Genomic DNA, 115,343 nt, shown 5'->3' on the forward strand with positions numbered 1-115,343 from the left:
TATAAAGATTTCTGAACTAATTTCGTTAATAGTGGCTGGCACTCTTATTTGTTGGATTTGTTAAAAGGTATCTTTTACTCTAGTTGCACTAACGAGCAGGTTAGTTACAGTAGAAGAGTTTATAATTGGTCAAGGCTAATTTTGAAATTAAGTTATTCAGGTGTTTTAATTGTGCTAAAATTCATATAAGTAGTTACGTGATGAAAACTTATGATAAATCTACATCCCCCAGATTTATCCGATTTATGAAAGGAGTAAAGTTTTAAATGAACAGTCCAATTTGATATATCCCTAATAAATCAAAATTCAATTTGAAATATTAGGGGGATTTATTATGAAATTGAATAGAAATTTTTCTTTATTATTGTTCGGTCAGTCTCTTGCTAATATAGGCGATGTACTATATATGGTAAGCGTTATTAGTGTGATATGTTTATTGCTAGCATGTTAACACCTCTCTTAATTGGAAGAGTAAATCTAAAATGGTTAATGGCTGGTTCACAAATTGGAAAAACTATTTTGCTTATTATGCTAGGGTTTATGTTAATTGATGTAACGACTTCTAACTATTTTTTAATCTTTTTATTTATAGGATTGATTGGCTTTCTTGATGGTTGTGCAACTCCAATAAGACAGACATTGATTCCGTACTATGTTAGGCCTGAACATTTAATTCAAGCTAATGGTATTGCTGAAACGGTTACACAAATTATTCAAGCAGTAATGTGGTTCGTGGGTAGTTTGTTTTTAATTATTCTAAGTTCGCAACAACTTATTTGGTTAGTTGGATGTTTGTTTGTTGTATCAAGTATCTTGTTATGTCTTTTAGAAAATGTAAGACATCAAACAACTGAGTCAAAAGGCAAGCTAGAACAGATTAAAGAAGGGTGTGAAACTTTATCTAACACCCCTGTATTGAGAAGGATTGCTTGGATAGACTTTTTCGAAACCATTGCAGGGACGGTATGGATTGCAGCTATTTTATTGGTCTTTGTCAGCGATGCTTTAATACTTGATGAAATTTGGTGGGGATTTATTAATGGTGCTTTCTTTTTGGGCTTGATCTTAGGAAGCATTTATTGTATTAAATATTCCTCTTTTATTGAAAAAAAATTAGGTACCTTTATTTTTCTTGGCTCTTTTGGAGGTTGTCTTGTTTCAATATTGTTTAGTCTGAATAGTATTCCTATCGTAGCTTTACTTTTGTCTCTTTGTGTAGGACTTTTCGGACAAATAAAAAATATTCCGCAACAAACAGTTATACAAACCAGTGTATCAAAAGAACAGTTGGCAACTGTTTATACCTCATTAGGAGCTATTGGGACGGGAATCTTTGGTGTTGGTTCTCTTTTTATGGGACTATTAGCAGATTTGTTAGGGATTAGAATTGTATTCGTTATTTCAGGGCTATTTCTTGCAATAGTAAGCACAATTGTTTATAAAAATAAGCAATTGTTTGTTAGAAATGTTATGAAACAATAAAATTATGAAGGAAGGATTTAGTTAACTACAAAATCCTCTCTTTTTTGTAAAAAATGGAATTATATAGATTGTGAAGTTTTCTACTTAAACTATAGGGTGCTTTAGTGAAATAAGATAATACAAAAAAAGGTTTAGAGTTATTTTCAACTTTAAGCCTTTTTTGTATTAGCACCGATAGTTTAACAAGAAGAAATAAATATTATTTAAGTAATTTCTGAACGAAGTTCGATTTCCAAATCCCAAGACCTATCAAAGCACCAAGCGTATTAAGAATGAAATCATCTATATCAAAACTACCCCTTCTTGTAACTAATTGTATAACTTCTATAAAGAATAACAATATAATCATTGAAATAGTAAATATGCTGACTTTATTTATTTTAACAATGAAAAATGGAAGAAAAATACCCATTGGCACAAACATAAATAAATTACCAACAAGGTTTTTGATAGGAATACTAATATTCATACTGCCATCAAATATCGCCTGAATATATGTACTGATTGTTTTAAATGGAACAAAATTTGAAGAACTCTTTATATATTCTATCAACGATAAGTCTGTCCATAGATAACCTCTAATTCCTACAAACATAACTCCCACAAACAACAGCATTACCAATGCTAATAAATAAAACAGAAAACTGATACCAAAAATCACTTTTATTATTTTTTTCATTTACTCCTCAACCTGTCTTTCTTCGTAGAGTAAAAACATCTTTTCACAAACTTTCCTTTATCTACACTATCATTTAATATAAATATCCCATAACCTTCGTGATTGCACCACAATTCACTCACGAAATCACAAAGAATTCACACGCCCTCCAATAATTATTTTAATTCTTGTGTTTTACTATGTGAATTAGGACGAAATGAGCGACTGAAATTCGCCAAAATGTTGATGAATCAATAAAAAACGCACCGTGAATTATACTGTGAATTCCAGTGCGTTTTCCTATGTGGTTTACTATGTTTGCACCTCTGACATGAGATTGATTCCATTCCGTATTCTAACCCGTTACCAAAGCCCGATTTTGTGGATTAATCGTATATTACATTTTTTCCTTGTTCACTTAACTTTTTTAAAGATGTAAGCATATGATTTATTTCTTCGTCGGAATGTCTTTCCCATGAACTTAATTCGGCAATTATTTTCAAAGGAGATTTAGACCGATAAGAACGTGTTGGGTTTCCAGGAAATCTTTTGTCAGTTAAGTTCGGATCATTTTCAAAATCACCTAATGGTTCTACAATATAAATTCTTTCTTTTGATTTAGATTTTGCTAATTCAGCACCCCATTTAGCAGCATTCAATGTTGCAGTAAAATATATATAGTTAGATTTTTTATCTTGGTAGTTTGATAAGTATTGTGGTTCTAATAAATCCCCAATTTTTAGTTCTGCTTTAGTACCATGAAAAAAGGGACCATTATCTAAGACATCTTTTTTGTCATTCATACTGATACACCCCTGATATTTTTAGATTTATATCTAACAGTATAGTATGTTAATTTCAGAAAGAGTAGTCTATAAGTAACTTCACCTGATGTGTATGTTTAGTAATTGTTTCATAGGAGAGCCAGAGTTCAAGAAGGTTCTAACAGAGCAACTGCTGAAATGTAAAGGAATTATTAACTTAATTGATCCCTGAATAAATCAATAGACAAATTTCCTTTTGTCCCGATGACAGCATACGAGATGTCAAAAACAGCAAGGTTTCTTTTTTTGAGTTCAGCCATTAACCATTCTTCATCGTAGGTGTGTTTGGATAAGTTTTCGTATAAGACCTTCCCATCATAGACAAGCTCTATCGGTCCAGTTCCTGCTGAGGGTAGTAAAGGTAAATCCTGTTTGGTGGTATTTTGGTATTGGTTTTTTTTTAATACCGAGAGGGAGCCGTTTATTTCTAAAATGGCACACTCGACTTCTTCTATGTTGAAGATATCTTTGCCTCGCAAAGCTTGTTTAAGAGAATCTAGTGAGTACCCCATGCGCTTCATTGACTCTTCGAGAATTTGTCCTTCTTGAATTAAGGTAGCAGGTTCTCCAGCGATCCATTTCCCGAAGCGCGGATTTCGAACCGCAACAAGATTCAACATAAAAACGATGGTACCCATAATAATCATTGCAATGATAAAATACAGGAATTTAATTTTGATATTGAATGCTAGATTTCCTGCAATAGTCCCCATCGTAATGGAAGCGATATAAAGGTGATAAGTCCTCTGGGCAATCGTCTGTTTACCGAGTAGCTGGACAAATACCCATAAAAAAATAAAAGCAGTTAAGGTTCGAATGATGATTTCAACAGATCCTGACATCGCTATTTCTCCCTTACAAAAAATCCCGACCGTTCGATTGTGATAGTATGTTCTAACTGCAAGCCCTTTATTCCGTAATTAAAAATGGAAAAAGAAATGAAACCGTCTTTGAATGGGGAAATCCAGCGGTCTGAAAAACAAATTAATGAATTGGTATTTGAGCCAAAATGAGTAGTGGGTATTGATTTAGATGTTGATAACCTGGCAACTATCGTCGATAATACGGGGCAAAAGCTCCTGCTTATCAAGGGCGCATGGATGTTATTGATTGAAACCAATTTTAGTTTCGTCATTGCACATATCACCTAATGGAGAAAGGCTAACTATAAAAATAATTAAATAGGAATATAGCAAAGGAAATTTTACTATTTATTAAATATTGAAACTTTTTTATAATTTAGCCGTAATAAAACTATAGCCTTATAGAAAGAGGGGGACGGAATGGTTAATTTAAAAAGAATATATACAATCGTTGGTCTTGTTTTTTTAGTAGCAATCGTCGGTATTGTCGGGTTCACTACTTGGTATACGGTCGATGAAAGTGAGCAAGCCGTTATCATTACCTTTGGTCATGTTGAAGAAGGGATAACCGAACCTGGGTTACACTTTAAGCTTCCTTGGCCAATTCAATCCGTGGAAACGTTATCGAAAGAAACCTTTAGTCTGCAATTCGGTTATGAAGAGAAAGATGGAGAAGTAAAAGAGTTTCCAAATGAAACGAAAATGATTACGGGTGATGAAAATATCGTTTTAGCTGACTTAGTGGTCCAATGGAAAATAACCGACCCAGCCAAATATTTATTTAATGCTGAGAAGCCAGAAGAAATATTGTTTAATTCTACATCTGCATCGTTACGAAGTATTATCGGTAGTTCGAAAATTGATGACGCTTTAACCTCTGGAAAAGCTGAAATCGAAGCGGAGGTCCGGGATTTGTTATCCACGTTAGTAGAAAAATACGACATCGGGATTTCGATCCTTGCTGTCAAGCTACAGGATGTGGAATTGCCAAATGTCGAGGTAAGAAAAGCATTTACAAATGTAACAGATGCTCGTGAAACGATGAATACAAAGATTAATGAAGCAGGGAAATATCGAAACAAACGGACCAATGAAGCCAAGGGGGAAGTGGCAGCCATCAATTCAACAGCCCTAGGTGATAAAGCAGCAAGAATTGAAACCGCAAGAGGGGATATTGCCGTATTCAATAAGCTGTATGATGAATATCGTACGAATCCTGACATTACACGTCAGCGGCTTATTTTGGAAACGCTTGAACAGGTTCTTCCCAATGCTGAAATTTATATTATGAACGATGATGGAAATACGTTAAAATATTTCCCAATCCGACCTTTGGAAACCGAACAACCTAAGACAAAAGCGGAAGGAAGTGAAAAAAATGAGTAATGATAATGTAGTTAATTTTGACGGTCGGGGATTCAACTGGCGAAAATATACAAAAATAGGCATCTTTTTCGTCATCATACTTGTCCTCTTAGGAGTAATCCTTTTCAACCTCATTGTGGTTAAAGAAGGCGAATATAAAGTGATTCGGCAGTTTGGTGAAGTGGTTCGGATAGTGAAAACTCCAGGTTTAACCTATAAAGTTCCGTTCATACAAAGTGTCACGACTCTACCAAAATATCAAATGACATATGATGTTACCGAAGCTGAGATTAACACCAAGGATAAGAAACGGATGCTCATTGATAACTATGCAATTTGGAGAATTGAAGATCCGAAAAAGATGATCAGCAATGCTAGAACCGTTGAAAAAGCGGAATCCCGCATGGAAGAATTTATTTACTCCGTTGTTCGTTCAGAGCTTGGGCAGTTAAACTATGATGAAATTATTAATGATGAAAAATCTTCACGTGGTTCTTTAAATGATCGAATTACTGAAAAGGTGAATGATCTTCTCGGAAAAGATAATTATGGGATTGTCGTTACGGACGTAAGGATGAAGCGGACGGATCTTCCTGCGGAGAATGAACAGTCCGTATTCACGAGAATGATTTCTGAACGAGAATCGAAAGCACAGGAATATTTGTCAATGGGTGATGCAGAAAAGAATCGAATTGAGGCTGATACGGATCGCGAAGTGAAGGAATTGCTAGCAAAAGCAAAAGCTGAAGCAGAATCCATTCGTGCTGACGGGGAAGCTGAAGCAGCCAAAATCTATAATCAAGCTTTCTCAAGAGATCCAGCCTTTTATTCCATGTTCCGTACGTTAGAATCTTATAAAAAGACGATTAATGATGAGACGGTTATCGTCCTTCCTTCCGATTCTCCTTATGCACGTTTATTGATGGGATATACAGATTAATCATTTAAACCAGGAATATAAATAAATGGTCATGCCCTGCTAGTTGCTTCTATATAGCAGGGCATGTCCTGTATAGTAAGAAAAGGAGCTTTTGGGGTAATCGTTAATAGTATGGACACTACAAGAAGGGAGCGAGAAGGAGTGAATCGAATACGGATTGTTGCTTGTTTTTCATTGATATTTGCCTTTATGCTTATGCTGCTCCCAGTGGACAGTTCTGCGAAAGGGGAAGTTGTCTATGTTGTACCGATTGAAAAAACAGTTGAAAAGGGATTGTACGCCTTTTTGACAAGAGCCGTTGAAACCGCTGAGAATGAAAATGCCGACGTCATTATCTTTGAAATTAATACCCCTGGAGGAGTAGTTGATGCTGCTGCAGATATTGGCAAACTGCTTACTTCCACGAAGGTCAAGACAGTAGCTTTTATTAATAACCGAGCGTTATCGGCTGGTGCCTATATTTCATTAAATATGGATGAAATCTACATGGTGAAAGGAGCGACGATGGGTGCGGCTGCTATCATTGATCAGAACGGCAATACAGCTGGAAAGAAAGCGGAATCCTATTGGTTTGCCGAAATGAAAAACGCGGCAATGCATGCGGACCGGGATCCCATTTATGCACTGGCAATGGCCGATGAAAATGTTAATTTACCAGAGTACGGAGCCGAAAAAGGGAAATTATTAACATTAACCTCCGAACAGGCTGTAGAGGTTAAATACGCTGAAGGAATTGTTAACAATCTTGATGAGCTGCTTGAAACACTCGGATATACCGAAGCGGATGTACGACCACTTGAACTAAGCATGGCTGAAAAAATGGCCCGCTTTATCACGAATCCATTTGTTTATTCGATTTTACTAACGATTGGCATCGTTGGTCTCGTATTGGAATTATTCTCGCCAGGTTTCGGTGTGTTCGGGTTTACCGGAATTTCGGCATTGCTGCTGTTTTTTTATGGACATCTCGTCGCGGGACTTACGGGATATGAAACTCTTGTTCTATTTATTATCGGGATCGCCCTTATATTAGTAGAGCTTTTTATATCGGGTAGTATTGCAGGGTTCCTCGGTTTTGTGGCAATTATTGCAAGTTTATTCTTGGCAGCAGATAATCCAGTTCATATGGGAATATCCCTGCTTATAGCTATTGTCGTTTCCATCTTGATATCCATTGTATTGATCAAGGTTTTTGGTAAAAAACTGCAACTGGTTAAAAAACTCATTTTAACCGATTCCACGAATATAGAAAGCGGTTATATCGCTAATAAAAGCCGCTTAGAATTAATCGGACTGGTTGGGCATACGTTAACCATGCTGCGTCCATCTGGTACCATACTCATTGAAGACGAAAGGCTAGACGCTGTAAGTGAAGGTGAATTTATTGGCAAAGGATCCAAAGTAAAAGTAGTGAGGGCAGAAGGGGCCCGAATTATTGTTAGAGAAATACCAACTTTGGAGAAGGAGGAAAGATAGGAAGGGACCGATGTTGATTCTTTCAATGAAGCACTAAATGCCCTCCCAACGTGAATAAATAATTAGTGTAAATTACCATATTTTGAATACTTCTTATTATAAAAAATATGAAAATGAGGGCTGACCAAACAGGGGATTTTTACATTGTGTAGTAGTGTGTAAATATCTGATAAACCAGCGAGCTTTATTAATAAAATAAATTTGAGGTGCCTTTAATGAACTCACACAATCAATTGACGTTCAAAATAGGTTTTTGGTCATCTATTTTATTTGCATTATCAGGTGTAGGTTATGCAATTGGAATGGTAGCATTACTTCTTGCATTTCCCATTCCGCAATGGCGTGGAGTTAGCGAAACAATTGCCACTTTTAGTCAGTCATATATTAATTTTTACAGCCTCTGCCAAACAATGGCTTTTATATCAGCGCCTCTTTTTATCGTTATGCTTTGCTGTGTACACGAATATGCATCTAACGCTACTAAGATATTAACGAGAATCTCAATTTGTTTCGGAATTATTTTTGCGACTTTTTCAAGTATGAATTACTTTGTCCAATTTACTGCGGTTAGACTCAACATATTAAACGGTCAATTAGAAGGATTGGAACAATTTGTTCAATGGAATCCCACTTCCGCATTTTATTCACTTAATTTACTTGGTTGGACATTGTTCCTAGGGCTGTCCTCTTTCTTCATAGCCCCTATCTTTTTAAAAGAAAAGAAGGGGAACCTGATCAAGTGGGTGTTAATTTTAAACGGTATTACCTGTATTTTAGGGACTGTCTCGGTGGTTTTTGAAATAATGATCTATCTGGCTATTTATCCGCTGTTAATGACAGTTTTCATTACTACAGCTTCTGTTTTGGTCGGGATGGTTTTTAGAAGAAGGCTGTTGGAATAATGATGTATAATCCCTCTATTTCTTAGATCATAATGACACAAAGGAGGTTTACTATTGATTGATACTCAAAAAATTAAAGATGTAATTAGACATCGCTATCCATTTCTTTTAGTAGATAGAATTTTGGAATTAGAAGTGGGGAAAAGAGCAGTTGGAATTAAAAATGTGACAGGAATTGATGGTTTTATTAATGGGCACTTTCCTGATTATCCAGTTATGCCAGGGGTATTAATTGTAGAGACATTAGCTCAAGTAAGTGCCTTGGTAATGCTAACGAAAGAAGGAAACAAAGGACGATTAGGGCTTTTAGCAGGTATAGATAAATGTCGTTTCAAACAACAAGTAAGACCAGGAGACATACTCCGTCTCGAGGTTGAAATCACCCGTTTAAAAGGTCGTATCGGAAAAGGAAAAGGTATCGCTACTGTTGATGGAGAAGTAGTTTGCGAGGCAGAACTGATATTTGCATTAGGTGATTAATATACTGATTGGTTTTCAAAAAAGTAAATCTTAGATGAGTTCGATAGTGCACTAGATGAACAACGGAAGGTAAAAGTGTTTGATTTATATGTGAGCGAACTAAAACGAAAGCTTATTATTCTTACTCCAAAGTCACATGAAAATACGTATTTGGATCGATTTACAAAAGCATTCGTTGTCCAACATGATCCAACTATTCCTCAAAGTAAAGTAGTCGGGATAGTCAAAACAATGGTTTAAGGAATTGAGAAAATTAATAATTGAGTTAAAAATGCTGCAGTCTCTATTGGCTGCAGCATTTTTTTCTCACCTACAAGTTTTTGCTATAAGATTGCTTTTCCACTAGGTGCCAGATGCCTTGGTATGAAACCTGATACGGATGAATATAATTTAGTCATATTGTAAAACAAGTTCCTACTTGTGGGATAGGGAGGAAATGAAATTTGGAAAAGTTAAGGTTTAACCAACTAAAGGCTTTTGTAGAACTGGACTATAAGGGTAGACATGATTTAATTCCACAATTCCATTTCCAAGTAGAAGAGTTAAAATGGTTCATTGAACAAGCCGAAAAAGCTGAGTATTTTGAACGGTCATTAAGGACCATTGCAGAAGCCATGAATGAAAAGAAATCCATTGAATTGATTGAAATGGCAAGTAAGGCATTAAAAGAGTAATGTAAAAATTTCAAATAGCAGGTTGAGAATAGAAATTATCAATCTGCTATTTCTGTTGGGTTGTTAGATAAACCCCATGATTCGGAAATGAGGAGCATGAGATTAGATGAAGCTGTCCGAATAACCCCCTGATTCGGACAAGAGGAGAATGAAATCAGATAAAGCTGTCCGAATAACCCCCTGATTCGGACAAGAGGAACATGAAATCAGCGGAAGCTGTCCGAATGCTACTTTGATTTAGGCAAATTAAAATAGCAGAAACGAATTCAAGTTCAAATTGATCTGTTATTTTGATTACGAATATTTATGTTATTTGAAGGGCCTAATTTATATTTGCACCTCAAAAGAGAACACGCTAACTTAAACAAACAGGATCGCTTTTTCTTATAAGTGAGTACATAATTAACTATATATAAAACAAAGGATAATGGGGGGCTTTGCTTGGAAACAATCCACAATATGTTTAACCATTTACATTGGGCGAATTTACGAATTCTTGAAACCTTACAAAACGGTGAAGAGGAGAATAAGCAGGCAAATAATCTCTTCTCACATATTCTACATGCAGAAAATGTTTGGTTTACAAGATTAATAGGAAAAGATAGTGCACATTTACCAATCTGGGCAGAGGTTAGTTTAGAATCGTGTATAGAACTGGTTAATCAAAATCATCATAACTATACGGAATTACTTTCAAATTTATCCAATTTGGAGCTTGATCAACTTGTCACATATAATAATAGTAAAGGAACAAAGTTTCACCATTCACTAAGAGATATCTTAACCCATGTTGCTCTTCATGGTCAGTACCATCGAGGCCAGATTAACCAACTACTAAGAGCAGCAGACCTTGAACCTATTAATGTTGATTTTATTACTTTTAGAAGATGAGATAGTGAAGCTTTGATGAAGTAGATAATCTACCATGTTAAGTGTTAATCCATTTGAAGAATTAAAAAAGAATTATTCTTGGTTTTTCGAGTGTTGTTAGGATGAATGTCCAAGAACTAACCTGAAATTGAAAAAATCGTTTTAGAGTGCCAGGCTTACTATTCCAAGTCCTGGCTCTTTCTATTGGCTCCAGTATGGTAATTTTCAAATTGCTCACTATATGTTTCCTCTAGCCGGATCAACATTAACCAATTTTCAAGGATTCATACTAGCACTGATTACAGCCAATGAAATGTATCATTCTTGACATATTTATTACCACTGAATGACAAAAAGTGTACCAAAGAATGACAAACTATTTACCACTTCAAACCGTCTGGTGATAAAAGATAAAAAACATAGTTTTGAGAAATAAAAATGTTAAAGTTGTTATTCAAATTTGATGATTTTCAATAAGATCAGTCTTCCGCAAATAGGCCATTTATTTTAATAAGCTGTATATAAAACCACTTTTTTCACATCATCCGCACGTTTTGAGTACACATATCGATAAAAAAGTCAAAAAGCGACTTGACATTGGAGTCAACTCACATGATATTCTGAATTCATGGAAAAACTTTATTCTATACAAGAGGTTTCGCAGATACTGGGGATGTCCAAGGATACACTTCGTTATTATGACCGGATCGGGATCGTCGCGCCGTCCCGGGAACACAATCGGTACCGCAAATATTCGAGGGACGACCTAATAGACTTGATGAATATTCAGATCATGCGGTATGCGGACTTTTCTCTTGACGAAATCAAGGGGAAATTAGGTTTCCACAAGATGAAAAATATCGACTCCACTTACTGCGAAGAAGTTGCTGCGTTCCTCGATGCTAAGAACGTAGAAATGCGCAAGAAGATTACCCATCTGGAAAAGGTCTGTCAGCTGCTCAACATAGCAGCCGATACGTTAAGGGACTTTAATAACGAAAGCGACCAACGATTGGCAGAATTCGTCCGCGAGCTTTACAAGGATATCCGAAAGGATGAACTGGAAATTTCCGAGGAGGGTTGTGATCAACATCAAGGTTAGAAATTTTTATTATCTGATTGCAGGAGTTCTTGCGATACTTTTAGCCGTCACGCATGCATGGAACGGGCAATCTGCTGTGTTGCCGATGCTCGACATTAGGGCGATGTCCAAGGATACCCAGACGGTATTTACGTATGTTTGGCACATTATAACGGCGGAAAATCTGGTCTTCGGCATCGCATTCATTTTCATGTCATTCCAAAGTGAGCAATCGAAGACCCTGTTTGCCGCATGGATGATTGCTGCGATCCTGATCGTCCGACTGATTGTGATTCTTGGTGTAACTGCTATGTTTGACGTTTCTGCTCTTACGAATACTTTTATAGATTCGATTGCCATCGTAATCTATGTCGCCTTGATCATACTGGGCACAACTATAAAGAAAAAACAGTCCAGTGGTTAGCAGCTACATTAGCAGAGATGTCCGAATTGTCTTCCAACTCCTCAGAATCGCTCAAAGCTATATAGTAAGCAATCTCTGGTCATTCTTGATAAAACAACTTTATGATCCTACTTTTATCGTAGAATAATTCAATTGAATATATTAAGAGTGTGTTTTGATCAATCTTTTTTAAAAACACACTCTTTCTTTTTGTTCGTTTATCAAGATTAGTATTAATTTGATCAATCATTGCTCCAAAAATACAAAAGTTAGGTGTGCTAAATAGCACTTAATATAAGCACAAATCACCTCCTAAAGTGACTGCCGGTTAAAGAAATTTCATAAAAAATAACGCAGGAATGAATTATACAGTACAGCTCTATAAAGAGGGAGGTATGACTGTAATTCAAGTTTGTGAAATTACAAATTTGTCGAGGACCTCATTATACAGAAAGCCGTCGGAAGGGAACAAAGAATAATTCCTTATACCATTAAAGGGCCATTATCTGGAGTAAGAGTTTGCATAACACGGCACTTTTAATGATTCCCGTAATAACTACTCAGATATGTTGTACCCAATAACCTCTCAATGCTGAAATCCCCCTATTTTTCTTGATGATCCCCCTAAACAATTAGACTTAAATGGAATTTTCCTCTATCAATTTGATCAACCATTATTCCAAAGCAACACTTGCGCAAATTGTCTCTTTAGTTTGCAAATCGTAGAAAACACTTGACAACAGAAAAGAAGAGCTGGGATGCAGAAATGGGAGCGGCGATGCTTTGCGGTGTTGCTGGTAAGTATTGATAATACCACTATTGAAAACAGCGCAAGCTATAGTCATTCATGGATTCGAAATGGAGGATGATAGCTGAATTGTTGTTTAGGCAGGTGCGCAAGCACAGGATGCAGCTGATTATATCTTAGGAAAGGAAGGATTAGACGAAGAATAAAGAAAAGGTAATACATAAAATCACGCACAAAAGATTTGGTCGCCTTCTCTTTTGAGAAGGCGGCTGCATTTAACCAATTTAACCGATGAAAGAAGATTATCTAATCTGAACGAACAGGATGTCATTACTTGCCCCTATTGCGGGAGCGAAATGATCCGGCTATAAATTAGGAAGACAAATGATGAAAACCGGAACTGACAGAAAATTCGAAAATAACTTTACAACAAAACTAAAATATTGTACTGTTGTATAGTCGAGTGTTCAAGTAAACATATATATGGATTCGGAGGTGAAGCGTTGAAGCCATCCTTAGATGAAAATCAACCAATTTTTCTACAAATTGCACAAATCATATTAGATGAAATCGTGGAAGGGCATTTAAAAGAAGGAGAACAATTGCCCTCTGAGAATGAATTGTCTCGCTTTTACAATATTAATCGTGCAACCGTAAGAAAAGGGCTTCAAACTTTAGTTGATGATGTTTTTATTTATAAACAAAGAGGTATCGGAATGTTTGTGAGTGAAGGAGCTTATCAAAAAATAATAGATGAACGGCAGAAACAATATCGTCAGAATTATATAACCCCTTTATTAGAAGAAGGGGCCCGTATAGGGATGGATGTCCAAAAGATTATCCAATTAATTAAAAAGGAGGATCAATCATGATAGAAATCAATCAGGTTCACTTTAGTTATGATTCAAACAGAATATTGCATGACTTTAATTTGTCAGAGAGCGAGAAAATCATCGTTGGACTTTGGGGGCGAAACGGAACTGGGAAAACAACCTTTATGAAGTTGTTAGCCGGTCATTTTAAACCTAATCAAGGGGAGATAAACATACAGGGATTTAATCCTTATAACCATGATCGAACAAATAATCATTTATGTTATATGCAAGAAGAGCATCCATTCAGTAAGATTTGGAAGGTAAAAGATGCGTTACGCTTTGGCGATTATTACAATCCAAATTTTGATATGAATTTTGCTGAAGAGCTTTTAACTGTTTTTAATTTAGATGAAAACAAATATGTGAGCAGGCTCTCTAAAGGTATGAAATCAGCACTGCAATTTATTATCGGTATTGCCAGTAATGCTGATATAACAATACTTGACGAACCGACCAATGGTTTAGATATAGGTATGCGAAAGAAATTTTACAAAGTATTATTGGAAAGTTATGAAGAAAACCCGAGGCTCATTCTTTTATCCTCCCATCATATCGAAGAAATTCAAACTCTATGTGAAGCGTTGGTAGTGATTCATGATGGTAGAGTATTTCTCCATGAAACAATGGAAACGATGCGGGAAAAAGGCATTTGGTTAAGTGGAGAGAAGACTTCTTTTTTAAATATCATCCAGTCGCACACTGTGTTGGAGCAACAAGAAATGGGTACGAAAATGAAAGTCATGCTCGATGAACCTTATACGAACGAATGGAAGCATTTTGCTCAGACCCATGGCTTATCAATTGAACCAGCCTCCCTACATGATTATTTATTAAATAGAACGGAAGAACGAAATGAGGTGAACATATGAACTTGAACAGTGGGACATTTAGGATGGTTTATGAAGGGGCACTATTTTTGTTAGGGAAGTTTATTTTCCTATATTTGACAATCCCTTTACTTTTGTTATGGCTATTCATTGGATATTTCTTCACCTTGGGAGAAGAAGTTGTAGCCGCCATCTCAGGACCAACCTATTTTTTTATTCCTATGTTTGCAATTAGTGGATTCAAAACTATATTCCCAGTAGCAATAGGAATGGGAAGTACAAGGGTTAATTTGTTAAAAACCTTTTATGTGGTGGGTTTAGCAAGTGTTCTGGTTATCACTTTTATTTTAAACGTCTTTCAATGGGTGCTCTTAACACTTTATGAACGCTGGGACGTAGCGGCTAATATATTGCATCCAGCAACCTTTTTTAATCAAGAGTATACCTTCCTATCCTATTATTTAATAGATTTTATGTTAGGTGTTTTTACCTTCTCCTTCGCTTTTCTGTTTTTTACGATATATTATAGACTTGGATTCAAGAAAAGTGTGATCTGGTTGATGGTGTTAGTGATCATCGGTACGCTATTAAACTACAGTGGTTTGGCCGATTTTTCATTATGGGAATGGTTAGTGACTCAGAACTTTCATGACATGGTGATATTTTCTTTTGTGATTACTATTAGTCTGATTGCATTGTTCATCACATATCCCATCATGCGAAATGCACCGTTAACGGCTAAGTCGAAAAAGGATTAGAAAAAAGACTTACAAGAGTAATCAAATTAAAACAGCTTTTTTCCATCATAGGTATTTAATAGATTGCATGTTCCACAATCGGGCGCGATTGTTGAAGACCAATAGTCTAATTCCACGGTAAAAATGTAGAGGAATTAGACTTTTTTTATCTCTTAAAATTCTTAACGTTGTAAATCCATTTTTCTTGAACTTACTCCATTGGTAAATGCATTGGCAACAAGTGGTAAATCTTGTGACAATCGCTGGTGAAAAACATGGCGGAAGTGGTACATTCTATGGCCGTAATCAGACTATTTATTACCTACCATGATAAAAACGAAAAATTATAATTACATAATATAACTGCTGTTCTTCCCTAAATACGGATGAAATTAATTATCCTTTAAATACTTTAAATGAAAGCGTTTTTAAAGATTCTGAATAGATGTAATTGTTGACTCTATCTGAAAATAATTATACTATTATAGCAATTAATCGAGAAGGACAATTCTAGATTCAAATACAACAGTAATGATGCAAAGATTCATATTCAAATGATAATTAATAATCAGGTAAAAATACGATGATTAAAACTCATTTGCTGAAGAACCTTTCTTTACTTAGATTTAATTGAAATTTAGGAATTATCACCTCAGGAGGATTACACAATGAAACAAGCAACAAAAAAATATTTGATTGACCGAATGTATAAAGCTTCACAAGGACTTGCCAATGCCGTTTTAGTTACACTTGGAATTGGTCTCCTAATGGGGTCACTTGGAACTTTTACTGGTTGGGATGGCTTTACGATAATCGGACTTTCGGCACAGCTCATGTTAGCTCCAGCTCTTGGAGCAGGCATTGCGTACCAGCTTGGAGGTAATACACTAGTCATTTTCAGTGCAATGGCTTGTGCTACCGTAGGAGCAAGTGCTGTTCAGATGACTGAAAATGGTGTTACATTAGTAACAGGACAACCATTAAGTGCAGTTATGGCGGCAGTTGTTGCTACGTGGGTAGGTAAGCGTGTTGCAGGAAAAACGAAACTTGATATGATGGCAATCCCTTTTGCTGCTATTCTTGTAGGAGGTATCGCTGGTGTATTTTTATCAATGATTACCACTCCGTTACTAGAATGGCTAAGCGCACAAATCGCTGTATCTGTTGCTGGTTCTCCAATTATTGGACCGATGGTCATAGCTCTTGTTTGGAGTATTTTTCTAATGTCGCCAGCATCTTCTGCCGCCATTGCGATTGCATTACAGCTTGATCCCGTATCAAGTGCTGCTGCTTTAATTGGTTGTACAGTCCAATTTGCTGGATTTACCGCAATGTCATTTAAACAAAATGATGCTGGGGCGAACATTGCACAATCCTTAATTACTCCTAAGGTACAATTTCCGAACTTAGTCAAAAATCCACGGCTTGCCATTCCGCCGTTTATCGCTGCGGTCATTTGTGCTCCAATTGCAACATTGATTTTTGATTTTCAAGTTCCTTATAAATTAGCAGGCCTTGGTCTTAATTCATTAATTGCACCTATCAATATTTTAGCTGAACAGGGTGCTATTGTTTTATCCATTTACATCGCTGTTGGAATCATTCTTCCAATTATCATAACTCTGGCTATTTATCATGGTTTAAAAGTAATTGGCTGGACAAAAGCAGCTGACTTAAAAATGGAATTGCAATAAAATAAAACTGGGTGAAAAGGAAGATTCCTTATTCTACCCAGTTTTTTTTGCCTTATTAACATATTACTATATTAGACAGGTTTACACGGCGCTAAAAAAAGAAACGAGAAATGAAAATCAACTTCAGGTTCTAATGGATATTGAAACACATTTACCTAAAATGAATGAGATTCGCCAGAAAAGCCATGAAAAAGCGAAAATGAAACCTACGAAAGTAGACAAAAATGGCAAAATAACCGATCCAATGTTAAAGCTATTTGAAATGCCCCATCTTGAGAAATCATTTATTGGATATGGCTTTGTAGAAGCTCTATTTAAAGTGATGAAACAAGTAGATTACACTTCTATGCCCTCGCAGTCCAATCAACAAACGATGAAAAAAGTGTATGATGACTGGAAAAGTTTCTTCGAAGCCTCTAAGAAATATAAAATCAATCCTGCCAGCTTTTCCGGTAAGCCAAAAATTCCAAAATACAAACAGAAGAATGGAAGAACCACGTGTTATTTAACCAATCAAATAACAACGATTAAAGAAGGAAATGTTCTTAAATTACCTGGAACTCATCTACAGCTAAACCTGGGAAAGGTAGCTCAATCCGAAGGGAAACTGCAACAGGTTCGAATTGTCCCGTCCTATGGTCGCTATGTAGTAGAAGTCGTATTTAAAGGTAAAGAAAACAAGGAAATCCAACGTTCTGACAAGCAAATGAATGAATTGGTAGTTGAACCTAAACGAGTAATGGGTATTGATTTAGGCGTTGATAACCTAGCAACTATTGTTGATAACACGGGGCAAAAGCCTCTGCTTATCAAGGGCACATGGTTAAAATCGATCAATCAATACTATAACAAATTAAAGGGAAAGTACATGAGCATCATACGAAATGGCAAAGGTCCAAAAGAAGGGATATTTACCACGAACCGAATGATTTCATTGGATCGAAAAAGAAACAATCGAGTCATGGACTTTTTGCATAAAGCCAGCGCTAATGTGGTGGACATTGCATTAGAAAGAAACATCGATACCATTATCATTGGCAGGAATGTTGGATGGAAATTGGAGGTTGATATGCAAAAGGCAAATAAGCAAACCTTCATCCAAATTCCGTATATGACTTTCATTGAAATGATTCGATACAAAGCCGAGCGAAAAGGTGTTCAAGTCATAGATCGGGAAGAAAGCTATACTTCCAAGTCTAGTTTCTTGAATCATGACCCTATCCCGACATTCGGAGAAGAACATCAAACCATTTTTAGTGGGTATCGAAGCTCTAGAGCTTTTTACAAATTGAAGGGCTCAAAGATTCTAATCCATGCAGATGTAAATGGCGCCTTTAATATTGTACGTAAACATGTTAAGGATGCCTTTGAAGGACTGGAAAGAAAGCAATTCCTTCAAGCTCCACAGAAAATCATCATCATGAAAAATAGCCATGCAAAGCTGAAGGCTTCGGCCTGATGTACTAGCGGGACTTGTGGTAGCCCACGTAAAGACAATGGTGCTTTTTTAGACTATTCTTTCGAAACCCCTAGCTTCAGCTATGGGGATACTCATAAAATTCATCAAGGGATTACCTGAAGATGTAACCTTAGAGGATATATTAGAGAAATGGTTGTAAAAAGTTCCTCAGCATCAGCAGTTTAAACTATTTCTTTGATAACTATTAAAAAATACTAATCTTCTAAAAATAATTGCATCCATTCCCTTTTCTTCTTTCATTCTTGTTCATCAAACCTTTTTTCAAACTCTCTGGAAGTACCTTAATTTCGAAATATCATAAAATCTAACTAAATCAATTTTTAAACAATAATACATGAATTAGAGTGAAATAATTAACAGGAAGTGACGATATCATGTATAAATGAAGTACTGATATCATATTTACTTTCGATTGGAGACTATTAATGGATATCTTTATCAAACAAGAAATACCGGATGACTATAAAACGACAGAAAAAGTGGTAAAACGAGCCTTTTTACATGAAGAATATAGCGACAAGAAAGAACATATTCTAGTAAATCGGATTAGAAAATCTGAAAGCTTTATTCCTGAACTTTCATTCGTCGCACTAAATCAAGACAATGAGATGGTGGGTCATGTCCTTTTATCGAAAATTAAAATTGTGGATGGTGATAACGCTTTTGATTCTTTAGCTCTTGCCCCTGTTTCCGTTGTACCTGAGCAGCAGAAAAAGGGCATCGGCAGACAATTAATTTATTCTGCGTTAAAAAAAGCAAAAGAGATTGGTTTTCACTCGGTTATTGTTCTAGGTCATAAAGACTATTATCCGAGGTTTGGCTTCAAGCCAGCCAGCCTTTGGGGGATCAAAGCACCATTCGAGGTGCCAAATGAAGTATTTATGGCACTGGAATTAACGGAGAATGCTCTTATAGATGTTCAAGGTGTAGTTCATTATTCAAGCGCGTTTTCTGAATAAAAGGTAGGTGAGAAATTTTTTATCAAAGAGTTTGTAAAAGGGGGATTCCGCCAAATGTTGGTTAGAGAACTCACGGAAGATGAGCAACTAAAATCACTTCAACTATCAATGTATGCGTTTCAATATAAGGTACCGGAGTCTGATGTTCAAGCTAGATTAGAAAAAGTGAAAAACCATACTATTCTAGGGATTTGGGATGATGACATTCTAGCAGCCAAACTTCATATTATCCCATTTACCATTTTTATGAAGGATGCAGAATGGAAAATGGGGGGGATCGCAGGAGTCGCTACTTATCCGGAATATAGACGCAACGGTTATGTTAAAACACTGATGATCGATTCTTTAAAGTACATGAGAAATAACGGTCAAATCGTTTCCCTCTTACATCCATTCAATATCCCTTTTTATCGGAAATTCGGCTGGGAAATATTATCAGAAAAGAAAAAAATAACAATTAATAAAGCTGACCTCACGTTTCTCGACGAGCAGCCCGGTTTTATTCGAAGGTATTCAAAAGAAACACATATTGAAGAAATAGAAAACGTCTATGCACAATTTTGTTCGCATTATACAGGAATGTTAAAACGTGATACAGATTGGTGGCAAAATAGGGTATATGGTGAAGATTCGCAGCTAGCTGTCTATTTCCATTCCAATCACGAACCTAAGGGCTACATACTATATGAAATAAAGGAAAGTAAAATGGAGGTTCAAGAGCTGGTTGCTCTTGACCAAGAAGCAAGGATCGGATTATGGAACTTTATCTGCCAACATGACTCCATGGTTGAAACCGTGACGATGGATCTCGCAGTTCAAGATCCTTTTCCATATTTTTTGCAACATCCAAAGGTGAAAACAGAGCTGTACCCATATTTTATGGCGAGGGTAGTAGATGCTGAAGAATGTTTGCGGAGATTTCCGTTATTACCCGAAAATGATCCACTATTCCTGCATCTTGAAGATTTACATGCACCGTGGAATAATGGAAGCTATTTGCTTGGAAAGGGAGAAATCAAGGTGTTTAAAGAAAAAACGGGTGGCCAATGTGCCCATCCTCCGAAAAAGGGGATTCACTTAAACATTAATTCCCTTTCAGCGATTCTGTTTGGTTACAAAAGACCGATGGAGCTTTTTGAAATGGGATACTTGAAGGGCAGCGAGTCTGAAATAGAACTTTTTGAAAAAATCGTTCCAACCCTGAAATCATCTTTTTTTGATTTCTTTTAAGGAAAAATGCACCAGTCACTTCTAGTTTTTCGAAAAGTGACAGGTGCATTATTTTTATAGAAAAAAACTGAAATTTAATTGGAATATTTTTAAGTTTTGTTTGTATATTTTTAAAGCGTTGTTGAGGAATTCACTGTTTTTGATTTTTTAATTTGTGTATCTATCATGATTTTCCTCCTGATGCTTATGCCTTCATTGAATACCTTTGAAAAAAGTTTGGACCCAACATCTGCAGGGAGTCACTAGAAAAATAAATCACTAGGTTATGCCATATTTATTAGATGAACCAACAAAAGGATAGTTTCGTATGATTTATCAATTGTAATATTATTGAAATTTTCTTATCATTATAATTGGATAAATATTCCACAAGTGAAAAGTAATATCAATTTTAAGTCAGGAAGGAAGGATATACATTGGGGATGGATTTTCATAGCTCGAAAAATCGCATTACTTATTCAACTCGAAACGCTGACAAATCATGGGTTAAAGCAATAAAAGAACTTGTACCTATTGAAAATATTTCTAAGGCTACAGATATTGGATGTGGTGGAGGTATTTATTCAAAGGCATTATCAGACATGGGAATTGATACAGTTATTGGTGTCGATTTTTCCGAAGCTATATTAGAAGGTGCAAAAGAAAACTGTAAAGAATATAAAAACATTTCATTCAAGCATGGTGACGCGTTGGATACTTGCTTAGAAAGTAATAGTTTTGATTTATTGCTTCAAAGAGCATTAATCCATCATATTGAGAATCTGCAAGCCTGTTTTACAGAAGCAAATAGAGTATTGAAGGATGACGGATTTTATATTGTTCAAGATCGTACTCCTGAAGATTGTTTATTAGAAGGTAATGAAAACCATATTAGAGGATTTTTCTTTGAACTCTTTCCAAGATTAGTTGAAAAGGAAAGCAATCGCAGACACAATAGCCAATTTGTGATTGAAACTTTAAAGGAAGCTGGTTTTCGAGACATTGTAGAAGTTACGTTATGGGAAACAAGAAAAGTGTATGGTCAAAAAGAACAATTGCTATGTGACTTACGTGAAAGAACCGGAAGAAGTATTTTACATGAATTAGACGATAAAGAATTGAACTTATTAATAAAACATATTGATGAGTCAATAACAGCTGATGAAAACATAGTGGAAAGGGATAGGTGGACAATTTGGAAGGCAGTGAAATAGTTTGTTGCTTGATTAAGTTTGTGAAATAGATATTTTGGAATTTTAACAAGTAACACTATATCTTAAAACAAAATTTAAACCATTCAGCTGTCATTTAAAAATATACAAATCTGTATATTTTTTTTTTGCCTATATTGGTTTATTTTTATTGTTGAAGGGAAAGGGTGTGGCTGGGCATTGAATGTTGGTAAAGAAACAGCACAGATCAGGCAGCTTTTGAAAAAGGAGAATAATCAAGTACTACTGCTAATATTATGGAAATGGTTGAGTTGGGAAGGCTACGGTTATGAAACGACAACGAATATAGAAGGACAAATGGAGGGATATTTTATGAAAATACTCGTTCTTGGGGGAAGTCGTTTTTTAGGAAAAACGTTTGTGGAAGCGGCCCAAAAACAAAACCACGAAATCACAATTTTTAACCGAGGCAATCAAAATGATGGTCTACGTGATGTAGAAATCTTAACGGGTGATCGCTTTGGGGACTTGCACGCTCTGCAAGGGCGTTATTGGGATGCTGTAGTAGATACGAGTGGATTTGTTCCTTTTACCGTAGCGAAATCCACAGAGTTATTAAAAGATCGTGTAAATCATTATACTTTTATTTCAAGTATTTCCGTTTATAAGGATTGGATTCCTGAAAAGATTGATGAGAATTATCCAGTTCTCGAGATGTCAGAACACGAAGCTTATGAGCTTTCAAAGGATAAAAATGGACCAGTCTATGAATATTACGGTCATTTTAAAGCGTTATGTGAAAAGATTGCAGAGAAGAATATGTCTGGACGAGTTTTAAATGTTCGTGCAGGTCAGTTGATTGGAGTGCATGACTATATTGATCGAATCCCTTATTGGGTACATAGGATTGCTAATGGTGGAAAAGTTCTCGCCCCTGGGAATCCCAATCGACCAGTGCAGATGATTGATACTTTGGATTTATCAAATTGGATTTTAAAAATGATTATGAAAAATGGTTTCGGAACATATAATTTGACAGGTCCAGACTTTACCCTGACCATGAAGCAGTTTCTTGATACTTGTATCCAAGTTACGGGCTCTAATGCAGAGTTGGTTTGGATGGATGAGAAATTCCTTCTCGACCAAAAGGTTGAACCGTGGACTGAAATGCCGCTTTGGCTGCCTGAGGAATCCCCTTTGTCGCCTGAGTTGGAAAAGCCATGGAAAGGCGGATTTACTATCAATAATAAAAAAGCAATTGACAGTGGACTTACCTTTAGACCACTAAGAGATAGTCTTGCGGAAATTTATGAATGGGAAAAACAGCGCACATTATCTGAAGAAGACTGGAAATCAGGAATGCGGGAGAAAAAAGAAAAAGACTTATTAAGTTTATACTTGAATGAATTTCATAATTTCAAACATTTGCCTCCAAGGCGTTTCAAGGCATAAAAAAGGGAGGACCAATATGAAAAAAAATATTTTTATATCTATGATTCTGCTTTTCTTTTTACCATGGAAAGGGTTTGCTGCCAATACAATAGATTTGACAGACGAGTTGGAAAAAGCAAATAAAGAAAATATTAACTATTACAAAGAAAATACCATTTCCATTTTAAAGCAGCAGGAGATGGATATTATCATTGAAACGGAAGAGGAAGATAAAACGAAAGAATTAGACTTTAAAGAAACAGTGGCCATGAAACAAAGAGAAATCCTATTATCAGGGTTGGAAAACGCTTCATCAGTAGAGGAGATAAATAAAGTAATTTCGGATGCAGCAGGCTATAAAGCGGAAAAAGAAAAGGAATTGAAAGATAATAAATCACAATACATTACAAAAAAGATCAACAAGGAATCTGTTAATGTGATCATGATATCTGCCCAGTATAAAACGGTTAGAGACATTATTTTCACCTTCAATAAACATGCATTTTACTATTATGACACAGCTGAAAAGAAATTTATCCATCCTGATTTGTTGAGAAATGCACCTGAAGTAAAGGAATTTGAAAAGAAGCAGAAACAAACAATAAAAACAGGTGCAAGCCCTATGAATACAATTTATATGCTTGGGATGCTTTTCCTTCTTTTTATCATTCCTGTTTTAATGGCAACTAGTAAAAAACATTTAGCAAGGACATCGGTATAATTGTGCACAAGCCTACCGAACAAGGGACAGTTCTTGAGTGATATGGAAATTACACGTAAAAGAAAAAATCCTATTCTTACTACTTTTCTCCTACGATTGTTTCTCGATTAATAGAGTTGAATCCTTAAAGATTCGACTCTTTCCTATATGAACATTTTTCTCCGTCATTGAAATTTAAAATTACAAAAAATCATTCCACTGTATTAAAACAGGGAATGATTTTTTATTTCCGTATTAGAAGTTTGAAATTTATTGGAACCTATGATGGATCTTATAAATACCGATTATTGCATGCCTAAATTTCGCCATATTTAATAGTTAAAAAAATTGTCATAATCAGAATCGTTCTTTAATTCGATTGGCCCCACATCCATTTTGAAACTTCCATCAGTATATAATACCGGTGAAGCTTCAGAATGATCTTTAGAATACCTTTCTACATGGGAGACCTTCATCGCGCCAGGTTTGGTAAAATCGATTTGGGCAATTGCGACCCAATAGGCATTATCATTACGCTCGATAAGTGGAGCGATGACCACATTTCCCATATGGTTATCCACGACTGCTATTGCGCGCATTGAATAAAAACTACCGTAGGCGGAGGAAGAACTCATGGAAGAGATTAAACAATTAGTTCAACAAGATTAGAACAAACTTTTAAGCTTTAATTTTAAAGTTCAATAAATTAATTTATTTAATGTGCAAGTTAACTTATTGAATAAAAATATAAATTTTTATAAATAATTTTAATTTTTTTATTTGAAATTTCAACTATATGGTGTATGATATGAATAAATATTAGAAAGGAGAACAGTATGGCATATCCTTTACTCACTAATTGTCCTGTTTGCAATAAGGCTCTTAAAATTACCAAGCTACAGTGTAACCATTGCCAGACAACGGTAGAAAATGAATTTGAAGTTTCACGACTGGCGGCACTCGGTCAGGAACAGTTGCATTTTATTGAGATTTTTCTTAAATGCCGTGGAAATATCAAAGAGGTCGAGAAGGAACTCAGAATTTCCTATCCGACTGTCAGAGGAAAATTAGATGAAATTATCTCTACTCTGGGATATTCCTCTCAAAAGAAACCGGAAGTGGATAAGAAAAGAATTGTATCGTTATTGGAAAAAGGCGAGATTACCGCAGAGAAAGCCATTCAGTTATTAAAAGAGGGGGAAGAATAATGAAGGACGAAATTTCAAAAGTCTTAACGCTGGTAGAGGAAGGAAAGATTGATAAGGAAAAAGCAAGTGAATTAATTACTATTTTACAAGGTAAAGATCAGCCAGAGCTAGTGACAGTAAAAAAAGAAGCCTCCTTTGGAAATAAAATGTTAAAGATTCGTGTGACTTCCGAACAAGGTGATAATGTAAATGTGAATTTACCGATTAACCTAGTAAAGGCTGTTTTAAAAGTAGGTACAAATATTGCTGAAAAAATACCAGAGGCAGAAAAATATGTAAAAGATATTAACGTTGACCTGCTCATCGAAGCAATTGAAAACGAACTGGACGGAGAGATTGTAAACATCACCTCGGCCAATGGGGATAAAGTTTTTGTGGTGATTGAGTAGATTATGTTAAAGGTCAAGGTGAAAGTAAAGAATAAACGATTCTCCATTCCCGTTCCCTACGGTGTTTTACATTTGGGTAGTTTGATTATTACATCAAAAAGGATTACTCGCTTAATAAATAAAGCAATTGAAAAGGATGGCAGCAAATTCATCTTTCCGGAAATTGAAAGAAAAGATTTGAAGCCGTTGTTGCAGGGACTTTCTAAGCACAGTGGAGTAGTCCTTGTTGAAACAAAATTGAAGGATGGCACCGAGGTAGTAGTAAAGCTTTGATTAAAGAGAAAGGCTAATTTCTCAATAAAACACTGATAAATTAGCCCATTTTTTCTTGCAAAATCCTTAATGTTGTAAATCCACTTTACTTGGTAAAACTTGTGGGATAATGAGGGGGATAATTGCTTTTCCTATTAAAAAAGGACTTCTATAAAATTCCTTTATAGTCATAACTTTAAATTTTGTATCATTTCTACTCGGTTCCCAAATGGGTCTCTAAATTCAAAACGGTCGTAGTTAGGAATCGGGACGGCATCCAGTATCTTAATATTCTCATTTGATAATCTAGTTTTCCAATAAGCAATATCTTCTACTTCGTAAGCAATATGAGCTTTCGTACTCATTCTGTCAAAACCATCTTCTGTTCCTATATGAACGTCTCGATCTCCAACCTTTATCCAAAAGCCTCCACGTCCTTTAAGGGATTCAGGTTTTTCAATTTCTGGTAAACCCAATATACCACAATAAAATTTCTTGCCTTCTTCTTCCGTTCCCTTTGGAATTGTAATCTGAACGTGATGCAATCCTTTAATCATCTCACCACTCCTATAATTTACAAAATCTTCTTTTTTTAAGAATAACATGCTGACTCAATTTATTGGGGTATTATATTTCCTATTAAAATACTTAAGAACAACATATCAAAAATATTTTTCATCATAAAATATCTTATTACGGATATTCCGAAAATTGTCATTTTTCATCTTACTTTGTTGAATAAATTATGATAGATTTAGATTGGCCGGAAATAGTAGCAACAACGTAAAAGGGGTGTATGAAGATGAACTAAAATACATGTATTTATCTGTTTAAGTATAAATAGATTTGGATCAGGTTTGAATATTTTCTTTGAATGAATTTCCACAAATTATTCGTAAGTATCTTCTAATTTCTACCGTACTTTTATCTCAATAGATTTCCTTCCCCTTACATTCTAAAATCATCACGGTATTTCTTCACTTTTACTTATACAAATATGAATTACAGAGAGAGTTTGCCAATGGCAATTTTGTTGTACCCTGTAATTTTTTCAATTATGGAAGACTTCTGTTGAGCTATTTTAATACAGGTAAACGCGTTTTATACTCAAAAAAAAGGAGGTTTTGTCATGGAGGAAACATTAAATAGTATTCTTTCAGAACTACAACATTTGAATAAGATTCAACAAGAATTTATGATAGAGCAAAAAGAACTGATAGGTCGAATTGAAAATCTTGAAGAGGGTCAAAAAAAGTTAATCACAACCAGTACTAAAAGTAGTAACAAAATTCATGGAGAATTAAAGATAGGGCAGCAACAATTAGGGGTTCGAATAGAAAATTTTGAAAGAATAAAAGATTTTTTCTCAATGGGGCAAATTGAAATTAAGGAATTAATTAAACAATCCACAGCTTATATGTCTGGAAGGCTGTCAGGTTCGGAAAGAATGATGATGGAAATCGACTGGTTTACTGATAGTGAGCGGCAAGAGCTTCTGAATAAGATCAATGAAAAAATGTTTACAAGAAAGGGCAATAGATGGTCGGATAATTGGGAAGAACATTACGATGATTATTAAAGTTAGGACCAAATTATTGTAACCGATTTAAAAGGGAGTTCAACTATGGAAGAAAAGCTAAATATTATTCTTAATGAACTAGGAAAGTTAAATAGAGGCCAGAAAGAATTAATAACCCGTGCAGATAAAATGGAAGATGGCCAGAAACAGTTATTGAACCGAACAGCAAATATCGAAAAAGGTCAAGTGAAATTAATAAGTCGGACGAAAAATTTGGAAAAGGGTGTGACCGAATTAATAGGTCGCACGGACAATTTGGAAAAAGGACAGGTTGAATTAATAGGTCGCACGGACAATTTAGAAAAGGGTGTGACTGAATTAATAGGTCGCACGGGAAATTTGGAAATAGGTCAGGTGGAATTAATTACAGGTCAGAAACAATTATCAACTCGGATAGAGAATGTAGAAAAAGGTCAGGACATTTTGGCAACCGGACAAAATGAAATAAAAGAATTAATTAAACATTCAGCCACTCTAATGAGTGAAAATTTCACATATATTCGAAAAGATATGAAAGCATTAGCATTGGATGTTAACTCTGATGTCGAGCTTGTATTTAAAGAGATGGCTGATGTAAAGAGAAAAGTCAATAAACTTGAACAGAAATGACAGTCGCCCCCCCTTTGAGGGACCGTCTATTGCATGATTGGACATGTTTCAACCATGTCCAGTCTTTTTTAATTTATTCAATTTTTAGTTTTAATATAACCGAAATGATAGAAACTAAAACTAAGAATTTATTAAGGCTATAATCAGATAAGAAATCATAATAAGAAGTGGTAAAATAGAAATTATACCAATTTTGGAAATAAAGGAGGCACATATGGTAGTTATTCCAGTACAGCAGCGAGATAACGTCAGTAATTATCAAAGTCTTCGCTCATTATTTGAAAAAAATATAACAGTTTACAGTATCGCAGAGGTTTTAGACACCTGCAATTTGCACGATCATGCCTTACTGATTAGAGATAAAATGGTTTTAAAAGACTATGATGTCATTGGAGTCGAAGAGAATGGTATGGTGATCGGTTATGCACTAAGAGATGAGTTAGGCGAAGGAACTTGTAAGGAATATTTTCGAAGCTTTAGCCCATCAGAGCTCGTCTCGGATTCTACACCGCTGCTTCAAACACTATTTATACTTAAGAATACTGAAAGACTTTTTATGATAGAAGGTAACCGGATTACAAAAGTGGTGACACTAGCCGATCTCCAGAAACCACCGATTCGAATGCTATTATTCGGCGTGATTTCATTACTAGAAATGCATCTTTACCGAATCATTAATCGTTATTTTCGTGATGAAACTTGGAAAAAACACTTAAGTGTTAAAAGGATTTACTTAGCAGAGGAATTGTTTTTACAAAGAAAAGCTCGCAATGAAGCGATTCAGCTAAGTGATTGCTTACAACTTTGTGATAAAAGAGACATCGTATTAGGCGAGCAACCTTTAAGCGAGCTTTTGGGTATTGTATCAAAAAGTAAAGGGAAGGATTTCTTCAAGAAATTAGAAATTCTTCGCAACAATCTCGCCCATTCGCAAGATCTTAATACGCAAAATTCCTGGAATGAAATGTTCTCATTGATTGAGCAGACAGAGAAGATATTAGAGGAATGTGAAAAAATTTAAGTTAAAACGGTTAGTAAAAATAAATATCCCACCAATCACAATATTGGTGGGATATTTATTATGTTAAGTTTTGTTCCATTCGAATTTTCGCGAGTAATGCACGACAGCCTTCTGTAACTAGCTGATAGGTTTCTTCAAAATCCCCTGTGTAATACGGGTCAGGGACGTCTTTTTTATGTTCTGTTAATTCGAGCAGACGAATGATTTTTGGATGCTGTGGTTTGCCTGTAATCTCGAAAATGTTCATTACATTACTCTCATCCATACCAATGATATAGTCGAACTTTTCAAAGTCTTCCTTCGTTAATTGTCGTCCAACAAGATCGTCTGATGAAACGTTGTATTTTTTTAAGATGGCAAGAGTTCCTTTATGTGGAGGAGACCCTATATGCCAAGAACTTGTAGCAGCTGAATCAACAGCAACTTTCTCAGCCAAATTTTCTTTTTTCAGCAAATCACGAAACAATGCCTCTGCCATTGGTGAACGGCAAATGTTACCTAAACAAACAAATAAAACATTAATCATATTATTAACTCCTTTTAACTATTAAACTAAGTTAGCACTCCATAACGACAATTCTAAGCAACTAATCAAAGAATGTAAAATGAAAAGAACCTTTAAAGTGGTTCAGAATTAGCTCAATACTATGAAAGCAAGCCGCGAATTGGCTTGCCATAAATATAGATGAATATTTAATAAAACAGGAGGATTGTTTTTGGTCATAAACTTCCCATCTAAATAGTAGAAATGTTATAAGGGTTGTTTTAATCCAAATCAAAGATTAGGATTAAAAATCCTTCTAAATGTTCAACTTAGAATTTAGCTTTATAAGGAGGAGTACGTGGTGAAATCGATTGGAATCTTAGGCGTAGGTCAAGCGGGCGGGAATATTGCGGAAATTGCAGCAGCCTTGAATTTTCCAACAGCACTGATTAATACGAATCAACGTGATGGTATTGTAAACACGCGGGTGGAAAAAAAGTTTTTTTTTCCAGGATATAATGGTGCAGGTCAAGATCGTTCATTAGGATTACGAGCGCTTCAAGAAAACTATAAGGAGATCATTGAGTTTGTTACCAGCTCTTTTAAAAATATCAATCTTCTTTTAGTAGCTTTTTCAACGGACGGTGGCACAGGATCTGGGATGAGTCCAATGTTAATTGATCTGCTAATCGATCAGCTGCCTGGTATCAAAGTAGGGGCGATCGCGATTATACCTGAGCGAAATGTATTAGCAGGAAATCGCATCAATACCGCCGAGTGTATCGAAGAACTTTCCAATATAGAAGGCATATCCTCTGTATTCCTTGTAGACAATGATCAAATGCGTAAAATGAAACCGCAATCCAGTAAACACGAGATTTACGTTTCGGCTAATCATCAAGCTATAGAGTCCATCAACCATTTACTGAAAATAACGAAAAAGAGTTCATTCTATGGGAACTTCGATGAAACGGATCTGATGAATATTCTTGGAACAAGAGGGGTAACGAATATCTCAACTTGTGCTATTACGGAGGCGAAAACTACTTCAGATGTCTCAACTAAAGTGCAGCATTCTTGGGCGAACTCGATTTTCTGTCCTGTTGAATCACAAGGCGTAATCCGGGCTGGGTTAATCTATGAGGGACCAGAAAACAATTCAAAGCTGATTAATGCACCTTCCATCTTTGAAAGGGTGGGTGAACCGCTGCAATTATTCGAAGGAACCTATATCTCAGAAACTGACCCTACGATCACCACCATTCTTGCTGGACTATCCTTCCCAACTCGCCGGATGCTTTCAGTTGAAGAATCCATTGAAAAGAATAAAGAACGATTACAGAACCTTGTGAAAAAGGAACATACCCAAAACTACGAGTCTGGAATCCGTTGGGCATCCAACTTAAAACTGATCAAACAGGAAAGAAAGCCTGTATCTATCACTTCCAAGTTAAATAAGTATCAAGGTAATTATAGTGAGTAGAAAGAAACACATCGGAAGAAAGATATAACTTAGAGAATACCTGGCAATATAAGAAAGGCTGACTTAGACTAGCCGTATTGTAACGACTTTTCTAAGTCAGCCCATTTTAAACTTTTTATTACTAATTGATTATTATTTGTTTTTCTTTTTATAGGTTAGACCAAAATCAAACCCATATGCATTCCCATTTTTATCACGGTATACATAGGAAGGATCTTCATCGTAACCAGGAACATCACCATTGTTGTTATTAATTGCTTCTTGATCAGCAGGGATGGTAAATGGAAGTTTTCCTGTTGGAGCAAATTTTCCACGAATCACATCAACAAGCGATTCTGCTTTCACTCCGAAAACCGCTAATGTAGCTGCTGCGTTTTCTTCAATCTCTCCAATCAACCATGGGCTGGTCATATTGACCGTCAGGATAGTTGGAACTTTTGCTTCAATTTCTTTAATTCTTTCAACATTGATTCCTGTTTCCGCATTTAGCGCTACCGAAAGTGGAATGTCCGGACGATCAGCTACTGTGTTTGGAATCGCATAGACTAATGCATGAGTAGCGTCTTCTAGTTTATCAACCACTTGGATCGATGGGTCATATCCCGTGATTGACTTTTTCAAATCAGCAGTTCTAGTGCTTCCGCTTGTTCCGGAGGAGAAAACCTCGACATAAAGCTTAATGTTCTGGACGTTCTCATCTTTTAGCGGTAATGTGTCTTGATCATTACGAAGTAGGACAATCGATTTACGATGGGCTTCATCTGCTTTTGCTTGTGAAGCTGGATTATCGGCAATCTGTTGTGCTTTATCCGGATTCACATACGGATTTTCAAATAAGCCTAATTCCATCATTTCTGTTAGCAGCCTTGTTACGGCTTCGTCGATTCGCTTTTCTTTAATTAAGCCATCTTTGACTGCCTTGATAAGGTCAGTTGGATCCGCTTCACCAGAAACTATATCGGTACCTGCGTTTATGGCTTTCGCATACCGTTCAGGCTTTGTCAGGTTTTCAACTCCCCAAGGCATGGAATAAATAATGGAGGTGTCGCTATTTACATAGCCATTAAATTTAAGCTCTTTGCGCAAAAGATCTGTAATCAGCCTTTTGTTGAACGCAAAGCCCACTTCTTCAAATTTCTCGCCGTTTTTCAATTGTGGTACGCTATATTCATTGCTCGGGTACGCATAATAAGGCATAATCGATGTCGTTCCAGCTGCAATCGCTGCTTTAAAAGATGGAAGATGATATTTATACAAACTGCCTTTGGTTGGGTATGGATTGAATTTAGACCACTCATAATGTGGATCATGACCATCTTGACGAGCACCGCCGCCTGGAAAATGCTTTGTCGTTAAAGAAACACTATCGGTGCCAAGCTCTTCACCTTGGAAGCCTTTTATCACGGCGTAGATCATTTCAGAGGCAAGGTCAGGATGTTCACCAAAAGTACCATTGATACGATTCCAAAGCGGGTCTGTCACGACATCTGCCATGTACATATAACCCTTACGGATTCCTGTAGAAGTCCATTCTTTTGCCGCAATTTGCCCAAATTCCTTTACAAGCTTGGCATCACGTGTGGCAGCAAGGCCTAATTCACCGGGCCATACAGAAAACTGACCAGATGCTTCGCTAAAACCAAAGGCTAAATTTCCAGCATGGTTCCGAGGATTCGATGTCATGACGACAGGAATTCCTAGTCGTGTATCCTCTGCAATTTTTTGTAGCTCATTGATCCAAGAAGCTAACTCTTTAGCGGAAGGATTGTCACGAATAATTAAGTAACGTAAATTTCGTTCCTTAATGCCCTTTGTAGCAGCAGATGCTTCTACAATCGGCGGATTAAACTCATAGAATTGCTGACCAGGGACAGACCAGCGATTAATGGTTGTTTCTGTATCTTGTTCACACGTTAAACTTCCTACCGTATCCGGACAGGTTCTGCTGTTACCCATATAATGAGAAGAGATTAACATCATCCCAGCCTTTTCTTCAAGGGTCATCTGCTTAACAAGATCCTTTACACGTACATTTACTGGGAGGTCCCAATCCTCATATTTGTCTAGTTTACCGTTGTCATTTAAATCTTTGTACTCTTTACCTTTGATTTTAAGAATATTCTTGGAAGTAACACTAAGTTGAGGGACTGTTTTGACTTCTGCCTTTTTTGCATTTCCGCTTTCAGCCGAGACATAAGGGATCACTAGCGATGATAACATTAGTGCTCCTGCCGTTAATAAAGCTGCTTTTTTAATCTTTTTCAATAAACCCACCTTTTTTTCCTCCCCATTTTTTTAGGATAGCCAAACAAAAAAAATAGCAGACATTATGTACTAGAAAATCACCCCCACAATATAGCAAGCGCTTTCAACTTCAAACTAAGTTTACGGGAGGCAAGGACATAGGAAGTAGGGGATTTTTTTAGATGAATTTGTGTTTTTTTACTATTCAGAAAAATGATAATTAGTGCCCATTACTTAATAACTAGCAATCTTGAGTGTCAAAAATCAACAAAGAAGATCCAAAACTTGTTGATTTTTGTACATGAATCACACGCCGGTAAAAGCGAGACTAGTAAGTTTTTGTAAATCTAATTAGAAATAGTTAAGCAATTTTTAATACTTATATACCTACCTAGAAGTATCACGATTGGGACGAACATTTTTGGGGGAATGATTAAACGTTATTAAACATATAAAAAAATAATAGAAGCGCAATCGAAACTCTAATAATTCTTCAATCCTTTCAAAATACACTTAGGGGAGGATGGTATGGTAGTCCCAAGCAACGATAAACGCAGATATATGCCGGGAATCGATGGACTTAGAGCCATTGCTGTCATTGGTGTTATCCTTTACCATCTAAATATTCCTTGGTTTCAGGGCGGGTTTTCAGGTGTAACAGTTTTCTTTGTTATATCAGGGTACCTGATAACGGACATCCTTATTGATGAATGGAATAACAATAATAAAATTAACTACCTTCGCTTTATGGTTCGCCGTTTTCGCAGGCTGGCACCAGCATTACTGTTTATGATATTTATCGTAACCGTTTGGGTAATACTCACGAATCATCCATCATTTGAAAAATTACGTTCTGATTTATTGCCGTCACTGCTTTATTTGACAAATTGGTGGTACATTTTTCATGAAGTTTCCTATTTTGAATCGTTTGGTCCAGCTTCTCCCTTTACTCATATTTGGTCACTGGCGATTGAGGAGCAATTTTATCTTATTTGGCCGCCACTTGTGATTTTTGGTTTTACTTTAATAAAAAGAAAAAGGCTTAGAGTTTTGGCTATCCTTGTTGGAGCCATTATTTCTGCTTGTTTAATGGCATTCCTTTATTTACCGGGAGAGGATCCTTCGCGTGTGTATTATGGAACAGATACAAGAGCCTTTTCGCTTCTTTTAGGAGCCGCACTTGCCTCTGTTTGGCCAAGTCAAAGATTATCGAAAACCTTACCAAAGCAGGCTAGTGTTGTTCTCGAAATGGTAGGCATATCAGGGCTATTGCTTATAGTAATGATGTTTACGGTTACCTCACAATTTGACCATTTTCATTACCAGGGAGGTATGCTTCTTTTATCTATTCTGACCTCGTTAGTAGTGGCTGTATTAGCCCATCCGGCTAGTAAGATAGCTAAATGGCTGAGTAGTAAGCCTCTCCAATGGGTAGGAGTTCGTTCTTATGGTATCTATTTGTGGCATTACCCGATTATTATCTTAACAACACCGATTGTTAATACGGATGGAATGAACGTATGGAGAATAACGTTACAAATAGCGGCTACCTTGCTTTTTTCGGCTTTTTCTTATCGATTTGTGGAAATACCAATTCGGACAGGAAGGATAAAATTTACACTGACTTACTTGAAAAAGCTGACAGTTTTTCAACAAAGGCTTGTTTTGGGAAGTTGTGTAATTATTTTTGCCATATTTATAGGAATCGGAGTTGTACTTGCTACCAAACCAACTGTTATTACGGCTAAACCACCAGTAACAATCGAAACGATTCAAGAAATAGAAATTGACAAAGAACCTATACGAGAGCCTGTCCTTGAAGAGGAAACCAACGAGCCAGAGAAGTCCATAACTGTTATTGGAGATTCCATTCTTTATGATATTGCACCATTTTTTAAAAATCATTTTCCGGAGGCGATAATTGATTTTCGAGTAGGAAGGCAAATGGCAGAGGTGCCAGACGTGATTCAAGATCTAGAGTCCAATGGACAACTTGGAGAATATGTAGTTATTCAACTCGGCACCAATGGGCCATTTTCGAAAACAGATGTAATCAAGGTCATTGAACATCTCGGAGATAAAAAAGTGTTTCTGATAAACTGTCGAGTACCAAGGCAATGGGAAATAACTGTGAATCGTACATTAGAAGAAGTCGTTGCCACCATGCCGAATACAGTTCTTGTAGATTGGTATAGTGCTAGTGCTGGGCATGCGGAGTTTTTTGCACGAGATGGTGTTCATTTAACGAAAGTAGGCGGCGAAACATACGCTAACCTATTAATAGAGCAAATGGAGGAATAAAGAAATAAATAGTTGAAATAAATGTCAATCAATTGATCCCTTTGAGGCAATGTCTTCCAAGGGTTTTTGTTTGATTATGTAAGAATGTCGATATTTGTATTGTTTTATTTCGATTTATTTCCAAATATTTGGAAAGCATAACAAATATATATCTAAAACACACAGAAAAAGGAGAGCACCATGAGGAGTATAGCTGCTTTATTTTCCATGCTAATGCCTGGGTTTGGCCAAATCTATAATCGACAGTTCATAAAGGGTGTCTTACTGATTATCGTAGAACATTATGATAATGTAATGGGAAAAATAAATACCGCCATACATCTTGATTTTAACGGATTTCACCAAAATGCATTAGAGTCTGCCAATTTTCAATATGTGTTATTTTATCCTGGATTTTATGCGTATACGGTTTGGGATGCTTGGTATTTTGCTAAGCCAAATGTGGATAAAACAAAATCCGCCATCCCGTTTATCATTGGTGGATTTCTTGGTGAGTTTGGTGCTATTTATGCAAACCGGTTATCCATACCAACCCTCATGGTTGGTCTTTTAATGATTATCCCGATGGTAATTGGGATGATTGCATTTAGAAATCACTAAAAAAGCTTATCTTAAGAGGATTGAGATACAGATGAATCTTCTTTAATTCTCTATACGGGTTTCCTTAGGAATGGAAAGCCACTTCTTATTAGCAGAAAAAGAGGCCACTTTTTGTCTTTAAATGGTTTGCGGTTCTTCTATTTAGAAAAAAATGTTTGGCGTAGTTTTTGTGTAGATGTGGTTGAAATTGAGAAATACACCGTAAAAGATTTCCCTTTTGGAATTGTATTGAAGGAAAATGTAAGAAGTGCGAGCAAGACGTGGCAAGGGTTATTGACTTAAAAGGGGAAGGTCAATATGTAAATTAAAACTACTATTAAAATTGAGGGGTGGTCAATTGGAAACAATTCGAAATATGTTTAAACATTTGCATTGGGCTAATCAACGAATTCTTGAAACTTTAGAAATTAATACTGAAGTGGACAAACAGATAATTAATCTGTTTTCGCATGTCCTTCTAGCAGAACAAGTGTGGTTTACTAGGTTAAAAGGATTAGACAGTGCATCGCTACCTATTTGGGAAGAGATTCGTATAGAGGCATGTGCAGAACTGGTTAAACAAAATCATCTGAATTATAAAGATTATCTAAATGGGGTAACTGAAAATAAACTCGAACAAATAGTTTCATATCGAAATAGTAAGGGGCAGGAGTTTAAGAACTCAGTGGGGGAGATCCTGACCCATGTGGGGCTGCACGGACAATATCATCGTGGACAAATCAATCTGCTTCTAAGAAAAAATCAAATCGAACCTATTAATGTTGATTTTATTACATTTAAGCGGTGAATGCTCACACTGAATACTTGCATCAGATAAGCAATAATGGAGTAAATGCTCAAAAATGCTGCAAGTTATTAAAAAAATAATCCACCCTTGCGTTAATGGATCAAGGAGATTTAGGAATGGTATAATTTTCATATAAATATACTCACTGTTGGACAGTGTGGAGGGGAATTATGAAGATTGTGATTGCTGGGGGTTCAGGATTTATTGGTCAAAAGTTAATGGATTTGCTTCTTAATGCAGGGCATTCGATTGTGATTTTAACAAGGAAAGAGAAGACATCCTCTACGAAGGTGCAATATGTACAATGGCTTGCTGAAGGTGCTTCACCAGAAAATGAAATAAAAAATGCGGATGCATTTATTAATCTGGCTGGCGTTTCCATCAATGATGGGCGATGGAGTAAGAGTCATCAGAAGCAAATATATGACAGCCGGATGTCCGCAACAGACGAGTTACTTAGAATCATCTCCTTACTGCCTGAAAAGCCTACGGTTTTTATCAATGCTAGTGCTATCGGTATTTATCCGGCATCTGTACAGAGGGTTTATACTGAAAAGTCATCAGAAACAGCGGACGATTTTCTAGGTAAGACTGTACGCGATTGGGAAAATAAAGCGAAGCAAGTAGAAGCGCATTCGATTCGATCTGTGTTGATGAGATTTGGTGTGGTGCTCGGAAATGAAGGGGGTGCCTTACCACTTATGGCGCTGCCCTACAAATTATTCGTTGGAGGTAAAGTGGGAAGAGGGGATCAGTGGGTATCTTGGGTCCATGTCACCGATGTCGTCCGTTCTATTCTCTTTGCCATTGAAAATAATCATGTGAGTGGACCAGTCAATGTAACATCACCCACACCACTTCAAATGAACGATTTTGGTAGGACCATTGGTTCTGTTTTACACCGTCCACACTGGTTTCCTGTACCTTCTTTTGTTATGAAAATGGTCCTTGGACAAAAAAGTGCACTAGTTTTAGAAGGCCAACAGGTTTTGCCTCAAGTGTTAATGGAGGAAGGATTTGAATTCACGTTTCCAACACTAAAATCTGCTTTAGAGGATTTGCTTACTCTTCATGGATAATTTTGACTAAAAAAATTTTATGAAGTAGGAGGGATTTCTTTGCCAGAATTCTTTATCCAAGCGGCGTCCATCATTGTGGCAGTAGTTTCGGTTGTCATTGCTGTTTTTCAAATCTTACTCTTCTTAGGTTTACCATTAGCGGATTATAGTTGGGGAGGTAAGTATCAAGGTGTCTTACCAATGAAAATGAGAATCATGAGTTTGCCAGCAGCATTATTATTGCTCTTTTTCGGCTTTATTTTTTTAATGCATACGAAAGTAATAACCGTTGGCTTCGATTTCCCTACCAATATTTTTGTATGGACTATAACTATATTTATGGGATTAAATACCTTGGGTAACATCGCGTCGAAGAGCAAAAAAGAGAAAATGGTAATGGCTCCTTTATCAGGGATCACCTTTCTAGCCTGCTTACTAGTCTTACTATTTCAATAAAAGCAAAGCCCCTCTCAATTGAGAAGGGCTACTATTTTTTCTTTTTGACTTTGACTATCCCTTTACCAAAATTATCTCTTAGATCCAATGAAAGTTAATAAATTGACATATCGAAATTCTTAGACTATTATAAGAACTGATTTATAAGATTTTTACTACTAGGGGTGCCCTGATAGACGGGCTGAGAGAAAAACGATAAGTTTTTAACCCTTTGGACCTGATCTGGATCATACCAGCGTAGGAAAGTAGCCAAGTGAAAATATCCTTTTTCTCTAACTATTTGAGCCAGGTCCAATTATTATGGATTTGGCTTTTTTGTGTTTAAAAGAGTAATAGGAAGAAGGAGGAACTGCTATGAATAGCAACGAATTGAGTTCAATTTTACAAAGAGTAAGAGAGGAGAACCCGCTAGTACATAATATTACCAATGTGGTGGTTACCAATTTTACGGCAAATGGGCTTCTATCACTGGGGGCGTCTCCGGTAATGGCGAATGCTCCTGAAGAAGTAGCGGATATGGTTCGAATTTCTCGTGCCCTAGTCCTGAATATTGGCACATTAAATAAGGAATTGGTTAGCTCGATGATTCTAGCTGGAAAAACAGCAAACGAACTCGGAATTCCAGTCATTTTTGATCCAGTAGGAGCCGGAGCTACTCCGTTCAGAACGGAAATGGCCCAAAAGGTTATGGAAGAAGTAAAAATATCTGTTCTACGCGGAAATGCCGCTGAAATTGCCAACGTACTTGGGGAGAAGTGGGAAATCAAGGGCGTTGATGCTGGTAAACAGCATGGAGATCATGTGGAATTAGCCATAAACGCAGCGAAAACGCTCAATACCATTGTCGTGATTACCGGCAAAGACGATGTGCTGACAAATGGCGAAACAACGTACCTAGTGTCCAATGGACATCACCTGTTAACAAAAGTTACAGGAACGGGCTGTCTGTTAACCTCCGTTATCGGTGCATTTGCAGGAGTTGAAAAGAACCTAGTGCACGCTGCATTATCTGCTTTAACCTTCTATGGGATTGCGGCGGAAAAGGCAATTGAAAAGGTAGGTAATGTGGGACCTGGTAGTTTCCAAATCGAATTCTTAAATCAACTTGCCCTTGTTTCTTCAGAAGATATCCATCAATTTGCTTCATTCAAACAGCTATGAGGAGTGATCACCATGAAAAAAGCATTAACAATTGCCGGTTCAGATAGCGGCGGCGGTGCGGGAATTCAGGCTGACTTAAAGACCTTTCAAGAGTTAGAGGTTTTCGGTATGTCTGCTCTAACCGCTGTAACTGCCCAAAATACGTTAGGGGTTCAAGCCGTTTTTCCGATGACAGCGGAGGTAGTTATCAAACAAATCGAATCAATTGGCGAAGATATCGGTACAGATGCCCTTAAAACTGGGATGCTGTTTAATGCAGAAATCATCAAAGCGGTTTCTGAAAAAATAGAATACTATAATTGGAAAAATGTCGTGGTCGATCCCGTTATGATTGCTAAGGGCGGCGCATCGTTGCTCCAATTTGAGGCAATTTCGGCCTTAAAACAATATTTGTTACCCCTTTCGATGGTCATTACACCGAATATCCCAGAGGCAGAGGTTTTAACGGAAATGTCGATTATTACCGATGAAGATAAACAGGAAGCTGCTAAACGATTTTATGATTTAGGAGTTAAGAATGTGGTCATAAAAGGCGGGCATGATGAAGACCAAATTGAATCGTTAGATTTATTGTATGATGGGAACGAATTTACGACTTTTACGAGTACAAGAGTTCAGACAAAGAATACACACGGCACAGGCTGTACTTTTTCAGCGGTTGTCACAGCAGAACTTGCCAAAGGTTTAAGTGTATTTGAAGCAGTATCAAAAGCGAAGAATTTTATCCAAGCAGCGATTGAAGATCAGCTCCAGATTGGTCAAGGGCATGGTCCAACCAATCACTGGGCATATCGAAAAAGAAAAGAACTGAAAAGGTAGGAGAGCAGCATGTCGAAGACCGGTATTAATGCAATAAGAGATTCCTTGAAAGTCTACTTTATCATGGGCAGTCCAAACTGCAAGGAAAATCCTTCCAAAGTTTTGCAAGAAGCCATTGAAGGTGGAATTACACTTTTTCAATTCCGCGAGAAAGGAATCGGAGCGTTAACGGATGAGAAAAAGGTTGAACTTGCCAAGGAACTACAACAAATATGCAGAGAGCAGCGAATTCCTTTCATTGTTAATGACGATATTGGCTTGGCGATCGCCCTCAACGCAGACGGTGTTCACATCGGGCAGGATGACGACCCGATAGAGGAAGTCAGAAAGAAGATTGGCTGCGATAAAATCATTGGAGTTTCTGTACATAGTTATGATGAAGCTATGACGGCTTTAGAGGGTGGAGCCGATTATTTTGGAATTGGACCTGTTTTTCCAACGAGTACAAAAGAAGATGCCAAACCCTCAAACGGTACGAAGCTAATTGAAGAATTACGAACGAAAGGATTCACCATTCCGATTGTTGGAATAGGCGGAATCACGGCGGAAACCGCTGGGTCTGTCATCCAAGCGGGAGCAGATGGTGTATCGGTTATTACTGCAATAAGCCATGCTCATTCCGTTACAGAAGCAGCTAAAGAATTAAGAAAAAGTGTATTAGATTCTTGATTCAATGATTTTTCCGTAAAAAAATTTTGAAAGAACTTTATTCGTACCAGGATAACTCATTTTTGTGGTTTGCGGGTACGAATATGCACAATACGTGCCCGTTATAGCTCATATTTGCGGTTTTCGGTAACGTATAAGGACTATACGTGCCCGTTAAAGGTCATAATTGCGTTTTTTGGTAACGTATAAGCACAATACGTGCCCGCTATAGCGCATTTTTGGGGTTTTCGGTAACGAATAGGCATTATTCGCGCTCGCTATACTTCATTTTTGTAGTATTGGGTAACAATAAAACTCAATCGTGTCAGTATAAAATATTTTAATCAATTGAACCATTTCTATGAAAATTAAATACTAGCACTGGGGGAGCCGAAATGGGCTGAGATTAGACTAAGTATGGTCTTAAACCCCTGAACCTGATCTGGGTTATTCCAGCGTAGGGAAGTGAACTATACATCCACTCTCGGATCTTCGAGGGGAATGTATATACCGGTCATCCCCCAGTGCTTATCAAAAACTTGGAGGGATTTTTTTTATGAGAAAAACGCATAAACTCACATTGACCGCGATGATGATCGCAATTGGCACACTCTCGAGTAATTTATTCTATATTCCGATTGGTTTCACAAAGGTGTTCCCGATCCAGCATTTCTTGAATGTTTTGTCTGCCGTACTATTAGGACCGTTTTATGCAGTCGCACAGGCTTTATGTGTCTCAATCTTAAGAAATATTATGGGGACTGGATCCATCTTTGCTTTTCCGGGAAGTATGGTTGGAGCCTTATTAGCTGGCCTCCTCTTTATGAAAACGAAAAAGATTTATATGGCCTTTTTCGGTGAAGTGATTGGGACGGGCATCATTGGAGCGATTCTATGCTATCCAATAGCTACACTGCTGCTTGGTCAAGAAGCGGCACTATTTGGATTTATTCCTTTATTCATTTTCAGCTCTATCGCCGGAGCATTGATTGGGGTAATCATTTTATCCATCTTTTTAAAGAAAAAAATAGCAATCTTCACGCAAAAAGAAACTTCAATCAAATAAGAAAGGAATTATCTATATGGACCAGCAACAAATCATAAATCAATTACTTACTTCCATCCAATCTGACAACCTATCAGATGGGGATTTTAATCAGCTAGCCTTACAAATTTTTGCCTATCAATATACCAATAACCTTCCTTTAAGAAAGTTTTGTCAGCAAAAGGGGAAAACCATCCGGACTGTCAGAACTTGGGGGGATATTCCAGCCGTGCCGATAAACGCTTTTAAGGAGGTACCGCTCACCTGCACTGATCCAGAAGATGCTGAACGGTTCTTTATGACAAGCGGTACCACAATGGGTGTGAAAGGGAAACACTATCATCCAACATTACAAGTATGGAATGAATCCATGAAAACGTATTTTAAAAAACGGTTTATGAAGGAAACAGAACAAATTCGAATGGGCATTCTGTTCCCGACCGAAGAAGAGATGCCCAACTCCTCATTAGCAAGGTATTTAGCCCTTGCAAAGAAAGAATTTGGTACGAAGGAAAGTCACTACCTGCTAACTGAAAATGGAATAAACCTGGAGCAGCTTATTCAGGAATTGGAACAGGCTGAACGTACTGGCAAGCCCTATGCTTTATTAGGAGCATCCTATAGTTTTGTTCATCTGTTTGAGGAATTAGAGAAACTAGGACATAGCTTTCGATTACCGTCAGGAAGTAAGGTTTTAGATACAGGTGGATTTAAAAACCAGTCAAAGGAATGGAATCTCGATGACTTTTACCACCAATTATCGAGCCTGCTAGGGGTACCAAGGAAAGACTGTATCAATATGTACGGAATGACCGAATTAAGTTCACAGCTGTATGATTCTGGAAATGAACAAGTTCCATCAGTTAAATCGGGTCCTCATTGGCTGAAAACGAGAATCATTCATCCGCTAACTGGTGAAGAAGTCGCTGATGGTGAACGCGGAGTAATTGTACATTGTGATCTCGCCAACTTCAATTCTGTTACCACTATTTTGACCGAGGACTTAGGTATGAAAGTAGATGGTGGTTTTCTACTTTTAGGCAGGGTTCAGGGAACAGAAGCGAAGGGATGTTCGATTGCAGTCGAGGAATTTATCCAGGCTGCCAAGGGGCCAGTGCAATGAGAGAAAGAGTTGGATATCTTCCTGAACTTGGGGAAGAAGTGATAGAAACCAAAATTCTCACCTTTACGGGAAGGAATGAAGTACTTGAAATCGAAGCGCCACTTCTTACCAAACAGCAAATGCAGCAAGTCACTGAAAAAGTTAAAAAAGCGAGTGCTGAAGTGCTGAAATCGATGACGATAACTGAGATTATTTCGATTATTGACCAGGCTGTCGAAGTATTTCTCGATCGGAATTCACTTTACCGAAAAAAAGCGGAACAGCTGTTACCGATTATTACCGGATACGATGAAGAAATGATTCGCCTCGGACTAACATCCTTTTTAAAAAAGTTTCGTAAACCAGAGCTGCAGCGTTTCGTGGTTGAAGACTTGGGCAATCCGTTGCTGCTGGATGATTTTCATCCTCGTGCAAAAAAAGGATTTTCCAAAGCGGTTGGTCCGGAGTTAATCCTCCATGTTTGGGCAGGAAATGTACCGGCACTACCGTTGTGGAGCCTTATTTCTGGATTATTGGTGAAGTCAGGAAACATTGGAAAGGTTTCGAGTGCTGAGCCGTTATTTGCAGGTTTATTTGCACAGGCACTTGTTGAAATTGCGCCCCAATTAGCAGATTGCTTAGCGATTGTTTGGTGGAAGGGTGGAGACGAGGAACGGGAAACGGAGATGTTTGCCCATTCAGATGTAGTGGTCGGCTATGGAAGTAATCAGTCATTAGAAGCGATGAGGCAAAGAATACCCGTTTCCACACGCTTTCTACCATTTGGACATAAAGTCAGTTTTGGGGTGGTTAGCAACAAGGCTCTAGATTCACGAAAAGCATGGACCACCGCACATCATGCTGCATTCGATGTCATCCAGTTTGATCAACAGGGCTGTTATTCGCCCCATATTTTCTATGTTCAGAATGGGGGAGCAGTATCAGCCTCCGAGTTTGCCCAGTATATTGCACATGAACTTGAATGCTTTGAAAAGAGATATCCAAGGCGCGTTCTATCCTTAGAAGAGATGACAGCTGCCATCCATTGGCGAAACCAAGAGGAAGTTACTTCCTATACTAACTCTTCTAAACAAGTCTTTGGTCAAACTGAACATCAATGGACGGTTGTCTATGAAGAGGGTGCAGCCTTCTCGCCAACCTGCTCAAATCGCACGATCAAAGTGATTGCCTTTGATGAAATTGAAGATCTATTACCCAGTATTAAACCTTACCGTAAGTACCTGCAGAGTGTTGGGGCAGCTGCTTCACCGAAAGAGCTTTTTCAATGGGCTAAAGTGCTAGGTAAATCTGGTGTCACAAGGATCACTGCTTTAGGAAAGATGACTTCTCCTGAATCGGGCTGGCATCACGACGGTCAGTTCAATTTACTAGATTTGGTTCAAATGGTTGATATTGAGCAATCAGCAGAAGATTACGCAGAAAATTTTGCTCCATATATCGATTAGGAGGCACGAAATGGGTTTCTTATGTTTACAAGATGTGACATACAGTTATGCCAACAACAACCTGATTGTTGATGCTGTCAGTATAGAATTAGAAAAAGGAAAGTTTCATAGTTTACTCGGTAAAAGCGGATGTGGAAAAACTACCTTATTAAAACTTGCTGCAGGTTTATTAACCCCGGACACGGGATCCATACAGTTACAAGGTGAGGCAATTAAACCTTCAGAAAAGATAGGGTTTGTGTTTCAAGCACCGACACTTTTGGAATGGAAAACAGTGATCGAAAACATTCTGCTACCTGTTTCTCTAAAGCGGAAAGTGACAATAGAGGATTTTGAAAAAGCGGAATCACTTTTAGCCTTAATGGGTCTAACCCATTTAAAAAAGGAATATCCGACTCGGCTCTCTGGAGGACAGCAAAGTCGAGTTTCCATTGCAAGAGCGCTCATTCAAACACCATCTATGCTTTTGTTAGATGAGCCTTTTTCAGCTCTTGATGCGATTACGAGAGAGGAACTTCAAGTTGACCTCCTTGGGCTATGTGAACTCCATCAAATGACAGTTTTATTTGTTACCCATGATATATCAGAAGCGGTCTATATGTCTGACCGGATTGCTGTGATGGATAAAGGAAGGATTGTCTATGATCTAGATGTTGTGTTACAAGAGCGGCACACTGATCTTAGATATTCTCAAGCCTTTAATAACCTATGCTTGCAGATTCGCATCGCCATTAATGGGGGACAACGATGAAAAACGTATCGATTTATTCCGGTTTATTATTCATCTTGATTCTATTGATTTGGGAAGGGCTGGCTAGTCTAATGTCTGAGCTTATCCTCCCGGCACCTTCTGTAGTAGTCACCACCCTTATAGAAGGATTAACGAGTGGATATTATACCCCGCATCTTATTCGGACAGGTCTGGAGATTAGTATCGGACTATTTCTCGGGAGTCTATTAGGTATGTTGACTGGAATATTGATGGGGGAAGTCGAATTTATCCGAAAGTTATTATTCCCTTATGTCATTGCTAGTCAAGCAGTTCCTAAGCTTGCCCTTGCACCATTATTTATACTTTGGTTTGGTTTTGGAATGACATCGAAGGTCGTGATCACCGCTTTAATTTGTTTTTTTCCGTTAATGGAAAATACCGTGACCGCCATTCAATACACCGATCGTCAAAAAATCGAGCTATTTCGTGTGCTCGGGGCAAACAGGTGGCAAACCTTGTTTAAATTAAAAATACCTGCGGGGCTGCCAAGTATCATCGCTGGCTTTCGGGTAGCAGCCGTTTTAGCAGTAGTCGGTGCTGTGGTTGGTGAGTTTATTGGTGGAAGTGAAGGTCTAGGAGCCTTGATTATTGCTTCGCAAAGCATGATGGATACCCCCTTGATGTTTTCTGTGCTCATTTTAGTAACGATAATAGGAACGCTACTTTATCAAATTATTTATTTCATCGAACAGAAATTATTTCACTATAAAAACCGGTCCTAAAAAGGAGATTTTACATATGAAAATGAAAGCAATCATTACAGCAGCTACTATCATCCTATTATTATTGTTGTCTGGTTGTGGATCAAAAAATAAGGAGCAGCCTGCCACTGCTGAAAAAGAGTTAGATAGAGTAACAGTGGCAAATTGGAGCCAGCCACTATCGGAACAAACGAATCTGCTTGTCAGTGAGGAAAAAGACTTTTTTAGGAATCAAGGTCTTAGTGTTGAGTTGATACCCGGTGCTGGGGGAGGAGACGCAATCAAGAATATTATTTCAGGAAAAGCAGATATTGCCTTCACAGATCCAGGATCCCTCTATTTTGCCTTAAATCAAGGAGGAAAATTAAAGGTTATTTACAATATTTATCCGCAAAACGTATTTAATGTCGTCTCTTTAAAAGAAAGGAATATTCTGAAGCCAGAGGATCTTAAGGGGAAGAAAATTGGCGTCTATAGCTTTTCAAGTGGTACAAGACAAAATCTACTTGTTCTTCTAAACCAAGCTGGTCTTACAGAAAAAGACGTCACGATTGTTGAAACGGGTCTGTTGAATTTTGCACCGCTTATGCAAGGGCAGGTTGATGCAACGGCTGCAACCGACACTGGTTTAGTGACCGCAATGGAAAAAGGACTTGTGGATGTAAATGTATTAAAAGTAAAGGATTATCTCAATGTCCCAAGCGATGTCTTCGTGGTAACAGAAAAAACGTACAACGAGAAAAAGGACATGCTTAAAAAGTTTATTGAAGGTTATCAAAATAGTGCAGAGTGGATGATTAACCATCCAGAGGAAGCGGCTGATTTGGCTGTAAAATACGCCATTGATGGCAAGGATCAAAAGCATAATTTAGAAATTATTAAACTACGAAACGAATCTAGTATTTCGAATGCAACCTACGAAAGAGGTCTGGGTGCATTAGAAGCAGATGTGTTACAACAGGGTGCGGACACGTATAAAAAATTAGGGCTTATAGGCAAGGATTTGAATATGGAAGATGTGATCGCTGAAGACCTCCTTCCTAAAATGAAATAGGGGGTTGGTAGATGATGAGGAAATTTGAAAATAAAACCGTACTCGTTACAGGTTCAAGCAGAGGAATCGGTGCTTCGATCGCAAAAGGTTTTGCTAATGAAGGGGCAACCGTTATTGTGAACTACGTTCAAAATGAGCAAGCAGCTGAAAAAATAGTTGACGCATGTATCGAGCTTGGTGGTGATGCATGGGCGATTCAAGCAGATGTAATGTCTGAAACGGCCGTTAAAAGGATGATGGAGCAAATTGAACTCGAAGTAGGAAAATTAGATGTGGTCGTCAATAATGCCTTTAAACCTTACGTGTTTAATCCAGATACACGTAAAATGTTTTCGCAGTTAACATGGGCTGACTATCAAAATCAAATCGATGGAACACTCAAATCTAGCTACTATATTTGTCAAGAAGCCATTCCTTTGATGAAAAAACAAACCAAGGGGAGCATTATTAATATCGCAACAAACTTAGTGGACCGCCCGCTCGTTCCTTATCATGACTACACAACCGCTAAATCTGCGTTAATCGGTTTTAGCCGGAATCTAGCCGTTGAATTAGGAGCTTACGGAATCAGAGTCAATTGTGTGGCACCTGGATTGGTGTATCCAACCGATGCAAGTCGTGAAACAAAAGAAGAGGTTAAGGAAATGATCATCGGTCAAACCCCACTTAAAAGAATCGCAACACCAGGGGATATCGTAGGGCCCGTTCTTTTCTTAGCCTCTGAATGGAGCCAGTTCATGACCGGACAGACACTAGTTGTCGATGGCGGTCTGGTCATGAGTTAAATAAGACCAAAACCAAAGAACATTATCCGAAAACGCTAGAGAAAGTAAAAGTGTCCGGCACTGCGGATGGACAAATGTCCATCCATGATGCCGGACACTTTTTTTAGAATAATAGGGACCCCATAGCTGTTGCTTCAATTAACATCGTGGATGAGAACATCCTTTTCTCATCCACGATGTTTTTTTGAAGCAATAAAAATAGGCTTTTGTATTAGTAACAATACCTACCTATTGGACATATTTTGTTGAGGAAGGTTTAGCAGTGTGTTTACCTATTTTCAAGTTCGTTCTTTGTCCATTTCAAGTACTGCAGCCCTTTTTAAATATATAAGGAGGTAATAAAAATGTATGATTTCCAAAGTCAACTCCAGGGGTTAAGTCTTGGAGATTTCCAAGCGACCCAGGCAGTTCCTTTTGACCCAAGCATGTACTACACTGATCCTACTCGATTTGGTGGTATGGGTGGTATTGGCGGTATGGGTGGTATAGGTGGTTTTGGCGGTATGGGTGGTATAGGTGGTTTTGGGCGATGTTCTAGCTGTTTTAACTGCTTTCATAACTGCTTCCACAATTGCTTCCATAATTGCTTCCATAATTGCTTCCACAATTGCGGCGGACAACGCTGCGGAGGCCATCGTTGCGGCGGTTGACAACTATAGATTTCTAACCAAAACTCCACTTAGAAATGGAAAGGAGAAGAGCCCCTACACTTGTTGTTGGGGCTCTTCTTTACAGAATTAACATAAGGGACAAATTGCGATACATAGGATGATAGTGATGATGAATAAATATGAGGAAAGCTACGGATATGGAGGAGAGAAATGACCAATATGAACACTTCTATGCGTCTAAAAGTGAAAAGGGACACGTTTTTTCTACCTGAACCAAACAGAGGTGTGTATTTTCGGAATAATGTAAGCTCGTTCCGTATGGAAGGCAGTATGATCGATCAATGGGTTGAAAAGCTAATCCCAATGTTCAATGGCGAGTATACCTTGGAGTATTTGACAAACGGTTTGTCAGAGGCATACCGAGATAGAGTGTTTGAAATAGCTGATGCACTATATCAAAATGGGTTTGTTCGAGATGTGAGCCAAGACCGTCCGCATCAATTGAAGGAACAGGTTCTAAAAAAGTATGCTTCTCAAATTGAATTTGTAGATAATTTACTTGATTCGGGTGAATTTCGTTTTCAGACCTATCGTCAAGCGAAAGTGTTAGCAGTAGGCTCTGGTCCTTCTTTTGTGTCGTTGGTTGCGTCGTTACTTGAATCCGGGTTGCCCAAGTTCCAAATGCTGATCACGGAAAGTGTTCAGACCAATAGACAGCGGTTGATGGAACTCGTGGCACATGCCCGTAAATCAGATCCTGAAGTGGAAATAGAGGAAGTCACACTAAACAAACAGGGGGAAAGTTCCTGGGAGGAAATAGTGAAACCGTTTGATTATATTTTATTTGTGTCAGAACAGGATGATGTAGAGGAACTCCGACTTCTACATAGGGTTAGCAGGGAAAAGAAGAAAATGTTTCTGCCTGCTATCTGTTTAGAGCAGGTGGGTTTAGCAGGACCGGTCGTACATCCAGACGCTGAGGCGGACTGGGAGTCTTTATGGCGCCGTATTCACCAAGAAGCTCTCTTCAAAGACCAGAGATTTTCACCTTCCTCTGCTATACCCGGAGCCATGTTGGCGAATGTACTCGTATTTGAGATGTTTAAAGTCGTTACGGGTGTGTCCGAAAAGGAACCTAAGAATCAATTCTTTCTTCTAGATTTGGAAACGTTAGAGGGAAACTGGCATTCTTTCATGCCTCATCCACTGATGACAGAACAATCTTCAGCTAGATTGGTTGAAGATATAGAAATGAGACTAGCACAAGCAACGGAAAGAGGAGATCCGGGTAAATTACTTCTATCCTTCAACCAGTTGACTTCTAAGGTAACGGGAATTTTCCATATTTGGGAGGAGGGTGATTTAAAGCAGCTGCCTTTAGCTCAGTGCCGAGTTCAGACAGTCAACCCATTGGCAGATGGGCCAGCTGAACTGTTGGATGATATTGTCTGTACAGGTCTGACACATGAGGAGGCAAGAAGGGAAGCGGGTTTGTCCGGAATTGAAGCGTATGTATCACAAGTAGTCAGTTCGCTCGATCTACCTCCAGAAGTGGAGGTTGGTGCAGGTGAATCATTCGCGGAAAGTGTTGGCCGAGGATTGCAAAAATGTTTGGATGAGGAGTTAATCATACAAAGTCTTAAACAGGATTATACCGTCTTCCCAGTGCAGGTAAGTACGGTAGAAGATGAACGCTGTCGTTTTTATTTGCAGGCACTGACGACGTTGCGAGGAGCACCGACTATAGCGATGGGTGAGGAAGTGTATGGATTCCCAGCTGTATGGATTGGTATCAATGACGGATGGTATGGCAGTGTCGATTTGAATATCACAATGGCATTACGAAATGCGCTGCAACAGGCACTTATCACTGTGCAAAATGAAGAAGAATTCGTTATGGAACGATTCTTGGAGGTTTCGTCCATGCCTATGGATGAACAAGTGCCACTAAGCATTGAAATTCCTGCATGTGAAGAGAGATTACAATCCGATAACTTGCTTACTGCTATGGGAATCTTGGAAGGGAACGGGATGCAGTTGTTTGTATATGAACTAGAATTGGAACCTTTTTTGAAAGAGGGATTGGCAGGGATATTTGGGGTATTGGTTCAAGAGGAGGGATTAAGGTGAGTGCTGTCATGTTGGTTGTAGGAGAAGGGCTGCTGGCAGACCACATGTGTGAAGACCTGTCATCACAATACTTGGTATTTCGCCAAACAGATTTCGGGGCAATCGTACCGGAGAGCATTGATTTGGCATTGGTTTTAGATGATGCCTGGAAACCCAATGTTCATCAAAAAGCAGAAGAGATGTTTCGCCAAACCGACACTCCTTGGCTGCGAGGCTTTGTTTCGTTTGGAGAGGGGGTAGTAGGTCCTTTTGTTCAACCAGGTACGCCAGGATGCTCTCAATGTGCTGATTTGCGGCGTACTATAACAGCACGCGACCGCACAGAATTGTGGGAGATACAAAAGGGGCTGGAGTTTTCAGGAGGAATGCAGCAGGAAGCTTGGGCATCGCGTTCGGGAATATTACAGATGACCCACTTAATCGGGGCTGAGGTACAAAGAATTATGAATGGTGATGATCCTGTTTCTGAAAGAAAAATTTGTTTCATCAATCTGAAAACATTGAAGAGTTCCTGGCATAGGTTTCTGCCCGTCCCCTTATGCCAGGTTTGTAGTCAATTACCTGATGATTCACCAGCCATGGCTCAAATTTCTCTGCAGCGAAGTCCGAAGGTTACCAGCGATAACTATCGGAGCCGTTCGTTAGATGACCTGAATCATGTTCTTATAAAAGACTATCTTGATCAACGAACAGGACTTTTAACTGATAAAATGGTTAACCTCGTGCACGCATTTGCAGATGTAAGTGTCAATTTACCTTTGTTCGAGGGGGACGAGGGAACAGCAGGCCGGACTAACTCATTCGCGGTAAGTGAGTTAACGGCGATTTTGGAAGGATTGGAGCGGTACTGTGGACTTGAGCCACGTGGTAAACGGACTGTGGTTCATGACAGTTATAACCATTTGAAAAATCAAGCACTCCATCCGATCGAGGTTGGTGTACATGCAAAAGAACTGTATGAACGACCTGGTTTTCCATTTGCAGAATTTGATCCAGATCGCCCGATTGATTGGGTATGGGGATATTCGTTTTTGCAGGAGCGTCCGATTCTAGTTCCAGAGCTGCTTGCCTATTACAGTTTAGGTGGCAGGTCACAAGGATTTGTCTATGAAACTTCAAACGGGTGCGCATTGGGCGGAAGTCTAGAAGAGGCTATTTTATACGGTATTTTGGAAGTAGTGGAGCGTGATTCGTTTCTGATGACTTGGTACGCGCAAATTCCTCTCCCGCGTCTAGACCCAGCCTCCATTGAAGACCAAGAGCTTCAATTAATGATTGAACGGATGCGTGCAGTTGCAAAATATGATCTATATTTATTTAACTCTACGATGGAGCACGGAATTCCAAGTATTATGGCCATAGCGAAAAACAGGAAGGAAAAAGGAATGAATCTTATCTGTGCGGCCGGAGCTCATTTGGACCCAGTACGGGCAGTGAAAACGGCGGTTCACGAGTTAGCTGCTATGATGCTGTCGTTGGATGAGAAATTAGAGGCAAACCAGGAGGAGTATGGACGAATGTTGCACGATTCATCCTTGGTGCAACAAATGGATGATCATGGCATGCTGTACGGTTTACCGCAAGCAGAAGAGCGCCTGCAGTTTTTGCTGGACAATCATCGTCCATTGCAATCGTTTGACAAGGAATTCAAAAGGAAGTCAACACATTTAGATCTTACCGATGATCTTCAGGATATTCTTCAAGAGTTTCGCCGATTAAACCTCGATGTGATAGTGGTTGACCAAACAACACCAGAAACGATCCGAAACGGACTGTATTGTGTGAAAGTGCTAATTCCGGGGATGCTGCCGATGACATTCGGACATCACCTTACCCGTGTAACAGGGTTAGAGAGGGTGTTCAGGGTGCCTATGGAACTTGGATATTCAAATCAACCGCTGACAGCAGAACAGCTCAATCCATATCCGCACCCGTTTCCATAAGCGCGTCATTAGGGGGACAGAGTATGTGTCTTGAAGAGTTTCTGCACAATTTGCATTTTGATATTGAAAAGGCAAGCATACCCGATTGGGAAGTAGATTGGGAAGATAAGCCGCTTCCCTATAAACTGTACCGTGGATTGCCTGTGGTTCCATTTTCACTAGAAGTACCATTGACACTTGAAGGACAGAAACAACCCGCAACACCTGACCTATCTAAAATGGGTCATTTTCTTTGGTATGTTTACGGCCTTACTCAATTTAGCCAATCTGTTTTTAGTTTGGATGCTACAGACCATTCAGAAGTCATGCAATCATACAGGAGGTTTGCTCCCTCCGGTGGAGCCCTGTATCCAAACGAATTATACGTATATTTGAAAATCAAGGATTTGCCAATTGGAGTATATCATTATGATGTGGCACACCATCGCTTAGTATTGCTGCGGGAAGGAAATTTCGATTCTTATATTGCGAAGGCACTTGGAAATCGTTGTGACGTTTCATCATGTTTTGGTACCGTTTTTGTATCGGCGATGTTTTGGAAAAACTTTTTCAAATACAATAACTTTTCGTACCGACTGCAGGGGTTGGATGCGGGCGTGTTGATTGGACAATTATTGGAAGTAGCGAAGCGGTTTGGTTACGAATCAGGGGTTTATTTTCAATTTCTTGATCGAGCCGTGAACCATTTACTTGGTTTAGCTGAACGAGAGGAAAGTGTATATGCAGTCATCCCGCTATCGGTGGAACCAACCATTTGGTCAGCCAACGGGAATGAAAAGGCCAGAATGGTAGCTGCAGCCGAGTTGTGCCGAGAATTAACATCAATTGAGCCAAGTCACTACGTCCGGTCACAAAGGGTTAAAGAGTATCCGATGTTAACCGAGTTAAATGAAATGTCCATGCTCGAAGATACTATTTCGTTTACGATGATAGGGGAGGAAGAGATTGGGAATGGTGGTGGTCAAACGGTAGCTCTGCCCCATGCGGAAAGGTTGTCATATGATCTTGCCTCTGTCTGCCGACAGCGATTTTCTCCAGATATGGATTTCATTATGGGAAAGATTAGTCAACTCGATCTGGCAAATCTGCTGTATGAGGCGACGGATTCCTTTTTGTATCGGAATGATTTGGAATCTGCGTATCAGAAGCATGAACCGCGTGTCTCAGTAAATATCTGTCTATATAATGTTGAAGGAATTCCAAATGGTGCGTATCAATATGACAGCACTACTCATGCCTTACATCAGGTCCTACTTGGAGATCATCGACTCCTGCTGCAATCTGGTATGTCATTATATAATGTAAATTTGCTTCAAGTGCCAATTTGTATACATGTCACAGGAGTAAAGGATTACTATAAAAATACATTCGGTTACAGAGGATATCGCATTCAACAAATGGAGGCAGGTATGCTCGTGCAACGATTACTATTATTGGCAGCAGCCAGTGGAATGGGGGGGCACCCGCTCCTCGGGTATGATTCCAACCTGTGTGATGAAATTTACAAGCTGGGACCACAAGGAAAAACGAGCTTAATTCAAATTCCGTTTGGTCCCTATCGGCCTCGCCCTTGGTTAATGGGAGGCTTGTATGGTTAATAGCTCTCTTTCTAAACATTGAGGCAAATTGAAAAAAACAAAATTTTAATATTTGATAATCCCTTTTTGTGTAAATAGTTAGGAACTATCTCACAAAAGGGATTTTTAATGAAAAAAGTTTCACTTGGAACTAAGTACATACCTAAAAAGCTTGTAGAAAACGTCCATGATGGAAAGAATTCTACAAGCTTTTCTTATCGTTGAGCGTAACTAGATTCTCTTTATGGGCAATTTCCTTTACAACATCCTTTAAAGTTACACTTCCCAAAACCTTCTCCATGGCTAATTGAGCAGAGGAAAATAATGGTTCTACGGTATTCTGTATGTTCCTGCCTACGGGACAAGCTGGATTTGGGTTGTCATGTAAGCTAAACAACTCCTTATCCTGTACAACATTAACAGCCTTATATACATCATACAGTGTGATATCAGATAAATCCTTTGCGAGTTTTGCTCCTGCTATACCTGGACGCACTTCTACTAAACCTGCTTTTTTTAGCATACCCGTTAGTTTTCTTATAACAGCTGGATTGGTGTTTACACTTGAAGCTAAAAATTCTGAGGAGCTTGTTCCCATTTTATTAAATTCAATTAAAGTTAATATGTGTATTCCTACAGCAAATCGACTGCTGATGGACATCTTTCGTCACCGTCCCTATTTAACGTACCATCAATTAATACTAATGTGTAATTAAGCTGGTTACAAGTTTATTATACCAAAATACGCAGAGAATATATAAAGTGATTTAATTCTGTTGACAGAATGATTACCTGTAATTATAATGATTACCTGTAATTATAATGATTACAGGTAATCATTCAAGTTACAATTAAATGTTAAATGGAGGTATAGATAATGAAATTTTTAGTTACAGGTGCAACTGGGAAATTAGGTTCAAAGGTTGTAGAAACAATATTGAAAACTGTACCAGCAAGCCAACTAGCAGTGAGTGTTCGCGATCCAGAGAAAGCTGAGGGACTTCGTTCTCGCGGAGTTGAGGTTCGTCAAGGGGATTTTGATCGTCCAGAATCATTAGATGCTGCATTTGCAGGGATTGAACGTTTATTAATTATTTCTGCGGATGGTGATAATGAAACAAGAATCCGTCAGCATACGAATGCAGTTGCTGCAGCTGAACGTGCAGGAGTTAAATTTATTGCTTATACAAGTTTAGCAAATGCAACAGAAAGTAAGAATTTAATGGCTCCACCTCATGTTGCGACAGAAGCAGCAATCATTAAAACAGGTATCCCCTATACGATCTTACGTAATAATTGGTATTTGGAAAACGAAATTGGCAGTATTCAAGGTGCCTTGGCAGGTGCTCCATGGGTAACTTCCGCTGGAGACGGTAAAGTAGGCTGGGCACTGCAACAAGATTATGCAGAAGCCGCAGCAGCTGTTCTTGTAGGAACTGAACACGAAAATAAAGTGTATGAACTTTCTGGACAACCATTAACTCAAGAAGAATTAGTATTGGCTCTTGGGGGTGTATTGGGTAAAGAAATACCTGTACAACAAGTCAATGACGAGACATATGCAGAAATCATGAAAGGCATTGGCCTGCCTGATTTTGTGATTCCAATTGTAGTTGGAATCCAGGAGAGCATTCGAAACGGTTCATTAGATGTGGAAAGTAATGACTTTGAGAAAGTTCTCGGTCGTCCAGTAACCCCAATTAATGAAGCACTAAAACAAATTGTTACTGAAATCTCGAAATCATAATAAAGCGCTGAAAAAAGCCGATCCTTCTGAATGCAACAGAAGTCGGTTTTTTTATGCAGAAACGTTCAAATTATGTTCAATTGAAAAAAGGGAGGTTCAGGTATGGGGAATGGTTATCAGGAACGCATTGAAAAGACAAAAAGGGCAATTGAAAGTTCGGAGTATTTATTAATAGGTGGTGGAGCAGGCTTATCTGCTGCTGCTGGGATAGCATATAGCGGAAAAAGATTTTTGAAAAATTTTGCACCATTTATTGAAAAGTATGGATTAACTGACATGTACTCATCAGGTTTTTATCCGTTTAAGACCCAAGAGGAGAGATGGGCATACTGGGCAAAACATATTAGCCTTAATCGATATGAAAGTGGCCCTACAACTGTTTATCAGGACCTATTCCAACTGGTGAAGAATAAAAAGTATTTTGTAATTACAACCAATGTCGATAGCCAGTTTGAGTTGGCTGGTTTCCCATCGGATAAAGTATTTGAAGTCCAGGGGAATTACGGATTTTTTCAGTGTTCAGTGGGTTGTCATGATAAGCTCTATGATAATGAATCACTTGTAAAGGATATGGTTGCAAGGACCATTGAATGCAAAATACCATCCGAACTGGTTCCAATATGCCCGGTTTGTGGCGGAAATATAGACCCACATTTAAGGATCAACCAATACTTTGTCCAGGATAAGAAGTGGTATGAATTAAATGATTTATATAACCAGTTTCTGCAGGAGTCCGAAGGAAAGAAGGTTCTATTTTTAGAGTTAGGTGTTGGATTTAATACTCCTGGAATTATTCGTTATCCATTTGAACAAATGACGTATCACAATGAATATGCAACACTAATTCGATTAAATAAGGATCATCCAGTCGGAGCATTGGAAAATGAAGATAAGTCCATTGCATTTACTGAGGATATACAAGAGGTTGTATTCACGCTCATGAAATAGCGAAAGGAGAAATATAAATGCATCCATTACCATTAAATGAATATTCCTCATTCATTCATTTATATGAGGAATTTGTACCGCCTCCCCTTACTCAAAGCAATATGGAAGAGGTTGTAAACTATTTATTAGAGACGTTATTACAAGAGTCAGGTGCTCCAACAGATATAGAAATCCCAAATGATTATATAGGAAAACGCAATTTAGTAAGGGCTTTACTAAATATAAGAGAACCAAAATCCATTGATGAACAACTCTTAAACAAAATGGATTCGCTCTTACAAATTGAATTAAAAGAAAAGGGAATCGTGGAAGTGGAAACACATACAACTGTTTCTAACTTGTATCCTGATAATCCTTTTTCCCAATCAGATAAATTCATATTATGGCAAGGTGATATAACTAGGTTAAACTCCGATGCAATTGTAAATGCAGCGAATAAACAAATGCTAGGTTGTTTCGAGCCATTACACGCTTGCATTGACAACGCAATCCATTCTGCTGCTGGACCCCAGCTACGTGAGGATTGTGAAATTATTATGTCTGCACAGGGAGTATTAGAGGAAACTGGTATTGCAAAAATAACAAGGGCGTATAATCTGCCGTCACGTTATGTCTTGCATACCGTTGGACCCATTGTCCCAAGGGGAACAATATTAACAGAGAAGCAAAAAAATGAGTTGGCGTCTTGTTATATTTCATGCCTTGAATTAGCGAATGAAATTAAAAATATAAAATCCATTGCTTTTTGTGCGATTTCAACAGGTGTGTTTGGATTTCCAAAGTCTGAGGCAGCACAAATCGCAGTCAATACAGTTAACGAGTGGATTTCAACTCATCCAAATCATTTTGAAAAAATTATTTTTAATGTATTTAGTAAAGAAGATTACCAAGTATATTCGAGCGTGTTTCAAAATTAACAATGTAAGGGATGTTGTCGCTGAAAGTCAATTAACCGAAGAAGTTGCAGACATTCCCATGTTTAATCGAATTCGTGAGTTGAATAAACGAGATTTAATGGCAGTTTATCACTGCCTACAGCAAAATAATTAATCCATTTAATAGTAGCCAATTGGAAAAACTCATTTGCCATTCATTAGGCAAATGAGTTTTTTTCTTTATTTTTGAAATTGATCAAAACCGATTGTAATAAGCCAACCAACAGCAAGAGTAACAGTAAGATATGTACCAATATAAAGTAATATTTCTGCCATGCTTCCTCCTTTACTCATCCGAGTTTGACCAATAAGCTAATGCCATTATAACAAGGTATTTTTAAAAATTTGTCGAACGAAGGAGGTTAATCTATTTGTAATTAAATTGTTAATTGTTCTTAATAATAGAAATCTGATGAAAATAAACAGGACCATACTACCCCAAATAGGTAAAATATTACTCCCTTTCCTGTTCATAAGGAGTGTGCTTTTTCCCATTTTTCATCCTTTAATAATGGGTAACACTGAACTAGACAATGAATTTAATGTTCCGTAGACTAAACACTATATCATTTTTTCTATTAATTACTTGGGAGTTGGTTATCTACTATACTCCTAACCCAATATAGATTTAGATTGTAGTTTTTGATAATGGGGAGGAATAACCATGTTAGAATTTGATACAAGTATGGAACATTTAGCGAAAATTAAAGTTATCGGTGTTGGCGGTGGGGGAAACAATGCTGTGAATCGTATGATAGAGGATGGCGTTGGTGGAGTAGAATTTATTGCTGTTAATACAGATTCACAAGCTATCAAACAATCTAGAGCAGCAATCAAAATGCAAATTGGTTCCTCTTTGACCAAGGGGTTAGGTGCTGGTGCAAATCCAGAAATAGGAAGAAAAGCAGTCGAGGAGAGCAAACATCAAATTGAAGAAGTCATAGCAGGTGCTGACATGGTTTTTGTTACTGCCGGAATGGGTGGCGGTACTGGGACAGGGGCAGCCCCCGCCATCGCGAGGATTGCTCGAAAGCTTGGAGCCCTAACGATTGGAGTTGTAACACGACCGTTTAAATTCGAAGGCTACAAGCGTGCAAAAAATGCAGCAAGTGGAATAGAGGCAATGAGGGAAGCAGTGGACACCTTGATTATTATTCCAAATGATCGTTTATTAGAGATTGTAGATAAAAAAACTCCTATGATTGATGCGTTTCGAGAAGCAGATAATGTCCTACGTCAGGGTGTTCAAGGTATTTCTGATTTAATTGCGGTGCCTGGTTTAATCAATCTCGATTTTGCAGATGTGAAAACGGTCATGTCCCATAAAGGTACAGCCTTAATGGGAATTGGTATTGCAGAAGGTAGAAACCGTGCTGCCGAAGCTGCGGAGAAAGCCTTAAATAGTCCGTTGCTGGAAACTTCGATCAATGGAGCACATGGTGTAATAATGAACATAACGGGTGGCAACAATTTAAGTCTATTTGAGGTGCAGGAGGCAGCAGAAATCGTTGCTTCAGCTTCTAACGAAGAATTAAATATGATTTTTGGTTCGGTCATAAACGAAAACTTAACAAATGAAATTATTGTAACTGTTATAGCCACTGGATTTAGTGATCAAGAGGATAAAGCAGTACATAGTTCACCTCAGACCCTAAAGGAAGAAATGTCGAATTCATATCATAGGCAACAACATATACAATATCAAGAACCAGACCCGTACATCCATGATGAAGACGTTCAGGTTTATGACCGGCACTTAGAAGTGCCAGAAGAATCAAATGATATACCAGCGTTCTTGCGCAATCGAAAAAAACGCTTGCGATCAAATTAATTTAGTGTAGATACGAGAAACCGTTGCCCCTGATTTTGACACTGTTCGGGAATCAGTTGACCCACTTTAGTTCTCGGTGCCACACAATTTTTCACTGGACGGGAACCAGAAGATCCTCTGGTTCTCCATTATGCCATTGGAAATTCCCATTGCATTTGGATGCTAATTATTAGTAACTAGTAAAGAAGGCATTTCATTATTGAGGTGCTTTCTTTATCTATTATATAGTATCTTATATCAAATTAGCTTGTAACGACCAATCAGGCAGTATTATTCAAAACACGAATATTAGGATAAAACATTAATAATATTTTCCTTTAAATACGAAAGATAACGTATTTTCATAAAATATTATTCATGTTTTATTGAAAAACACCGATTAACTTGTTATATTGACCAAAGTAACTAATAATAAAACTTCCACCAGTTAACCGTTTGAAATTATTCTGCCAAACTAGCAATTATTCTATTGTAATATATCTTACTATTCACTATAATCCTATTTATTAGAATTTAGTGTCTAATTGGGGATGTGGGATTATTAGAGCAACTCAGGCCATAGTGTAAATATAAAATGCCTATGGAACGGCGCAAAATTATCTTATACAAGTGGGGGGAAGCATCTATGAAAAATCTATTGAAAAAGTGGAATCAAATCGGCCTTGTTAAACAAATTTCGCTGGGGTTAATTATTGGTATCATCTTGGCTGTAACGATTCCACAAGTTGCCAAGCCATTGGTTATTTTAGGCTCATTATTTGTAGGTGCTTTAAAAGGTATTGCGCCGGTTTTGGTCCTCTTCTTGGTGATGTCGGCCATCGCGGGGCACAAAAAAGGTCAACAAACCAATATGAAATCGATTATTTCACTGTACCTACTAGGAACGTTTTTAGCAGGATTCATCGCGGTTATTGTCAGCTTTATTTTTCCTGTAAGTATTACTCTTACCAAGGGGGCTGAAGATTTGGCGGCTCCTGGCGGTGTGATAGAGGTTCTGAAAACACTGCTATTGAGTGTTGTCGATAATCCAGTGAAAGCCATTTATCATGCGAATTATATTGGGATTCTGGCTTGGGCGATTGTCCTAGGATTGGCTTTAAAAAATGCCCCAGATACGACAAAAACCTTGATTTCTAATTTATCTGATGCCGTCTCTAAAATTGTAACTTGGGTCATTAAATTTGCCCCATTCGGAATAATGGGTCTGGTCATAGAGTCGATTACAACAAATGGACTTGAGTCACTGTTAAGCTATGGTAAATTACTTGTCATTTTGATCGGCTGTATGCTGTTTGTAGCTTTGGTTGTCAATCCGTTGATGGTATTTGTGAATATACGTCAAAATCCATTTCCACTTGTATTCCAATGTTTAAGGGAAAGCGGCATTACCGCATTCTTTACACGCAGCTCGGCTGCAAACATACCCGTAAACTTAAAGTTATGTGAAAAACTAGGTTTAGATAAAGATACCTATACGGTATCAATTCCACTAGGCGCAACAGTCAATATGGCAGGTGCAGCTGTAACGATTTCTGTATTGACACTTGCTGCTGTTCACACACTTGGAATTGAAGTGGACATCCCTACAGCGATTATCCTTAGCGTAGTGTCAGCTATATGTGCCTGCGGTGCTTCAGGGGTTGCCGGTGGGTCACTCTTATTGATTCCGCTAGCATGCAGTCTTTTTGGTATTCCAAATGATGTGGCGATGCAGGTAGTTGGTGTGGGCTATATCATTGGTGTTTTACAAGATTCATTTGAAACAGCTCTTAACTCTTCAACAGACGTTCTTTTCACGGCAACAGCAGAATATAAGAAGAGAATTAAGGAAGGAAAAAGTATAAAAAGTCATAAAGTAGCTTAAATATGATCATCCCCCTTGTGGCTCACAAGGGGGATTTTATAATATGAAAAATTAACTCAAATATCATAAATTTGTCACTATCCTCACGTTTCTCTTAAGTTTACCGACGTATAATTATAGTGAAGATATGTTTTTTATATGGAGAGGATGATAATAATGTTAACGGATTATTCAAGAATCGTTGTCGCATATGATCATTCAGAATTAAGTAAAAAAGCATTAAAAATGGCCATAAATTTGGCTAAGCAGGATAAGGTCATTCAATTACTAGTCGTCACTGTCATGCAGCCAGTAAGGCCGTTGCCGTACTCATCATATGGCTATGCATTAGCTCTAAACCGCGAATCTCAAGATAAGGAATTCGAGGCAATACGTGAAGAGCTTGAGGAAGAATTAAAGACACTTCCTAATAAATCAAAGTTGTTATTATTAGAAGGTCTACCTGGAAAAATGATTGTTGAATTTGTTAAAGAAAATGATGCTGATCTTGTTGTAATGGGCAGCCGAGGATTAAGTGGACTGAAGGAACTCTTCCTGGGAAGCGTCAGCCATTATGTTGTCCAAAAGGCACCATGTCCCGTTTTCATAGTTAAGTAACTGACACGAAAAAATAAGCTTGTAGAAAAAGTCCGTTTGGACAGATTCTACAAGCTTTTATTTTTTAACACTAAAGGGATAAAATCGCTATAACGGTCGATATGAAAATCTGCTTCAATGTTACGATTTTGAAAGGCAACGGTTTTAATCTTTAATTTTCTAGCAGGAAGTAAATCTAAGTCACGATCACCTACGACCAAATCAATATGGTAATTTTTCAAGACAAATTCATAAGAAGAAGTATGAGGCTTTCTAGTGAATCCTTGTTCTTCTACGGAAACAATTTCTTTAAAGTAGTGTGATAGCTGATATTTCTCAAGGAGATAGGTAGTAGACTCCATATCACGATGAGTAACGATGATATTGTTTTCAACTGCTGATAAAACCTCTTCTAAATGCTCAAAAGGCTTGCTGTACAATTTAGAGTATTGTTTATCTAATCGTTTATATTCTGCTCTATTCGTCTCGTCAATCCCGTAATAATTAAAGGCTGTCTTCGAATCGATTTTTAGCCACTTCAATACTTCCTCGCGATTGAGATTCTGTTGACTTAATTTCACAAACCCTTCAACCAGGGCAGGGTATGTATCAAAAAGAGTCCCATCAAAATCCCACAATATGTTCAAAATAATCCCTCATTTCTTATCGATGCTAAAAATAATACTGTAACATTTTACATAAAATTTAACTAGCCGTGGAAACAAATTAATAAACTGATGCACATATTTTTACCTTCAACATATAATAACTTCTGTGAGAAAATTATTGGAGGAATAAAACATGAATAACAATCAAATCCTGACTAGTAAAAGAGAACAAATTGATGGAGGAAATGGGTTTAAAATTATTGAGATCAATGTATCGGACCCATCTGAAAATTTATTTGCTGTAGTCACACCTGTAAAAATGAAATAAGTTATTAAAAATAGTGGAACCCCTGATAGCTGAGGGTTTCCACTATTTTTGACTGCTGTTGGTCTATTAAAAGAATAAACTAAAAATACCTAAACAATTGAAAATTATACCTACCATTGCTATATTTCTTCCTTTTTGCCTAAGTTTTTTTGTTTCTCTTAAACCAATAATCCCAAGTAGTAGACCTGCTACACTAAGAATTGCCCCATATCCTATAAAAAATATCCCGAAAATTGATAAAATGCCTATAAGCAATGAACCTACCGCTTTTCCATTAGTACCTTTATTTTCAGGAATTACTTGAGTTTTCAACAAACAAAACCCACCTCCAATTCCAATTACTTACATTAAAACTACTTAAACACTCTTTCACAGGTTAATTGAGTAAAAACTAAACACTGAATTTTGACAAACGCAAACTATCATAAGTATCGGTCATTTCACATATAAATGATGATATTAAAAATTCTTTAATATTGTGTTTGGTGCTTTCGTTACTACGGCTATCTACGAACAATACCCACTGAGCGATTTGCTCAACTTGACCATCCCTCGAATGTTTGTTCTTAACCATATCATATTAAATTTTCAAAATGGTATCAAATATCAACATTTGCCTTTAACCCAACCAATTTTTATAAAATTTTATTTAGATTAGTGTGTGAATAGCTCTGCTATCTGTGAAAAATGCTCGTCATAACATTTCTTTCTCTGAATAAATTTTTTAAAGGTACAATAAAAAATTGAACTATTAAACTTACTTTGACGTTATATCTAAAATAGAAAAATTTATCAAAAAAGGTAAGATAAATAAATTAATAAGGAAGTTGATAATGATGAGTAAAGAGATTGAAATGATGATACCAGGACCATTCCCATTAGCAGCAACATTAACGCTCCCAGATGGAGGGAATGAAAAATTTCCTTTAGTGGTTATGGTTCACGGAAGTGGTCCAATAGATCGTGATTCGAATGCAAAAGGAATACCAATGAATATTTTCAAGGAATTAACTGATGTAGTGGTTGCAGAAGGGTTTGCGAGTATTCGCTATGATAAAAGGGGGGTTGGAGAGAGTAAAGGGGACTATTATGAAATGGGCGTTTACGATTTAATTAACGATGCTCACGCTGTATTGGAATTTGCTAAAAAGCACACTAATATAGATTCAGAAAATGTGATTTTACTAGGACACAGCGAGGGATGTATTATCGCACCATTCGTATATGAAAAAGTTTCAGTTGATGGGATGATTCTTCTTGCCGGTATAGCTGAACCATTACCAGAAACAACGGCATGGCAACGCGAGGAAATGATGAAGGATTTAAGATCTGTAAAAGGATTTCAAGGATGGTTACTTCGTATACTAAAAGTAGATCAAAAAATAACAAAAATGAATGATGATTTATTTAAGGCGCTGCAAGAATCGGATGATGCGGTTATTAAGTACAAAGGGAAAAAAATCAACGCTAAATGGAATCGAGAGACAGCACTGTTTGACGTATCAAAACCGTTACAAAAGATTACTTGTCCCGTTCTAGCAATTACGGGAACCAAGGATGTAAACGTAAAGGTCAGCGATTTAGAAAAGATCAAAGCATTAGTTCATAGTGAGTGCGAAACACATATTATTCAAGACATGACACATATGCTTCGGAAAACAGATGTTGAATACAGCATGAGCAAAATCATGAATAATAATAAAAAAACACTAAAACAACCCGTGGACGCTGAACTAAAGGATAAAATTCGTGTATGGTTACGAAACTGGAAGAATAGACAGATTACCATTGAAAAATCAGAAATGCTGGTAAAATAACGTTAACCAGTGATGTCTAAAATTCATGAAAAATCATTGAAATGGTCATCATCATCCCAATGATGACCGAAATTCATGAAAAAATTATTGAAATGGCCATCATCATCCCAATGATCACCGAAATTCATGAAAAGAATCATAAAAATGGTCATCATCATCCCAATGATGACCAAAATTCATGAAAAGAATCATAAAAATGGTCATCATCCCAATGATGACTAAAATTCATGAAAAAATCATTGAAATGGTCATCATCATCCCAATGATGACTAAAATTCATGAAAAAATTATTGAAATGGTCATCATCATTAACTCATTCACTCTCAAAAATCTTCCTGATTTGGTGAATGGTGAAGGACTTTTGCGAGAAACTTTGGTAGTATGAACAAATGAGGATAATATTAGTATAACGAGGTGCCTAAATGAAATTAGAAGTTACGAAAGAAGCAGCGAATTGGTTTATTTCAGAGATGAATTTAAAACAAGGAGAATTTGTTCAGTTTGTCGTAAAAATTTATGGCGGTATACCCACCCCGCACCCATCCTATTATTTAGCACTATCCATAGGAAAAGAGGGAACGGTCGCAATTAAGGATGAAGTCGAAGGTATTACCTTTTACTTTGATGACCATGATTCGTGGTTCTTAGAGAATTACGATCTGAAAGTTACCCCGAAAAACGATGATGTAGAGTATATCTTCACACAGCACAGTTAAAGTTTGTTCTTGTCACTTTTCTGTCACAAATAAAGATTGCAATGGGTGATTTCAATATTACGACACAGACAAATAACCACAATTCCACTATGATTAAATAATCAAATAGAGGGATGTGGTTTTTTGAATAATATAAAAGTTAGTTTCAACGGTAAAGTATATATTATTCTTTACCAACACTCTTCTGGTTACTGTGAAATTCGTGAAGAGGGCAGTTCATCTGGTGAAGTCCAACTCGTACATTTTTCTGAATTGGCTTTAATAAAATGACAATAAAAAAGCAGTGAGATGATTATTATAAAAAAATCTCACTGCTTTTTCTTAAAGATTTTTTTATGAATTTTTATACAGTAATAACCACTTTCCCCTGTGTATGTCCTTCTTCAAAATACCGAAATGCTTCACACACTTCACTTAATTTATACTGGCGGTCAATAATAGGCTTTACTTTGCCGGCTTCAATAAGTCCCTTCAGATAAACTAAATCATCTTGGTTTGCCCTTTGTAAAAAGCTGCCGATCTTTTGCCCAGATGTTTTTGAAATCCATGTTCCCTGGGTCATAGCTTGGAACATTTGAGCTCCGGAACCTCCTACGTGAACAAAAATTCCATTGGGAGTTAATGATTGCCGATAAGCGGATAATGGCTGACCACCGTTAACGCCAAGAATTAAGTCATATTTCTGCTTGTTTTCAGTAAACTTCTCCTTTTTATAATCAATGACATGATCTGCCCCTAGTGATTGCAAAATGTCTACATTCCTCGTACTGCACACGCCAGTAACTTCTGCCCCATATGATTTGGCAATCTGAACTGCAAACGTACCAACGCCTCCAGAGGCACCATGAATCAAGACTTTCTGTCCTGACTGAATCTTGCCTTTATCGCGGAGAGATTGTAGGGCGGTTACTCCAGCCATAGGTACCGCAGCAGCTTCCTCAAAGGACAAATTTGCCGGTTTTAAAGCTAATGCTTTTTCCGGAACACAGGAATATTCGGCAAAACCACCCCAGCCAACACCAGATAAATCTCCGAACACTTCATCTTCTGGTTGAAATTGTGTAACGTCCTTGCCAACAGCTTCAACCACACCAGCAATGTCCCCTCCGGGTATGGAAAATTTAGGTTTAAATAGGCCAAAAGCAAAACGGGCTAAGAATGGCTCGCCTCTCAAAAGGACCAGGTTCCCATGATTCACCGAAGCAGCATGAACTTTTACTAGAACTTGATGATCCAGTAATAAAGGTTTTTCAACCTCTGTTAATTCAAGAACATCAGGTGGACCATATTTGGTAGTTACAATTGCCTTCATAAATAACACCTCTTTTCCAAAGATTCCCTACAAATCCCTTAATTAACATAATACTCTGAAAAAAGATTATTAATACTGATATCGACTATTTAAAACTAAATCCTAATAAATGAGACATAACAAAGTGATTTTGAATAAGCCACTAGTGTAAGCGTTACCCTATAAGAATGATTTAAATTTTTTTTTCGCTATTAAAAGCTTATAAAATAAAAGTGCCACAAACCCTTGATAAATAAGGATTTCGGAAGAATGAGAAGAACGGAAGGTAACCGTTTTCATATCTATTTTTGTGGCTATTTTGTGAAAAAAAGCAGGTTGACTTATTTTTTAAAAATTTGTTATAGTTACAAACAGACCGGTTGGTATGGTGGAGGTGTACTACGGGAATGGACACAAAATCGCTGATAATCGAAATCGCGACAACACTTTTTCAAAAAAAAGGATATATCGGTGTTGGGTTAAGTGAAATTTTAAAAGCATGTAACATCTCAAAAGGTTCGCTTTATCACCACTTTCCAAATGGAAAAGAAGAATTACTTATCGCTTGCCTAGACTCTTTGAAGGAAACGATAACGAAGGATATCGAACAAATTTTTAAGCGGTATCCGACAACAAAAGAAGCAACAAAAGAAATGATTGAAAAATTAATCGGCACCTTTGAAACAGAAGGGACGATTACTGGATACACATTCAGCAGTATTGTAAGTGAAATGGCTTCGTTAAGTGATCCAGTTAGAAATGCATGTGCTCAGTTGTATCAACAAATACAAGGGATTTATTTAAATAAATTACTAGCAGATGGATTTTCAAAAGGAACGGCATATTCAATCGCTGTTGTGATGACAGCTTCGATTGAAGGTGGAATGATGCTTTGTTTAACGCAAAAAACAAGTGAACCACTAAAAATTATTTCAGAGAGATTACCAAATTTAATGAATTAAAAAGGGGATACGTATGAGTACACAAATTCAAGTGAAAAATCCAAAAATCATGGCAGGAATCTTAATGCTCGGTGCTTTTATTGGATTATTCGGGGAAACAGCACTAAATATGGCATTAACGAATGTCATGGAGCAATATTCGATTACAGCGCCGACTGCACAGTGGTTGACAACAGGCTATTTATTAACACTAGCCATTTTAGTACCGATTTCAGCACTTTTAATGAAATGGTTTAGTACTCGCCAATTAGTGATTGGGGGACTTGTTATATCGATGGCAGGAGCAGTTCTAGCAGCAGCTTCTCCAAATTTCGCAATCTTAGAACTTGGCCGTATTGTCCAAGCAATGGGAACAGGTATTATTATGCCGGTCATGGTAAGTGTTCTTTTAGTTATTTTCCCGATTCATAAACGTGGCGTTGTCATGGGGATTATGGGTCTTGTTATTACATTAGGACCAGCCTTAGGACCAACACTTTCTGGGGTCATTATTAGTACGTTAGGCTGGAATTATATTTTCTGGATCAGCGCAGCTTTTTATGTCGTCTTGACTGTTGCTGCTGTTGCTAAAATTGTTAATGTTGGAGAAATTACAAAACCTAAGATCGATGTTCTGTCGATTGTCTTATCAACAGTAGGGTTTGGCGGATTAATTTATGGACTGGCTTCGATGGCTGGTGCAGCTTTCTCGGCTCCTATCGTATGGGCACCATTACTTGTAGGTATTATCGCCCTTGTTTTATTTGGAACCCGTCAAAATACGATGGAGAAGCCAATGGTTAATTTAGATGTCTTCAAATTTCCTATGTTCTCAATCGGAACAGCATTGATGTTCTTTAGTATTTTAGTCATATTATCAACGGGTATTCTTTTACCGATGTATTTAAAGGGATCTTTATTATTTAGTGCTGCGGCAGCTGGTTTATTATTACTACCAGGTAATGCCGTTAACGTAATCATGTCACCAATTGTGGGAACATTATTTGATAAAATTGGGCCAAAGAAACTAGCCGTTACTGGATCAATCATTGTATTGATTGGTAATATCATTTTTGCTGCAACAATTTCAGCAACAACACCTGCTTGGCTTATCATCGTACCATTTATGATTTTATTCTGTGGGCTAACAATGGTAACCATCCCAGCACAAACAAATGGACTTAATGCATTGCCACGTGAGTTATATGGGGACGGCTCAGCCGCAATGAATACATTGAACCAAGTAGCTGGTGCAGCAGGGACTGCAATCGCCATTACACTGCTTACAGCTGGTCAAACTAGTTTCGCAGCAGGGACACCGGATGCCTCACAGGGTGAATTATTGGCTGCTGGCGTTAAATATACCTTCTACTTTGTATCTGGAATTTCAGTAGTTGCACTAATCTGTTCTTTCTTTATGAAAAAACCAAATGAGGTAACGGGAAAATCTCCAGTTGGGGTAAAAACAACACAACCAGTACGAGAATAGTAGAATTTCCACTGAATCTACAATTATGAATCTTTTAAAATGAAAGAAACCATTTGTAAAAGTAATTTTTACAAATGGTTTCTTTTTTAAGAGATAAGAAAGTATAAGTTTTTGAACTTAGTTTACTGTCTAGCTCCAGGCCATACGCCGCTGACCAGGGCGCTTGCGCTTTTCTTAAGATGAAATAATTTTTCTCGAAATATTATGGATAATGTCACCTCGGCTAAGAACCCCTACAACTCGGCCTGCCCCATTCAGTACCGGGAGTTTTTTGTAATGATGACGGGAAAGTAAACGGATGGTATCCTCAAACTCTTCATCAGGTGAAACGGTTAGGATATTTCTTTTGGTCATAATTTCTTTTACAGGTGTATCGAATTTTTCTACTAATACATCCTCAAATTCCTCATCCTCAATAATATAAACAAGTCCAGCAACACCCAATGGCTTAGGAGATAGGTACCGTAGGACGTCTCCATCAGAGACAATTCCTACTAGATGATCTTTATCATCAACCACAGGCACGCCGCCAATTCGATTTGAATTCAGTATCATTAACAATTCCTTAACTGTATTCCAAGGCTTTACCGTAAATACTTTTGTAATCATGAAGTCTCTTACTTTCATAATAAATCCCTCTCTCCATGGTGTAAACGCATTCATTTTTATTTATCTTATCATAAATTTAACTTTCCTCGTAATTTATAAAATGTGTCTAATTAGTGATTTTTCCAATACAAACAGGAAAAATGCACGGGCCCATATAAAACATCTGGTCAGAAGTTTTTTCACTCATTGAAACTTTATTTTACGAAAAGAAACAGATGTATCCTTATACGCTAGTAAGATACCGTGTTCCTCAATATTATCTTTCATTATTTCCTTATAGGGCAGGCTTACTTCTACTTTATTTTTAAGAGGGGAGAAGGAGAGCGAAACGGTTTCTTGATTGCTCCAATGAGCAACAATAGGATTGTCCGTTACAAAAGCAAATAATTGCGGAAATCCATTACGAAAAAAGGGGTGTATTTTGTTATTATCTCCAGGCTCATTTAAACATATATACAGGGAAAGATAATCACAAAATTTTAATAAATCTAAGTGGTACATTAGCGTTTCTTCACTTTTATCCATTAATTGCAGATCCTTTTTAAGCTGCTCCTGTCTTTGCTTTTCCTCCTGCAAAAATTCCCTCACCGCCGGTTCGTTGGGATCTTGTATGAAGGAGGTATAGTGCAAACTACATAACAATCGTGCGTACTTGCTCATTTTTTCAACTTCATCTAACCCTTTTTTGTAAAAAGATATTTTGAGTGGTAACGGATAATCGATAAATGAATAAGGCTTATCACTTTTATCATTCCAGACGGGAGAGGAATCGAGATCAATCCAGCCCCGGTCATGCTCTTGAATTGCCATAAGTACTTCTTGAGATCGGTTAACATCAAAAAAATATTCATTTTTACAGTTTTTAGCGATTTCCCCTGCAATGTGTGCGTGATCATTTTGTTTTACCAAACAATAGCTCTGTTCCCGTTCTAGTATAATCATTTTCGAAATCCTCTCTACGTACTTCACTAGTAGTCATACGTCTTCTTAATATGATATATTTATTATTTCCTTTTACTTGGAAAGTACACCAAAAGCAGGATTATAGGGAGAACCCCCGAATTACTATTGTCATAACTAAAAATAGAGGACGGTAAACAGATGAACAGAAAAATATCACTTATTCATTCTAACCATTTAGCTCAAGTTGATTATGCTTATGCCAGTCGCGTTCCTGCTGGAATGGATTTACTGTTTTTAGCAGGAGCTTGTCCATTAACGAAAGAGGGGCATGTCCCTGATTCTAGTGATGTTGAGCTTCAAGCAAAACTGTGCGTGGAAAATTTGAAAGCGGCTTTAGGGGAATGTAATGCCAAATTAGAAGATATTGTTTATACTAGAATTCTTGTGGCAACTCAAAATCAGTCTGATTTGGTGACCGCTTGGGAAGTAATTAGAGAAGAGTTTGGTAATCATGATGTTCCCAGCACTTTATCTGGAGTGACTGTATTAGGTTATAGCAATCAATTGGTAGAAATCGAAGCATTCGCTGCGGTAGAAAAAACGATCGATTAAAGGTAATAGGGGGGACTCAAATTGAGTTCCTTTTCCTGTTTGTTGTTTTACAAAGAATTAAACGAGCCATTATCTAACTATTCACTATTATTTTCCTATTCCGCCTTTTATGTAAACGCTTTTATGTGAATGGATTCACATGTATAATATGGATATAAGGAATTCCAATTATGCTAACTGGAGGAATCAAGATGATAACAGAACTTTTTCTTGAATTCAAAAACTGGTGGTTTGGCGAGTCCATGTCTAGTAATGAGATTGAAGAGTTTGAATGGATTGAATCCAAACATACAAGGGTTCATCACGATGAAGATATTAATGAAATAATTAGAGTACACTAATCTAGTATAAATCCTCGAGAAGACTTCTTTACGTTTGAAGTCTTCTTTTTTAATTCCTTTCGTTCAAAAAAAATGTGTACCTTTTTTGCCACATCAATCCGATTAGTTCTATGCTATTCTAAGTGTACTAGTTTTAATAATCATAACTTCTTGGAGGGTTTAGAATGAGCTGTGGATGTTCGTCACATATAAAAGATGGAAGAGATATCGTTGATCATGTGAAAAGCAAAGGAAAAGAAAACCTTGCACCAGCAGTTGCACACGAAATTAACTGCGAGTGTGGAGAAACTTTTACGTTGGAAACCGTTATAATGAACTGCCCTAAATGTGAAATGACATATGCTGTTACACCTTGCAGTTCTAGTGATATCAACAATATCAAGGTTGCTGGAATTAAATACGCTTAAAAATTAGGTTGCCGCTGGCAACCCTTTTTTTATTGATTTTTTTGTCATTTGTTTAATTTTTAGGATTGGGAGGTTGCTTCAACGTGAGTGTCACCTTATCCAAGCCTGCAGCAAGGATAATACCCGTTGTATATCGAATAAGATCCACCATTTGGAATCCTTTTCCTAGAATCAATGCTCCAACTACTGTTCCACGAAGCTGATTGATCCAGTCTTCCTGATAAAGCTGACTGAATTCGATGCCAAAACTGAACAGAAAACTGAATAGAATCGCTGTAAATAGTCGTTTTCGAACAAAAAGGAAACGAAAGCCGAAATAAACCATCATCGCCCATAGGACATCTCCGGCATTCTCGGCTATAAATGGGATCAGTTGGTGTGCAAATTTTCTTGAGGCTAGACCTAAAAAAATAGTGAGTACAACGGCCATTAAATACTTTATTCTCTGCTTCTTATTAGCAATATTTTTAGAAATCAACTATATCACTCTTTTGTAATTTTCTTATATTCAATTATATAACTGCTTCAAAAAAATAGGGAAATTCTTTTTTAAGAAGGCTATGTTATTACCCATTGTTGATTTTCGTGTAGGTATAAGAATTCATAGGCGGAGAATTTCCGGTTATTGTCTATAGTGGAGGCTTTAGAGGCAGAAATAAGTATTCCGCTTAACTGCTCTAAATAAGACAAAATCCATCGATTTGGATCGTATAACCGGAAAAACTCCGCTTATTTTAAGGGAAAAATGGGAATTTCACAATATAAACGGAATTTCTCCGCCTATTTTTCAAATTGAGTGAAATCAACATTTACCTTTAACACAGCCTTTAAGAAAAGAAGGATCCGTATGTGACCGAAAAAGCATAAAAGAAATCTTCCGGTCAATTAGGCGATTCCCAATGTTATCGAAAAAACTTTTTTTTGAGAAATGGCCTATGGGATTATCTATCCATAGGCCATTTCCTATTGATTCTGTTAATTAAATCTAATTAACTGTAAACATCCATGAAACACCATATTTATCCATCAAGGATCCATGAAGTTTTGCAAAAAATGATGGTGCTATTTTCATAAAAATAGTACCATCAGCTTTTAGCAAGTTCCAAGCTTTTATAGCTGCTTCTTCAGTGCTGATTTCAATACTGATAAACACTTTCTCCGAATTATGTAATTCTCGATTCGAGTCAGAACCCATAATGGTTCCGGATTCTGTTAATTTTAAAACTGAATGTAACACAAGTTCTTTATCGCCTTCAGCAACCGGAAAATCAGGACTTGGTGGCATATCACCATATTTTTGCATCGCAAGCAATTCTCCATCAAATGCCTCTTGATAGAACTTAAAAGCCTCTGCACAATTCCTATTAAACATAATATAGGGTTTAATCATTTTAGCATCTCCTTCATTCTATTATAGGTTTGCTTAGTGAAATTATAAACGATCTCCCTACTGATTATGACAGAACAACTGCTCTATAACTAGTTGGCAAATAGACCTCATAAAGTGTTCATGTGGCCAATTTCAACAGGCACCAGAAGAAAATGGGACTCATAAAAAAACTCATCCACTTAAATAAATTAAAAATCCCAAGTGAATAACCATTACTTGGGGCTTTCGATTTTATGAAAAATACCTATTCTTGTCTTGTATTTTCGCAATTAATTTGCAATTCATTCGCAGAAGAATGTTGACCCTGATAAAATTCCGAAATAAATTCTAAGAACACCTGGCTTGGAAGAGAAAGGTTTGTATCATTATAGATATAAAACAAAGATCTTTTTAAGTTAATATCTTTTATCGAGTAACTTTTTAATGTTTTTAAGGCTAGTTCTTTTTGAACAGCCATCTTGGAAATAATGGAAATGCCCATTCCTGATTCGACTGCAGATTTAATCGATTCCGTATTTTCAAGCTCAAGAATGACATTTAGCTTGGAAGGATTTAAATTGTATATACGTAAAGATTCCTCAATTACCTGTCGAGTTCCTGAACCTTCTTCTCTTAAGATTAAAGGGAGGTTAAAAAGCTGATCAATAGTTATTTCATTACTTTGATCAGGAGCGTTTGCAATCTCATCTGTAGAAATAACCATTAATTCATCTTCTAGAAATGCTTCTTGTACAAACTCTGGATAGGAAATCATCGATTCAATAAATCCTAAGTTTATTTCTCTATCATTCAGTTTTTCAGCAATTTGTTGAGAATTATATATTTTTAATATTATATTTACATTTGGATATTTTCGCTTAAATTCACCAAATAAGTAAGGTAATATGTATTCCCCAATGGTTAAGCTTGCTCCAATGATTAAATGACCATGAATTGATTGTTCGAGCCGTTGGAGTTCTTTTTTTGTTTCATTCACTTGCTTCAGAATATTTTTAGCTGATTTTGCCAGCAGCTCACCAGCTGGTGTCAGGTATACTTTTTTAGTTGTTCGATTAAAAAGTTTGGTGCCCAAGGATTCTTCCAATTGGCGAACCTGCAAGCTCACGCTTGGCTGCGACATATGCAATGCTTTAGCTGTTTCTGAAAAATTCTTTTTCATCGCAACCATATAGAAGATTTTTAAATGCTCCAAATTCAATGTTTTTCCCCCCTTTTCACCACACTCTCCTTTAGTAGTAATTCCACAAATACACTAAAAAACCTTTAATTTATTAAAAAATGCTGAAAAAGGTAAGAACTGAGAGCAGGATTGAAGTAATGACCATTGCAATTAATGGTCGTAGAGCTTTTGTTTTTAAGGCTTGGAAACTTACATTTAACCCTAAACCGACCATGGCCATTGTCAAAATATAGGTTGATAGATTACCGATTTGAACTAATACTTCTTTAGAGATATGAATATATTCCCCGACGATGTAGCTTCCGAATAAGCTCATCACAATAAATCCAATTAAAAACCATGGGAAATCAATTTTTGCTTTGTCCGCATTAGCAGGTTTCCGTTTGTTCATCCAATATATAAGGATAAAACATAAAGGAATTAATAGAAATACACGCCCAAGCTTTGCCAATAATGCTATCGCTAAAACATCTTCTCCACCGGGTGCTCCCGCTAATGCAACATGTGCTATTTCGTGTAAACTGACACCAGACCAGATTCCATAATCAATATCTGATATAGGAAGAAATGGGCGAAGCACTGTATAAAGAATGGCAAAAACCGTACCTATCAAAGCAATGATCCCTACACCAATAGCGGTGTCCTCTTCTTTTGCTTTAATGATAGGGGAGACAGCGGCAATCGCAGCAGCTCCACAAACCCCGGTGCCAACTCCTAGTAATAATGAAATAGAAAAATCTGCTTTTAACCATTTTGCTAATAATAATGTTACGACAATGGAAAAAATAATCGTCAATAGATCTCGTAATAACAGCGGCATTCCTTGACTAAATATAACGGCAATATTTAACTTCAAGCCATACAAGACAATCGCATACCTTAACAATTTCTTCGAAGAAAATTCAATTCCACTGCGAAGCTTTTCTGGATACTCCCAAATTTGTCGGATGGTTACTGCAATAATGATTGAACAAGCAAGTGGACCAATTTGATTAAAACCAGTAAGTTTTGAAAGGCCAAGGCCTAATAGTGCTATAAAGAAGGTAAATCCAACCCCGCCTAAAAATCTCATTAACACTTTGGGTTTTTCAGTGTTTTTAACTTCTGCCGGGGGATAGTATTCCTCTCTTACATATGACTGTTGCATAAATTATCAAACTCCTTCGGATTTCGTCCTCTTAACTATTAATAAGAGTTCTTGATACTTTCAAAATAGCACAAATGAATAAGTAACAATTATTAGAGTTCTTTATGCCATTTATTAAGGAATGCAATATTAATGTTCAAACTACTGATTTCACGCGTTTTCAGAGAATCAAGGTGGATCTATATTAGTTTTTTATAAGGTAGATAAAAAATTAGAATATAAACAAATTGAAAGAATTTATTGAAAATTTAATAAATACATGATAATTTGGTAAGGTGATTGGACCACTGAACCAAACACTACACAGCTGTAAATCAAAAAAACAACAGGTTGATTAATTGGAAAATTATCAGAGGGGTGATAAAACAGAGCTACTCCGTAATCGTTAAAAAGGAAGCGTTTACATCGAGTTTGCATATTTTAAAGGGTACTAAGATAAGGGTTCTTTTTTTAATTTCAACTAAAGGAGATGTTTATGTGGAAAATATTAATAGTGTAAGAAGTGAAATTCATCCTGAGTACAGCATACCCAAGAAAAATATATTTAAAAGGATACCTTATCCATATTGGGTCTTTATTACACTCGCCGCTGGATTCTTACTTGGAACCTACTTGCCAGAACAGCCATTTGTAAAAGTACTTGCTGTAAGCGGACAATATTTTCCTAAAACAATTGTAACCTTTGCAACAGCGATCATCTTTTTCCTTCTAGCTGGAGCTACGGCAAGGCTCATTATGGTGCACAAGGAAACAGCAGGAAAACTTTTTGGTCGTATATTTATATTGTATTTTACGCTAGGGATAGCTGCACTAATTTTTGCTAGTCTGTTTATTCTTGCTTTTTTAGATTTACCACTTTCACAAGCTGGTGCAGAAGCTGCAGGATTTTCCACATTTGTAATGAGCATTTTGAACACTTTCAAAACCATTATTACGCAGCAGCCACTTTTACAGATTTTGGTTGCCTCAGTTATCGTAGGATGGATTGTTGCGGTCAAGCCGGTATTCCGTCCTGTTGCGAACTCAATCATGACCATTAGTGATTATGTCTTAAAGTTTTTTAAATGGTTTTTGTGGTATTACCCAATTATGATCGGGTGTTTAGCCATCAATATTCCATTAAAGTTTGGAAGTAATGGGGTGGCGTTTTATGGGAAAACCGTCCTTTGGGTTCTTCTATTAGCCGGGTCTTGGACAATTGTAATGGTTATTGCAACGAAACTATTATCAAAAAGAACTTGGAAACAGCTAATGTCCTACTATTTAACGGTTTTTTCTACAGGGTTTGGTACAGGAGGATCTTATGACACACTTGCTGTTAATATTATTTCAGCAGAGAAGGATCTAAAACTTAAACCTGAATTTGCAGAGACATCAATCATATTCGGTACTGTACTCAATAAAAGTACCTCCACCATGGCGGTTTTAATCGTGACAGTCACAACCTGCGCAATGATGAATATTCCACTTTCCTTTTATGAAATTCTCTTATTAGTATTGCCGATGTGGATATTAGGATTAGAATCACCTGGAGTACCAGGAGGGGCAGGATTCTTCATGTCACCTGTTATTGCCATCATTTTACAAGTTCCGGATCCAACTCTATTTGTGACTACTTTTATCACCATGTATTCAGGATTAATACCAATGCTATGTACTGCTGTTAACACTACGGATGACGGTTTAATAGGAGCAATGTTAGAGGACCGTTTTGCACCTAAAACTAAAAAGAGGGTGGCGTAAATATGAAAATCCTAGGTGGTATTGTTTTTTTAATTGGGTTATTCATGATGGTTTCACCTCAAGCCGTCTTAGGTCTGCAGGAGTTGAGATGGATAGCTGAATATTCTTTTCCAGGAGAGGCATTCTTAGGCGCAATAGTCTGTTCAGGATCCTTACTATTGTTTGGAAAAACAAAAGAAAGTAATAGTGTTAATTCTCATTAAAAACGATTTTTAGTTATTAAGAAAACTCATTTTCCTCGCAATAGAGTAGTCATGAGAAAAGCTGGAGTTATTCCTCTCAGCTTTTTTCTAGTGATCAAAATTTTCTACAAATAGAATCGTTGAATAATATTTATCTTAATATTTAAAAAATATTGAACATTTTCTGGGAATGTGTTTAAATTTGTATATACTGGTTGGGTCACCAAACCACATAATGTATTTAGGAGGGTAATTTGTCTGGAGAAAGGACTCTTTGAGATTACTTTGAACATTAAATTGAAGGGGGATTATATGTGAAGAATGTAGAAGTTACGGTACTGCGTTACGACCCTGATGAAAATGAAAGCCCAAAGTATCAATCATTTCCAATTGAAGCAAAGAAGAACATGACAGTGTTGGATAGTCTTTTCTTAATTGTCGAGGACCAGGATCCAACTCTATCCTTCCGATGTGCCTGTAGATTAGGGATGTGTGGTTCGTGTGGAATGTTAATTAATGGACGCGGCCGTTTGGCCTGCCGGACAAAAATTGAGGAATTAGGTGATAAAATTACCGTTCAGCCGATGCGGAATCAAACGGTAATTAAAGATTTATCAGTTAATATGGATAATTTCTTTACTAATATGGAAAAGGTTAAACCGTATTTTGTTCCTAAAGAAGATACAGATGAATTCAGTATTATTCCACCTTCGTCAGGCAGACGAGAAATTATTGATGAAAATCAAGACTGCATTACATGTGGCTTATGTTACCAATCCTGTGATGCCGTAGCGATAAGAGGCAATGATTTTATTGGGCCGGCTGCATTAAGCAGAGCTTATAACTTAATCGCAGATGAAAGAGATGGAGCTAGAGAAGAAAGATTGGATCTGGTTACTGAAGAAGATGGTGCTTTTGGGTGTCACTCATTTGGTGCCTGTGTGGAAGTATGCCCAAAAGGAATCAAACCGATGGTAACCATCCAAAAAATTAAAATGAAAAAATTAAAGAGATCGCTAGGTTTGAAATGGTAATCATTATTTGAGGAGATGGTAGCATGGCTAATCCACAATTAAAAACAATTCAACAGCAAGAAAAGATTGCGGGTATGAAGTTGAAACAGAGACCTTTTGTAGGTTATATCGCATGGCTGGTTCAAAGAATAACGGCAGTACTGTTGTTAGTATTATTGCCTTTAAAAATCTATAGTGGTTATGCTATGGCTGGGAAATTGCCAGGAATTGGCGTGCTTTCAACCTTGCACTTAAATGCATTTTTAGACGCATTTTTAATCTTTGCACTTATCTTTCATGCATTATATGGTTTCCGAGTCATTCTAATTGATGTTGGCTGGGTCAAGGATAACCGAAGTGTCTTTAAGCTTTTTACCATCATCGGTGCTATTTTATGTGCGGTGACATTTTTCTTCCTAGTTTCATAGAAACCAATTTTCGTTAAACAACTTGATAAAAGAAGGTGAATGTTTTGGAACATATTGAAGCAGATGTTCTCATTTTAGGAAGCGGGGGAGCAGGTTTATTTGCTGCTCACCATGCAGCAGACCTTGATCCGAATCTAAAGATTATTGTTTCTGCAAAAGGATTAATAGGAAAAAGTGGATGTACGCGGATGGTTCAGGGCGGTTATAATGTCGTCCTTCACCCAGATGACTCATTAGATAAACATTTTAAAGATACCATTAAAGGCGGAGGGGGCATTAACAATCAAGAAATGGCATGGGCCCTTGTAAGTGATGCACCAAAAAGAATAAGAGAGTTAGAGACAAAGATGGGTGTGTTTTTTGATAGAAATGAAGACGGTACCATTCATCAAAAACCGTTTGCTGGACAATCCTTTGACCGTACTGTACACCGTGGGGATTTAACAGGTATTGAAATCATATCTAGAATGCGAGATCAGCTGTTTGCTAAACCAAATGTCATTACCTGGGATGAAGTAAGGGCCATTGACTTATTAGTTGATGATGAACGTCAATGTGTAGCAGGCTGTCTCATGCTTAATATGAGAACAGGGAAATTCATTGTCGTTCATTGTAAAGCCGTGATTGTTGGTACCGGCGGGGCAGCTACTATGTATAAAATTGCCACTCCAAGTCTTGAAAAGGCCGGAGATGGGATGGCCATGTGTTATCGCGCCGGGACAGAGTTTATGGATATGGAAATGATGCAGTTTCATCCAACAGGTCTGCTTGCGGAAAACTCTCGTCTAAATGGCGGGGTATTGGAAGAAGGTCTGCGAGGTGCTGGTGGTTACCTCATTAATTCTTTAGGTGAGCGGTTTATGAAAAATTATGATCCAGAACGAATGGAGCGATCGACAAGAGACCGTGTCTCAAGAGCTGCCTATATGGAAATCATGGAGGGCCGTGGTACACCACTTGGCGGGGTTTACGTCGATGTATCCCATTTAGGGAAAGAAAATGTTCGTAAAATGTTCCCAGGAATGGTTGAACGGTGTCGTGATGTAGGAAGAGATTTAAGCGTTGAGCCTGTCGAGATTTCCCCTGCAGCTCATTTTCAAATGGGCGGTGTCCGAGTTTCGGTAGATTGTGAATCAAATATTGAAGGCCTTTTCGTAGCAGGTGAAGATGCCGCCGGGGTCCATGGTGCGAATCGACTTGGTGGGAATGGAGTATGCGATTCAACCGTATTTGGTGCCAGAGCTGGAGATGCAGTGGTTTCCTATATCAAAAATCGAAGCACCCTAGCAAAGGTTTCAGAAACACAGGTTCATACGATGATGGAAGAAATGTTAGAGCCATTTAAGCGAAGTGAAGGTGAAAATCCATTCTATATTCGGAATGACCTTAAAAACTTAATGTGGGAAAAAGTTGGGCTAGTCCGTAATCAAAAGGACCTCCAATTTGCTGAAATACAACTCCAAGTCCTTGAAGAAAGAATACAGAAGATTAGTATAAAAGGTCCTACAAAATATAATCTGACCTGGCAGGAGTATATGAATGTCAGAAACCTTGTCACAATCGCTAAAATGGTCACCAAAAGTGCGTTGATGCGTACGGAAAGCAGGGGCTCTCATTATCGTGAGGATTTCCCTGAGAGTAATGATGAAAAATGGTTAAATAATATTTATGTCACCAAAACGGAAAAGGATGAACCACACTATTGGACTGAAGATGTAAAGCAAACACACATAAATGTCAGTGAAATCAAAGGCTATAAAGTGCTAGCTACATCAAAATAAAGGGGTGCAATTGATGGCTGTAAAAGACTATGCTGCTGACTATCAAAAAATTTGGGATTTCGATGAGGGTTTTTATCAGAGTGTAGAAGAGACATGTAAGACCCTTTATATAGAATCTCTTAAGGATTTACCACCTGATGTCAGAACCGCATTACAAAATGCCTTGGAAAAAGAAACCTTGAAAACGGGTAAAGAAATCTTAGAAACATTGGTAAAAACGGTTTCGGTAGCTGATGACCAAAAACTATTAATCTGTCAGGACACAGGAATACCTGTATTCTTTATTAAAGTAGGAAACCAGGTTCGCTTTGATGGTTTACGTTTAGAACAGGCTATTAAGAAAGGGGTAGAGCGTGCAACGCTTGAACACCCTTTACGGAGTAGTATTGTTAATACCTTAACCAGGAAGAACCATGGTACGTCCACTGGAAATCAAGTTCCTGTTATTCATTATGAATTCGTCGAGGGAAATGAGTTGGAACTTCTCATTGTTCCTAAGGGTTCAGGGTCTGAAAATATGAGCTATTTGAAAATGTTAACACCTGCCGCTGGGATTCAGGGTATTAAAAAATATGTATTAGAGTGTGTATTTGAGTCTGGGGCTAATCCTTGTCCACCTACTATTGTAGGGATTGGAATTGGTGGAACGGCAGATAAATGTGCAGCATTAGCGAAAAAGGCAGCAGCCAGAGAAGTAGGTTCCCCGAATCCAGATCCACTGGTTAGGAAGCTAGAGGAAGAATTATATGAGTTAATTAATGAATTAGGGATCGGAGCACATGGTTTAGGCGGCAATACCACGGCTTTAGCGGTTCATATTGAATCAGCTGATACACATATGACGTGTAATCCAGTCGCAGTTAACATGATGTGCTGGCCGGCAAGAAGGATGCGTGCAACCTTTAGGCAGGAAGATAACGGGCCAGAGATCACCTATTAACAATGAAGGAAGGTAAAGCGGATGGCACATTATCATTTAAGAGCACCTTTAACGGATGTGGATATCGACCAATTATATGCCGGGGATACGGTAACTCTGGAAGGACATATTTTTGGCATTCGTGATGCGAATTTAATTCGCCTTTTTGACAAAGGGATTGAACTGCCAGAGGATTTAATTCCACAGCTCAAAGGCTCTATAGGGCTGCATACAGCACCAGGAGTGAGGAAGCTGCCTGATGGAAAATACGAAAAGGTTAGTATTGGTACGACCACCAGTTATCGTATGGACCGATTTACACCTGGGTTGATGGAGAAATATGGAATGAAAGTAATTGTTGGAAAAGGAGGACTTCTTGAGGAAGGCTCCCAAGCACTAATAGATTTCAAAGGGTGCTATTTTACTATTCTAGGAGGATCTGCAGCCTTGGAGACAACTCAAGTAGAAGAAATTGAAGATGTTTGGTGGGAAGATTTGATGCCTGAAGCCATATGGAAATTTAGGGTCAAGGATTTTGGTCCACTGATTGTTTCAATCGATTCACATGGAAACAACAAATACAAAGACATCAAAAAAGATGCCAAGGTAAAATTAGAAGAGATGAAAAGGCAGCTTTGATTTAGGTTCTTTTCTAAAAAAGGAGTCCTGCAGATGATACTATCACTGTTTGTGATCGGTCTATTTTCTGGAATTTTAACAGGATTATTATCGATCGGTGGGGGAATCATTTTAATTTTCTTATTAATGATTATTCCTCCACTACTGTTGAATACGACCTTTCCTATGCATACGATATTCTCTTTTTCTATCATGCAAGCTTTTTTCTCTAGTTTGTCAGGAGGATATTATTATATAAGGAATAAGCTTGTCGATACAAAAATTATGTTTATGCTCGGGATTCCAGCTATGTTTGGCGGTTTTGTCGGGGTATTATTTGCAAATCAAATTTCTGACTTTAGTTTAACAATACTCTTTGCAACCTTTGCCGCTATCTCTGCAATCCTTATGCAAATACCAACCAGTAAGGCAGTCCCTACACCTTTTATTCCTTCGAAAAAGACCTGGGCTGTAAGCATCCTGTTCGGTGTTATTATTGGCGTCCTTGGAGGGCTTGTTGGTTTATCTGCCGGATTTATTTTTGTTCCCTTAATGCTCTATTTTTATAAATTACCGATTAAAATGGCGATTGGCACGAGTTTAATCACATGCTTTTTATTGGCCGCAGGCAGTCTCATTTCAAAATTAAGTATCAGTGACATTAACTATGGGCAGGTGGCAGTGTTAATTGCTGGCGGGATTATTGGAGCACAAATTGGAGGGCGCATTACTAAAAAAATGAATTCTATTACCTTAAAAAGAATTGCTGCCTATTCTATTTTGATCGTAAGCTGTAAGCTATTTTACGATTTATTCACTTAATTTAAAAAAATTCAAAAAATTCAAAATAAGAGTTGACGGATATACATCTTGATGTTTTAATAAGTATAGGCACAGTGGTTGGGTCACTCAACCAAATAAAGTAAATCTAAGGAGGTTAAAAAATGAGTTATCACTACCAATCTAGTACTGCTGTAAAAAGTCAGAATGATGAGTCTAAAAGTGTTTCAACCCACAAGTTTTTGATCCACCAAAAAGGGGATCATGTAGGTGTCGCAACTACACCTATCGTTGAAGGGGAAAAGGTAATCGGGGTATTCATGGATGATAATTCCGAAATTGAAGTAGTATCACGCGGTGATATTCCTTTAGGTCATAAGATTTCTTTAGTTGAGCTTAATGAGGGCGAGCCAGTGTTAAAGTACGGTGTTCAGGTTGGAATTACTACTTGTAATTGGGTTGTAGGAGATTATGTACACACCCATAATATTAAAACTGCGAGGTGGTAGGAAAAATGGAAAAACAAATTTTTGGTTATCGTCGTGAAAATGGCAAGGTTGGTATACGTAATCATGTAATAATTTTACCTGTAGATGATATTTCAAACGCAGCTTGTGAAGCGGTTGCAAAGCAAGTTCAAGGAACTTTAGCTCTTCCTCACTCGTATGGTCGATTACAATACGGACCAGATTTAGATTTACACTTCAGAACAATGATTGGAACGGGTTCCAATCCAAACGTGGCAGCTGCTATTGTCATTGGGATTGAAGAAAATTGGACTAAAAAGATTGCCGATGGAATTGCTGAAACTGGAAAACCAGTTGCCTATTTCTCGATTGAAGGTAATGGAGATTTCGAAACAATCAAAAATGCTTCTTGGAAAGCGAAAGAATTTGTTCAATGGGCGTCAGAGCTTCAAAGAGAGCCGGTTGAATTAAAAGATCTAACGATAAGTATTAAATGTGGTGAATCTGATACGACAACAGGATTAGGTTCTTGTCCAACCGTATCTCAAGCAGTAGACCGCTTAGTTGATGCAGGGGCAACCGTCTTTTTTGGAGAAACTTCTGAACTTACAGGCGGCGAACATCTGATTCGGAACAGAATGGCCACTCCTGAACTGGAAGATAAATTCATGGCAGTATTTGACGATTATATCGGCGAGATTATTTCAAAAGGTGTAGATTTATTAGGTTCTCAGCCTACGCAAGGTAATATCGCAGGCGGACTTTCTACAATTGAGGAAAAAGCTCTTGGAAATATTGCAAAAACAGGTTCTAAACAAGTGATAGGGGTATTAGAACCAGCGGAAGCACCTGCAAACGGAAACGGATTATATTTTATGGATACATCTTCAGCAGCTGCAGAGTGTATTACCCTAATGGCCGCAGCCGGAGCTGTCCTACATTTATTCCCAACAGGTCAAGGAAACATAATTGGAAACCCTATTGAACCTGTTATAAAAGTAACTGCCAACCCTAATACAGCTGCAACGATGAGCGAACATATTGATGTAGATGTAAAAGGATTATTAGCGCGTGAAATTACATTAGAAGAAGCTGGAGATGCACTTATGGAAACCATTTGTCGTACCGTCAATGGCAGACTAACGAGTGCAGAAGCATTAGGACATCGTGAATTCGTCATGACAAAGCTTTATAGAAGTGCATAATGAATTCAATTCTCCCTACTACTTTTGTTGTAGGGAGATGATTTTTTATATGAATGATTAATAGAAAAAGGATGATTACAAGTGGAACATTTTGCGGTGGAGGACCTAAAAGTATATTGTAAAAAACTATTAATCAATGTTGGGGTTAATGAGGAAGATGCAAGAATTGCGAGTGAGTCCTTGATACAGGCTAATCTAGAGGGTGTACACAGTCATGGAATCAGCAGACTGCCTATTTACTTGAAACGTCTAGCAGAAGGAAGAATAAATCCAAATCCTAGCATTGACCTTAATGAAAAAACTCATTCACTTCTGATGGTAAACGGTGATAATGGTTTGGGCCAGGTTGTCGGGTACCATGCAATAAAAAAAGGAATTGAAATGGCGAAGGAGTCTGGTGTTGTTGTCATTGGGGTCAACAATAGTAACCACTTTGGAACTGCTTCATTTTTTTGTCAACTAGCATGTGAAGAGAATCTCGCCTGCATCGGTTTCACAAACTCGCCATCTGCAATTGCTCCTTGGGGTGGAAGAAGTCCTTTTTTTGGAACCAATCCAATTGCCTTCGGATTTCCCACAGGCAATGACACACCTGTTATTATTGATCTATCGACAAGTATTGTTGCCAGAGGAAAAATCATCCTAGCAGCAAAACAAGGAAACGAGATTCCAAGTGGGTGGGCTTTAGATGAAAATGGCCATTCAACAACAGATCCCAATCAAGCCTTGGACGGTTCTGTATTGCCATTAGGCGGAGCAAAAGGGTCAGCACTGGCTTTAGGGGTAGAAATCCTAACAGGTATTCTATCAGGAGCAGCCTTTGGACCACATGTTAATAATATATATGATGAAAATGTAAAGGATAACGCAAATGTAGGTCATTTTTTTATTTTACTAAATATTGAAAAATTCATGAGTGTAGAACTTTTTACAACTTATATAAACAGTTTATTAACTGAAATGAAAGAACTACCAAAAGTACCTGGGGTAGACGAAATTCGCTATCCAGGTGAAAGAAGAAAAAAAGAATCATCGTTAAATATGGAAGCTGGTATTCCATTGTCCGATATAGTAAAAAATGAGCTTTCAGAATTAGGGAGGCGCGTGCAAATTTTGTTTCCAGAGCCAATAAATTAAGTAGTAAATAACGAACCTGATGTGATAAAATTTTACTACAATGTTCGTTTTACAATAGGACAAAGGTTTTAAAAGCTATGTTAGGAAACTAAAGTTTTTTAATTTAGCTGAGAGGAGGGAACTAAATGAAGGGATCAATTAACCGAAAGGGAATATCTGAACAAGTTGCGGATACGATTAAAAAAATGATTCATGAAGGTAAGTACAAGGTAGGCGATAAAATTCCTGGAGAAAGAGAATTTGCCGCTGAACTCGAGGTTAGCCGTAACACCGTTAGAGAGGCATATAAAATTTTAGAAGCATATGGATACATTACGGCAAAGCATGGAACAGGAGTTTTTGTAGCTTCTCCTGAACAGCAAATACTAAAAATGACGGAATCATTTTTTATTTCTACCGACCAAATAAAAGACTTTTTCTCTGTTCGAAAAATTTTAGAAGAAAATACCGTCCAATGGGCGATCGAAAACTCTACCACAGAGCAGATTCATGAACTTGATGAAATCATCAAGCAAGCAGAGTCTGTTATCAACAAAGAAGTAGACTACAAGAGACTTTCAGAATTAGATCATAAATTTCATCTAGCATTGGCCAATAGCTCTCAAAATGTTGTCTTAATTAGGATTATGCACAATTTAATTGATTTACTTTCAGAATCACGTATGCACTCGATCCAAATTCCTGGAAGAGCCATTAAATCAGTAGAAGAACATTCAAATATACTAAATGCAATTAAAATAAAAGACATTGCTCTTGCAAAAAAATGTATGAGCGAACATTTAGATAGTGTACAACGTTCCATGACGAATAAAATGGCAGATGAATACGAAAAAGCGTAAATTAAATAAATAAAAAGTCCCACGTGATTTTTTCAGCACGTGGGGCTTTTATTTTAATCTGGCCAGTGTTTATAAATACGGACTTTCATGTTTCGCTTTCAACATATTCCAACGGCGATCCACTTCTTTATCAAACATTTCCAGCATGTCTTTGCTGTTTTCATTGAGCAAATGTTTCGTTTTGCCCATTAGTTTCAACCACTCGGATACGGCTAAACGTTTGTTTTTACTCTCCGGATTGTAGGTAAGAGTCGTGACCCCATGTTCTACTTCGTAAAGAGGGAAGAAGCAGGAATTAACAGCAGCTTCCACAATCGTCTGACCTAATTCGTCCTTGGATTTCCAGTTCAACGGACAAGTAATTAAAATTTTGCCGTAAACCAAGCCTTCATTTTGCGCATACCACTGTGCTTTTGCCGCTTTCTTCAATAGGTCGCGATCAAAGGCTTCCGTTCCTGTAAAGACATAAGGAATGTGAGTGGCAGCCATAATTTGTGCTGTATCCTTGTGATGGAATGGCTTTCCGTTTTGGAAGCCGCCAATATTGGAAGTACTTGTCATATGTCCCATCGGCGTGGAGTAGGACAACTGACTGCCGGTATTCATATAGCCCTCATTATCATACTCAAGGATAATCATTTTATGATTACGTAACGCAGTTCCGATGGCAGGACCCATGCCAATATCCATTCCACCATCACCGGTTACCATGACAAAGGTAAACTCATCGCTCAATCCAAGATCTTCTAATTCACCACGTCTTTTTCTTTCATGGAACATTTCCACAAGACCGGAAAGGGTAGCAGATCCATTTTGGAATAAGTTATGGATATATGTGGCCTTATGAGAACTGTATGGGAATCCAGTGGTTACGACCATGGCACAGCCAGTATGAAATAACGCGACAATATCGCCTTCAATTCCTTTAAAAAACAATTCCAGTCCAGAGAAAATACCGCACCCTGGGCAGGCACCGTGGCCAGAAGCAAGGCGTTTTGGTTTCTTTGTTAAACTTCGCATTGGTGGGATTTTTACTTTTAGTTCACCCGTTTTTTCATCCGGTGTTACTGTAATTAATCCAGTATTTAAATCCTCTTTTTTCATTGGATTTAGAACGCGTTTTGGAGCAAATTCTGGTTTGCCTGGATTATGTCCAAAGTAATCAAAAGGCTTTTCTGCTAAGCCTTTTTCAGCAGCCTCAAGAGCTAATTGGAAAAAATGTTCAGCATCATCTGCATAAAAGTCTTTCCCGCCTAATCCGTAAATTCGGTTTACTACTTTTGTATGGGCATTCCCAACCGTTTGCAAGGCTGCTCTTAATTCAAGGGCCATGTTTCCGCCACGTGCTCCATAGGAATCTGCGCGGTCTCCGACGGTAACCGCTTTAATATTTTTTAAGGCATCAGCTAATTGTTTTTGTGGAAAAGGACGAATCATGTTTGGCGAGATAACCCCAGCCTTAATCCCTTTTAAGCGGAGTTTATCGGCTACGTCTTTGCAAACCTCAGCAGCTGAATTCAACATAAATACAGCAATCTCCGCATCTTCCATACGATATAAATCAAGAATCGGATATTCGCGTCCTGTTAAGGCAGCATATTCTTTCGAAATTCGTTCGAAAACCGCTTCGGCATTATACATTGCTTCAGATTGCTGGTAGCAGTTATTGATATAATCAGGTTCATTCATATAAGGGCCGATCGTAACAGGATTTTCGCGATCCAAAGCATGAGGGAAGTTCCTTGGCGGATCCCCGACAAATTTTTGAACATCACTTCGATTTTTTATTACCTGCACGCGCCGTTTTTGGTGGGAGGTGAAATACCCATCAAATGATACAATTACTGGCAGTCTGACTTCTGGATCTTCTGCTAGTTTAAGAGCAAGGATGTTCATATCATAGACGATTTGTGGGTCCCGGGCCATTAAGATGGGCCATCCAGTATTTAAAGCAAAATAGAGGTCGGAATGATCGCCATGGATATTTAATGGTCCTGAAACTGAGCGGTTTACTAGATTTAATACCATGGGAAAGCGGGTTCCTGATTGAACCGGCAATTGTTCCAGCATGTAAAGAAACCCATTCGCGCTTGTTGCGTTAAAAACACGCCCGCCGCCAGTAGAAGCACCGTAACATATCCCAGCTGAACCATGTTCTCCATCTGCTGGAATCAACACGATATCATGTTCTCCTCTTGCTTTCATTCCATCGAGGAATTGAGCGACTTCTGTAGAGGGGGAAATAGGGAAGTATCCCATGACATGATAATTAATTTGGTGCGCGGCATAAGCAGCCATTTCATTGCCAGATTCAAATACAAAACTTTGCTCAACCGTTTCTTTTTCGGCTGTAAGTTTTTCTTGGTTTAAATCGATAGACATCTAGATCCCGTCCTTTCCTTAGTTTTGAATGGCTAAATCAAATATATGCGGGACTCGATTCTTGTCTGCATAGCCATCATTATATTCTCTTTCTCCTGATAACGCTTCCACCGGACAGGCAGTTACACATTTTAAACAGCCTTTACAATATTGATAATCAATCCCACTAAGGAACATTTGCGGTCGACCTTTTTTATCTGCTTTTTCTTCCCAAACAAAACAAAAATCTGGGCAAGCAGTATCACAAGCGGCGCAATTGATACATTTCTCCTCATGAAAATGGGGCAGCATCCCTGCACGTGAAATACTTAAGTCCTTTAACATGCTGTTGCCCGGGTTGGTGATCATCCCGCCAATTGCTTGTGTTTCATAACCTAAAAGGGATTCTGCTCTCTTAAAAGGTTTTTCCACGATTCCGTCCTCTACCAGATAGGTTTTGAATTCGACTTCATTATAACCGCGGTCAAACGTGCGAATATTTGGTTCAACAAGGTGAGGATACTTTTTTTCAAAGGTCCGGCGAATCGTTTGTTTCATCGATTCGGCGTCTAAGAAATCCATAATCCGATATAGGGCTCCTAACATTGCGGTATTAGCCTTTGTTTGCTCTTCTAAAGCAATTCCAGTTGCATCAACAATGGCAATCGTACCGCTAGGAATCTTCATTAGATTTTTCAATTCATCTTGGGATTTTTGTGAATTTACTAAGATGGTACTATCGGGATAAATTCCACTGGTGCAATCAATTGTTTTAAATAAGGCATCATGAAAAATGCCGACAACATGAGGACGTTCTATTGGTGTGGTGTCACGAATGTTTGTTTCAGGGTCGCAAAAACGAATATGTGCTTTAACTGGTGAACCTTTTTTCTCTGAGCCATAGGATGAAAAACCGATTCCATTAAGACCGTTTCCTACAACACCATCCTCGGAAAGCAATTTTCCAGCCAAGTTTGCTCCTAACCCGCCGATGGACTCTAGGCGGATTTCAAAAAAACCTGATTCATTTACTTTTGGCAATTTAGACAAAGGTATTCCTCCCATCTACTAAACGGAGTGTTATATAGAATATTATCAATATTCTATAAATTTAGTTTTATTGTAACAGGATACAAAAATAATTACAACAGCTTCTTTCATGGTAAGTTGAATGACCTGTTTACTAGTGTGGTTATTGAGATTATTAGATGAATGCCCTGTAATAGTCATATATCACAGAACTTTAATTGTTATATAACAACAACTGGAATTGTATAAATAAACAGAGATTTTAACCCATGGAAACTTTAGTAGATACTATGTTAAAAAATAAAAAAGTCCAAGATCATCTCTTGGACTTTTTGCGTTATTCACAGTTAAATTGCCCAATCCCCATTGCGGAAGATAGGAACAATTGTGCCATCTTGTTTGATGCCATCAATATCCATTTTGGCGGAACCAATCATGAAGTCAACATGAACAATCGAGGTATTCATACCATTTTTCAATAATTCTTCTTGACTCATTTTCGTTCCACCTTGGATCGTGGTAGGGTAAGCAGCCCCAATCGCTAAGTGATTGGAAGCATTCTCATCATAAAGAGTCGTAAAGAATGTTATGCCAGATTGAGAAATAGGGGAGGGATCTGGTACCAAGGCGATTTCACCCAAGCCAGTTCCGCCTTCATTGTCAAAAACCAATTTCTTAATGGTTTCATCGCCCTTTTCAGCAGAAATATCAATGATTTTTCCATCCTTAAAGTGCACTTCAATCCCTTCAATTAATGTCCCAGCATAACTTAACGGTTTCGTGCTTCGTACTACACCATCCATCCGATGCGTGTCGGGAGCGGTGTAGACTTCTTCTGTCGGCATGTTGGCAATAAATTCTTCGCCTTTAGGGTTTTCACCTTCCGCACTGCACCACAAATGGTTTTTCGGTAAGCCTAACGTTAAATCTGTCCCTTGTGCTGTATAATGCAGCGCATCAAATTGAATTTCATTTAAGAATGCTGCTTTTTCGTTTAACGTTTTTTTATGTTCATCCCAAGCAGCAACAGGGTCATCTGCATATACACGACACGTTTTGAAAATTTGATCCCAGAGGGCATCGACTTGTTCTTCAGAAGTTTTCAAGTCAGGGAAGACTGTTGCAGCCCAACCAGCACCAGCTGCAGCGGCAACCGTCCATTTTAAATCGTTATTTTGTGTGGCGATTCGTTGGACACTGAATGCTTTTCCCGCTTTATTTTGAAAAGCCGCAATTTTAACAGGGTCTACCTCATTTAATAAACCGGGATCACTGGATACAATTGAAAGACGGCTCACATGACGATTTAACACATGATCTTCAGATTCTTGAATTTCATATTCGGGAATATTCGTTAGAACTTCTATAGGTTGATGTATGTAATTAAGTTTCGTTATTTCGTCATCTGCCCATTTGACGATAACTTTTTCAGCACCTAACGCATAGGCTTCTTTGGTAACTAATCGAGCTAGAGGAGCTTGGTCAACAGTAATTGTCATTTTAACCCAATCGCCAAGCTGGACATTAATACCTTTCGCCACTAACAGTCGTGCATATTTTTGTAAATTTTCTTCAAAGTTTGGTAATACCATGATTTACCTCCAAAAAATTATTTGCAAAAACTATACTAACATAGTTTAGAGAAAATTTCCGCAATTACCTTCTGCAAAAATCTTTGAAACCTTTTTTCTTTTACGTACAAGAACTAGTAATTATACTGCACACTGATGCAAATTTTAGTAAAGTTTTATTCAAAATTCAGATCTTGAAGGATTTTATTTCAAAATTAATTTCTATAAGAATAGTGAATATGATGGAAATATATTTTAAAAATGGTAATATGATACATATAATAATAGTACTAAATGAAAAAAACATACATATTGAAAAGGAGTATGATTTATGAATTTATCACTAGAAAAATTGCAAGCTAATATTATTACAGATGCAAAAAAAGGTTTTCCTATTTTACTATCGGGTGCCATTGTCTTTTTTCTCTTTAGCTTTCTTCCGTTAATTTTTTCAATGGAAACCGTCTATTTGATATGGATCTTTGGCTTAGGGGCTATTTTTCCTTTGGGAATATTACTTAGTAAGCTTTTTGGAGTCAATATCATGGCAACCGGGAATCCATTGGGCGTACTTGGAGGAATTATTGCCGCACCACAAGCTTTTTTCATCCCAGTCTTTATTATTGTTTATATGAATATTCCTGAATACCTTCCATTTACGATTGGATTATTAGGAGGTTCTCACTTTCTTCCTTACATGTGGATTTATAAAAGCAAAGCGTATTTATTTGTAACGTTAGGTGTCTGTCTTTCCTCATTAATCCTCGGTGGTTTTTTTGTAGACCAGGCGTTCACATTGGTTCCAGCAGCCATCTTCCTTATATACGGCATAGCTGTACTATTAATCTTAAGAGAACTTAAAATCGAACAAAAATAAGGATTTTTTCAGAAAAATAAATAGAGAAAATTAGAGCAGGTATTTTAGGATCTGCTCTTTTTATATTGAAAAATTTCTACGTACACAGGTATTAAAATGCAAATAGATTTATCTAATTTGGTAAATAATAATGTAAGATTTCAATCAAGTTGGAATTTTTATCTATAAATTGAAAAAACACTGTAAAGTATCTAGTAATTTAATTTATACTGTTGTTATGATGTGATCATACATTGGAGGGGAACATGGAGCTATCTTTATTATTAGAGTATGGCTGGGTATTACTTATTTTGATTCTTTTAGAAGGTTTATTATCAGCTGATAATGCTTTAGTCCTCGCAATTATGGCCAAGCATTTACCAATAGAACAGCAAAAAAAGGCAATCAATATTGGACTGTTATTAGCATTTATTTTTAGGATTGGTGCCATCTTTATAATTTCGTTTTTGTTCCATGTTTGGTGGATTCAAGCAATTGGGGCTGCGTACCTAATTTTTATCGCCTTAAAACATTTGTTGAGAAAGGATCATGGCAGAAAAGAGAAGACAAGGAAAAGCTATCGAGCGACAGTTGCGCAAATCGCGTTAGCCGATATTGCCTTCGCCGTTGATTCTATTTTAGCAGCAGTAGCACTTGTCATTGCCTTGCCTGGTACGCCAATGGGTGAAATAGGCGGTATGGATGGCGCACAATTTATTGTTATAATCATAGGTGCGATTGCAGGCTTAATCGTGATTCGATTTGCAGCGGGATACTTCGTAAAAGTATTAACTGAACGCCCTAGCTTAGAAACTGCAGCGATGTTACTAGTAGGGTGGGTCGGTGTTAAGCTGTTAATGCATACTCTTGCACACCCAGCTTTACATATCATTCCTCATAATTTTGTAGAAGGTCCAATATGGAATACAATTTTCTGGTCAGTCATGCTTCTTATTGCATTAGGTGGGTGGTTCTTATCAGGTAAGAAAAAAACAGAATGGACACCTTAAGTGAACATTCCAACGAACAATTAACATGGTCGGGAAACAACTTACCAAGCTAGATAAAAATTGTTGACATGAAATTCCAGTTGACATTATACTAATGTTAGTTAATTAAGCATGCCATATAAATCAAATTCACTTTCGCAGAGAAATCTGCGATTTTTTTATTTTTCACTAAATTAATTACGAAGAATGGAGAAAATATGCTAAAGGATTGCCTGGTTCTGGTAAAACAACGACAGCGAAACTCATAAATGATATTTTAGAAGAGTTAAAAATAAAGACAAAGCTATTTTTAGAAGGAGATTTTGATCATCCAGCTGATTATGAATCTTCATCCTTCTTCACAAAAATTGAATTTGCGGAACTTTTGGAGCAGTATGCCTTCCTGAAGTCAACTCTATTGAAACATGCAATTGAATGCTGTGATGGATATGTGTTATCTCGCTATAAACTTAAGCAAGACTTAGGAGAAACGACAGTTCCTGAATCCTTTTGGAATACTATTTGGGCACATGATATCTATGAGCTACCTCTAGAAAAAAACATTGAATTAATCACGGAAAAATGGCAAAGGTTTGCTGGAAACGCAAAGACTAGTGAGCTAACGTATATTTTCGAATGCTGTTTTATCCAAAATCCTGTGACCATCGGGATGATAAAAAATGGTGCTTCTCAAGATGTTGTTATGAGTTACGTGAAGAAGCTAGCCGATAGTATTGAATCGTTAAATCCAATTCTAATTTATGTGGATCAACAAGATTTATCCCAATCCTTTACAAAGGCTGTTCAAGAAAGACCGAAAGAGTGGTCCAATGGGTTTATGAATTATTACAATGACCAAGGTTATGGGAAAATGCATGGTGCTAAAGGAATGGACGGAACCATAGCTGTTCTTAAAGCTAGAAATCAACTAGAGTCCACTATCTATGATGAATTAGATATGGTGAAGTTTAAAATTGATAATAGTTATTTTGATTTGAACCTACACAAAAATAGACTTATGGCACAATTTAAAATCAACTAGAAAAAACAACCATATTCTCATAAATGGATGTGGGTGTATAGTTGTTTTAATTTGTCGGATTGATGAAAAAGACAATTAAATTTCTAAAAATGATAAACCATTTAAAAATTGAGCAGGCTTGCCTAGTTTTTTCTTTTTTAAGTAATTTTGAGATTATCGCTTACTATCCGGCTAAATAGTTGTATAATTTTATATAATAAGATAATTATCTGATTTGATTGAAGATTATATTAGCCATTGGAGTGCTGGTAATGTTAAGAATACGTAACGTGACGATGAATGATTTACCTGATCTGGTAATCATTGAACAACTGTGTTTTCCAATAGAAGAGGCTGCAACTGAGACAGCATTCATAAGACGGATTCAGGAGATTCCTGATAGCTTTTTTGTTGCAGAAGAAGAAGGGGTAATGGTCGGTTTAGTCAACGGTCCAGTCATCAAGAATAAATTTATTACAGATGATGTATTTTTGACTATTATGAAAAACCCTGAATTTGGTGGACACCAAACGGTACTAGGAGTGGCAGTGACTCCGCATTTTCAAACACGAGGGGTGGCAACAGCCCTGCTTACTCATCTTGAAAATGAAGCAACATCAAAAAAACGTGAAAGTATTACCCTAACTTGTAAAGAAGAGCTAATCCCGTTTTATGAAAATTTAGGATACCGTAACTGTGGTGTATCAAAATCAGAACATGCAGGCGTCACCTGGTACAATATGAGTAAAAGTTTGCTATAAAATTATTATGTAAACCTATTAAAATTGAATTGGATAAATGGAGGGAAGACAGACATGTACGTATTAAAAACAAAAGAAACCGATACTAGTGTCATTGAGTTTATTGAACAAGTGGATAATCCGAAAAAACGTGAGGACGCCTACAGATTATTAGATATCTTCACTGAGACTACTGGGTTTGAAGCAAAGATGTGGGGTCCGAGCATTATTGGTTTTGGTTCCTATCATTACAAATATGAATCTGGTCACGAAGGGGATGCACCTCTAGTTGGATTTTCTCCTAGAAAGGCCAAAATCAGCTTATACTTTGCGCCAGGTGACACAAAGCGGGAAGAATTATTAAACCGGTTTGGAAAACATACCACAGGAAAAGCGTGCGTTTATGTTAATAAAGTAGCGGATATAAATGTGGATGTCTTAAAAGAATTAATCAATCAATCAGTATCATTCTTACAAGAAATGTATCCAAGTAAATAATAGCTAGAGTCCCTCATGTGTAATAGGGGACTCTATTCGTTATTTACAGGATTACGGAAGCAGCCCAAAGATCCCTAAAAGCGACAGGACAATTTCAAAGAGAATGAGTATTACGATAATCCATTCAACGAACAGTCCTCGAATTGAGTGACTAATCGTTGAAAAACCTTCCATAATGTTATATAAAATATCGGTTTTGCTTTTCAAGATTAGATAACGATCATTTAACTCAAAGAACTCAAGCATTTTGTCGTAAAATTCACCCGCCGAACTGCTTGTCCAGGTGATGTCAGGTTTATCGAGAATCATAACGTAGGCAAGGGTGTTGTACTCATGACGAATGATTTTTGCTGTTGTCCTCGCTAGCTCTTTATTTCCAATTCGTAATTTACCTTTTTCTAAACGGTCGATCATGGTTTCAAGCTTATCGTTAATGTGCCCAAGTTGTTCCTCAATTTTTTCAAGTGCTACCGACTTCGCAAGCACGGTAGAAATCAATTCCGGGTAGTAACTTTCGTATTCCGGAACGACTACAAATTCGTCCGTTAACTCAATACTTTCGGTTTCTCTTAGGTGGAGCCTGTAATCATCCGTGTATCTGTTCGCCTTTTTAACATCAATGTCCGGTTCGAAGGAGTAGAGGTAGTTCAACAATGCAGCTATTTCATTTGGTGTTGAGTGATTAATGAAGACAATGCTGCCAAAGGAAAAAACAAGAACCATTTGCGTTTCGTCTACATTTTTGAGAAGGATTGAATTTAAAATTTCACCTTTTAAAATTAAGGGCTCTTCCCACGTGAATTTCTTCGGTATCCCACAATGAACGGCAATTTTGTTCAAATCTATTTCATTTGTGACTGCATAGGCTTTGAAAATTAAATCTCTCATATTCACCACCCTTTTCAGTTTTTTTAGTATGTATAGTAGTATATGAACAATGAAGTCAAAATAATGTAGGAAAAGTTTAAACAATAGAGAAATTAATTAAGAAGTCCCATAATTCTAAATGGCCGCTGTCGGTAGGAAATTTTCCAAAAAAAAAAGCCGTCATAAACGGCTTTTGATCATTATTTTGCAAAAACATGATTTCCAATGGTCTTAACGATTTCGCGGGTAGTAATCCATTTATCAGTAGCAATTTCTGGATTATAAAAATAAATGGCATCATTTAAGCGATCTTGTCTTGTTATAGCTTCTTCGACTGCTCGAATCGTTTCATCTGAAGCTGGCTTTTTTATTTCGCCATTTTGAACCGGTGAAAAGGCATATGTTCCGCCAACAACTTCGTTAATAACGCCCGAAATTGAATTTGGAAACGCAGGTGAATCGACCCGATTTAAGACAACCGTTGCAACAGCAACTTTCCCTTCATAGGTTTCTCCTTTTGCTTCTGCTTCGACTAATCTTGCAAATAAGTCCTTTTCGTCATTTGCAATTGGAAGTTCTGGAGGCGCTACAACTTGTTCTTGAGCTTCTATTACCAGTTCAGCCGATTGAGTTTCTGGTAAAGCTGTTTCTTCCACTTCCGCCTCTGATTTTTCAGTAGCTTTCAAGTTCGGTTTATATGGAATATATTCTTTTCTATCATCGTAACTGTTAATGGCTTGTTGAATTTGCTTCGTGATTGAATCATGGGCCTGTCCAATTTCAGACAAGCTGTCTACTTTTACAACTTGGTATTGGGTAATCGCCTCAACTGTTGTATTTTGTAATCCAATAAATGCAAATGTAGCTACACAAGCTACAGTAAATTTTTTAAAATAGGTGTTTTTCATGTGTGCTACCTCCTGATGTAAAGTATGCTATAACACTAACATGGCTTAACGCGTGTTATACAGAACAAGAAAGTTACATTTCTTTATAGTTTAATGAACAACATTACAGTATAGAGGTAAAGATGACATTATTCCTGTTATCCTGTAATAATCAACCCAATATTACGGAGTAGAGGAATGTTTTGTAAGAGAAATAGCTAACTTTACGCTTGGACAAAGAAACAGAGGTTTTAAATCAGAATAAAGCTTATTTTTAAAATACTACTGCTACCGAATATTTCGGAAATGAAAATATTTCGACAATGTGGTACGATATCAATATTATTTACATATTGGAGATGGATTGGCATGCTAATTTGGAAGCGTAATTTATGGGTCCTTTGGATCGGAGTATTTTTCTGTTCAGCAAGCTTTTCCATGGTTATCCCGTTTTTGCCAATTTTCCTGCTCCAAATTGGTGTACATGAACACACGGAAGTTTGGTCGGGATTATTATTTAGCGCAGCTTTTTTTGCTGGGGCGATTGCTTCACCTTTTTGGGGGCGAGTAGCGGACAAATATGGAAGAAAGCCTATGTTAATCAGAGCAGGATTTGCCCTTTTTGTGGTCTATACATTAACCGCTTTTGTTACCAACCCGTATCAGCTGTTGGGATTACGACTTATGCAAGGCTTGTTAAGTGGATTCATTCCTGGAGCAATTGCGTTAGTTGGTACCAATACTCCAAGCAATAAAGTGGGATATGCTCTATCTATGATATCTTCAGCGTCTGCCTCTGGCGGCATCATTGGACCACTCCTAGGTGGGGGAATCGCATCGTTAGTCGGGAATCGAGTGGCATTTGGCAGTGCTGGAATTTTCTCGTTAATTTCGACACTCCTGGTTATATTTTTTGTAATAGAGGAAAATTTCTCACCTAGCAAGGAGAAAGGATCCATTCGAAATGATTTTAGAACGGCACTTTCGAACCGTCCATTGATGATGGTTCTAGCGTTAACTAGTTTGACCTCTGCTTCGATCATGACTATTGAACCGGTACTACCATTATATATAGTGGATCTAGGCGGTTCCACGCAGCATGCATCGTTACTTGCAGGGATTGTTTTCTCACTTCCTGGAATTGCAAGTGTCATCTTTGCCCCTTTGTGGGGAAGATGGGCGGATAAAGTCGGTTTTCAAAAAGTCTTATTGATTGGGCTAATGGGTGGAGGCATCGGAACCATCGCTCAAATTATTTTCAGTAATATTTGGGGATTTTCCCTTACCAGGTTCATTTTCGGAATCTTTTTCTGTGCGGTATTCCCAGCATTAAACGGCCTAGTCGTAAGATCGACACCAAAAGATTTCCGCGGTAGAGCGTTTGGATTACACCAAACCTCTAATCAAATAGGCGGGATGATTGGTCCGATTATCGGTGGAGTCCTTGGCGGTATCTTCCCTGTTGGAACCGTCTTTGTTGTAACCGGTATTTTACTCCTAGCAGGAACGGGTATGGCTTATCGGCATGCAAATGAGTTAAATCCCGGATTAAAATCAAAAAGTACTTAAAACGGATAGAAAAAGTATGTAAAGACTCCAACAATCATTCCAGTTATGGCACCAAAAAATACTTCCGTTGGTTGGTGACCTAATAATTCTTTTAATTTTTCTCTAGACTCCGGTTTCTTTAAATTGGGGTCTTTTAACGTTTCAATTAGACTGTTAAAATCAGCTAATAGCGTGTTTAAGATTTCTGCATGATAGCCAGCATGTCTGCGAACCCCCATTGCATCGTGGAGAACAATTGCTGAAACAACCACACAAATAGCAAACTCATTTGATTTAAATCCGGTCATTAAGCCAATAACGGTGGTTAATGAGATAATCATGGCAGTATGTGAACTTGGCATGCCTCCAGTACTAAACATTAAATTCCATCTTATCTCCCTTGTGGCAAAAAAATGAATCGGTACCTTAACAAATTGCGCAATCAACATCCCTAAAAAAGCAGCCAAAATAGGACCTGACAAAAACATACGAACCTCCTAAAAAAATGTTTTATATTTATATTTACAAAAAAACGGATAATTAAACGGGCGATTTATGAAACATATGGAACTGGTCACTTTAGTATACCTGGAATGAACGAGACGTGAAAAAGAAAAGGACCCGGTCACCCCAGGAAATTCTGTTTTAATTAAATTCCTAACACCTTTTCTAATTGCTCCTGATTAAAACCAAAAACAACCTCAGTTCCATTTTCATCTTCGATAACAGTTGCCGGTGTAGCAGAAGCACCTAATTCAAAAATTTCATCTAAATATTTAGGATTTTCTCGAATATTCTTTTCTTCGAATTCAATACCATGATCTTTTAACCATAGTTTTTCTGCTGTACATGGGCCGCAGCTTTCTTGGGTGTATATGACTACCTTACGCATTTCCATTCCTCCTTTAGACAATCTAGATCCATCATAATATATTTCGTCATAAAAAGTCTCTTTTCCTGTCTATTTCGCGATTGGTTGGGCTTAAAATGGGGATTGAAAAGGTGTAATTATCAACACAGTCCACTGATAGCAAAATGATAGCGCCTACTAGCATCCTGCTATTTTAAAATAAGTCACTAGAATCTTCAATCATATATTCATTTACCTAACATACATATACAGTAGGAGACAGGCTTAAGTGGCTAGTAAAATTTTGTAAAGGAGTTAGGCACAAGGAGATGGAGTTCTTACAAGATATCATTGCGAATTATGGGTCATTTTTATCACTAGACGCCTTGGGAGAAGTACTAACAGATCCAGCTAGTTGGGGCATAATTGGTACTTTAGTGATTCTAGAAGGATTATTATCTGCTGATAATGCCTTAGTTCTCGCGGTTTTGGTTAAACACCTACCTGAAAAAGAGCGAAGAAAGGCTTTGTTCTACGGGATTATTGGTGCTTATTTTTTCCGTGTTGTGGCGATAGGAATAGGTGTTACATTAATTAATATTGGTTGGATCAAAATCGTTGGTGGACACTATCTTCTTTGGCTTGTCTTTCAATACTTTGCTAGTCAAAGGGATGGAGAGGAAGAGGTACGAACCAAAAAAGTGGGATTTTGGAGCACAGTATTAACGGTAGAGCTTATGGATATCGCATTTAGTATCGATAGTGTCATTGCAGCATTTGGGGTATCGAATCAAGTTTGGGTACTTTTTTTGGGAGGGATTCTTGGGATCTTAATGATGCGGGGAGTTGCCCAATTATTCTTAGCCTTGATTGAAAGAATACCAGAATTTGAAACTACAGCATTTGTCTTAATCGGTATTATTGGGTTAAGAATGATATCTGCAGCCTTTGGTTTCCAAATGGATGAAGTCATCTTTTTTAGTATCATCATCGGAATCTTCTTAAGTACTTTCTTGGTCCATTTTTTAAAGAATAAATTAGTTACCAAATAAAAACTAGAGACCTTAGTGGGTCTCTTTTAATGTTTTAAAAATGACCAAAAGTAGGTTAAAATAAAAGGGTTGCACTAATTATTTATTTTGTCGTCGCAGGGGGGAAAAATGATGCATGAAGAGGGATACATAGAGGTTACAGGCGGGAGAGTTTGGTATCAACTATTTAATAAAAATTCAGCAAATACGCCTGTCATTATTTTGCACGGAGGACCTGGGTCTTCAAGTTATTCACTAGAAGGCTTACAAGCACTCCAAACTGATAGACCTGTAATTTTATATGATCAATTGGGATGTGGGAGGTCAGACCGCCCAAATGACCAATCTTTATGGCAGCTTGATCGATTTGTTGAAGAGCTGGCTCTGGTTAGGGAAGCGTTGAAATTGGATGAAGTCCATATTTTAGGTCATTCATGGGGCACAACCCTTGCAGCTGCTTACTGTTTAACAAAACCAAGTGGAGTAAAAAGCGTGATCTTTTCAAGTCCTTGCCTAAGTGCTCCGCGTTGGGAACAAGACCAGATAGAGAATCTTAAAACACTTCCTATAGAAATTCAGGAAACGATTAAACGTTGTGAAGAAACGGGAACGACTGACTCAGAGGAATTTAAATCAGCTATTCAGGAATTTAACAAACGATTTGTTTGTAGAGTAGAAAAAGATCCAGACCCTGAATGGCTAAAAAAGGGCGCAGGTTATCGAAACCCTGAAATATACAATATTATGTGGGGGCCATCTGAATTTAGTGTCAAGGGAAATCTAAAATCATTTGATTGTACTTCACGTTTGAATGAAATTAGCTGCCCTGCATTATTTACATGTGGACGATATGATGAGGCAACACCAGCATCAACAGAGTACTTCAGCACACTTGTAGCAAATGGAAAAATTCATATTTTCGAGAACAGTGCTCATATGCCATATTTCGAAGAGAAAGAAGAGTATTTACAAGTTATGGGAACCTTTCTGAAAACAATTGATTCCTATTGTTAACTCAAGAAATCAATGTCTTGATGTAAAGGAAGGTTGAACTGGTGAACGTATTATTTGTCATGGTTGGGGGATTTTTAGGAGCAGTTTCGAGATTTACCCTTGGAGAATGGATCCATTATGAAAATGGATTTCCTCTGGGTACTTTTTTGATAAATCTCATTGGATGTTTTTTACTAGGCTGGTTCCTTACCTTTATCTCTTTTCACAAAAATAGTAAACAAGAATTTACTTTATTTATCGGAACGGGATTTATTGGTTCATTCACTACTTTTTCTACCTTTTCAGTTGAGACGGTACTATTGTTTCAGAATGGACACGCTATAGTTGGAATCCTATATGTACTTACTAGCATTTTTGGGGGATTGTTCCTAGCATACTTTGGATATAAAATAGCTGTTACGAATCGAGAAGAAGGGGAAACACAGTGATTTGGTTAATTGGATTAGGCGGTTCTTTAGGAGCGGCAGCAAGATATCTCATGGGTAATTTTTTTATTAAAAAAAAGCATGTAATGCTATTTCCATTTGGAACCTGGATTATTAATATTACTGGTTCTTTTCTATTAGGGTATCTAGCTAACCTTCATCAATCAGGTACCATCAATGATTGGGTGTGGCTTTTTTCTGGGGTTGGTTTTTGTGGAGCATATACCACTTTCTCTACTTTCGGTTATGAAACGATAACCTTACTACGATTAAATAAAAAAATGCTGGCTGGATTATATGTTTTAACCTCAGTGATCTTAAGCATTGGAACTGCTGCCTTAGGTTTTATTCTTTAAACTAGTACATTATTCAAGAATAATTTCATGATTTATTTAATAAAAATATGTTTTACACTAATAGGCAGATTCTATCATTATTTGCGCTTACAGGTTGGAAATTCCTTTTTAAAAAATGAAAGCGCTTTAATAATTAACTAAATAATTAAAATAGTCAAATAATATTGACGAAGCCTATTTACAGTGGTACTATTTTATTAATTTAAAATGAATCAATGAAGAGAACAGTAGAATTTGCACGATGTCCAAAGAGAGTCGACGGTTGCTGAGAGTCGATGTCACGGCAATTTTGAAAATCATCTCTGAGATGTGTAGCCGAAAGAGTAATTGTAGGCTATACCGGTTAGTCCACCGTTACTAGGTATATGTATATATTTTTATACAATGATCGAGAGTCGCAGCCAGGTGGGTTTTAGCTGCGGAAGTAGGGTGGTATCGCGAGTTAACTCGTCCCTATACAAGGGGCGGGTTTTTTGTTGTGTAAAAAGCACAAAAGTTTAAGAAAAGCGCCTTTAATAAACAATTGAACGCCTTTAAAAATGGCGAATTTTAAAATGAAAGAAAGAGGAGGAAAGTGAAATGAGTCAACAAGTTGATCAGAAAGAAAAAGCTATTCAGGTGGAGGATATCATTATTGCAAGCCACACCATCAAGGAAGTGATTTCTCCTACTCCTCTACAGTTCAATCACCTATTGTCTGAGCGGTATGACTGTCATGTTTATTTAAAGCGTGAAGACTTGCAAAGTGTTCGTTCCTTTAAAATCCGCGGTGCTTATAATCGAATCAAAAAATTGACAGAAGAAGAATTGGAAAATGGAATTATTTGTGCCAGCGCCGGAAATCATGCCCAGGGGGTTGCCTATTCTTGTAATCATTTAAAAATAAATGGTAAAGTCTTTATGCCGAGTACTACGCCAAAGCAAAAGGTCAATCAAGTTAAATTTTGGGGTAAGGAACATGTTGAAATTGTTTTAGTAGGGGATACATTTGACGATGCTTACGAAAAAGCAATGGAATGCAGTCAACTCGAAAATAGAACGTTTATTCACCCATTTGATGACCTAGATGTGATTGCCGGACAAGGGACCGTAGCAGTGGAGCTTCTAAATGAATGCCCAGAAAAAATAGATTACCTTTTTGCAGCAATTGGCGGGGGCGGTCTTGTCTCTGGAGTTGGAACGTATATGCAGCATTTTTCACCGGAAACAAAGTTAATAGGTGTCGAGCCGCAGGGGGCTGCAGGAATGAAGGAGTCGATTTCCAAGGGTGAAGTGACTTCATTGAAAGAAATTGACCCATTTGTAGATGGAGCTGCGGTGAAGACGGTCGGTTCAATGACCTTTAACATTTGCAAAGAGCTTGTGAAGGATATTGTTGTTATTCCTGAGGGGAAGGTTTGCACAACTTTATTAGCTCTTTATAATGAAAATGCCATTGTCGTTGAGCCAACTGGAGCACTTTCGATTGCAGCGTTAGACGAATATGCAGAAGAAATCAAAGGAAAAACGGTTGTTTGTGTTGTTAGTGGCGGTAACAATGATATTGGCCGGATGCAGGAAATTAAGGAGCGCTCGAAGCTCTACGAAGGATTACGTCATTATTTTATTGTTCAATTTCCGCAACGTCCAGGTGCATTGCGTGAATTTTTAGATGATGTATTAGGTCCAAATGATGATATCAGCCATTTTGAATACACGAAAAAAAATAATCGTGAAACTGGACCAGCATTAGTCGGGATTGAGCTTAAGTCTAAAAATGATTACTACCCATTAATGGAACGGATTAAAGCAAAAGGATTTGTATTCCGTGAGGTTAATAATGACAGTACCTTATACCAGATGCTGGTATAAATTTAAAAAAGAGCCCAGCGATGGGCTCTCTTACCTATTCTAATTTAAAAACTGCTTCTCCCACACCTAAATCTGTCGTTAAGTTAATGACTACCTTTGCGTCTTCGTACGCTTCGTTGACGTATACGCCCTTCCCTTTGGAAATGAAACCGACAAAATCGGCAGTTCCAATTCCTTTTGAGGATTTAATTTTTACGCCGACATCTTTCGGGAGAATGATGGTTGATTTCCCAACACCTAATGCTAATGCTGCGTCAAAGCTATTGTCCCAATTGCCGCCAAGGTCAATCGTGATATCGCCGACACCAGCATTCACATCTAATTCTTTTATTTTTAAACCCTTTAAATCTAAATTTGTATCTGAAGCACCTGAATTAACACGTAAATCAAGTGGGATATTATCTGAAATAGTGAGGTTCCACTCGTTTTTTAACTTACCAAATTTAATTTTATCAACTAGGCCTTTTTTATCCTGTTCTATAACCCCAATTCCTTTATCTCCTTTAAGCTTATAAGAGACTTCAGGTTTAAGCCTATCTTGATTATAGTCAATTGTACCCTCAACCCATTCATTTGTACCTTTTTCGACATTAAGTTCACCAGCACCAAGGTTAAGTTCAAGCTGCAATTCTTTAGCCTTATCTTTCTCGATCGTGACTTTCCCATTTTCATCGTTACCATTTGCAAATATTCCACAACCTGATACTCCTATAAGTAAAGATATAGCCAATGCACCCGACAAAATTTTCTTTTTCATCTTGTTTTCCTCCCCAATTCTTAATCTACCATCATTGTACTAAAAGCAATCAGGTTGAAAAAACGGCGCAAGATGGAATCTGCTCTCAGACTTGAGACCTATGGTAATTAATCCCTTTATAACAATTTTACTACGTAACTAGAAGAATCTCTAATAATAACTAAATAGGGTAACAATTCTAGCACTGTAAACCATATATCATTTATAATAATTTAAAGATTAAAATAAATAACAAGGTGGGGGCTACGTGTCAAAGACAATTTACACAAATGGATTAATTTATACCCTAGATTCTAACCAGCCAGTGGTTGAATCTGTAGTGGTTGAAAATGGCAGGATTATAGATTTAGGTTCACACCATGAAATGAACTTGCAATGGGGAAGAGCAGGATCGGAAATTGTTGATTTAGGCGGAAAAATGGTAACCCCAGGTCTAATAGACAGCCACTTACATTTATCAGGTTTGGCATTTAATTTCTTAGACTTAGATTTGACAGGCATTAAATCGAAAGCTGAGATGTTAAACAAGATTAAGCAAAAAGCAGCTACCGTCGCACCTGGTAAGTGGTTAATTGGAATGGGTTGGGATGAAAATCTGTTTACAGAAGGGTCGATTCCTACTATAGAAGAATTAGATTATGTAGCACCACACTGTCCGATTTACCTAAAGAGAGTTTGTTATCACGCATTTTTAGTGAATAGCAAGGCACTTGAAATGAGTCACTATCATCCTTCCAATGAAGTACCTAAGGGTGGAAGTGTTGTTCTCGATCCACAAACCAAAAAGCCGACTGGAATGCTGTTAGAGTCAGCTTCCAAAATTGTCACGAAACATATTCCAGAAAAAACATATGAAGAGCTAAAAAATGGTTTGGGACTTGCAATGAAATTTGCGATTAAGAAAGGGTTAACAAGTGTACATACCAATGACCCTGCTTATTTAGGCGGATTAGAACAAACGTACAAAATGTATAACGAATTAATCAATCATGAACACAACGGGTTACGCTGTAATCTTTTGATCGACTATCCATTTCAATCTGAGTTAAAAGAAAAAGGAATGTTTGCCGGTTTTGGTAATGAGAAATTGCAAATTGGCGCAATAAAAATTTTCGCTGATGGAGCATTTGGAAGAAGAACAGCCTTGTTATCGGATCCATATAGTGATGAACCAAGTAAATATGGCGAAGCGATGCAAACTCAGGACATCCTCTTTACCATTGTGAAAGAGGCAAGGGAGCAATTCTTCCCAATTGCCGTGCATACCATCGGTGATAAAGCATTGGAAAATGTTCTCGATATCCTAGATCAATTTCCAAAAGTGAATTATCGAGATCGGATTATACATACTTCATTAGTTAGAGAGGATTTAATTCAGCGATTAGCAGATCCAAATATCGTTGCTGATATTCAACCGCGGTTTGTAGTGGGTGATTATCCGTGGGTAATTGAAAGAATAGGTAAGAAGCGCGAATCTTATTTATATGCATGGAAATCCTTACTATCAAATGGTGTGATTTGTGCCGGCGGTTCTGATGCCCCTGTAGAACCTGTTGATCCATTACTAGGTATTCATGCAGCCGTCACGAGGAAAACACCAGGTAAACTCGAGACCTGGAATGAGGATCAGAATATCTCCATGCATGAAGCCGTAAAGCTATTCACGATTGGCGGTGCCTATGCAACAAACGAAGAGGCTATTAAGGGAACGATTTCAAGAGGAAAATTAGCAGACATGACCGTTTTTTCGAAGGACCTCTATTCATTGGAAAACCCTGACGAATTATTAAAAACAAATATTGAAATGACCATTATTGATGGGGAAATACAGGGTATCTAGGAATATCGTTTTAAATATTTCGAATAGATATTAAATCTAAAAAAATTGGATATTACTAGTAAGATGAAATAAAGTTTAAAAAAAATGTACTTATACTAACTGGGTAAATGGTTAGAGGAAGAAGGAATTTGATTTTATTTCTAGAATTTTTAATGAATGTAGAAAAGTGAGGGTGATAATTATGATGATAAAAGGTTTCGGGGGAATATTTTGGCGGACTAACAATCTAGATGCTATAAAAAAATGGTACAGTGAAGTGTTGAATATTGAAATAGAAAATTGGAATGGTGCTATTATCAAACCCCAATCAGGAAATGAAACAATCTTTTCTTTCTTTACTGAAGATGACAGCTATTTCCCAACCGATCAGCAAGTGATGTTAAATTTTCAAGTTGATAATCTCAATGATACGATTAAACATCTTGAACAAATTGGTGTACCTCTAGCAAGGGAAAAAGAGATTAGTGAATATGGTAATTTTATTTGGATTAAAGATCCTGAAGGTAGACAAGTTGAGCTATGGGAAAAATCATAATATTAGACACATGGTAACAAAGATAATAAAATTGAGTCAGATCGTGTAAAATATGGGCAATTAAAATTAGTAGAGTAGGGGTGTCGAGAAATGGATGATCGTTTTTTTCGAAATGCAATGGGGAAATTCGCAACGGGAATTACCGTTGTTTCTACGGAGGTAGATGGGGAATCACATGGAATGACAGCAAATGCGTTTGTTTCTGTCTCTTTAACTCCAAAATTAATACTAGTATCAATTGATAAAAGAGCAAGAATGCTGCCTCTTATTCAACAATCCAAAAAATTTGCCGTAAGCTTTTTATCCGCAGATCAACAAACAGAATCTATGCGTTTTGCAGGCCAAATTAAGGAAGAAACTCCTTATAACTTTGAGCAATTCGGCGAGTTACCAGTAATCCAGGGTGCACTGGCTAACCTGACCTGTAACCTTTATAATGAGGTTGAGGCAGGAGATCACATCTTATTTATTGGTGAGGTTACTGATCTTAAGGTAAATGAAGGGGATCCATTGTTATATTTCGGCGGCCAATATCGCAAAGTATCAGAATAACAAGAGTAGACAAAAGCTGTCGTATGGCAGCTTTTTCTATTGTACTTCGTGGTTCGTATTGTACAATAGGAGAAGGAGGGATAGCCTTTGTTGAAAAAAGTAAGAATTGTCCTAGGAATTGTGGTTTTATTATTAGCAGCATTTGGTTTAATCACTAAAAACTTCGTGGCACAGCCAATCATGATGGTAGGTCTAAGTGCCTTTATATTAGTTGGCGGGATAGATGAACTTAAAAAAGGGAACAAACGTCGTGGCTATATGAATATCTTCCTTTGCGTATTTGTTATAGCGGTATTGGTACAATCATTCATCAAATAAAAGGTAAAAAAAAGCCATCATAGATGGCTTTTTACCGTTTTACTGATGCTAATATAAAAATTGTTGCAATAATAGATAGGGCACCTAACCATTCAATTGGGCTAAAGGAAACATGAAGCCATACCACGGCAAGGAATGCTGCCGAGAGTGGTTCAATACAGGCTAATAGACTAGCTTCAGAAGCTTTTATGTATTTAAGGCTTTCCATAAAGCACAAGAACGCGATTAATGTACCAACAATAACCACAAAAGTGACCGCTGTAAAAGAAGTAAGGGACCAGTGACCTTGGAATTTCCATGGAGGATGGATGAAACTTAAACCAACTCCACCAATCATCATACCCCAGCCAACAGTTAAAGCCGTTCCCCATTTTGAAAGCAGGCTAACTGGATAAAGAGTATAGAATGCTAGTGCAAATGCAGATAGAATTCCCCAGCCAAAGGCAGGACCAGAAATTGCTAGAGTATGGATATTTCCTTTCGTGACGAGGAGAAATGTCCCTCCAAGCGCTAGTACAATTGCTATCAGCTCATGTTTCACTGGTAATGTCCTGGCATGGAAGCATAAATATAAGGCAATCATAACAGGTGCCAAGTATTGCAAAACTGTAGCAGTAGCAGCATTTCCTTGCTCTATTGCTGCAAAGAAGGTATATTGAACGCCGAGCATTCCGAAAATCCCAAATACAATGAGGAGAAAAAGATCCTGTTTGTTTTTCCAAATCCTCCATATATTTTGCTTCCCAACAGTATGAGAAAAAATTAGCAAACCCGTTCCTGCTAGGAGCAGTCTTATAACTACGAGCCAGCTTGAACTAAAGCCTTGCTGATGAAAAAGATATTGGGCAACTGTCCCAGAAACGCCCCAAGATGTCGCTGCAATAAGAACTAATAGAATTCCTTTAGTCCTTGGGTACGACATTACAGCACCAATTGTATTCATAAAAATACCCCCAAAAACAACCATTCTATTAATTTAGCAGAAAAGTAGTAAGGTTAAAAGGGGAATTCGGTGAAATTTGTACGGGGATCTGCTGCATTGGCGAGTAAATTACATAAAACCGCGAGTAAAATGTCCAAATCGGCGAGTAAATGCATTTATTATTTCGCTATTATTTGAAGAATTCCTCCAATTTCAACCATTTTTACAAAAGAAAAAGCCAATAAGCACTAAAAATATGCTTAATGGCTCTAATGATTATTTAGGAGTTAAAGTCTTAATAGAAATAGCTGGGGAGTAGGAGGTTACAATACAACCTTCTAAATTTTGTTCATTTAACAGGCCTAGTTGGAGGGCAGATTTTATTTTTGCATCATCGGGTTTTTTTACGATTTGAATGAGTTCACTCATTTTTAATGCCTCTAACCTTTTAACCGTTACATCTTCGTTGTATTTTTCAATCTTTCTCATTTGCCGCTGCAGTTTATAGCCATTTATTGTGATTTCGGCCTTATTATTGGGACCAACTAGTTTATTAAAATAGTTATGAAAAGTATCTTTTAAATCATTCAATTCTAACTCGATTTCCTTTTTCTTTTTATTAAGTTCGTAATAGTTAACCAACATCTCATCTGTAATGAAGGAATCATCCTGTTTCACCAAGTTCCTCTCCTCCTTATCGAACGTATATTCCAATATATTAGCTTTCAATAGCATTTAGTACGATTAAATCCTAGTTATCAAAAATAATTATTATAAAAAGAGTGCTTCATGTTGAAATATTCGGGGTGCACCGAAAATAGGATGAAGGTAGGATTTGCCCAGTTTTTTATCCAAAGAAAAAAACCTCAATATTTCATTGAGGTTTTTAGTGTGTCCTTCGGGCAAAGTCGACAAAGCGGAATTTGTCAGGTCGATGCCGGGATTCGGTGTATTGAAAGAGGGTGGCATCCTCTAAATATACGTAGTTTTTAATCACGACTATATTATGAAAACCATCTAGGTCTAAAAAAGCTCGGTCTTCTGCTGTTGGTTCTTCAACGACAATTTCCTTTTTTGCAAAGCTTATTTTCAAGTTCAAATCATTTTCAAGGTAGGCATAGATAGAATCCTCACAAATTTCTTCTGTGATCGAAGGGACGAATTTTGCAGCAAGAAAATCTTTATCTAGAATGATCTTCTTGCCACCAATTTCCCTTGTTCTAACTATTTTCCACACCTGGTCCTTACCAGAGAGCTGCAGCTGTTGCTTGATAAAGGCATCAGGCTTGATAATAAGCGATAGCTCATTGACTATCGTCCTTGGCTTTTTTTCCATTTTGTCAGCGAGTTCTTTAAAACTGACCAAGCCTGATACTGGAAAATCAAATTTGTTAATATCGATAACGATGGAACCTTTGCCTCTTACTTTTTGGATATAGCCATTTTGAGCCAGCAGGTTTAAGGCTTTTCTTATCGTCTCTCTTGATGTATCGTACTGATCCTTCAGCTCATTTTCAGAGGGAAGAAGGGAATTCTGCGGGATTTCTCCGTTCTTAATTTGACCTACGATGGTATTAAAAATAATTTGGTATTTGTTTGTCATAAAAATCTCCCATTATCTTTTCAAATGATAAACAATGGACTCGTATGGTCGTAAAGGTATCTTTTTGCCAAGTGGAGCTGAGTCCGGATAATTTGAGAGTAACACACTGGTTGACAACCCAACAATGTTTAACGTCACAGGGAGAGCATAAGTGGTGGGTTCTCCATAAAAATTATTGATAACCAGAATCATTTCATTTTCTGTATTTCGTACAAATGCAAAGATGGATTCATGATCTTCGGAGATCATTTTATAATCCCCGTCCGTGATTACGTCATATTCTTTGCGCAGGTTGATCAGTTTTTGATAATGATAGAAAATAGAATCTGAATCCTTCATTGCGTTTTCCGCGTTTATTCCCTTATAGTTCGCTGCGGTATGAATCCACGGTGTGCCGGTGGTAAAGCCAGCATGTTCACTCGAATTCCACTGAACCGGTGTTCGCGAGTTATCCCTCGATTTTTGCTTTAGAATCTCGAGAATCTCCGAGTCTGGAAGACCTTCATTTTTCTTTATTTCAAAGATATTCAGTGACTCAACATCCCGGTAATCTTCGATTTTGTCGAAGTTCGGATTGGTCGTTCCGAATTCTTCACCTTGATAAATATAGGGCGTTCCTTGCATCATATGGAGTGCTGTGGCGAGCATTTTTGCTGATTCTTTGTGGTATTTTTCATCATCTCCAAACCTAGATACTGCACGAGGTTGGTCATGATTACACCAGAAGAGGGCATTCCAGCCGCCACCTTTATTCATTTCTACTTGCCACTGTGACAAAATGTTTTTCAAAGCTTGGAAGTCAAATTCCGCTTTCGTCCACTTGTCTCCGTTTGGATAATCCACTTTTAAATGGTGGAAGCTGAACGTCATATTGAGTTCCTCTTCACGCGGGTTGGAGTATCTAATGCAATTATCGATAGACGTAGATGACATTTCACCAACAGTCATGATGTCATATTTTGAAAATACCTTATCATTCATCTCATGGAGAAACTCATGAATTCTTGGTCCGTCTGTATAAAATTTACGTCCATCACTATCATCCTGCGGGAACTGTTGATCCTTTGAAATTAAATTGATGACATCCAGTCTGAACCCATCGACACCTTTTTTGAGCCAAAAATGCATCATTTCATATAATGCTTCGCGAACTTTTTCATTTTCCCAGTTTAAATCTGCTTGTGTCACATCAAATAAATGAAGATAGTACTGCCCGGTGGTTTCATCCCACTGCCATGCTGATCCACCAAATTTTGATTCCCAGTTGGTAGGAGGGAGGTTGTCTTTTCCATCTTTCCAAATATAAAAATCACGATATGGGTTGTCTTTTGAGGACTTTGCTTGCTGGAACCATTCGTGTTCGGTTGATGTATGATTGATGACAATATCCATGATGATTTTAATGCCGCGTTGATGTGCCTCTGCAAGAAGCTGATCAAAGTCATCCATCGTTCCATATTCTTCTTGAATGTTGTAATAATCGCTTATATCATACCCATTATCTTTTTGAGGGGATTTATAGATAGGAGTTAGCCATAGAACATCTACTCCCAGTTTATTTAAGTAATCAAGCTTCTTAATGATTCCTTGGATATCACCGGTACCGTTACCAGTAGTATCATAAAAACTTTTTGGGTAAATTTGATACACGACTGCTTTTTTCCACCATGCTGTTGTCATGATAAACACCTGCCTAAAAATTTTTGTAACTCTAATGTGAAAAGGAGGGAGATGGTCTCCCTCCTAAAATAGGAGTATTACTTTTTAAATGAAAATTTGTTCATACCTGTTTTTGCAAAAACAATCGTCAAAAGGAATGGAACGACAATCGCAACTAGCATTGAAATTGCAAACATCATCATGTGCTGCGGCTGGATAGAAAGGAATCCAGGTAGTCCACCAACACCGATAGAGTTAGCCATTACGTTACTTCCTACAGAAATAATTGCTGCTACCATAGAGCCAAGCATCGCTGCAAGAAATGGGAAGCCGTATTTTAAATTAATACCGAACATCGCTGGCTCTGTTACACCAAGGTAACAAGAGATTGCTGCTGGAATCGATACCTGTTTTTCTTCTTCATTTTTACGATTAATATAAATCATTGCAAGAACGGCAGAACCTTGAGCAATATTTGATAAGGCGATCATTGGCCACAGGTTTGTTCCTTTGAATTCATTCATTAATTGAAGGTCAATGGCATTTGTCATATGGTGTAATCCTGTAATAACAAGAGGTGCATAGGCAAAACCAAAGATAGCAGCGAATAACCAGCCGAATGCAGATGTTAAACTTGAATAGACAACATCAGATACCCAAGAACCAATGGTCCAACCGATAGGACCTAAAACAGTATGTGCAATCAATACTGTAGGAATTAATGCTAAGAATGGTACAACTATCATAGAAATAGAATTCGGAACAATTTTTCTAAGTCTTAATTCTAAGAAAGAGAGTACAAAACCAGCTAAAATGGCTGGAATTACTTGTGCTTGGTAACCAATCATTTCAATTTGCGCAAAGCCAAAATCCCAGGTTGGAATTGCTTCTGCTCCCGCAACGCCATAGGCATTGAGTAATTGTGGAGAAACTAAGGTAATACCAAGAACGATACCAAGGATTGGTGTTGCACCCATTTTTCTTGCAATCGACCATGTAATACCAACTGGAAGGAAATGGAATACAGCTTCACCAATCAGCCATAAGAAGGCATGAACACCGGCCCAAAATTGGGAAACTTCAACAATGGTTTTCGTACCATCTTCTAGTAATTTAATATCACCTATAACATTTCTAAAACCGAGAATTAAACCACCCACAACAAGGGCAGGAATTAATGGCGTAAAGATTTCTGCAAGGTGAGCCATCATTCGCTGCAGCCAGTTCATATTTTGTTTGGCTGCAACTTTTGCTTCATCTTTACTTGCTTCGCTGACACCTGCGATTTTTACGAAGTCATTATAGAAGGTTGAAACATCGTTTCCAATAATGACCTGAAATTGACCTGCTTGTGTAAAGGTACCTTTTACTGGTTTTAAAGATTCAATTTTTTCAACATTTGCTTTGCTGGGATCATTTAAAACAAAACGCATTCTCGTTACACAATGTGTTACGGCTGCAATGTTTTCCTGTCCACCTACGTGTTCGAGCAGATCTTTTGCCGGCTCTGTAAACTTAGTCATTACTCTTTCCCCCTAATAGAAATGGAAGGTAACCATTTCTTTATCTAGTATTATTTTCATGTATTTACATGTTCACTTGTTTTTTTACTGATAGAATTTTAACATGTATATACAAGTTTTTGTTTACGTTTACATTCTAACTTGTATATACAAGACTGTCAACTGATAAATTTTCGTAAAATTAACGTAAGGGGGGAATTTTCATTTGAGGATTTCCTTATTATTGAAGCGTTTATTACAAGATTATTACTTTTCAACTTTAACGCATTAAACCGTTGAAAGAATTTTCGGAAAATGCTATGATGTTCTTGTTTAAATTCTTCTGAGTTTAGACCTCCTAAAACTGGAGCTTAGCCTTGACCACTAAGCTCTACTTTTGCCTTTGGACATCTGTTCAAAGGTATTTTTTTTGATTCAGTTGGGAGCTAAATTATCAAAAATCCTAACTATGTAAATAAATGGCGCATTAAATGCAAAAAAAAGAAAGTGGTGGGGCCACTTTCTAAAGGAGGTATTGTATCATGGGTTAGTATAATATATGTACTTCTTTGTACAGGCATGTAGTGAACATGTCCATTTTTGAAAAAAATATTTTATTTTATTCAAGAAACCTTTTTTTCATCTCCTTTGTTGGAAGCATACAACTTTCTTTTTTTCCAAACCATTTGTACCGATTTTTGGCAACAACATCATAAAAGAAGTCTCTAAAAGGGGCAGGAAGAATTCGTAAAATGTTGAGGAGCTTCCATAGGCCAGTTAGATTTCTGCAAATCATCAGTGCAGCACTCGATTTTGAATAAATCCTTTGATTTT

The 115,343-nt window shown here is 37.5% G+C and carries 120 protein-coding genes, 4 pseudogenes, 2 riboswitches and 1 other annotated feature (1 of these 127 running past the window's edge); of the genes and pseudogenes, 92 read left to right on the forward strand and 32 right to left on the reverse strand.

Annotated features, from left to right (window positions below; all coding sequences use genetic code 11):
- Positions 1-429 precede the first annotated feature (429 nt).
- Positions 430-1,482 carry an MFS transporter gene (locus BLR86_RS18680; RefSeq protein ID WP_368086801.1) on the forward strand — a complete coding sequence of 351 codons (1,053 nt, stop codon included), beginning with the start codon at positions 430-432 and terminating at the stop codon, positions 1,480-1,482.
- A 199-nt stretch (positions 1,483-1,681) separates the two neighbouring features.
- On the opposite strand, the gene BLR86_RS18685 is transcribed toward BLR86_RS18680, so the two are convergent.
- The 3 genes from BLR86_RS18685 to BLR86_RS18695 all read right to left on the reverse strand — a co-directional run bounded on the left by BLR86_RS18685 (position 1,682) and on the right by BLR86_RS18695 (position 3,806).
- Positions 1,682-2,161, reverse strand: a complete 480-nt coding sequence (locus BLR86_RS18685) for a VanZ family protein (RefSeq protein ID WP_090764957.1) — start codon at positions 2,159-2,161, stop codon at positions 1,682-1,684.
- A gap of 365 nt (positions 2,162-2,526) precedes the next feature.
- A complete protein-coding gene (gene arr / locus BLR86_RS18690) occupies positions 2,527-2,943 on the reverse strand; it encodes an NAD(+)--rifampin ADP-ribosyltransferase (protein ID WP_090764960.1) in 417 nt (138 codons plus the stop codon).
- Between the two features lie 173 nt (positions 2,944-3,116).
- Positions 3,117-3,806, reverse strand: a complete 690-nt coding sequence (locus BLR86_RS18695) for a DUF421 domain-containing protein (protein ID WP_090764964.1) — start codon at positions 3,804-3,806, stop codon at positions 3,117-3,119.
- Positions 3,807-4,247: 441 nt separating this feature from the next.
- On the opposite strand from BLR86_RS18695, the gene hflK reads away from it, so the two are divergent.
- From hflK to BLR86_RS18805, 21 genes and pseudogenes are all read left to right on the forward strand, one after another.
- Positions 4,248-5,213 carry an FtsH protease activity modulator HflK gene (gene hflK, locus BLR86_RS18700; protein ID WP_090764967.1) on the forward strand — a complete coding sequence of 322 codons (966 nt, stop codon included), beginning with the start codon at positions 4,248-4,250 and terminating at the stop codon, positions 5,211-5,213.
- Positions 5,206-6,132, forward strand: a complete 927-nt coding sequence (gene hflC / locus BLR86_RS18705; protein WP_090764970.1) for a protease modulator HflC — start codon at positions 5,206-5,208, stop codon at positions 6,130-6,132. The genes hflK and hflC overlap by 8 nt, the downstream gene beginning before the upstream one ends.
- 189 nt (positions 6,133-6,321) lie before the next feature.
- Complete coding sequence (locus BLR86_RS18710; RefSeq protein ID WP_254782380.1) at positions 6,322-7,608, forward strand: NfeD family protein; 1,287 nt, start codon at positions 6,322-6,324, stop codon at positions 7,606-7,608.
- A 215-nt stretch (positions 7,609-7,823) separates the two neighbouring features.
- Positions 7,824-8,510 (forward strand): hypothetical protein, encoded by a 687-nt coding sequence (locus tag BLR86_RS18715; protein WP_090764976.1) that lies wholly within the window; start codon positions 7,824-7,826, stop codon positions 8,508-8,510.
- A 54-nt stretch (positions 8,511-8,564) separates the two neighbouring features.
- On the forward strand, positions 8,565-8,990 hold the full coding sequence (gene fabZ / locus BLR86_RS18720) for a 3-hydroxyacyl-ACP dehydratase FabZ (RefSeq protein WP_090764980.1): 426 nt from the start codon (positions 8,565-8,567) through the stop codon (positions 8,988-8,990).
- A gap of 27 nt (positions 8,991-9,017) precedes the next feature.
- Positions 9,018-9,230, forward strand: a pseudogene (locus tag BLR86_RS18725) (hypothetical protein); the annotation flags it as partial.
- 203 nt (positions 9,231-9,433) lie between these two features.
- Positions 9,434-9,664 carry a hypothetical protein gene (locus BLR86_RS18730; protein WP_090764983.1) on the forward strand — a complete coding sequence of 77 codons (231 nt, stop codon included), beginning with the start codon at positions 9,434-9,436 and terminating at the stop codon, positions 9,662-9,664.
- Positions 9,665-10,123: 459 nt separating this feature from the next.
- A complete protein-coding gene (locus tag BLR86_RS18735; RefSeq protein ID WP_254782373.1) occupies positions 10,124-10,555 on the forward strand; it encodes a DinB family protein in 432 nt (143 codons plus the stop codon).
- Between the two features lie 607 nt (positions 10,556-11,162).
- Positions 11,163-11,636: a MerR family transcriptional regulator gene (locus BLR86_RS18740; protein WP_090764989.1), complete on the forward strand. Its 474-nt coding sequence runs from the start codon at positions 11,163-11,165 to the stop codon at positions 11,634-11,636.
- Positions 11,617-12,039, forward strand: a complete 423-nt coding sequence (locus BLR86_RS18745; RefSeq protein ID WP_175492961.1) for a hypothetical protein — start codon at positions 11,617-11,619, stop codon at positions 12,037-12,039. The genes BLR86_RS18740 and BLR86_RS18745 overlap by 20 nt, the downstream gene beginning before the upstream one ends.
- A 311-nt stretch (positions 12,040-12,350) precedes the next feature.
- Positions 12,351-12,497, forward strand: a pseudogene (locus BLR86_RS18755) (helix-turn-helix domain-containing protein); the annotation flags it as partial.
- A 772-nt stretch (positions 12,498-13,269) separates the two neighbouring features.
- Complete coding sequence (locus tag BLR86_RS18760; protein WP_090764999.1) at positions 13,270-13,638, forward strand: GntR family transcriptional regulator; 369 nt, start codon at positions 13,270-13,272, stop codon at positions 13,636-13,638.
- Positions 13,635-14,510 (forward strand): ATP-binding cassette domain-containing protein, encoded by an 876-nt coding sequence (locus BLR86_RS18765; protein ID WP_090765005.1) that lies wholly within the window; start codon positions 13,635-13,637, stop codon positions 14,508-14,510. Before BLR86_RS18760 ends, BLR86_RS18765 begins: the two co-directional genes overlap by 4 nt.
- Positions 14,507-15,226: a hypothetical protein gene (locus BLR86_RS18770; protein ID WP_090765008.1), complete on the forward strand. Its 720-nt coding sequence runs from the start codon at positions 14,507-14,509 to the stop codon at positions 15,224-15,226. Before BLR86_RS18765 ends, BLR86_RS18770 begins: the two co-directional genes overlap by 4 nt.
- A 647-nt stretch (positions 15,227-15,873) precedes the next feature.
- Complete coding sequence (locus BLR86_RS18775; protein ID WP_090765011.1) at positions 15,874-16,899, forward strand: PTS sugar transporter subunit IIC; 1,026 nt, start codon at positions 15,874-15,876, stop codon at positions 16,897-16,899.
- Between the two features lie 133 nt (positions 16,900-17,032).
- Positions 17,033-18,358: an RNA-guided endonuclease InsQ/TnpB family protein gene (locus tag BLR86_RS18780; protein ID WP_090765014.1), complete on the forward strand. Its 1,326-nt coding sequence runs from the start codon at positions 17,033-17,035 to the stop codon at positions 18,356-18,358.
- A gap of 446 nt (positions 18,359-18,804) precedes the next feature.
- Positions 18,805-19,338: a GNAT family N-acetyltransferase gene (locus BLR86_RS18785; protein ID WP_090765017.1), complete on the forward strand. Its 534-nt coding sequence runs from the start codon at positions 18,805-18,807 to the stop codon at positions 19,336-19,338.
- 54 nt (positions 19,339-19,392) lie between these two features.
- Positions 19,393-20,568: a GNAT family N-acetyltransferase gene (locus tag BLR86_RS18790; protein ID WP_090765020.1), complete on the forward strand. Its 1,176-nt coding sequence runs from the start codon at positions 19,393-19,395 to the stop codon at positions 20,566-20,568.
- 416 nt (positions 20,569-20,984) lie between these two features.
- Positions 20,985-21,761 (forward strand): class I SAM-dependent methyltransferase, encoded by a 777-nt coding sequence (locus BLR86_RS18795; RefSeq protein WP_090765027.1) that lies wholly within the window; start codon positions 20,985-20,987, stop codon positions 21,759-21,761.
- 330 nt (positions 21,762-22,091) lie between these two features.
- Positions 22,092-23,171, forward strand: a complete 1,080-nt coding sequence (locus BLR86_RS18800) for an NAD-dependent epimerase/dehydratase family protein (protein ID WP_090765427.1) — start codon at positions 22,092-22,094, stop codon at positions 23,169-23,171.
- A 16-nt stretch (positions 23,172-23,187) separates the two neighbouring features.
- Complete coding sequence (locus BLR86_RS18805; protein ID WP_090765030.1) at positions 23,188-23,871, forward strand: hypothetical protein; 684 nt, start codon at positions 23,188-23,190, stop codon at positions 23,869-23,871.
- 311 nt (positions 23,872-24,182) lie between these two features.
- Here BLR86_RS18805 and BLR86_RS18810 read toward each other — a convergent pair.
- Positions 24,183-24,497, reverse strand: a pseudogene (locus BLR86_RS18810) (tellurium resistance protein); the annotation flags it as partial.
- A 189-nt stretch (positions 24,498-24,686) separates the two neighbouring features.
- Between BLR86_RS18810 and BLR86_RS18815 the strand changes: the two are divergent.
- The 3 genes from BLR86_RS18815 to BLR86_RS18825 are packed head-to-tail and all read left to right on the forward strand — an operon-like array spanning position 24,687 to position 25,720.
- A complete protein-coding gene (locus BLR86_RS18815) occupies positions 24,687-25,058 on the forward strand; it encodes a DUF2089 domain-containing protein (protein ID WP_090765037.1) in 372 nt (123 codons plus the stop codon).
- On the forward strand, positions 25,058-25,447 hold the full coding sequence (locus tag BLR86_RS18820; protein ID WP_090765040.1) for an SHOCT-like domain-containing protein: 390 nt from the start codon (positions 25,058-25,060) through the stop codon (positions 25,445-25,447). The genes BLR86_RS18815 and BLR86_RS18820 overlap by 1 nt, the downstream gene beginning before the upstream one ends.
- A gap of 3 nt (positions 25,448-25,450) precedes the next feature.
- Positions 25,451-25,720 carry a hypothetical protein gene (locus tag BLR86_RS18825; protein ID WP_090765044.1) on the forward strand — a complete coding sequence of 90 codons (270 nt, stop codon included), beginning with the start codon at positions 25,451-25,453 and terminating at the stop codon, positions 25,718-25,720.
- 167 nt (positions 25,721-25,887) lie between these two features.
- On the opposite strand, the gene BLR86_RS18830 is transcribed toward BLR86_RS18825, so the two are convergent.
- Entirely contained in the window at positions 25,888-26,256 is a 369-nt protein-coding gene (locus tag BLR86_RS18830) for a VOC family protein (protein ID WP_090765047.1), read from the reverse strand.
- A gap of 572 nt (positions 26,257-26,828) precedes the next feature.
- Here BLR86_RS18830 and BLR86_RS18835 point away from each other — a divergent pair.
- The 3 genes from BLR86_RS18835 (at position 26,829) to BLR86_RS18845 (ending at position 28,908) form a co-directional block, all read left to right on the forward strand.
- Entirely contained in the window at positions 26,829-27,278 is a 450-nt protein-coding gene (locus BLR86_RS18835; RefSeq protein WP_090765049.1) for a hypothetical protein, read from the forward strand.
- Positions 27,279-27,323: 45 nt separating this feature from the next.
- Positions 27,324-27,887, forward strand: coding sequence for a hypothetical protein (locus BLR86_RS18840; protein WP_090765052.1), 564 nt, complete (start codon positions 27,324-27,326; stop codon positions 27,885-27,887).
- A 214-nt stretch (positions 27,888-28,101) separates the two neighbouring features.
- Positions 28,102-28,908: a hypothetical protein gene (locus BLR86_RS18845; RefSeq protein WP_090765055.1), complete on the forward strand. Its 807-nt coding sequence runs from the start codon at positions 28,102-28,104 to the stop codon at positions 28,906-28,908.
- Positions 28,909-28,966: 58 nt separating this feature from the next.
- Here BLR86_RS18845 and BLR86_RS18850 read toward each other — a convergent pair whose 3' ends face one another.
- On the reverse strand, positions 28,967-29,434 hold the full coding sequence (locus BLR86_RS18850; RefSeq protein ID WP_090765058.1) for a low molecular weight protein-tyrosine-phosphatase: 468 nt from the start codon (positions 29,432-29,434) through the stop codon (positions 28,967-28,969).
- A 319-nt stretch (positions 29,435-29,753) separates the two neighbouring features.
- On the opposite strand from BLR86_RS18850, the gene BLR86_RS18855 reads away from it, so the two are divergent.
- Positions 29,754-30,875 (forward strand): FtsZ/tubulin family protein, encoded by a 1,122-nt coding sequence (locus BLR86_RS18855; RefSeq protein ID WP_090765061.1) that lies wholly within the window; start codon positions 29,754-29,756, stop codon positions 30,873-30,875.
- A gap of 132 nt (positions 30,876-31,007) precedes the next feature.
- On the opposite strand, the gene BLR86_RS18860 is transcribed toward BLR86_RS18855, so the two are convergent.
- The gene (locus BLR86_RS18860; protein ID WP_090765064.1) at positions 31,008-33,149 is read right to left on the reverse strand and encodes a glycoside hydrolase family 3 protein; all 2,142 of its coding nucleotides are present in this window, start codon (positions 33,147-33,149) and stop codon (positions 31,008-31,010) included.
- A 498-nt stretch (positions 33,150-33,647) separates the two neighbouring features.
- Here BLR86_RS18860 and BLR86_RS18865 point away from each other — a divergent pair, with 498 nt between their 5' ends.
- The 20 genes from BLR86_RS18865 (at position 33,648) to BLR86_RS18955 (ending at position 54,156) form a co-directional block, all read left to right on the forward strand.
- Positions 33,648-35,420 (forward strand): acyltransferase family protein, encoded by a 1,773-nt coding sequence (locus BLR86_RS18865; protein ID WP_090765067.1) that lies wholly within the window; start codon positions 33,648-33,650, stop codon positions 35,418-35,420.
- A gap of 180 nt (positions 35,421-35,600) precedes the next feature.
- Positions 35,601-36,020 carry a hypothetical protein gene (locus BLR86_RS18870; RefSeq protein WP_090765070.1) on the forward strand — a complete coding sequence of 140 codons (420 nt, stop codon included), beginning with the start codon at positions 35,601-35,603 and terminating at the stop codon, positions 36,018-36,020.
- A 111-nt stretch (positions 36,021-36,131) separates the two neighbouring features.
- The gene (locus BLR86_RS26185) at positions 36,132-36,302 is read left to right on the forward strand and encodes a hypothetical protein (protein WP_175492963.1); all 171 of its coding nucleotides are present in this window, start codon (positions 36,132-36,134) and stop codon (positions 36,300-36,302) included.
- Positions 36,303-36,357: 55 nt separating this feature from the next.
- A complete protein-coding gene (locus BLR86_RS18875) occupies positions 36,358-36,807 on the forward strand; it encodes a DinB family protein (RefSeq protein ID WP_090765073.1) in 450 nt (149 codons plus the stop codon).
- 170 nt (positions 36,808-36,977) lie between these two features.
- Positions 36,978-37,886, forward strand: a complete 909-nt coding sequence (locus tag BLR86_RS18880; protein ID WP_090765077.1) for a TIGR01777 family oxidoreductase — start codon at positions 36,978-36,980, stop codon at positions 37,884-37,886.
- 39 nt (positions 37,887-37,925) lie between these two features.
- Positions 37,926-38,321 (forward strand): hypothetical protein, encoded by a 396-nt coding sequence (locus tag BLR86_RS18885; protein ID WP_254782374.1) that lies wholly within the window; start codon positions 37,926-37,928, stop codon positions 38,319-38,321.
- Between the two features lie 150 nt (positions 38,322-38,471).
- Positions 38,472-38,582, forward strand: a riboswitch (TPP riboswitch).
- 93 nt (positions 38,583-38,675) lie between these two features.
- Entirely contained in the window at positions 38,676-39,482 is an 807-nt protein-coding gene (gene thiM / locus BLR86_RS18890; protein WP_090765080.1) for a hydroxyethylthiazole kinase, read from the forward strand.
- Positions 39,483-39,494: 12 nt separating this feature from the next.
- Positions 39,495-40,301: a bifunctional hydroxymethylpyrimidine kinase/phosphomethylpyrimidine kinase gene (gene thiD / locus BLR86_RS18895; protein ID WP_175492964.1), complete on the forward strand. Its 807-nt coding sequence runs from the start codon at positions 39,495-39,497 to the stop codon at positions 40,299-40,301.
- Positions 40,302-40,310: 9 nt separating this feature from the next.
- On the forward strand, positions 40,311-40,970 hold the full coding sequence (thiE, locus tag BLR86_RS18900) for a thiamine phosphate synthase (RefSeq protein ID WP_090765083.1): 660 nt from the start codon (positions 40,311-40,313) through the stop codon (positions 40,968-40,970).
- Positions 40,971-41,322: 352 nt separating this feature from the next.
- A riboswitch (TPP riboswitch) is annotated at positions 41,323-41,430 on the forward strand.
- 75 nt (positions 41,431-41,505) lie between these two features.
- Positions 41,506-42,015: an energy coupling factor transporter S component ThiW gene (gene thiW / locus BLR86_RS18905; protein WP_090765085.1), complete on the forward strand. Its 510-nt coding sequence runs from the start codon at positions 41,506-41,508 to the stop codon at positions 42,013-42,015.
- A 16-nt stretch (positions 42,016-42,031) separates the two neighbouring features.
- Positions 42,032-43,117 (forward strand): LuxE/PaaK family acyltransferase, encoded by a 1,086-nt coding sequence (locus tag BLR86_RS18910; RefSeq protein ID WP_090765088.1) that lies wholly within the window; start codon positions 42,032-42,034, stop codon positions 43,115-43,117.
- Positions 43,114-44,562, forward strand: a complete 1,449-nt coding sequence (locus BLR86_RS18915) for an acyl-CoA reductase (RefSeq protein ID WP_090765091.1) — start codon at positions 43,114-43,116, stop codon at positions 44,560-44,562. The genes BLR86_RS18910 and BLR86_RS18915 overlap by 4 nt, the downstream gene beginning before the upstream one ends.
- A 10-nt stretch (positions 44,563-44,572) precedes the next feature.
- Positions 44,573-45,313, forward strand: coding sequence for an ABC transporter ATP-binding protein (locus tag BLR86_RS18920; RefSeq protein ID WP_090765094.1), 741 nt, complete (start codon positions 44,573-44,575; stop codon positions 45,311-45,313).
- Positions 45,310-46,056, forward strand: a complete 747-nt coding sequence (locus BLR86_RS18925; RefSeq protein ID WP_090765097.1) for an ABC transporter permease — start codon at positions 45,310-45,312, stop codon at positions 46,054-46,056. The genes BLR86_RS18920 and BLR86_RS18925 overlap by 4 nt, the downstream gene beginning before the upstream one ends.
- Before the next feature lie 16 nt (positions 46,057-46,072).
- A complete protein-coding gene (locus BLR86_RS18930) occupies positions 46,073-47,089 on the forward strand; it encodes an ABC transporter substrate-binding protein (RefSeq protein WP_090765099.1) in 1,017 nt (338 codons plus the stop codon).
- A gap of 11 nt (positions 47,090-47,100) precedes the next feature.
- Positions 47,101-47,874, forward strand: coding sequence for a 3-oxoacyl-ACP reductase (locus BLR86_RS18935; RefSeq protein ID WP_217642402.1), 774 nt, complete (start codon positions 47,101-47,103; stop codon positions 47,872-47,874).
- A gap of 344 nt (positions 47,875-48,218) precedes the next feature.
- Complete coding sequence (locus tag BLR86_RS18940; RefSeq protein ID WP_090765102.1) at positions 48,219-48,524, forward strand: hypothetical protein; 306 nt, start codon at positions 48,219-48,221, stop codon at positions 48,522-48,524.
- Between the two features lie 171 nt (positions 48,525-48,695).
- Positions 48,696-50,615: a putative thiazole-containing bacteriocin maturation protein gene (locus BLR86_RS18945; protein WP_090765105.1), complete on the forward strand. Its 1,920-nt coding sequence runs from the start codon at positions 48,696-48,698 to the stop codon at positions 50,613-50,615.
- The gene (locus BLR86_RS18950; protein ID WP_090765108.1) at positions 50,612-52,558 is read left to right on the forward strand and encodes a TOMM precursor leader peptide-binding protein; all 1,947 of its coding nucleotides are present in this window, start codon (positions 50,612-50,614) and stop codon (positions 52,556-52,558) included. The genes BLR86_RS18945 and BLR86_RS18950 overlap by 4 nt, the downstream gene beginning before the upstream one ends.
- Positions 52,559-52,581: 23 nt before the next feature.
- Entirely contained in the window at positions 52,582-54,156 is a 1,575-nt protein-coding gene (locus tag BLR86_RS18955; protein ID WP_090765112.1) for a SagB family peptide dehydrogenase, read from the forward strand.
- 181 nt (positions 54,157-54,337) lie between these two features.
- Here the strand turns inward: BLR86_RS18955 and BLR86_RS18960 are convergent, their stop codons facing one another.
- Entirely contained in the window at positions 54,338-54,796 is a 459-nt protein-coding gene (locus BLR86_RS18960; protein WP_090765116.1) for an Rrf2 family transcriptional regulator, read from the reverse strand.
- A gap of 216 nt (positions 54,797-55,012) precedes the next feature.
- Between BLR86_RS18960 and BLR86_RS18965 the strand changes: the two genes are divergently transcribed.
- The 6 genes from BLR86_RS18965 to BLR86_RS18995 all read left to right on the forward strand — a co-directional run bounded on the left by BLR86_RS18965 (position 55,013) and on the right by BLR86_RS18995 (position 62,057).
- A complete protein-coding gene (locus BLR86_RS18965; RefSeq protein ID WP_090765119.1) occupies positions 55,013-55,882 on the forward strand; it encodes an SDR family oxidoreductase in 870 nt (289 codons plus the stop codon).
- 102 nt (positions 55,883-55,984) lie between these two features.
- Positions 55,985-56,830 (forward strand): Sir2 family NAD-dependent protein deacetylase, encoded by an 846-nt coding sequence (locus BLR86_RS18970; protein ID WP_090765121.1) that lies wholly within the window; start codon positions 55,985-55,987, stop codon positions 56,828-56,830.
- 17 nt (positions 56,831-56,847) lie between these two features.
- A complete protein-coding gene (locus tag BLR86_RS18975; RefSeq protein WP_254782375.1) occupies positions 56,848-57,747 on the forward strand; it encodes a protein-ADP-ribose hydrolase in 900 nt (299 codons plus the stop codon).
- Positions 57,748-58,429: 682 nt separating this feature from the next.
- A complete protein-coding gene (gene ftsZ / locus BLR86_RS18985) occupies positions 58,430-59,596 on the forward strand; it encodes a cell division protein FtsZ (RefSeq protein ID WP_090765127.1) in 1,167 nt (388 codons plus the stop codon).
- Between the two features lie 625 nt (positions 59,597-60,221).
- A complete protein-coding gene (gene sstT / locus BLR86_RS18990) occupies positions 60,222-61,460 on the forward strand; it encodes a serine/threonine transporter SstT (RefSeq protein ID WP_090765129.1) in 1,239 nt (412 codons plus the stop codon).
- 156 nt (positions 61,461-61,616) lie between these two features.
- Complete coding sequence (locus tag BLR86_RS18995; protein ID WP_090765131.1) at positions 61,617-62,057, forward strand: universal stress protein; 441 nt, start codon at positions 61,617-61,619, stop codon at positions 62,055-62,057.
- Positions 62,058-62,104: 47 nt separating this feature from the next.
- On the opposite strand, the gene BLR86_RS19000 is transcribed toward BLR86_RS18995, so the two are convergent.
- Positions 62,105-62,683 (reverse strand): HAD hydrolase-like protein, encoded by a 579-nt coding sequence (locus BLR86_RS19000; protein ID WP_090765133.1) that lies wholly within the window; start codon positions 62,681-62,683, stop codon positions 62,105-62,107.
- Positions 62,684-62,837: 154 nt separating this feature from the next.
- Between BLR86_RS19000 and BLR86_RS26845 the strand changes: the two genes are divergently transcribed.
- A complete protein-coding gene (locus tag BLR86_RS26845) occupies positions 62,838-62,972 on the forward strand; it encodes a hypothetical protein (protein WP_302847231.1) in 135 nt (44 codons plus the stop codon).
- 66 nt (positions 62,973-63,038) lie between these two features.
- On the opposite strand, the gene BLR86_RS19005 is transcribed toward BLR86_RS26845, so the two are convergent.
- On the reverse strand, positions 63,039-63,287 hold the full coding sequence (locus tag BLR86_RS19005) for a DUF4190 domain-containing protein (protein ID WP_175492965.1): 249 nt from the start codon (positions 63,285-63,287) through the stop codon (positions 63,039-63,041).
- Between the two features lie 76 nt (positions 63,288-63,363).
- Positions 63,364-63,495, reverse strand: a pseudogene (locus BLR86_RS19010) (IS1595 family transposase); the annotation flags it as partial.
- Positions 63,496-63,805: 310 nt separating this feature from the next.
- Here BLR86_RS19010 and BLR86_RS19015 point away from each other — a divergent pair.
- Genes BLR86_RS19015 through BLR86_RS19025 form a run of 4 tightly spaced genes read left to right on the forward strand, consistent with a single transcriptional unit; the run spans position 63,806 to position 65,505 of the window.
- Entirely contained in the window at positions 63,806-64,789 is a 984-nt protein-coding gene (locus BLR86_RS19015) for an alpha/beta hydrolase family protein (RefSeq protein ID WP_090765143.1), read from the forward strand.
- A 41-nt stretch (positions 64,790-64,830) separates the two neighbouring features.
- On the forward strand, positions 64,831-64,971 hold the full coding sequence (locus BLR86_RS26190; protein WP_175492966.1) for a hypothetical protein: 141 nt from the start codon (positions 64,831-64,833) through the stop codon (positions 64,969-64,971).
- Complete coding sequence (locus BLR86_RS19020; RefSeq protein WP_090765146.1) at positions 64,968-65,174, forward strand: hypothetical protein; 207 nt, start codon at positions 64,968-64,970, stop codon at positions 65,172-65,174. Before BLR86_RS26190 ends, BLR86_RS19020 begins: the two co-directional genes overlap by 4 nt.
- A gap of 37 nt (positions 65,175-65,211) precedes the next feature.
- Complete coding sequence (locus BLR86_RS19025; RefSeq protein WP_090765149.1) at positions 65,212-65,505, forward strand: HesB/YadR/YfhF family protein; 294 nt, start codon at positions 65,212-65,214, stop codon at positions 65,503-65,505.
- Between the two features lie 343 nt (positions 65,506-65,848).
- Here BLR86_RS19025 and BLR86_RS19030 read toward each other — a convergent pair whose 3' ends face one another.
- The gene (locus BLR86_RS19030; protein WP_090765152.1) at positions 65,849-66,817 is read right to left on the reverse strand and encodes an NAD(P)-dependent alcohol dehydrogenase; all 969 of its coding nucleotides are present in this window, start codon (positions 66,815-66,817) and stop codon (positions 65,849-65,851) included.
- Positions 66,818-67,203: 386 nt separating this feature from the next.
- Between BLR86_RS19030 and BLR86_RS19035 the strand changes: the two genes are divergently transcribed.
- Both BLR86_RS19035 and BLR86_RS19040 read left to right on the forward strand, forming a co-directional pair.
- Positions 67,204-67,758: a TetR/AcrR family transcriptional regulator gene (locus tag BLR86_RS19035; RefSeq protein ID WP_090765155.1), complete on the forward strand. Its 555-nt coding sequence runs from the start codon at positions 67,204-67,206 to the stop codon at positions 67,756-67,758.
- A 13-nt stretch (positions 67,759-67,771) separates the two neighbouring features.
- Positions 67,772-69,226: a DHA2 family efflux MFS transporter permease subunit gene (locus BLR86_RS19040; protein WP_090765158.1), complete on the forward strand. Its 1,455-nt coding sequence runs from the start codon at positions 67,772-67,774 to the stop codon at positions 69,224-69,226.
- 174 nt (positions 69,227-69,400) lie between these two features.
- On the opposite strand, the gene BLR86_RS19045 is transcribed toward BLR86_RS19040, so the two are convergent.
- Together BLR86_RS19045 and BLR86_RS19050 are read right to left on the reverse strand one after the other, a co-directional pair.
- Positions 69,401-69,853, reverse strand: coding sequence for a CBS domain-containing protein (locus tag BLR86_RS19045; RefSeq protein WP_090765164.1), 453 nt, complete (start codon positions 69,851-69,853; stop codon positions 69,401-69,403).
- Positions 69,854-70,018: 165 nt separating this feature from the next.
- Entirely contained in the window at positions 70,019-70,777 is a 759-nt protein-coding gene (locus BLR86_RS19050; protein ID WP_090765167.1) for a DUF3891 family protein, read from the reverse strand.
- Between the two features lie 159 nt (positions 70,778-70,936).
- Here BLR86_RS19050 and BLR86_RS19055 point away from each other — a divergent pair, with 159 nt between their 5' ends.
- From BLR86_RS19055 to BLR86_RS19060, 3 genes are all read left to right on the forward strand, one after another.
- Positions 70,937-71,350: a RidA family protein gene (locus BLR86_RS19055; RefSeq protein WP_090765170.1), complete on the forward strand. Its 414-nt coding sequence runs from the start codon at positions 70,937-70,939 to the stop codon at positions 71,348-71,350.
- Between the two features lie 191 nt (positions 71,351-71,541).
- Positions 71,542-71,691, forward strand: a complete 150-nt coding sequence (locus tag BLR86_RS26195; RefSeq protein WP_175492968.1) for a hypothetical protein — start codon at positions 71,542-71,544, stop codon at positions 71,689-71,691.
- Positions 71,692-71,855: 164 nt separating this feature from the next.
- On the forward strand, positions 71,856-72,098 hold the full coding sequence (locus tag BLR86_RS19060) for a hypothetical protein (protein WP_090765173.1): 243 nt from the start codon (positions 71,856-71,858) through the stop codon (positions 72,096-72,098).
- Between the two features lie 52 nt (positions 72,099-72,150).
- Here the strand turns inward: BLR86_RS19060 and BLR86_RS19065 are convergent, their stop codons facing one another.
- The 4 genes from BLR86_RS19065 to BLR86_RS19080 all read right to left on the reverse strand — a co-directional run bounded on the left by BLR86_RS19065 (position 72,151) and on the right by BLR86_RS19080 (position 75,740).
- Positions 72,151-72,528 (reverse strand): ribosomal maturation YjgA family protein, encoded by a 378-nt coding sequence (locus BLR86_RS19065; RefSeq protein ID WP_090765442.1) that lies wholly within the window; start codon positions 72,526-72,528, stop codon positions 72,151-72,153.
- Positions 72,529-73,083: 555 nt separating this feature from the next.
- The gene (locus BLR86_RS19070) at positions 73,084-73,488 is read right to left on the reverse strand and encodes a VOC family protein (protein WP_090765175.1); all 405 of its coding nucleotides are present in this window, start codon (positions 73,486-73,488) and stop codon (positions 73,084-73,086) included.
- Between the two features lie 244 nt (positions 73,489-73,732).
- On the reverse strand, positions 73,733-74,686 hold the full coding sequence (locus tag BLR86_RS19075; protein WP_090765178.1) for a selenium metabolism-associated LysR family transcriptional regulator: 954 nt from the start codon (positions 74,684-74,686) through the stop codon (positions 73,733-73,735).
- Positions 74,687-74,759: 73 nt separating this feature from the next.
- Positions 74,760-75,740 carry a YeiH family protein gene (locus tag BLR86_RS19080; protein WP_254782381.1) on the reverse strand — a complete coding sequence of 327 codons (981 nt, stop codon included), beginning with the start codon at positions 75,738-75,740 and terminating at the stop codon, positions 74,760-74,762.
- Between the two features lie 552 nt (positions 75,741-76,292).
- Here BLR86_RS19080 and BLR86_RS19085 point away from each other — a divergent pair.
- From BLR86_RS19085 to BLR86_RS19140, 12 genes are all read left to right on the forward strand, one after another.
- Positions 76,293-77,558 (forward strand): cation:dicarboxylate symporter family transporter, encoded by a 1,266-nt coding sequence (locus BLR86_RS19085; protein ID WP_175492969.1) that lies wholly within the window; start codon positions 76,293-76,295, stop codon positions 77,556-77,558.
- A gap of 2 nt (positions 77,559-77,560) precedes the next feature.
- Positions 77,561-77,761 (forward strand): hypothetical protein, encoded by a 201-nt coding sequence (locus BLR86_RS19090; protein ID WP_090765186.1) that lies wholly within the window; start codon positions 77,561-77,563, stop codon positions 77,759-77,761.
- 293 nt (positions 77,762-78,054) lie between these two features.
- The gene (locus BLR86_RS19095) at positions 78,055-78,774 is read left to right on the forward strand and encodes a succinate dehydrogenase/fumarate reductase iron-sulfur subunit (protein WP_090765189.1); all 720 of its coding nucleotides are present in this window, start codon (positions 78,055-78,057) and stop codon (positions 78,772-78,774) included.
- A gap of 23 nt (positions 78,775-78,797) precedes the next feature.
- Entirely contained in the window at positions 78,798-79,181 is a 384-nt protein-coding gene (locus BLR86_RS19100; protein ID WP_090765192.1) for a succinate dehydrogenase/fumarate reductase transmembrane subunit, read from the forward strand.
- Positions 79,182-79,216: 35 nt separating this feature from the next.
- On the forward strand, positions 79,217-80,962 hold the full coding sequence (locus BLR86_RS19105) for an FAD-binding protein (protein ID WP_254782376.1): 1,746 nt from the start codon (positions 79,217-79,219) through the stop codon (positions 80,960-80,962).
- A gap of 13 nt (positions 80,963-80,975) precedes the next feature.
- Positions 80,976-81,902, forward strand: a complete 927-nt coding sequence (locus tag BLR86_RS19110; protein ID WP_090765198.1) for a fumarate hydratase — start codon at positions 80,976-80,978, stop codon at positions 81,900-81,902.
- Between the two features lie 21 nt (positions 81,903-81,923).
- Complete coding sequence (locus tag BLR86_RS19115) at positions 81,924-82,520, forward strand: FumA C-terminus/TtdB family hydratase beta subunit (protein WP_090765204.1); 597 nt, start codon at positions 81,924-81,926, stop codon at positions 82,518-82,520.
- A 33-nt stretch (positions 82,521-82,553) separates the two neighbouring features.
- On the forward strand, positions 82,554-83,321 hold the full coding sequence (locus BLR86_RS19120; protein WP_090765207.1) for a sulfite exporter TauE/SafE family protein: 768 nt from the start codon (positions 82,554-82,556) through the stop codon (positions 83,319-83,321).
- Positions 83,322-83,443: 122 nt separating this feature from the next.
- Positions 83,444-83,788, forward strand: a complete 345-nt coding sequence (locus BLR86_RS19125; RefSeq protein WP_090765210.1) for a UxaA family hydrolase — start codon at positions 83,444-83,446, stop codon at positions 83,786-83,788.
- A gap of 5 nt (positions 83,789-83,793) precedes the next feature.
- Entirely contained in the window at positions 83,794-84,951 is a 1,158-nt protein-coding gene (locus BLR86_RS19130; RefSeq protein WP_090765213.1) for a UxaA family hydrolase, read from the forward strand.
- A gap of 81 nt (positions 84,952-85,032) precedes the next feature.
- A complete protein-coding gene (locus tag BLR86_RS19135; protein ID WP_090765216.1) occupies positions 85,033-86,088 on the forward strand; it encodes an Ldh family oxidoreductase in 1,056 nt (351 codons plus the stop codon).
- 125 nt (positions 86,089-86,213) lie between these two features.
- Positions 86,214-86,927 carry a FadR/GntR family transcriptional regulator gene (locus BLR86_RS19140; RefSeq protein WP_090765219.1) on the forward strand — a complete coding sequence of 238 codons (714 nt, stop codon included), beginning with the start codon at positions 86,214-86,216 and terminating at the stop codon, positions 86,925-86,927.
- Positions 86,928-86,996: 69 nt separating this feature from the next.
- On the opposite strand, the gene BLR86_RS19145 is transcribed toward BLR86_RS19140, so the two are convergent.
- From BLR86_RS19145 to BLR86_RS19155, 3 genes are all read right to left on the reverse strand, one after another.
- The gene (locus BLR86_RS19145) at positions 86,997-89,309 is read right to left on the reverse strand and encodes a thiamine pyrophosphate-dependent enzyme (RefSeq protein ID WP_090765222.1); all 2,313 of its coding nucleotides are present in this window, start codon (positions 89,307-89,309) and stop codon (positions 86,997-86,999) included.
- 18 nt (positions 89,310-89,327) lie between these two features.
- Entirely contained in the window at positions 89,328-90,338 is a 1,011-nt protein-coding gene (locus BLR86_RS19150) for a 2-oxoacid:acceptor oxidoreductase family protein (protein WP_090765225.1), read from the reverse strand.
- Between the two features lie 326 nt (positions 90,339-90,664).
- Positions 90,665-91,909: an aminopeptidase gene (locus BLR86_RS19155; RefSeq protein ID WP_090765228.1), complete on the reverse strand. Its 1,245-nt coding sequence runs from the start codon at positions 91,907-91,909 to the stop codon at positions 90,665-90,667.
- A 310-nt stretch (positions 91,910-92,219) separates the two neighbouring features.
- Between BLR86_RS19155 and BLR86_RS19165 the strand changes: the two genes are divergently transcribed.
- From BLR86_RS19165 to BLR86_RS19185, 5 genes are all read left to right on the forward strand, one after another.
- A complete protein-coding gene (locus tag BLR86_RS19165) occupies positions 92,220-92,765 on the forward strand; it encodes a DUF7010 family protein (RefSeq protein ID WP_090765234.1) in 546 nt (181 codons plus the stop codon).
- A 245-nt stretch (positions 92,766-93,010) separates the two neighbouring features.
- Positions 93,011-93,754, forward strand: coding sequence for a TerC family protein (locus BLR86_RS19170; RefSeq protein ID WP_090765237.1), 744 nt, complete (start codon positions 93,011-93,013; stop codon positions 93,752-93,754).
- Positions 93,755-93,962: 208 nt separating this feature from the next.
- Positions 93,963-94,775: a P-loop NTPase family protein gene (locus BLR86_RS19175; protein WP_254782377.1), complete on the forward strand. Its 813-nt coding sequence runs from the start codon at positions 93,963-93,965 to the stop codon at positions 94,773-94,775.
- 251 nt (positions 94,776-95,026) lie between these two features.
- Positions 95,027-95,515: a GNAT family N-acetyltransferase gene (locus BLR86_RS19180; protein WP_090765243.1), complete on the forward strand. Its 489-nt coding sequence runs from the start codon at positions 95,027-95,029 to the stop codon at positions 95,513-95,515.
- A 54-nt stretch (positions 95,516-95,569) separates the two neighbouring features.
- Positions 95,570-95,992, forward strand: coding sequence for a DUF1801 domain-containing protein (locus tag BLR86_RS19185; protein WP_090765247.1), 423 nt, complete (start codon positions 95,570-95,572; stop codon positions 95,990-95,992).
- Between the two features lie 51 nt (positions 95,993-96,043).
- On the opposite strand, the gene BLR86_RS19190 is transcribed toward BLR86_RS19185, so the two are convergent.
- Positions 96,044-96,880, reverse strand: coding sequence for an RMD1 family protein (locus BLR86_RS19190; RefSeq protein ID WP_090765250.1), 837 nt, complete (start codon positions 96,878-96,880; stop codon positions 96,044-96,046).
- Between the two features lie 179 nt (positions 96,881-97,059).
- Positions 97,060-97,767, reverse strand: coding sequence for a cell wall hydrolase (locus BLR86_RS19195; protein ID WP_090765253.1), 708 nt, complete (start codon positions 97,765-97,767; stop codon positions 97,060-97,062).
- Positions 97,768-98,115: 348 nt separating this feature from the next.
- Between BLR86_RS19195 and BLR86_RS19200 the strand changes: the two genes are divergently transcribed.
- A complete protein-coding gene (locus BLR86_RS19200) occupies positions 98,116-99,315 on the forward strand; it encodes an MFS transporter (protein WP_090765256.1) in 1,200 nt (399 codons plus the stop codon).
- On the opposite strand, the gene BLR86_RS19205 is transcribed toward BLR86_RS19200, so the two are convergent.
- A complete protein-coding gene (locus BLR86_RS19205) occupies positions 99,312-99,782 on the reverse strand; it encodes a divergent PAP2 family protein (RefSeq protein WP_090765258.1) in 471 nt (156 codons plus the stop codon). The genes BLR86_RS19200 and BLR86_RS19205 overlap by 4 nt on opposite strands.
- A gap of 161 nt (positions 99,783-99,943) precedes the next feature.
- Positions 99,944-100,186, reverse strand: a complete 243-nt coding sequence (locus BLR86_RS19210; protein WP_090765261.1) for a glutaredoxin family protein — start codon at positions 100,184-100,186, stop codon at positions 99,944-99,946.
- A gap of 287 nt (positions 100,187-100,473) precedes the next feature.
- Here BLR86_RS19210 and BLR86_RS19215 point away from each other — a divergent pair, with 287 nt between their 5' ends.
- From BLR86_RS19215 to ilvA, 5 genes are all read left to right on the forward strand, one after another.
- Positions 100,474-101,196: a TerC family protein gene (locus BLR86_RS19215; RefSeq protein WP_090765263.1), complete on the forward strand. Its 723-nt coding sequence runs from the start codon at positions 100,474-100,476 to the stop codon at positions 101,194-101,196.
- 108 nt (positions 101,197-101,304) lie between these two features.
- On the forward strand, positions 101,305-102,189 hold the full coding sequence (locus BLR86_RS19220; protein ID WP_090765265.1) for a proline iminopeptidase-family hydrolase: 885 nt from the start codon (positions 101,305-101,307) through the stop codon (positions 102,187-102,189).
- Positions 102,190-102,230: 41 nt separating this feature from the next.
- A complete protein-coding gene (gene crcB / locus BLR86_RS19225; RefSeq protein WP_090765268.1) occupies positions 102,231-102,617 on the forward strand; it encodes a fluoride efflux transporter CrcB in 387 nt (128 codons plus the stop codon).
- Positions 102,614-102,970 carry a fluoride efflux transporter CrcB gene (gene crcB / locus BLR86_RS19230; RefSeq protein WP_090765271.1) on the forward strand — a complete coding sequence of 119 codons (357 nt, stop codon included), beginning with the start codon at positions 102,614-102,616 and terminating at the stop codon, positions 102,968-102,970. The genes crcB (BLR86_RS19225) and crcB (BLR86_RS19230) overlap by 4 nt, the downstream gene beginning before the upstream one ends.
- A 206-nt stretch (positions 102,971-103,176) precedes the next feature.
- Positions 103,177-103,428: a binding site (T-box leader), on the forward strand.
- 121 nt (positions 103,429-103,549) lie between these two features.
- Positions 103,550-104,821, forward strand: coding sequence for a threonine ammonia-lyase IlvA (ilvA, locus tag BLR86_RS19235; RefSeq protein WP_090765274.1), 1,272 nt, complete (start codon positions 103,550-103,552; stop codon positions 104,819-104,821).
- Positions 104,822-104,855: 34 nt separating this feature from the next.
- Here the strand turns inward: ilvA and BLR86_RS19240 are convergent, their stop codons facing one another.
- Positions 104,856-105,578, reverse strand: coding sequence for a toast rack family protein (locus tag BLR86_RS19240; protein WP_090765276.1), 723 nt, complete (start codon positions 105,576-105,578; stop codon positions 104,856-104,858).
- 247 nt (positions 105,579-105,825) lie between these two features.
- Between BLR86_RS19240 and BLR86_RS19245 the strand changes: the two genes are divergently transcribed.
- From BLR86_RS19245 to BLR86_RS19260, 4 genes are all read left to right on the forward strand, one after another.
- Positions 105,826-107,418: an amidohydrolase gene (locus BLR86_RS19245; protein WP_090765279.1), complete on the forward strand. Its 1,593-nt coding sequence runs from the start codon at positions 105,826-105,828 to the stop codon at positions 107,416-107,418.
- A gap of 184 nt (positions 107,419-107,602) precedes the next feature.
- Positions 107,603-107,953, forward strand: coding sequence for a VOC family protein (locus BLR86_RS19250; RefSeq protein ID WP_090765445.1), 351 nt, complete (start codon positions 107,603-107,605; stop codon positions 107,951-107,953).
- A gap of 90 nt (positions 107,954-108,043) precedes the next feature.
- Positions 108,044-108,505 carry a flavin reductase family protein gene (locus BLR86_RS19255; protein WP_090765283.1) on the forward strand — a complete coding sequence of 154 codons (462 nt, stop codon included), beginning with the start codon at positions 108,044-108,046 and terminating at the stop codon, positions 108,503-108,505.
- A gap of 87 nt (positions 108,506-108,592) precedes the next feature.
- Complete coding sequence (locus BLR86_RS19260; RefSeq protein ID WP_090765286.1) at positions 108,593-108,823, forward strand: hypothetical protein; 231 nt, start codon at positions 108,593-108,595, stop codon at positions 108,821-108,823.
- A gap of 31 nt (positions 108,824-108,854) precedes the next feature.
- Here the strand turns inward: BLR86_RS19260 and BLR86_RS19265 are convergent, their stop codons facing one another.
- The 6 genes from BLR86_RS19265 to BLR86_RS19290 all read right to left on the reverse strand — a co-directional run.
- Positions 108,855-109,766 (reverse strand): EamA family transporter, encoded by a 912-nt coding sequence (locus BLR86_RS19265; RefSeq protein WP_090765288.1) that lies wholly within the window; start codon positions 109,764-109,766, stop codon positions 108,855-108,857.
- A gap of 255 nt (positions 109,767-110,021) precedes the next feature.
- Entirely contained in the window at positions 110,022-110,423 is a 402-nt protein-coding gene (locus BLR86_RS19270; protein ID WP_254782382.1) for a hypothetical protein, read from the reverse strand.
- A gap of 208 nt (positions 110,424-110,631) precedes the next feature.
- The gene (treR, locus tag BLR86_RS19275; protein ID WP_090765291.1) at positions 110,632-111,348 is read right to left on the reverse strand and encodes a trehalose operon repressor; all 717 of its coding nucleotides are present in this window, start codon (positions 111,346-111,348) and stop codon (positions 110,632-110,634) included.
- Positions 111,349-111,360: 12 nt separating this feature from the next.
- Complete coding sequence (treC, locus tag BLR86_RS19280) at positions 111,361-113,028, reverse strand: alpha,alpha-phosphotrehalase (protein WP_090765294.1); 1,668 nt, start codon at positions 113,026-113,028, stop codon at positions 111,361-111,363.
- Positions 113,029-113,105: 77 nt separating this feature from the next.
- Positions 113,106-114,530 (reverse strand): PTS system trehalose-specific EIIBC component, encoded by a 1,425-nt coding sequence (treP, locus tag BLR86_RS19285; RefSeq protein WP_090765297.1) that lies wholly within the window; start codon positions 114,528-114,530, stop codon positions 113,106-113,108.
- Between the two features lie 598 nt (positions 114,531-115,128).
- Positions 115,129-115,343 carry the 3' portion of a thiol-disulfide oxidoreductase DCC family protein gene (locus tag BLR86_RS19290; RefSeq protein ID WP_090765300.1) on the reverse strand. Its footprint extends 178 nt past the window's final position, so 215 of the gene's 393 nt are visible here — the last part of the coding sequence; the start codon falls outside the window, past its right edge; its stop codon occupies positions 115,129-115,131.

Source organism: Bacillus sp. OK048 (assembly GCF_900103525.1).
GTDB lineage: Bacteria > Bacillota > Bacilli > Bacillales > Cytobacillaceae > Neobacillus.

Bases quoted from the DNA above. Each gene is read 5' to 3' on its own strand.
- BLR86_RS18680 (WP_368086801.1), top strand. From the start codon at position 430: ATGTTTATTGCTAGCATGTTAACACCTCTCTTAATTGGAAGAGTAAAT.
- BLR86_RS18685 (WP_090764957.1), bottom strand. From the start codon at position 2,161: ATGAAAAAAATAATAAAAGTGATTTTTGGTATCAGTTTTCTGTTTTAT.
- arr (WP_090764960.1), bottom strand. From the start codon at position 2,943: ATGAATGACAAAAAAGATGTCTTAGATAATGGTCCCTTTTTTCATGGT.
- BLR86_RS18695 (WP_090764964.1), bottom strand. From the start codon at position 3,806: ATGTCAGGATCTGTTGAAATCATCATTCGAACCTTAACTGCTTTTATT.
- hflK (WP_090764967.1), top strand. From the start codon at position 4,248: ATGGTTAATTTAAAAAGAATATATACAATCGTTGGTCTTGTTTTTTTA.
- hflC (WP_090764970.1), top strand. From the start codon at position 5,206: ATGAGTAATGATAATGTAGTTAATTTTGACGGTCGGGGATTCAACTGG.
- BLR86_RS18710 (WP_254782380.1), top strand. From the start codon at position 6,322: ATGCTTATGCTGCTCCCAGTGGACAGTTCTGCGAAAGGGGAAGTTGTC.
- BLR86_RS18715 (WP_090764976.1), top strand. From the start codon at position 7,824: ATGAACTCACACAATCAATTGACGTTCAAAATAGGTTTTTGGTCATCT.
- BLR86_RS18735 (WP_254782373.1), top strand. From the start codon at position 10,124: ATGTTTAACCATTTACATTGGGCGAATTTACGAATTCTTGAAACCTTA.
- BLR86_RS18740 (WP_090764989.1), top strand. From the start codon at position 11,163: ATGGAAAAACTTTATTCTATACAAGAGGTTTCGCAGATACTGGGGATG.
- BLR86_RS18765 (WP_090765005.1), top strand. From the start codon at position 13,635: ATGATAGAAATCAATCAGGTTCACTTTAGTTATGATTCAAACAGAATA.
- BLR86_RS18770 (WP_090765008.1), top strand. From the start codon at position 14,507: ATGAACTTGAACAGTGGGACATTTAGGATGGTTTATGAAGGGGCACTA.
- BLR86_RS18775 (WP_090765011.1), top strand. From the start codon at position 15,874: ATGAAACAAGCAACAAAAAAATATTTGATTGACCGAATGTATAAAGCT.
- BLR86_RS18780 (WP_090765014.1), top strand. From the start codon at position 17,033: ATGGATATTGAAACACATTTACCTAAAATGAATGAGATTCGCCAGAAA.
- BLR86_RS18785 (WP_090765017.1), top strand. From the start codon at position 18,805: ATGGATATCTTTATCAAACAAGAAATACCGGATGACTATAAAACGACA.
- BLR86_RS18790 (WP_090765020.1), top strand. From the start codon at position 19,393: ATGTTGGTTAGAGAACTCACGGAAGATGAGCAACTAAAATCACTTCAA.
- BLR86_RS18800 (WP_090765427.1), top strand. From the start codon at position 22,092: ATGAAAATACTCGTTCTTGGGGGAAGTCGTTTTTTAGGAAAAACGTTT.
- BLR86_RS18805 (WP_090765030.1), top strand. From the start codon at position 23,188: ATGAAAAAAAATATTTTTATATCTATGATTCTGCTTTTCTTTTTACCA.
- BLR86_RS18815 (WP_090765037.1), top strand. From the start codon at position 24,687: ATGGCATATCCTTTACTCACTAATTGTCCTGTTTGCAATAAGGCTCTT.
- BLR86_RS18820 (WP_090765040.1), top strand. From the start codon at position 25,058: ATGAAGGACGAAATTTCAAAAGTCTTAACGCTGGTAGAGGAAGGAAAG.
- BLR86_RS18825 (WP_090765044.1), top strand. From the start codon at position 25,451: ATGTTAAAGGTCAAGGTGAAAGTAAAGAATAAACGATTCTCCATTCCC.
- BLR86_RS18830 (WP_090765047.1), bottom strand. From the start codon at position 26,256: ATGATTAAAGGATTGCATCACGTTCAGATTACAATTCCAAAGGGAACG.
- BLR86_RS18835 (WP_090765049.1), top strand. From the start codon at position 26,829: ATGGAGGAAACATTAAATAGTATTCTTTCAGAACTACAACATTTGAAT.
- BLR86_RS18840 (WP_090765052.1), top strand. From the start codon at position 27,324: ATGGAAGAAAAGCTAAATATTATTCTTAATGAACTAGGAAAGTTAAAT.
- BLR86_RS18845 (WP_090765055.1), top strand. From the start codon at position 28,102: ATGGTAGTTATTCCAGTACAGCAGCGAGATAACGTCAGTAATTATCAA.
- BLR86_RS18850 (WP_090765058.1), bottom strand. From the start codon at position 29,434: ATGATTAATGTTTTATTTGTTTGTTTAGGTAACATTTGCCGTTCACCA.
- BLR86_RS18865 (WP_090765067.1), top strand. From the start codon at position 33,648: ATGGTAGTCCCAAGCAACGATAAACGCAGATATATGCCGGGAATCGAT.
- BLR86_RS18870 (WP_090765070.1), top strand. From the start codon at position 35,601: ATGAGGAGTATAGCTGCTTTATTTTCCATGCTAATGCCTGGGTTTGGC.
- BLR86_RS18880 (WP_090765077.1), top strand. From the start codon at position 36,978: ATGAAGATTGTGATTGCTGGGGGTTCAGGATTTATTGGTCAAAAGTTA.
- thiM (WP_090765080.1), top strand. From the start codon at position 38,676: ATGAATAGCAACGAATTGAGTTCAATTTTACAAAGAGTAAGAGAGGAG.
- thiD (WP_175492964.1), top strand. From the start codon at position 39,495: ATGAAAAAAGCATTAACAATTGCCGGTTCAGATAGCGGCGGCGGTGCG.
- thiE (WP_090765083.1), top strand. From the start codon at position 40,311: ATGTCGAAGACCGGTATTAATGCAATAAGAGATTCCTTGAAAGTCTAC.
- thiW (WP_090765085.1), top strand. From the start codon at position 41,506: ATGAGAAAAACGCATAAACTCACATTGACCGCGATGATGATCGCAATT.
- BLR86_RS18910 (WP_090765088.1), top strand. From the start codon at position 42,032: ATGGACCAGCAACAAATCATAAATCAATTACTTACTTCCATCCAATCT.
- BLR86_RS18915 (WP_090765091.1), top strand. From the start codon at position 43,114: ATGAGAGAAAGAGTTGGATATCTTCCTGAACTTGGGGAAGAAGTGATA.
- BLR86_RS18920 (WP_090765094.1), top strand. From the start codon at position 44,573: ATGGGTTTCTTATGTTTACAAGATGTGACATACAGTTATGCCAACAAC.
- BLR86_RS18925 (WP_090765097.1), top strand. From the start codon at position 45,310: ATGAAAAACGTATCGATTTATTCCGGTTTATTATTCATCTTGATTCTA.
- BLR86_RS18930 (WP_090765099.1), top strand. From the start codon at position 46,073: ATGAAAATGAAAGCAATCATTACAGCAGCTACTATCATCCTATTATTA.
- BLR86_RS18935 (WP_217642402.1), top strand. From the start codon at position 47,101: ATGATGAGGAAATTTGAAAATAAAACCGTACTCGTTACAGGTTCAAGC.
- BLR86_RS18940 (WP_090765102.1), top strand. From the start codon at position 48,219: ATGTATGATTTCCAAAGTCAACTCCAGGGGTTAAGTCTTGGAGATTTC.
- BLR86_RS18945 (WP_090765105.1), top strand. From the start codon at position 48,696: ATGACCAATATGAACACTTCTATGCGTCTAAAAGTGAAAAGGGACACG.
- BLR86_RS18955 (WP_090765112.1), top strand. From the start codon at position 52,582: ATGTGTCTTGAAGAGTTTCTGCACAATTTGCATTTTGATATTGAAAAG.
- BLR86_RS18960 (WP_090765116.1), bottom strand. From the start codon at position 54,796: ATGTCCATCAGCAGTCGATTTGCTGTAGGAATACACATATTAACTTTA.
- BLR86_RS18965 (WP_090765119.1), top strand. From the start codon at position 55,013: ATGAAATTTTTAGTTACAGGTGCAACTGGGAAATTAGGTTCAAAGGTT.
- BLR86_RS18970 (WP_090765121.1), top strand. From the start codon at position 55,985: ATGGGGAATGGTTATCAGGAACGCATTGAAAAGACAAAAAGGGCAATT.
- BLR86_RS18975 (WP_254782375.1), top strand. From the start codon at position 56,848: ATGCATCCATTACCATTAAATGAATATTCCTCATTCATTCATTTATAT.
- ftsZ (WP_090765127.1), top strand. From the start codon at position 58,430: ATGTTAGAATTTGATACAAGTATGGAACATTTAGCGAAAATTAAAGTT.
- sstT (WP_090765129.1), top strand. From the start codon at position 60,222: ATGAAAAATCTATTGAAAAAGTGGAATCAAATCGGCCTTGTTAAACAA.
- BLR86_RS18995 (WP_090765131.1), top strand. From the start codon at position 61,617: ATGTTAACGGATTATTCAAGAATCGTTGTCGCATATGATCATTCAGAA.
- BLR86_RS26845 (WP_302847231.1), top strand. From the start codon at position 62,838: ATGAATAACAATCAAATCCTGACTAGTAAAAGAGAACAAATTGATGGA.
- BLR86_RS19015 (WP_090765143.1), top strand. From the start codon at position 63,806: ATGATGAGTAAAGAGATTGAAATGATGATACCAGGACCATTCCCATTA.
- BLR86_RS26190 (WP_175492966.1), top strand. From the start codon at position 64,831: ATGGTCATCATCATCCCAATGATGACCGAAATTCATGAAAAAATTATT.
- BLR86_RS19020 (WP_090765146.1), top strand. From the start codon at position 64,968: ATGAAAAGAATCATAAAAATGGTCATCATCCCAATGATGACTAAAATT.
- BLR86_RS19025 (WP_090765149.1), top strand. From the start codon at position 65,212: ATGAAATTAGAAGTTACGAAAGAAGCAGCGAATTGGTTTATTTCAGAG.
- BLR86_RS19030 (WP_090765152.1), bottom strand. From the start codon at position 66,817: ATGAAGGCAATTGTAACTACCAAATATGGTCCACCTGATGTTCTTGAA.
- BLR86_RS19035 (WP_090765155.1), top strand. From the start codon at position 67,204: ATGGACACAAAATCGCTGATAATCGAAATCGCGACAACACTTTTTCAA.
- BLR86_RS19040 (WP_090765158.1), top strand. From the start codon at position 67,772: ATGAGTACACAAATTCAAGTGAAAAATCCAAAAATCATGGCAGGAATC.
- BLR86_RS19045 (WP_090765164.1), bottom strand. From the start codon at position 69,853: ATGAAAGTAAGAGACTTCATGATTACAAAAGTATTTACGGTAAAGCCT.
- BLR86_RS19050 (WP_090765167.1), bottom strand. From the start codon at position 70,777: ATGATTATACTAGAACGGGAACAGAGCTATTGTTTGGTAAAACAAAAT.
- BLR86_RS19055 (WP_090765170.1), top strand. From the start codon at position 70,937: ATGAACAGAAAAATATCACTTATTCATTCTAACCATTTAGCTCAAGTT.
- BLR86_RS26195 (WP_175492968.1), top strand. From the start codon at position 71,542: ATGATAACAGAACTTTTTCTTGAATTCAAAAACTGGTGGTTTGGCGAG.
- BLR86_RS19060 (WP_090765173.1), top strand. From the start codon at position 71,856: ATGAGCTGTGGATGTTCGTCACATATAAAAGATGGAAGAGATATCGTT.
- BLR86_RS19065 (WP_090765442.1), bottom strand. From the start codon at position 72,528: ATGGCCGTTGTACTCACTATTTTTTTAGGTCTAGCCTCAAGAAAATTT.
- BLR86_RS19070 (WP_090765175.1), bottom strand. From the start codon at position 73,488: ATGATTAAACCCTATATTATGTTTAATAGGAATTGTGCAGAGGCTTTT.
- BLR86_RS19080 (WP_254782381.1), bottom strand. From the start codon at position 75,740: ATGAGATTTTTAGGCGGGGTTGGATTTACCTTCTTTATAGCACTATTA.
- BLR86_RS19090 (WP_090765186.1), top strand. From the start codon at position 77,561: ATGAAAATCCTAGGTGGTATTGTTTTTTTAATTGGGTTATTCATGATG.
- BLR86_RS19100 (WP_090765192.1), top strand. From the start codon at position 78,798: ATGGCTAATCCACAATTAAAAACAATTCAACAGCAAGAAAAGATTGCG.
- BLR86_RS19110 (WP_090765198.1), top strand. From the start codon at position 80,976: ATGGCTGTAAAAGACTATGCTGCTGACTATCAAAAAATTTGGGATTTC.
- BLR86_RS19115 (WP_090765204.1), top strand. From the start codon at position 81,924: ATGGCACATTATCATTTAAGAGCACCTTTAACGGATGTGGATATCGAC.
- BLR86_RS19120 (WP_090765207.1), top strand. From the start codon at position 82,554: ATGATACTATCACTGTTTGTGATCGGTCTATTTTCTGGAATTTTAACA.
- BLR86_RS19125 (WP_090765210.1), top strand. From the start codon at position 83,444: ATGAGTTATCACTACCAATCTAGTACTGCTGTAAAAAGTCAGAATGAT.
- BLR86_RS19130 (WP_090765213.1), top strand. From the start codon at position 83,794: ATGGAAAAACAAATTTTTGGTTATCGTCGTGAAAATGGCAAGGTTGGT.
- BLR86_RS19140 (WP_090765219.1), top strand. From the start codon at position 86,214: ATGAAGGGATCAATTAACCGAAAGGGAATATCTGAACAAGTTGCGGAT.
- BLR86_RS19145 (WP_090765222.1), bottom strand. From the start codon at position 89,309: ATGTCTATCGATTTAAACCAAGAAAAACTTACAGCCGAAAAAGAAACG.
- BLR86_RS19155 (WP_090765228.1), bottom strand. From the start codon at position 91,909: ATGGTATTACCAAACTTTGAAGAAAATTTACAAAAATATGCACGACTG.
- BLR86_RS19165 (WP_090765234.1), top strand. From the start codon at position 92,220: ATGAATTTATCACTAGAAAAATTGCAAGCTAATATTATTACAGATGCA.
- BLR86_RS19170 (WP_090765237.1), top strand. From the start codon at position 93,011: ATGGAGCTATCTTTATTATTAGAGTATGGCTGGGTATTACTTATTTTG.
- BLR86_RS19180 (WP_090765243.1), top strand. From the start codon at position 95,027: ATGTTAAGAATACGTAACGTGACGATGAATGATTTACCTGATCTGGTA.
- BLR86_RS19185 (WP_090765247.1), top strand. From the start codon at position 95,570: ATGTACGTATTAAAAACAAAAGAAACCGATACTAGTGTCATTGAGTTT.
- BLR86_RS19190 (WP_090765250.1), bottom strand. From the start codon at position 96,880: ATGAGAGATTTAATTTTCAAAGCCTATGCAGTCACAAATGAAATAGAT.
- BLR86_RS19195 (WP_090765253.1), bottom strand. From the start codon at position 97,767: ATGAAAAACACCTATTTTAAAAAATTTACTGTAGCTTGTGTAGCTACA.
- BLR86_RS19200 (WP_090765256.1), top strand. From the start codon at position 98,116: ATGCTAATTTGGAAGCGTAATTTATGGGTCCTTTGGATCGGAGTATTT.
- BLR86_RS19205 (WP_090765258.1), bottom strand. From the start codon at position 99,782: ATGTTTTTGTCAGGTCCTATTTTGGCTGCTTTTTTAGGGATGTTGATT.
- BLR86_RS19210 (WP_090765261.1), bottom strand. From the start codon at position 100,186: ATGCGTAAGGTAGTCATATACACCCAAGAAAGCTGCGGCCCATGTACA.
- BLR86_RS19215 (WP_090765263.1), top strand. From the start codon at position 100,474: ATGGAGTTCTTACAAGATATCATTGCGAATTATGGGTCATTTTTATCA.
- BLR86_RS19220 (WP_090765265.1), top strand. From the start codon at position 101,305: ATGATGCATGAAGAGGGATACATAGAGGTTACAGGCGGGAGAGTTTGG.
- ilvA (WP_090765274.1), top strand. From the start codon at position 103,550: ATGAGTCAACAAGTTGATCAGAAAGAAAAAGCTATTCAGGTGGAGGAT.
- BLR86_RS19240 (WP_090765276.1), bottom strand. From the start codon at position 105,578: ATGAAAAAGAAAATTTTGTCGGGTGCATTGGCTATATCTTTACTTATA.
- BLR86_RS19250 (WP_090765445.1), top strand. From the start codon at position 107,603: ATGATAAAAGGTTTCGGGGGAATATTTTGGCGGACTAACAATCTAGAT.
- BLR86_RS19255 (WP_090765283.1), top strand. From the start codon at position 108,044: ATGGATGATCGTTTTTTTCGAAATGCAATGGGGAAATTCGCAACGGGA.
- BLR86_RS19265 (WP_090765288.1), bottom strand. From the start codon at position 109,766: ATGAATACAATTGGTGCTGTAATGTCGTACCCAAGGACTAAAGGAATT.
- treR (WP_090765291.1), bottom strand. From the start codon at position 111,348: ATGACAAACAAATACCAAATTATTTTTAATACCATCGTAGGTCAAATT.
- treC (WP_090765294.1), bottom strand. From the start codon at position 113,028: ATGACAACAGCATGGTGGAAAAAAGCAGTCGTGTATCAAATTTACCCA.
- treP (WP_090765297.1), bottom strand. From the start codon at position 114,530: ATGACTAAGTTTACAGAGCCGGCAAAAGATCTGCTCGAACACGTAGGT.